Consider the following 114,039-nt stretch of genomic DNA (forward strand, 5'->3'; position numbering starts at 1 on the left):
GATCCCTACGCATACTTGTCCGACGTGCTCACCAGGATCGTCGCAAGACATCCCATGAGCCGCATCGACGACCTCTTGCCCTTCGCCTACGTCAAGCCGAAACCGCTCGATCGCGCCGCGGCCTGACAACATCGCTTACGGTCCTCCCGATCCCCTTCGGAAAGCTCGCCCTCGGCACAGTCGGCGCGGGCGTTGCATAGGGCTTGGTGAAGTAGGTCAGTCGGTTTGCAATCGAGCGCGGCTTCGCGCCACTCGTTCACGTCAATGATGTTGCCAGACACTGGCCGTCTCCATTCTGGGGTCAAGACGGCGAACCATTCAGCACATATCCGCGACGCTTGCAAAAGGGCGTCTGTCGTCTTTCGTCTTGTGTTGTCGGCCGGGTGGCACGACGGGCAGCGGGCGTGCCGAGTCGCAAGGCGCTCAAAGCGAGGCGCATCAAGGCGCCCCCACGGCCGGGTGAAGTTGGTTTCCGTAGGCCCTCTGACAGACAAGAGAGCGAGCCCGCACGTAAATCGCGACGCCCTGTCGCACTCGCGGCACTCCGCCTCTCGACCAAGTGTGGCGGCGTGTGGCATCCAGTGCCCTCGGGAGACAATCGGGCAAGGGCCATGCCGCTTCCATGCGATGCTAGAGCAATCGCCAACGAGTTTTTGGACATCGGCGATCTCAAAGGGGTCGCGCTCACTAACATGGCGCTCCAGAAGCTAGTCTATCTAGCTCACGGTTGGCGCCTGATCCGCGGGCAGGGGCCGATCGCCGTCAACCACTTCGAAGCGTGGGAAATGGGGCCGGTCGTCCGCTGCCTCTACGACGCCCTCAAGGTCTACGGAGACAAGCCGGTTGAGGATCGCGCGAAGTGGTTCAATGCGCTCGACAACCGAATTGAAATTGCTCGGGTGCCGCTAGTGGTAGAGGAACGAGCGTTTTTGATGGAGATGTTCGAGAAGTATGGCCGGCTTTCTGCCTTTCGGCTGTCTGATCTGACGCATGCCAAAGGCGGGCCGTGGGACCGGGTGTGGAACGCCGGACCCGGCGAAATCTACTTCGACCAAAGGATTTCCAATGAGGTGATCGCGAAATACTTCACGATGCATGTGGACAACGTTTAGTGCGTCCCGTATCTCATTGATTTCATTGATTTTTCTCCCGCGATTTCACGTTGCACTGCGGCGGCCGCGGAGCGATATTGATTGTATGAAAGCACGACGCCTCCTCAATCCGCTAGATATTGTTCGGCTTGCGATGGACGAATATGAGCCGACGCTCGTAGCGGTTCGGGCTCATTTCGACCAGCCAACCCCCCGGATGACGTACGGCTGGCTCTATGACCACGTACGCTTCGCCATCGCACCCGAGCCCGGGTTGAGCGACGAAGCGGTGTTAGCAGGGCTGGCAACCCTCAACACCAAGAGGGCGCAACAGCAGAACCGCGAATGCTATCTCCTTTCCAAGACCCTTTACGCTGACAAGATGTCTCGCTGCTGGCCGGGGGGAGAGGTAAGCCTCGGGTTTGGGCGACGGCACTTTATTCCTGTGCGGCCCAGCGCGATCCGCCTTGATCTTAAAGAACGCCGCGCGGCCGTTGTCGTAGTTCAACCTCGCAAGAGCTTCATGCCAAGTCCTGATCGCATGGGCATGCTCGGCTTCATCCTCAGCGAAGCTTGTGTCCCGCGAGCGCGCGAGACGTTGTTCGCTGCGTCCCCGGCAATCGACATCTCTGTGGAGTTCGTGAACCTTGCCCCGGCTCCAGGTAGCCGGGAGCGCTGGCCCCGCTTGCAGCGCGTCACGGACTTCCCAGTCCCCGATGTGGAGATGATCAAGCGACGGATTTCAAACTTGGCACGCGCCATCGATCAGGTGCGGGCGGAAAATGAAGAGAGGCGACGGAAGGCACCGCCCCAACAAGAGCCGCCGGGGCCGCTATTCGAGTGAGGGAGGCGCGAGAGGGGGCCGACTAGTTCGCTTTTTTTGAGAACGCCGATGAGCACTCACGACGACCTTGCCTATCATTTTCCGTCGGACCTCTTTAACCTTCTGGTCGATACAATCCCTCTTCTAAACCCCTCGAAGCGGGACGTGATTACGTTCTTCCGTGGTGCTGGCGTCCCGTCTGATATCTTGGACCCGTTGACCGTCAGACTTCGAGAAGACCGAAACAGCGTCAACAAGTACGAGATGGTCCGGGTTGTCCTTGATCGCCTCAATTCACGACAAGAGGCAACCATTCGGCCGCGCAGAGAGGTCGTTAAGCGGGTGGTAGAGTTCAACAACTTTGACGCCTGCTGGCCGGCCGATCAACTTAGCGCGCGCGGGTTGGTGGCAAGCATTCGTGAAGTTGTCGGGCAAAAAGACGCCTTCACGCGGATGGCGAATGAGCGCGACCAAGAGAGAAGGGCAAGGTTGGCTCAAGCAGAGGCGATAGCCAAGGAAAGGCGTGAACGCGCGGCACGCATCGAAGCCGCCAAGAACGAGTTCTATGGGCTATTCGCACCGCACTTGACCCCTCAGGCACGAGGCAAGAAGCTTGAAACGGCACTGAACAATGTGTTCGCGGCTTACGGCATCCTAGTGCGGCAAGCATTTCATCTTGTGGGACAGGAAGGCGAAGGCGTCGTCGAGCAAGTAGACGGCGTGATCGCGCTTCAAGGTGATCTCTATTACGTCGAAATGAAGTGGTATGCAGCGCCGGTCGGGACGGCTGAGATATCTCACCATCTCGTTCGGCTGATGGGACGTGCCAGGCGCGCGGGCTATTCATATCGGCCAGCGGCTATACAGCACCGGCTGTAAGTACGACGCGCGACTTTCTTGAACACAAGCTGATGGCGCTAGGGACGCTTGAGGAGCTAGTGCGCGTGCTGGATGAACAGGCGGACCTTGCCGACTTCCTTGTGAAGAAAATGCACGCGGCCCAAATTCACAAAAATCCACTTTTCAACCCATTGACCGGTCAGTGACTTGTTCCCGGCTGACTCAGGTCAGTCAACTCGGCCTGTAGGTCCACGAGCGGCTTCGCGATCTCATTGCGCAGCGCCCGCATGTCTCGCTCATAGTCGGCGGCAAGCTCGGGATAGAACGCGCGCAGGTACTTGGCGCGGCCTTGGTCCCAGCCGGCCGAGCACCGCGCGCACTGAGGAGCATTGGAGCGCCCGGCGTAGTACCGGCCGACGCGCTGGACAACGCCGTCGAGGTACGCGAAAACGTCACCGTCGCTCCAGTCGGCCAGCGGCAGCCACAAGAATTAGCGCGCGGCCCACCTCATGCTGGGAGATAGCATTCAGTTTGCTGGGCGACCGGGGGCAGCGTTCGTCTCGGGCGTTCGTAAGAATCGCCGAGGCCTGCCTAGCTAAGGTGAAATTGTTGGCTGGATCGGCCTATGTTCCGTGTCCCTCGGATAAGCGCGGTAAAACGCGAAACCATCATTTGCGCTGGTGCGCGTGATAACGAAGCGAAAAACGGTACCTTCGCCCGGTGCTTCAAATCGGAATACATCGGGGAATCCCTCGGAAAACCGATTAAGTCCAACCGGAAATTCTTTCCCGGTCCAAAGAGAACTCCTGGCCCGGCCAATAGAGCTGAGCTCTCCAGACCCGTCCCTGCTGCCGACCCAACCTTCAATTTCTGCTACGCCATTGGCGTGCTGTAGAACAAGCACCTCAGAGACTCTTGCTGGCTTATCAAAGTAATAAGTGATCTGGGCGCGATCAGGGTCAGGCATCGCCTTGGCTTTATCTTTGTACTTGTGGTCATGCATGACCACCTCACCTCTCCCTAGCCTAAAAATAAAACTCTCTGGTTCAACGATAAAACCAATACCGATTAACCGTTGGTCCCTTACCGGAAACTGTGCGACATTCAACTTACCGGCGATAGTGGGGCCATCTGAACTGTCTGGAGGAACGCTAACCCTTACGATCTTTGCACCAAAAGTTGGTACGGGCGGTGCAGTCGGAACGGCTGGGACATATAGTTGCTGGCTAACGGCACCGTTCACAAAGTTAACGGTAACCGTCGTTTCCCCCTGCGTAATCCTCTCGCACGGAACGGTTGTCTCCCCAGGAATCGGGACTTCGCCGCTCCCTTCAAATTTTTTCCCGCCTTCTAGTGTACAACTGGCAGGAGGTGAGATTATGACATTTGCTATTTCATGTATATTCCTGTCTTTCCGCTTAAAAATAATTGAAAAACGATTCAAGTCGCTTCCTTGCAGGAGCCCTGCGTGCGAACCTTGGGTATTATTCATACACTCGCTCCAGCCACGAACGATCGGTTCGGAAGCCTTGCGAACACTGTCAAAAATACTCTTATCCACGCGCAACTGTCCGTTCTCTGTATGACAGACTTGCTCTTTACTTTTTTTGGACCAAGCCCCATCACCATACCCGATAACATTTATCGAAGCGCCTTCGGACTTTTGGACGCGGGAGCAAAAGGTGTTTGCGAATGATTGGTCTGTTATATCGATCGCCTTTAGGTCACGGGTTTCCCAAATCCCATACCGCAAGATCTGAGAACAGTCCTGAGCGCTAGCCTGTACCGCCGACGCTATCAGAAGCGCTGCAAAGCCAATTATTTTAGCCCGCAAGTGAGTAACCCTCGCTTTCGACCAAGTACGCTTGGAAGGGTGGTGAGCGTCACACGATTCTAAGATGATCGTCAATAGAGTCTGCTTGGAGAAGCACACGCAGTGCGACTGGAGCACCTCGGCACCAGCAGCAGCGGGTATCGCCGCGAGCGGCTTCGCGGTACTCCAGTAGCTCGGCAGTTCAGTACCTAGTTGTCTTCCAGTTTCAGGGCCGCATCGATCAGAGAGAGGACGGCCTCGACTTCTTCGGGCGTCGTCCAGGGCGTCTCTGGGCGTCCGGCAGTTTCATAGTGATAGGGGTCGATCGTCGTCTTTCATGGTTGGGGTTGGAAACGCCGCCAGAGGCCGACTAGGTGCACGACGCCGTCATCGCGGCGCGCCGCATGGCGTCGAGGCGCCGGAACTCGCGGCGCGGCAGACACGGGAGGCCGTGCTGTTCGCCAAGCTCAACCTCGCCGCGTGCGGCTAGGATGCAGAGCGTTCGGACCGAAAGTCCGAGCGTCTTCGCGGCGCGACGCAACGGAAGCGTCTCGCCACTCAAGCCGCCGGAAGCGGCCCCGCTGCTCTCGTAGAACGCGGGGTCCACTGCGGGGATAGGCGTGTGCATGAGCCGGACTATCCGAAGTTGATCTCTTCCAACCCGGCAAGTGTGCCGCTCTCGGTTTCAGTTTCCGAGGGCAGTCCGGCCGGATCGTCAATTGGCTCTGGGGTGGCTTCCGCCTCGTAGTCGTCAACGGTGGTCAAGACGGACTGCTTCATTTCTAGCCATGCCCCGCCGTCCGCCGTCACGCGCCATATGGTTGGCCGATGCCCAGCCTTACTTCGCGGCCCGGCGGCGCGCTCCAAAAAGCCTTGAGCCTCCAGAGCCTTGATAGTCGTCTCAACAGCCGAACGCTCGGCGTCCTCCTGCTCGGCTACCAAGTCAGCCGCGCCCTTGATGTCGCCATGCGTCTTGACGCGCAAAGGCTGGCCCGCGGGATGCTCGTCCGTGGGCTTCTCGGCGTCCGCGATGGCATGCAGCACGGCAATCTTGGCGTTGTCGCTGTCTGCATCCCAGCCGAAGTTGGGCTTGAACGGGACCATGACGACCGTGCGGCCGGATACGCTGCGACCATCCTCATGCAGCACGTCAATGGACGGCGTCTCTTTCATGAAGTAGCGCGTTGGCGCTTTGGCGTCGTGGTTCGCTTTGGCCCCTTTCAAGATCACGACATTGTCTCGTACGGCCGGAGGTAGCTTCGCCTTGAGCTTGTCGTCTAGCTCAGTGAGCGTCACTGCGATGCGCACTCCGCCCCCGATGGCGCTCGCGCCACGGATGGACGCAAGCTCGCCCGCGCCACCGTCGCGCCCGTTCGCTTTCGGCATATGCAGAGGGACGACAACTGCCACGTCATGCAGGCGGCCCAGGATGACAGTAGCGCCATAACGCGAGCCATCGAGGAATTGTCATTCTCGACAACTCCCTCAAGGACGGCCGGCAGAGTATCCAAGACCACCGCGCACACGTCGCGGTCTTGTGCGCGAAGCACCGCAATCTGTTCGCCGAGCCAGGCCATGTCTGCCGAAAGCTCAACGCGCGAGCCGTCAAAGGCCGCGGCAGTGAAGTCCGGATCGTCAACAAAGTGCGGTTCGTGCCGCAGGCTGTTCGCGTCTATGCCGTGCGTCTTGAGCCATCCGGCGCGGCGGCGGCGCACGGCGTCGAGGTTGTCTTCCTTGGAGACTATGAGCACGTCGCCTGTCCGCTCGAATGCCTTTTCGCCGATCAAATCCGGCCGGTCCGCAGCAATCGCCAAGGCGGCGCCCAGAACGAACGCGCTCTTGCCCGTGCCGGGCTGCCCTGCGACCGTCGCCACTTCACCGCGAGCCATGAATGAACAGATCGAGCGGCGCGCGAGTAGCGGCGTCGTCGGCGCGTTGCGGCCGAGCGGAACCAGCCGGCGCGTGCGCTTCTCGGCGGGTTGCCTGTCTGCATCGCTGTCTGTGTCTGGCAGCGGTGGGAACGTAGCCGCGATGGCGGCATGCTTGAGAGCATCGAAGGCGCCGGGGCCGTCGCGTGCATCAAGCTCGGCCCGTAGGGCCGCTTCAATGCCCCGGTTCGATCGGTCCGCGCCGCCGTCCGAATGGAAGCACTGAAAGGCCGTGCGGCCGTTCAGAAATAGCTCCGGGTTCCAGCCGGTCCGATCGTCGTCGTTCGTGTGCACGCCATAGTCGGGATGCCCGTTGAAGGGGCAGCGCACTTCGATGTAGCCCTGTGAGCCCTGCATTCCCACGACGCGGTCAAGCCTGTCGAGCGCGGCAAAGATGTAGTCGCGCGGAAGGTAGAAGGCACGTGCTTCCTCTAGCGTGCGCGGCAAGTTTTCGGGCATCGCACAGTGCGTAACGCCAGCGCCTTCGGCCTCGCTCCAGGCAGTTCCGCCAGCAAGGCCCGGAAGATCGTCGAGCGCCATCATCAAATCGAGCACGTCAAGCCGGCGCTCCGGGTGCCACTCAAGCATCGTTACGGTCTGCGGCTTGCCGTCGTTCTCTGCCACGCGCTTCGGCTTGGAGTTGACGCCGCGCGGCAGCCTCACGTAACGCACGGTGTCTCGGTGGCCCGGGTCGATGCCCCTGTAGAATGCGATTGTGAGGGCGCGCATGATGCGGGTCTGTGTGTCGGCCTCGCGGAGCGGCTTGGTTAGGAAGTATCCAAACTGACGCGACTTGGCGGAAGTGCTGAGCACGTAGGACGGTTCGCCGAGGGCTGCGCGCACCGCTTCGGCCGAACACTTCTCGCCAACATCATCAACCACGATGATGGGCGTATGTGACCAGTGCGCGATGCCTCGCGCAGATGCGTCCTTTTTCAGCACGCCCACGGCGAAGTAGGTATCTCCACTCGTGAACTCGGGAGCGTCCACGTCGCAGGTGTCGGCGCGCCGGCCGAACCAATCGGCCTTGTTGCCGTCGTGAACATCGGCGACCCATGCGTGGCCCGCATCGTCACCGAACACGGCTTGCAAAAACTCGCTGTTGGCCGGATGCTTGAACGGGAAGGATAGGACCTTCGCGGAGGGTTCGTTGTCGTCAGAGCCGCGTGAGTTGAACTCTGCGGCAGCGTTGTTAGGATTGATAGACACGTACTTTTTCGAGCTAGAAGTGAATGACTGCCCCGAGACGCGCCAACGCCTCGGGGTTTTTCTTTGGTGCTGCGTGATCTGGGGCTACGTCGATACGGCACACTCCAGTCCACGGACGCGCCGCTTGATGCGCCGCGCGTCCACATAGGGCTTCGCGTCCTTGAGGCCCTTCGCCGAGCGCAGCCGCGGGAGCTTCGGCAGCACGTCGGCTTCCTTCACGCCCATCGGCACGCCGTCCGCGTCGAGCGGGAAGGGCTTCCTGATCTTGAGGCGACCGCTGCGATAGCGGCGCGCAAGGTAGGGCGTGGTCATGGTTGGCTCGCTTCGTCCGCCGCCAGGGCATCGAGTTCCGCCTCAAACGCCATCTCCGCAACGGTCAGTTCGCCGAGCATGAGACCGTGCCGATGGTCTCGGAACGACATGGTCTCAACCGTGTCGTAGTGGCGTTGCCCCGGCTCCCACCGATCTTGATTGGAGCGGCCGGAACCGGCGGGGGAGAGCCGCATGTGGGCAGCGCCGTGAAAGTGCACATTCAACTCGCCGCGCACGATGTCGGCCGCGCGGTAGTAGCCAGCGAACCAATGGCCGGCTTCTAAGTGGACTTGGCCGATGTACAGCGGCGAGATGACAGCGTCTGCCCAGCCGGGCGCGCCGTGTCTGTGCATCGCGGCGTCGAACAGGACGAACCAGCGCCATTCGGCGAACACGTGCTCGCGGCCATCGCTTCCGCGTTGGACGAACTCGATACGGTCGCCGGCTACGATCTTCGGAGCAAGCTCGCGTGCGACGACATCGGGGATCGGAAGCTGATTGGAGATGTCGATGCGGTGAACCTTTCGGCCGGCGCGTGCCAACTGCTGTAGGAGCCTCTGCTCAAATGACAGCGTGTGCGGCTTGGCTGCTGACTTCCTCGTGGACTTTTTAGCCATTAGCCGGCCTCGCCGAGACAGGAGCCGCGTCTGCCGCGGGCTTGCGCGTGCGTGCCGTGAAGTCCTGCCCGCCGCCTTCGCCCTGGCTGTCTAGCCATGTCTTGATGTCTGAGTACTTCCATGCGACCGCGCGCGGCCCGAGCTTCACAGGTCTCGGCATGTGGCCAAAGCGGACCCAATTCTGGATGCTCGATTTGTTGACGCCGAGCCACGCGGTTAGCTCGGGCAGGCGCACAAGGCGCGTGTCGCCGAGGTAGAGCGCGGGCTCATTGATCGGCGTGGTGTCATCGTAGTCCTTTGTCATGATCTTCCGTTGACCCCACTGGCCGGCGCACACAGCGTTGCCGGCCCTTGCGGGGCTTTGCTTTCAGTTGAGGTTGTGGGGACGGTCGCGGGTCCGCCGAGAGGCAGTTGTCCGGAACGATATCAACATCGTACTACATAGTGGGCTTGACTGTCAATAGGCAGTAGAGCATAAGAAGAAGTTTCGTTCACCCTGCTCGGCGATAGCGCTGTACGGCCTGAAATTGGCGCCTGTGAGCGGGGTACTGCCCACGTCCAGAGGCCGGCGAGGATGTCCTTGCGCCGGGCGGCGGGCGAGGGTCGTAAGTCATCTATTGGGCCGGGCCTCCAGGGCGGCGCCGGAGTGCGCGAGCGCGCACTTCGCGCGCGAGCCCTATCGGAAGTGCGCAAGTGCGCGCGGCCCTAAAACGTTGGCCCGCTTGAACTTGAGCACTTCCATTCCTCCAATCCCCGAAAAATGAAGTGCGCGGGCATCTAAAACGCTGGCCCGCTTGAACTTGAGCACTTTCTAGGGAAGTGCGCGGACGAAGTGCGCGAAGTGCGCGGCATCCCCAGCCGAGTAGACCGCAGGGGCGGGCCGCTGGCGGCGCGCCGCGTCCTCGCAGGGCTATGTCTGGAGGCCTCAACGCCATTGCCCCAGCCACTCTAAACGCAACGTTTAGCGAGGTGCTATGATACCGCGCATCCCAAGTGCACGCCGTCCGGCGTTTCAAGTACGGTTTCCTTTGGTAACCATGGGAATGACGCGCCGCGAAGGTCGAAAAGCCGGCCCACGCGCGGGCTCGCCATATATTGGATTATTTTGGGGATCTTGGCGATGTTGTCGGAAGTCAGCGGAAGTTAGCGCAGTTCATACCAGACGAAATTCGCGGCCATGACTGTCTCCCTGTCCTGTTGTTGCGATGCCCTGGTCAGATCCGGCCGACCAGTTCGGCGAGCTGGTCGGCGCAGAGTCCCCAGCCTTCGTGAAAACCCATCTTCTCATGCGCCTCGCGATCTTCGACCGTCCAGTGACGCACGGTGGCAGTGTAGCGCGTCTTGCCGGCTTCCTCCTCGAAGGTGAGGATGACGGTCATGAAAGGCTTCGCCGCGGGCTCCCAGGCCTTCACGTAGGCGTCGGTGAACACCAGGCGCTTGTTGGGAACCACCTCGAGGTAGAGTCCGGGAAGGTGCATGTCCTTGCCGTCCGGACCGCGCATCACGACCACGGTGGTGCCGCCCGGCCGGACGTCGAGCTCGGCCTCCGGCGTCGTGTAGGGCTTGGGGGCGAACCATTGCTTCAGCAGCTCAGGCTCCGTCCAGGCGCGGTAGAGCTTGTGCGGCGGCGCGTCGATCAGGCGGGTCAGGACCAATTCGCGATCGGATGACATCGATTTTCTCCGGTTCAAGTCGTTGCTAGCCTGAGGACGAACGAGGCGGCGCCGATCCGACACGCCGCGACGATTTTTTCGAGTGAGGAGTTCCGACGCATGAGCGCCAGCCTAACGATCTATGGCATCAAGAATTGTGACACGATGAAAAAGGCCCGGGCCTGGCTGGACAAGAAAGGCCTCGACTACGCCTTCCACGACTACAAGACGGCCGGAATCGCGCGCGACCGCCTGGAGGGCTGGGCCACGAAGGTCGGCTGGGAGACGCTGCTCAATCGCTCGGGCACGACGTTCCGCAAGCTGCCGGATGCCGACAAGCAGGGCCTCGACGAGCGCAAGGCGCTCGCGTTGATGATGGGCCAGCCTTCTATGATCAAGCGGCCGGTGCTTGAGGCCGGCGCCAAGCTATTGGTCGGCTTCAAGCCCGACCAGTACGCGGAGGCCCTGGAGTAGGGGACGGTTGCAGGAAAGGTCCCCCTGGGGGCACGGGATGACAGCGTTGTTGGTGAGAGCAACAGCATTGTTGTCATCCAGCGCGCAGCGAGGGACCTTTCCTTTCGTCATTCCGTCGCCAAAGCCGGTGTTGAAGAGTCAAGGGCCCTTCAGGATGGCGTGAGGTCGACGCCGAACGTGCGGGCGATCACGCCCGCGGCGTAGGCGCGCCGCCCCTCATTGCCGTCGAGCCGGGAACCGTAATAGGTGGGAAGGTGGGTTGGCGACGTCGCGCCCAGCGAGTACCAGCGGCGGCGTCGGTTGATGTCCGCCGGCGCGGTGGCCGAAAATCGTGGGTCCTGCATCGGTGCCTCTCGTCGAATTGAGTCCGTGTGGATTTTTCCGAAACGGACCGGTTCGAGGCCGGTTCCGATGCTTCGTCCGCAATCAGAAGCGGCTCCCGGCACGCTCCAGGAGACCATCCTTGCGGCGCCGGGGCAGGAACTCGACGACATCCCGACAGGCGCGAGCGCGATGCATTCGATGTGGCGATGGTCGGTGCCGCAACAGCCGCCCAGCACGTTGATCTGCGGATACCGGCGGACGAGGTCGCGGTACTGGCATGCCAGCTCGACCGGACTGCCAGCGTCAAGATCGGGCGAGTCGTTCAGCTTCTGGTGGCGTAGCCGAGCTTGCCGCCCCAATCGGGGCTGGCGCGCCAGGTCGGGCTCTCTAGGATGAAGCCCAGCCCGTCGGCTTTGGCGATGGCGACATGGCGTTCGTAGTAGCGTGTCAGGGCCTCCCGTCCGCGCGCATTGCCCATCTGGTGGAAGGCGGCAAAATGGGGAAGCTCGAGGCCGTCCTGGAAATCAGGCAGGTCTCGATGCCACCGTCTGTCAGGAAGAGGCGGCCGGCCAGCTGCGGCAGTCGATGGCGATATTTTGCCGGGGCGTTCATGGCTAGCACACCTTGTGAAAGTAGGTCTGGCAGGGGCCGGGAAAATATGGAATCCCGGGATTCGGGAAATGACTGGTCGGCCGTTTCTTTTGCCTGACCAGCCAAATCCCGCGTGCGGGGCGCCGAATGACCGATCCGTTGTCTCAGCTTCTGGGCGCCATACGCCTGACCGGTGGCATCTTTCTCGAAGCGCGCTTCACGGCGCCGTGGTGCACGACCTCACAGATCAGCCCGCGGGACGTCGAAGCGTTCCTGGGCATGCCCGGCCACATCATCGCCTACCATGTCGTCATCAGCGGCCGGCTGGTCTGCGTTGTCGACGGCGAGTCGCCGATGGAGGTCGGCGCCGGCGAGGTCGTGCTGTTGCCGCGTAACGACGCCCACCTCCTGGCAAGTGAGCCCGGCCTGCCGGCCCTCAGCGCCGACGAGCTGATCCGGCCGGGCGAGGGCGGGGGAACTGTTGCAGATCGACCATGGCGGCGGCGAGGCGACCAACCTTGTCTGCGGCTACCTGACGACGGAGCACAGTCCGAACCTGCTGATCGCCACCCTGCCGTCGATCCTCAGGCTCGACATCAGCAAGGGCGCGTCGCGCGACTGGGTGGAGGCGTCGGTCCGCTTCGCGGCGCGTGAACTTATCAATGGCAAGATATCGTCCTTGCCCATGATCACGCGCCTCTCGGAGCTGCTGGTCGAGGCCATGCGGGACTATGCGGCGACACTGGACGGGGCGAGGACAGGGCTGCTGAAGGGCCTGAACGACGCCCAGATCGGCCATGCCTTGACACTGATCCATGGACGGATCGAGGCGCCGTGGACTATCGAGCAGCTTGCCCATGAAGCCTCGATGTCGCGCAGCGCCTTCAACGAAAAGTTCACCGCCCTCGTCGGCCTGCCCCCCATCCGCTACCTGACGCAATGGCGCCTCCAGATGGCCCAGGAGAAGCTGCGGCGTGGTGAGCTGAGCATCGGCCAGATCGCCCACGCCATCGGCTATGAGTCGGAAGCAGCCTTCAATCGTGCCTTCAAGCGCGCCTTCGGGAAGCCGCCCGCACGCTGGCGCGAGCAACAAGGGAAGAACGATAATTGATTTTTTTCAATGGTTTATGTCAGTGTATTGACAACGAAAATAAAGTAGGGGATGGTCAAATCATAAAGGTCGCACCAAGCGGCCAATGAAATAGTCTCCAAGCCGGTCCACGGCTGTCCCTCTATTCTCGAGGTCCGGACCATGAAGTCGAAGCTTGTCGTCCTGCTCGCGCTGCCGCTGTTGCTGTCGGCGTGCGGTGATACCTGGGGAGAACGCGCCGTGACGGGCGGTGGCATCGGTGCCGGCACCGGCCTGGCGATCGGCGCGATCGCGGGCTGGCCGCTGCTGGCGCCAGCCCTGGCAGGCGCCGCTGTCGGCGCCGGCATCGGCGCGGCGACCACGCCCAAGCAGTAGAGGCTTCAGCTCAGCAGCAGTCGGAGCTTGCGGTCGAAGACGCTGAGGACGTCTTCGAGTGAATCGCCGTGCGCCAGCTTGCGTGGTCCATTGTAGACCATGTAGCCGCCGCCATTGCCGCCACTGCCCGGCACCTTGGCGATGGCGAACAGCGGCTGCTCGGCAGTATGGCGGAAGATCGAGAAGATCGCCATGCCAGGCCGGAAATCGATGGCGTAGTCGCGCCACTCGCCCGAGGCGACCCGCAGGCTGTAGAGATTGAGCAGACGCGTCAGTTCCTGTCGATTGAAGGATACAACGCGGCGTCGGGCCCGGTGGTCGGGCAAACGATACAGGTCGGTCATGCAGCCGCGTCGAAATTCATTGCTTCTAGGAGAATTGTTGCAGAAGCGCCGGCCAGCGTAAAGCGTCACGAACTTGCCCTGGCCGGTGGTTTGCCAAAGCTCCGACAGGGGGCTATGAACCGCCGCTAAATCTGTTGATATTTCGCGATAATCCAGGGGTTCGCCGTGTCCGATTCCGCCGCCTTCCACGAGGTCGACGAGGCCGTCCGTAAGGACGAGCTGAAGGAATGGTGGGCCAGCTATGGCACCTGGATCATCGCCGCCGCGGTGGCTGTCGTGGTCGCGGTCGCGGGACTGGTCGGCTGGCGCCAGTACGATACGGCGCAACGCGCAGAGGCAAGTGCTGTCTATTCGGCCGCCCTGGCCAAGATCGCCCAGGATCCGAAGGCGGCGCGCGCCGAGTTCGAGCAGCAGGCCAAGAGCGCTCCCGAGCCCTATCGCTCCCTGGCGGCGCTGATTGCCGCCCAGCTCAACGAGCCGCAGGAGGCGCAGGTTACGGCCCTGCTTGCGGTCGCGCCGACGCTGTCCACTTCGGAGCTGACCGACCTCGCGAACGTGATCGCCGGATTCAAGAGCGTCGACTCGCCCAAGGCCCAGGAGGTAATCGCCAGGCTCGAGCCGCTGGCCGGACCGGACCGTCCATTCCGTCTCAGCGTGCGCGAGCTGCAGGCGCTGGTCGCCATGCACAAGGGCGACATCAAGCGTGCCCGCGAGGTGTGGACCGAGATTTCCAAGGATCCCGCCGTGCCGCAGGGGGCGGTCCAGCGTGTCACCGCCATGCTCAACCTCTACGGCGGCGCAGCGGAGGCGAAGTAGAGCCATGACCATCGAGGTGCTGCCGTCGGCCCATATCGCCCGTTGTCGTATCGCCGGTCGCCTGCTTGCCGCGTTCATCCTGGTCTCTGCGCTGACGGCTTGCGACGTCGTCGACTACGTCGTCGGCAAGCGCAAGGATCCGCTGCCTGGCGAACGCGTCTCGGTGTTCGCCGAGCGCGGCGAGCTCGAGCCCGACAGCGACATGGCAAATGTCCAGGTCGTGCTGCCGCCGCCGACGGTCAACGATTCGTGGCCTCAGTCCGGCGGCTTTGCCAACTACGCGATGCACAACCTGGCGGTCGGCGAGTCGCCGCAGATCATCTGGACGGCCGATGTCGGGGCGGGCTCCTCGTCGTCGCGCATCCTGACCACGCCGCCGGTCGTCGCCGAGGGCAAGGTCTTCGCCAAGGACGCGCAAGGTACCGTATCGGCGTTCAACGCCGATACCGGCCAGCTGCTCTGGCGAGTCACGTTGAAGCCCGAGAAGGCCCGCGACGGCGACGAGTTCGGCGGCGGGCTGTCGTACTATGGCGGGCGTCTCTTCGTCACCACGGGCTTCGCCACGGTCTACTCGCTCGATCCGGCCAACGGCACTGAGATCTGGAACTCGACGGTGAGCGCGCCGGTGCGCGGCTCGCCGCTGGTCTTCGCCGACCGCGTGTTCGTCATCTCGATCGACAACAAGCTGCAGACCCTGGCCGCGTCCGACGGCCGCGACCTGTGGCAGTACTCGGCCCTGCAGGAGGCGGCGGGATTCGTTACCGGAAACAGCCCGGCCGGCTCGGGCGACTATGTCGTGGCGCCGTTCAGCTCGGGCGAACTGGTCGGGCTGCGGCTGGATAATGGCCGTGCCGCCTGGAACGAATCGCTGATCGGTGCGCGCGGCGAGGTGCGGGCCTTCGGCAATCTCACCGACATTCGCGGCCGCCCGGTGATCGATCGCGGCCTCGTGCTGGCGATGGGAACGGCTGGCCAGCTGTCGGCGGTCGATCTCAACAGCGGCCAGCGCCTGTGGGAGCGCGGCATCGGTGGCAGCCAGACGCCGTGGGCGGCCGGCGCGTTCGTCTTCGTCACGACGAGTGCCGCTGACGTCGCGGCTATCGGCCGCAACAACGGCAAGGTGAAGTGGGTGACGCAGCTCACCCAGTACGAGGACGCCAAGCGCAGGGTGCCGGTGCTGTGGTCGGGCCCGGTGCTCGCCGGCGATCGCCTGCTGGTCGCCGGCACGCTGGGCGACCTGCTCGCCATCTCGCCGTACACCGGCGAGATCCTCGGCAAGCTGGCGGTGCGCGATCCGGTGCGTCTCGGCCCTGTGATCGCCAACCGGACGATCTACCTCCTGACCGACGCGGGCCGCCTCATTGCCCTCCGTTGACGACGGCGAATCGACGACGGTAACGCCGGCTGCCGCGCCGCGGGTCGCTATCGTCGGCCGTCCCAATGTCGGCAAGTCGACCCTGTTCAATCGGCTGGTCGGGCGTCGGCGCGCCATCGTCGACGACACGCCCGGCGTGACGCGCGACATCCGCGAATCGCCGGCGCAACTCGGCGACCTCGCCTTCACCCTGCTCGACACGGCGGGCTGGGAGACCGCGGGTGGCGAGGCGCTCGAGGCGCGCATGCGCCGTTTCACCGAGCGCGCCGTCGACGGCGCCGACGTCGTGCTGTTCCTGATCGATGCGCGGGCCGGCATTGTGCCGCTCGACGAAAGCTTCGCCTCGTGGCTGCGCCGCCGCGCCTCCAAGGTGATCGTGATTGCCAACAAGTGCGAGGGCCGCGCCGGCCAGCAGGGCCTGGCCGAAGCGCACGGCCTCGGCCTCGGCGATCCAGTGCCGTTCTCGGCCGAGCATGGGGAGGGGCTGAGCGATCTGCATGACGCCCTGGCGCGCCACATCGCCGCCGTGGCGGAGGACGAGGACGAAGCCACCGAGGCGGAGGAGGGCGAGGCCCGCGAGAACGATGCGGAGGCGGCGAAGCGGCCGCTGCTGCTGGCGATCGTCGGCCGGCCGAATGTCGGCAAGTCGACCCTGCTCAATCGCCTAGTCGGCGAGGAGCGGGTGCTGACCGGGCCGGAAGCCGGCATCACGCGCGATGCCATCCGCGTCGACTGGCAGTGGCGCGGCCGGCAGGTCCGGCTGGTCGATACCGCCGGGATGCGTCGGCGCAGCCGCATCGAGGCGAAGCTCGAGGCTGCCTCTGTCGCCGACACGCTCGACACCATCCGGCTGGCTGACGTCGTCGTGGTGGTGCTCGACGCCGCCAACATGGCCGAGAAGCAGGATCTCGCGGTCGCCGGCTGGGTGATCGAGGAGGGGCGGGCGCTGGTGATCGCGGTCAACAAGACCGACCTGCTGTCCGACGACCAGTCGGCGGCGAGCCGGGCCTGGCGCAGGCTGGCCGACAGGCTCGAGGCCTCGTTCGCCCAGGTCAAGGATGTGCCGATCGTAGGCTTCTCGGCGCTCAACGGCCGCGGCGTCGAGCGCCTGATGCCCAAGGTGTTCGAGATCTTCGATATCTGGAACAAGCGCGTGCCGACGCCCAAGCTCAATCGCTGGCTGCGCGAGATGGAGACGCTCCATCCGCCGCCGCTCGCCAAGGGGCGGCGCATCCGCCTGCGATTCATGACCCAGATCAAGATTCGCCCGCCGACCTTCGTGCTGTCGGTCAGCCAGCCGGAAGAGCTGGGCGACGACTACCTGCGCTTCCTGACCAACCGCCTCCGCGACGATTTCGGCCTGCCCGGCGTCCCGATCCGCCTGACCATGCGCAAGCCCCGCAACCCCTACGCGGGAAAGAAGCGAGGGCCGTAGGGTGCGGCGCTGTTGACGAAGCTCCCAATCTCTCAAGGAAGCTAGGGCCCGGGGGACCCGCCCCTGTTTTCACAGGAGCAACATGAGGTGCCCGCTTCCTGGAGCGGCGCCGCGCCGGAGAAGCCTCACCGCAACCGCTGGGCGATGAGTTCGGCGATGAGCCGGTTGCCGGCGGCGTTGGGATGCCAGCGGTGATAGACCGCATCGACTCCGCCGGCCGAGACCGCGTGGTCGAAGGCGTCGTAGGTGTCGATCGTCTCGATTCCGGCCCTGGCTGCGCACGACAACAATGCGCCGAGCGCCCGATTCTGCCGATCGAGCGATCCCAGCCAGCGCCAGCGCCAGGCGTCCGCGTCGTAGAGACCCACGACCACGATCTTCGTTCCGAGCTTGCGACCGTCGTCAGCCAAGCGCTGCATGAGCAGGCAGGCGATGTGCTCCCCGGCGCCCGAGGGATGGACTCGCAAATCGTCGTGACTCCAGGCATCCATCAGGCCCAGCGCCTGCAGCGTCATCTGCACCAGCATCGACCGCCCGAACAGGCGCTGCCACGGCGTCAACGGCGCCTGCTGCGCGTCTGGCGGCGGGACCGGCACGTTGCGCAAGGACAGCGTTTCGCCCGCGACATCGAAATACGGCTTGTCGGCGCCCCACACGCGACTCAATTCGGCGCGGCGCAGGTCATCGTGGATGAAGGCGATGACGATCGCGCCAGGGCGGAGAGTGCTCGCGACCTTTTCCGCGCGGAGCACGGCCTGGTCGATGCCGTAGCCGTTGGCCCCGGCGTTGACGACCGGTTGCCCGAGGATCGTTTGAAGGGCAACCGGCCAGGTGTCGGCGTCGTCGACTTCGGCGCCGTAGGTGAAGGAGTCGCCGGCCGCGAGGATGGCCGGTCCGGGCAGGGAGGGCGATGCGGCCGCCGGCGCCATGCGCAACCCCTGGGCATCATGGCTGGCGTTGGTCCGTCTTAACGTCCCGTCGCTTTCGCGCGCCATGTTGAGCAGCCGTGCGTCGGGCAGCGGGGCGAAGCCCAATTCGTCATCGTGCACGGCGTAGCGCGCGACGTCGCTGGCGCTTCCGGTACGATGGACGGTCACCAGGTTGGGCCACTGCGAGAGCCATTGCGGTCCGCGTAGCAGGCGGGCGCCGAGCTCGAGAACGATCAGGCCGAACAGCACGGAACCAAGGAGCAGGGCTAGGCGACCCTTCATGTCGCGTCGATATGCAGGCGACAGGGCCCGCCCTGGATTCCGAGGGCAATCATCGTTTCAACGGGCTCGATCGTAGGGGCGCCGCATCGGCCGGGCAATGATCTGTACGAGATGCGGCAGGGCGCGCTAGGCTCGACTTGAACAGACGAGGCCCGACTGATGCTGCTGCGTTCGCTCAAAATTCCCAGACGCGAGTTCGAGGCCGGCACCGGCTGGACCTTGAAGCCCGAAGGTGCCTGCCAGGGCTCTGTGTGCATTCCCTTGTCGCGGCCGGCGGGCGATACGATCGACGTGGCGCAGGTGGCCCGCGACATAGGCATGCCATTGGTCGCGGCCGCGGATCATGGACTGTGGGCGCTCGGTCCAGCCGCCATCGGCTCGCGGACGCTGGCAAGCGCCGAGGCGCCGGACCTTGCCCTGCCCGATCTCGACGGCGAGACGTTCCACCTGTCGAGCCTGCGCGGCCAGAAGGTCCTGCTCTACGCCTGGGCGCCTTATTGAGGCTGCTCGCGAGACTTGCCCGTGTGGCGGTCCCTGCGCGACGAACTGCATCCCGCCGGCTTCGAGCTGATCACGGTCGGCCTCGACACGCTGGGCGATGCCGGCTGCCGCGCCTTCATCGAGGTGGCGCGACCGACGCATCCGTCGCTGATCGACCAGCACCATGTGCTGGCCGAGCTTTTCGGCGTGATCAACATCCCGAGCAGCGTGTGGATCGACGAGAACGGCATGATCGTGCGTCCGGCCGAGGCGGCGCCTGCGCCGCCCCAGCCGACGACCGGGCCGCGGCTCGCGATGCCTGCCGATGCGCCGCAGCGCTTCGTCGAGATCATGGCCGAAGCGGCCAAGATCCGGCGCGACACCGAGGCCTATCATTCGGCGTTGCGCGACTGGGTAACGCATGGTGCGGCGAGCTGCTTCGCGCTGTCGCCCGACCAGGTGATCGAGCGGTCACGACCGCGCGACGAGGACAAGGCGCGCGGCCATGCCCACTTCCAGCTGGCCTCTCAGCTCGAGATGGATGGTCATCACGAAGCTGCGATCCAGCACTTCCGCGAGGCCCATCGCCTTGTGCCGGACAGCTGGACGTTCCGTCGCCAGGCATGGTCGCTCGAGAAGGTCGGCAACGATGCCCTCGCTCGCTTCTGGCAAGGACCGGATCCGAAGACGCCGGACGCCTGGCCGTACGAGGGAGACTGGCTGACCGACGTGCGCAAGATCGGCGCGGAGAACTACACGGAGCCGTGGCGGCCGTGACCCACGGCCTTCCATGATCTACTCACACGACACCGAGGCAAACGCAAAGGTCGGCACATCATGAAGGCTGTCTACATCAAGCAATTCGGCGGGCTCGACGCCTTGAACTACGGCGATCTTCCCGATCCGTCGCCGGGCGCCGGCCAGATCGTCGTCGACACGCACGCCGCGAGCGTCAACGGTGCCGACTGGAAGGTGCGTGCAGGCGAATATCCCGGCGCGCCTACCTTCCCGATCATCCTGGGGCGCGACTTCTCCGGCGTGGTGAGTGGGGTCGGCTCGGGCGTCGACGATCTCAAGGTCGGCGACGAGGTGTTCGGCGTCCTTGAGGCGGGGAGGGACGGCACCTACTGCGAGAAGATCGCCATCGGCGCGGCCATCGTCGCCAGGAAGCCGGCCAGCCTGTCGCACATCGAGGCCGCGGCGATCGCCCTGGTCGGCCTCACCGCGATCCGCTCGGTCGAGGATACGTTGAAGCTCAAGGCCGGCGAGACGATCCTGATCCAGGGCGGCGCCGGCGGCGTCGCGGGCTTCGCCATCCAGCTCGCCAAGCATATCGGCGCGCGCGTGATCACCACCGGCAGCGCCTCCAACCTCGATTACCTGCGCGGGCTCGGCGCCGACCAGGCGATCGACTACAACAACACCGACTTCACCAAGGTCGTGCATGATTGCGATGCGGTATTCGAGACTGTTGGCGGCGATGTCGCAACGCGGTCGTTCGCCGTGCTCAAGCCCGGCGGACGTGCCGCCTTCATCGCCTCGGGCGCGCAGGCGCCCAAGCCCGAACGAAGCGACGTCACCGCGCTCCGGCCGGCGGTCAGTCGCGCGCGGGCGCCGCTCGAGCGTATTGCGGCGCTCCATCGCCTCGGCGCGGTCCGCCTGCCGCCGATTACGGTGTACAGCTTGTCCGATGCCGCCGCAGCGCTAAAGATCAGCGAGGCGCGGCACCTCAAGGGCAAGCTCGTGCTAAAGCTGCGGTGACGGGCCGGGCCGGTTTGCGCCGTTCGGACCGCGGGCGTCCCGGCTGCTCACGAGCAGAGCGGGCGGGGCGCTCGCGATCTGGAAGAGCATGGTTATGAGGTCCGGTCGTCTTGTCAGCTGGCTCGCCGGGGTTTGCGCTCTGCTCGTGTTCGCGGCGGGCGCGCCGGCGCAGACCGTCGCTCCCGCCAAGTCGGGCTCGACCGCCGTTAACCTGCGCGGCGGCTGGTATCCGTGGGATCCCTATCAGTACCTGGACTACAGCCACGGGGTTGCCCTGCTTACCGGCTTCGACGTCGAGATCGAGCGGGCGATTGCCCGCATCATGGGCGTCGAGATCGATTTGCCGCTGCGCGAGTGGGAGCCGCATCTCGCGGCAATCGCCGATGGCACCGCCGACATTGCGGCCGGGGCGACGAAGTCCGAGGAGCGCGCCCGCTACGCTTACTTCTCCAAACCCTATCGAACCGAAACCAACGTGCTGATCGTGCCGCGCAACGCCAGTGCGCGGCTTCCGGTCCAGACGGTCGACGCGATGCTCGCGGCATTTGCCAACCAGAAGTTCCGGCTTGGTGTGATCGCAGGCTATGTCTACGCCGACCCGCGCATAAACGCCTTCATTGCCGACCCGGCCAATATGGACCGCATCGTTGCGGTGGCGACCGATGCCCAGAACCTGGAGAACCTGCTGAGCGGGGTGATCGATGGATTTCTGGCCGACCGGGTCTCTGCCGCAACCACGGCGTGGCGCCGCAGTCAGGCGTCCCTGATCGAGGAGCATCCACTGCACGTCTCGACCGACATTCATTTCATGCTGAGCCGGGTCAGCCAGACGCCCGAACGGGTCGCCCGCATCGATGCCGCGATCGATGAGCTGAGGCGCAGCGGCGAGTTTCATCGCATCGCCCGCGTCTATGTCATGCCCGTGCTCACCAACCAGACGCTCGACACCGGTTGGTTTCGACTGCTGGTGTTCATGGGAACGGTGGCGTTTGCGATGTCCGGCGTGCTGCTTGCCCACGAGGGCAAGTATACGGTGTTCGCGGCAATGCTTCTTGCCGTCCTGCCGGCGGTGGGCGGCGGCGTCGTGCGCGATCTCCTGCTGCAGCGCGAGCCGATCGGCATTGTTCGCAATCCCGACACCTTGCTGATCGTGTTCGGCACCGTGCTGATCGGCATGCTGATCATCAGGGTCGTGACGGTCTTGCGGGCTGGCCCATCGGCCCGACACTTGGTCTTGCCGGCGGCGCTGGCGAGTCGGTCGATCGAAGTGACGGATGCGATCGGCCTTGCCGCCTTCACCGTAACCGGGGTCGTGATCGTTCTCGATGCTGCAGTTCAGCCGCTGTGGCTGTGGGGTCCGATCGCCGCCGTGCTCACCAGTGCGTTCGGCGGCCTGATGCGCGATCTGTTCCGCCATGATCGCGTTGTCGCCAATCTGCGCGGCGAGCTCTACGCCGAAATAGCCTTCGTCTGGGGGCTTGCTTTCTCGCTTTTCCTCGACTGGGAGGGCGATAGGCTGCAGCCGGAGGAGATTGGGGTCGGCGTCGTGGTCACGGTCGCCGGCGCCTTCATCACCCGCATGGTGGCGATCCACCGTCACACCAAGGGCTGGCGCTTTAGCTGAGCATTCTTCCGGACCGCGGGCGAGACGCCCGCGGTCCGGAAAATCATGACGTCGCTACTTCTTCACCAGCGGGCAGGCGCCGTCGCTGAGCGGCCGGAACGCCTCGTCGCCTGGCACCGTGGCGATGATCTTGGCCAGATCCCAGGGCCCCTTGGATTCCTCGGGCGTTTTGACCTGCATAAGGTACATGTCGCGGATGACGCGGCCGTCCTCGCGCACCTTGCCGTCCTTGGTCATGAAGTCGTTGATCGGCAGCTTCTTCATCTGTGCCATTACCGCCTTGGCCTCGTCGGTGCCGGCGGCCCGCACGGCCTTCAGGTAGTGCAGCACGGCGCCGTAGGTGCCGGCCTGAATGAAGCTCGGCGGACGGCCCATCTGCTTGGTGAAGCGGTCGGAGAAGGTCCGCGCGTCGGGGTTCATGTCCCAGTAGAACGGGCTCGCCATCAGGAGGCCCTGGGCGATCTTGAGGCCGACGCCGTGCACGTCGGGGAACTGCATCAATGGCGCGCTGATGCGCACGCCCTGCTTGACCAGGCCGAACTCGGCGGCCTGCTTGACGCCGTTGATGATGTCGTTGCCGCCATTGGCGAACATCAGCCCCTTGGCCTTCGACGACTGCGCCTGCAGGACGTAGGAGGAGAAGTCCTGGGTGTTGAGCGGATGCCGGGCCGAGCCCAGCACCTTGCCGCCGGCCGCCTTGATGAAGCCGGAGGCGTCCGATTCGACCGCCAGTCCGAAGGCGTAGTCGACCGTGATGAAGTACCAGCTGTCACCACCCTGCTTGCTGAGCGCAGCGACGATGGTCTTGCTCTGACCATAGGTATCGTAGATCCAGTGGATGCTGTGCGAGCCGCAGGACTTGCCGGTCAACTCCGAGGTTGCCGCCGCGGTCGGCATGACGATGCGGTTCTTCTCCTCGGCGACCTTGACCAGGGCCAGCGCGATCGCCGAGTTCGGGATACCGAGGATCAAATCGACGTTCTCGTCGTCGTACCAGCGCTTGGCGATGCCGACGCCGACATCGACCTTGCTCTGGAAGTCGGCGCTCACCAGCTCGATCGGCTTGCCGAGCACCGAGCCGCCGAAATCGGCGATGGCGAATCTGGCGGCGGCAACGTCGCCCGGCCCGGTGTTCTCGGCATAGGGGCCCGACATGTCGTCGAGCACGCCAATCTTGACGGCCTGGTTCTGCGCCAGTGCCGTCCCGCCGAAAAGCCCGCACGCAAGCAGCGTCGCGACTGCGGCTCTTGTGAAGTTCATTACTTTATCCTCCCAAACGTCGTTTTGTTGCCGCGAGCCTAGCATGGTCTAGGGCGCTTCGCTTTCGCGTTGAACGTACGGCCCTTTGGACGCACAGTTTCGCAGCTTGCGGAGGAATTGCCCGATATGCCCAAAGACAACAAGAAGTGGCCGAGCCGCCGCATATTTCTTGCTGCGCCCGCGCTGGCAGCCCTTCCAGTGCAGGCGCAGTCCTGGCCGGTCAAGCCGCTGCGCATCATCGTGCCTTACCCGGCTGGACAGACGGCTGATATTCTCGGGCGCCTCATCGCCGAGCAGCTCACCCGGGCCCTTGGCCAGCAGGTCATCGTCGAAAACAAGCCGGGCGCCGGCGGAACGATCGGCGTCGACGTGGCGGCGAAGGCGGCGCCGGATGGCTACACGCTCGTGGTCGTTACGTTGTCCACGCACGTCATGGCGCCGGCGGTCTATCCCAGGCTGCCCTATGATCCGGTGAAGGACTTCGCCTTCATCGCCAATGTCGGGCAGACACCGCAGACCCTGATCTCGAATCCCAAGAGCGGCATCGGCTCGGTGAAGGACCTGATCGAGAAGGCGAAGGCCGGCGAGCTCAACTACGGCTCCTCCGGCAACGGCTCCGCCGCCCATCTTGCGGTCGCGCTGATGTGCGCCGCGGCCGGCATCCGGATGACCCATGTTCCCTTCAAGGGCAATGCCGAGGCCCAGATGGCCCTGCTGTCAGGTGATATCCAGCTCATGTCGGATGCGATTCCCGCGATCGTCGGGCCGATCCGGGCAGGGCGCATCAGCGCGATCGGCATATGCGACAGCCGGCGCTCGCCCTTTCTGCCCGATGTTCCGACGATTGCCGAGCAGGGGTATCCGAGCGTGATCGCCGTCGGTTCCATTGGCATCGGGGCGCCAGCCAACACACCCGAAGCGGTCCTCGAAAGGCTGGCCGCTGAAATGAAGCGCGTACTGAGCGAGCCGTCGGTGACCGAGAAGCTGCAGAGCCTGTACTTCGTGCCCGCGGGCGAGAGCCGGGAGCAGTACAGCGCGTTCATTGCGAACGAGATCGTGCGTTGGCGCCGGATCGTCCAGGAGGCTGGCGTCAAGGTGGACTGAGGCCTGCCGCCAGACCTGCCAGAAGCCGAACGTCCTCGATGTCCTCGAGGCGGTCGGTCGCCTCGATCAGGCGAGGGCCGGCGTCGGCTATCAGCGGCTCGGCGGCGAAATCGAGGCAGCGCGTGAACTTGGCGAGATGCTGGTCGCGGGAGAGGGGGCGCGCCGGATTGGCGAGCATGGTCTCGCACTGCCACTCCAGTTTCCGGCCGTCCTTCAGAGTCACCGTCAGGCTCTGCGGCGCGAGGGCATTGGGATCGGGGTTGCCGTCACCTAGGGTCTGAATGCGGGCTGCCAGGGCGTGCGTCGCCGGATCCGACAGCGCCTCGCCGCGGAAATCGGAAAGGTCGATGCGGCCGTTCTCGACCACCTTGGCGACGACGTAGGCCATGCACAGCCGGCAATAGCTTGCGCCGCTGTCCGCCAGCAGCGGACGGCTGACCAGCCGCGCCGTGAGCGGCGGCACCCGGATCTCGATGCGCTCGACGTCGGCGGCCGTGAATCGATGCGCCGCCTGCAGCGCGGCCACGCCTTCGATGCCGCCGTGGGTGGCCCGTCCGGCAGGGAAGGGCTTGTGGCTGAACTCGGCGATGCGCCAGTCGCGGCCGAGGCTGGCCAACACCGGCTCGAGCTCGAAGCTGCCCTCGAACACGGCGAGATAGCCGTAAGGCCCCTCGAACACGGCGCGCGCCGGCGCGAAGCCCAGTGTCGCGAATTCACAGGATTGCAGGGCGGCGCGGGCGTTGAACGCGACCTGGACCGGCAGGATCGGGCTGCCCTCGGTATGGGCCTGCATGGTGCCGCTGGTTTGCGCCAGCTGCCAGGCGAAGGCGGTCTGCAGCGCATCGCGGTCGAGGCCGAGCACGCGGCCGGCAGCGGCAACGGCGCCGAAGCCGCCGGCCGTGGCGGGACGAAAGAAGCGAAAACCGGCCCGCGACGCGAGCCCCAGTCCGGCCGCCACATCGACGCCGACGGCGAGCGCGGCGATCAGCTCACGGCCGGCGATGCCACCGCGCAGCTCCGCGGCGGCCAGGGCCGCCGGCAGAACAGACGCCATGGCATGCACGACAGCCCCCTCGTGCAGACAATCGTATTCCTGGTTGTGCATCTGCCAGGCGTTCACGAAGGCGGCGGCCGGTGCCGCCAGCTGCTGCGCCGTGCGGCCCCACACGGAGACCGCAGCAGCACCCCAACCCGCCGCGATGCGCGCCAGACCGGCGCCGCCCTCGACCGACGAGCCGGCGATCCCGACGCCGAGACTGTCGAGCACGTAGACCTTGATGGCGTCCACCGCAGCCGCCGGCAGATCGGCGAAGCGCGTATCGAGGGCATGAGCGGCGAAGCGGGCGGCGGCGGTCATGCTGCTGAATAGCGTACGGGCCCGGCCGCCGCTATTGTCCGGCGACATTTGTCCATCGAGAGCAGAGAGCAGCGCACCATGAGTACACCGGAGATCGACAAGGACGAGCTGGAACGCATTCTGAAGACGAGCGGCCATAACCTCACGCCCGCTCAGGTCGAGGCCATCATGCCCGGCGCGGCGATCTTCCGCCGGATGATCGAGCGCGTGAATGCGCCTCTGCCGCGGGAGGCCGAGCCCGCGCTCATCTTCGACGTCGAGCAGGGCCGATGAGCACCCTCACCATCGCCGAGGCGGCGACCCAGATCGCGGCCAGGAAGATCTCGCCGGTCGAGCTCGCCAAGACGCAGCTCGAGCGCATCCGACGCCTCGATCCCCAGCTCGACTCGTTCCTGCTGGTGACCGAGGAGCGCGCCCTGGCCGACGCCAAGGCGGCCGAGACGCGCCAGACGGCGGGAACGTTGCGCGGCAAGCTTGACGGCATCCCGATCGCCCACAAGGACATCTACAACACCGCCGGGATCCGCACGACGGCGCATTCGAAGCTGCTCGAGCATAACGTGCCGGCGCGCGACGCCCATACCGTGAGGAAATGGGCCGATGCCGGCACGGTCATGCTGGGCAAGCTCGCCACGCACGAATTTGCTTTTGGCGGTCCGTCGTTCGATTTGCCGTGGCCGCCGGCGCGCAACCCGTGGAACCGCGAACACTTCACCGCCGGCTCGTCGTCCGGCACCGGCGCCGCCATTGCCGCCGGTCTGATCCTGGGCGGCACCGGTTCGGACACCGGCGGCTCGATCCGCGGGCCGGCCGCGCTCTGCGGCATCGCCGGCATCAAGCCGACTTACGGCCTTTCGAGCCGCGTCGGCATCCTGCCGCTCGCCTTTTCGCTCGATCATGCCGGGCCGATGGCCTGGACGGCCGAGGATTGCGCGCTGCTGCTGCAGGGCATGGCTGGTTACGACCCCGAGGATCCGGCGAGCGTCGAGCGTCCGGTGGCGGATTTCACCGCCGATCTCGGCAGGGGGGTGAAGGGCTTGCGCATTGGCGTGGTCAGGCATTTCTTCGAGACGGACAACCGCGCCTCGGATGCGACGCGCGCCGGCATCGATGCCGCTCTGGACTTTTTCCGCAAGGAGGGGGCGGAGGTGCGCGACATTACCTTGTCCCCCGCGGCCGACTACCATGCCGTCGGCTATTTGCTGATGGTCACGGAGGCTTACACCTTGCACGCGCCCTGGCTGCGCGAGCGCTTCACCGACTACGGCGAGCTGTTCCGCGATCGGGTGGCGCTGGCGGCGACCGTGAGCGGTCCGGATATCGTGCAGGCGACGCGTCGCCGCCGCCTGTTGTGCCATGAGATGGCGGTGGCGATGGAAAACCTCGACATCATCGTCAGCGCCTCGCAGGCCGGCGAGGCGCCGCGCATCGCGGACGTGCCGAAATGGGCCAACATGGAGAAGCCATCCTTCACCATGCCGTTCAACGTCACCGGATTCCCGGCGATCAGCGTCTGCACCGGCTTCGGCGAGGGTGGACTGCCGGTCGCCATGCAGCTCGCCGGCAAGCCGTTCAGCGAGCCGACCCTGTTCCGCGTCGCCCACGCCTACGAAGGCGCCACGCCTTGGCGCAACCGTCGGCCGGCGATGTGCGACTAATGGTTGCGCGACCGGCACCAGCCCGGCAGGTGCGTGATCGCTCGCATCTGCCGGCGCCCACAGAATATTGGCGCAATCAAGACACCGGCCTGATCAGCCAGCGCATACCTAAGAGCTTATCCGGGGTTGGTTGATCGCCACGGGGCGATACCGGACAATTGGCATGCCGACTGTTGCGGGGAGGAGACGGCAATGCCCTTCACGTTTCTGATCAATGGTGACGTGCTGCCGAGCGTGACGACATCGCAGATCCTGCTGCGTCGACACCAGCCGCAGACCCTGATCAAGTCCGACGGGCATTTCGGGCCGCGTACCAAGGGCGCCGTCGAGAACTTCCAGTCGTTTCACCATCTGGGACGCGACGGCATCATCGGCCAGAACACCTGGAACAAGTACATGGACGTGAGCGGCTTCCAGACGATCGACGTCGTCGACGGGACCGATCCGTCCCTCGTCAACCTGGAAGCAGCCGACGTGCGGGCGGCCGGCGGCGACCCGATCGTCGTGTTCGGCATGTCCAACGGGATCGAGGTCGTCACAAACCAGATCGTCGCCCGCGGGCGCAACCAGAACGTCATGCTGCTGCGCTTCCACGGCCACGGCAATCAGGGCCTGCAGAACGTGACCGGCGGCGAGATCAACGGCGCGCCTCACTTGGCGGCAATCTCGCTCTCGAACTTCGCGCAGATCGAGGGGACCATCCGGCGGATCCGGCCGGTGATGCTGCCGTTCGGATCGATTCAACTGCTGGGCTGCGACGTCGGTGGCGGCCGCGGCTCGCAGCTGGTTTCCCGCCTTGCGACGACGTGGGGCGTGCCGGTGACAGCCGGCCTGCATACCCAGTTCGGCGGCGGCAATCGGACGTTCCGCTTCGAAGGTCCCACGGTCACTGGCTTTCCGTCTGGCAACCTGAAGACATGGTCGCAGCAGATGGAAGACCAGTTCGGCAACCAGAGCATGGCAACCTGAGGCTCAGTTTCCTCCGCAGGGCCGAAAGGTTTCTCGCTACGCTCGGGATGACAGAATCGAGGTCATCCCGAGCGTAGCGAGGGGGGCCTTCTTGTTGGTGGCGCGTTCCCCGCCATGACTGTTCCGTCGGCGAAGACGCCGACACCTCTGCAGCGAAGCTGGCGAGGAGAATGATCGCTCTACTGCGGCTCGATGTTCAGGCTCTTGATGAGGTCGATCCACACCGGACCTTCCTCGTCGATGACTTTCTTGAAGTAGATGCGGTCGCGCGCGCCTTCGTCGATACCGAAGGTGTCGAGGATCTTCTGGATGCGCGGGGTCTTGCCGGCTTCGACCATGAGGTCGGAAAGCTTCTGCACGATCTCGTCGGGCATGCCGATCGGCCCCACCATGCAGATCCAGCCACGCACCTGGAAGGCTTTGTCGGTCGCGCCCTGCTCGTAGAAGGTCGCCACGTCGGGCAGCTTCTTCATGCGCTCCATGCTGGGGACGGCGATCGCCCGGCCGGACCCGTTCTGCAGGATCGGCGATGATGCGGCGTAGCTGCCGCTACCGCCCTGGATCGCCCCCGACGCCACCTCCTGCCACATCGGCGCTTCGCCACGATAATGGACGGCCTGGATGGAAAGCCCGTAGCTGCGATTGAGCCCCTCGGCGACGACGTGCGGATAGGAGCCGGCGCCATAGGTGCCGAGCGACACCCGGTTGGTGCGGGCGTAGTCGACGAATTCCTTGAGATTGTTGGCCGGCACCTTGGAATTGATCACAAAGGGCAGTTGCCCGGCGTTGAGCCACGAGATCAGGGCGAAGTCCTTGTCGGGGTCGTAGGGCAGCTTCTTGAACAGGACCTTGTTCATTACCATCGTGGTCGAGATGGTGAACATCAGCGTGTAGCCATCGGTCGGTGCGCTCTTCACCTGCTCGGCGGCAATGGCGCCGGCGGCGCCGGCCTTGTTCTCTATGAACACTGTCTGGCCGGTCTTCTCGGCGATATACTCGCCATAGGCTCGGGCGAACACGTCGGTCAGGCCACCGGCCGGATAGCCGCAGACGATGCGGATCGGCTTGCTCGGCCATGCCTGGGCGAGCGCCGGTGCCGCCAACCCGCTGGCAGCTGCGGTGAGCGACGCACAAACCAATACATCCCGTCGGGTAAACCCGTTGGTCATCACATCCTCCCGTAAGCGCGGTTCTTGTTTGTGTGCGGCTTCTGCCGCGTGGCCCGCGCCAGCAGGCACAGCATGACGTTGGACATGACCGGGGTAAAGTGCGTCGCGACCTGTCGTCCTGAACGAAGTGAAGGACCTCATCGCCGCCTGCCATAGCCGTTCCTCCAAGCTACTGGCGGCGACATCCTTAGAGGGGGCCGCTGACGCGGCGCTTGGTTCAGCGGAAGGCCAAGCCCTCGAAGCGGCCCGAGCGGCGCCATTCGTCGATGTACTTGAAATAGGCCGAGGCGCCCGCCGGGTAGCCGACGGCGAGGCGGGCGGCCATGCCGGCGTCCTGGCCCTCGTTGTTGTAGTAGCCCGGCGTGCAGTCGGCGCCGCCGGTCATCCGCCCGACACTCGTCAGCAGCAGGCGCACCCACTCGTCCTCGGCCTCGCGCGTCACCTCGATCTCGCGCAGGCCGTTGTCGAGTGCATGCTGGACCATGATCGCGATGGTGCGGCCGGCCTCGGTGAGATTGTGCGGCACGTTGGAGATCAGGTTGGCGCCCTGGGTCGGCTGGACGAAAAAGGCGTTGGGAAAGCCGTGGACATGGATGCCGTGTCGGGTGCGCATTCCGCCCTTCCAGTGCTGCGACAGCCTGAGCCCGTCGCGGCCAACCAAGTCGAAACCGGCGCGCCGGCTGTAGTCGGTGCCGACCTCGAAGCCCGAGGCGTAGATCAGGCAGTCGAGCGGGTATTCGACATCGGCCACGACGACGCCCGCCGGCGTGATGCGCTCGACACCCTTGCCTTCGGTGTCGATGAGATGGGTACCCGTCAGGTTGAAGGCCTGCAGGTAGGAATCGTGGAAGCAGGGGCGCTTGCACAGTTGGCGGTACCAAGCCTTCAGCTTCTGCGCGGTCGCCGGATCCTCGACGATCGTATCGACGCGGCTGCGGATCTCCTCCATCTTCTCATGGTCGGCATCCTCGAAGGCCGCCAGCATGTTGTCGCGCGTCCGCTGCTCCTTGGGCAGCATGAGGATGCGCTGGCGGATGCGGCGCGACAGGTCGGTCCAGCCGTCCTGCACCAGGTCCTCGGTTGCCGTGCCGCCGGCCTGGTTGGCGGTGAAATTCTCGAGCCAGCGCTGCTGCCAGCCCGGCGTGGCGATGCCGGCGAACCAATCCGGGTCGATGGGCGCATTGGCGCGCACGTCGACGGAGGAGGGCGTGCGCTGGAAGACATAGAGCTCGCGTGCCGCCCGGGCGAGGTGAGGGACGCATTGCACTGATGTCGCGCCGGTGCCGATGATGCCGACGCGCTTGTCGGCGAGCCGGGCGAGCGGCGCCCCGAATGGGTCGCCGCCGGTGTACGCGTAATCCCAGCGGCTGGTGTGGAACGAGTGTCCAGTGAAGGACTCGATGCCGGGAATGCCGGGCAGCTTAGGTACGTGCAGCGGCCCCGTGCCGAGGCCGATGAATTGCGCGGTGAAGGCGTCGCCGCGGTTGGTGCGCACGAGCCAGCACGAGCGCGCGTCGTCCCACGACAATTCCTCGACCTGGGTATGGAACAGGGCATTGTCGTACAGCCCGAAATGCTCGCCGATGCGGCGGCAGTGCGCCAGGATCTCGGGCGCATGCGCATATTTCTCGGTCGGACGATAGCCGGTCTCCTCGAGCAGCGGGATGTAGACCATCGAGGCGGTGTCGCACTGCGCCCCGGGGTAGCGGTTCCAGTACCAGGTACCGCCGAAATCGCCGCCCTTCTCGACGATGCGAACGTCGCCCACGCCGGCTTCGGCCAGCCGCGCGGCGGTCACGAGGCCGGCAAAGCCGCCGCCAACGAAGGCGAAAGTGACGTGATCCGTCCTCGGCTTCCGCGGCACGACCGGCGTGTAGGGATCGTCGAGGTAGCGGGCGAAGCGTCCGGTGATCTGCAGATACTGCGCATTGCCGTCGGCGCGCAGACGCTTGTCGCGCTCCTCGCGATACTTGCGCCGCAGCGCCTCGCGGTCGATCGGTCTGGCCGGCGCGGCCGGGCTGTCGGAGGTCATGGAGAGGGCTCTCTTGCGGGCAGATCGTCTGGTCGACATCGGCGGCTATAGCGTGGCCGCGCTGCCATCGTCACCAGTCGGGTTGTCGCTTCTCATTGAAGGCATTGAGCCCTTCCTGCGCGTCGTCGGTCTCGATGATGTTGCAGATCGTCTCGACCACGTTCTCGATCGCGCGACGATACTCGAAATCGTTCGCACGCATGAAGGAGTCGCGGGCCAGCTGCATCACCACGGGAGATTTTGCAGCGAAATCGCGGGCGAGACGGCGTGCCTCCGTCATCACCTGGCCGGCCGGGACGACCGTGTTGACCAGACCCATGGCGCAGGCCTCCGCAGCCGAGATCGGCCGGCCGCTGAACAGCAGCTCGAAGGCCTTGTGACGGCCGATTTGACGCGGCAGGTGAACGAAGTGCATCGCCGGAATCACGCCGACCAGGATCTCGGGGTAGCCGAGGCTGGCCGTCTCGCTGGCGACCAGGACGTCGCACGACACGGCGAGCGTGACTCCGGCGGCGCGTGCGGGGCCGGTCAGTGCGGCAATGGTGGGCTTGCCCATTCGGTACTGCAGGTCGTGCATCTCGAAGTAGAGCTTTTCGAGGTAGCGGCGCAGATCGAGGCCGCGGGCCTTGCGGATCATCGCGAGATCCATGCCGGCACTGAAGGAGCGTTCGAATGCGCTGGTGAGGATGATGGCGCGAACCTCGGGATCGGCCTTGGCTTTGCGATAGGCGTTGTTGATATCCTCGATCAACGCATGGTCGATCGCGTTGACCGGCGCTCGTCGCATGCTGATCTCCGCCACGCGTTCGCGAACGGCATAGTCGAGATGTCGGAATTCCATTGTTTCTCCTGCATCGACCTAGGCGCAAATCGGGGCAGAACGCAACACCAAGGATGGGGCAATGCCGATTGCGCCGAGCGGCGCACCTGACCTACGGTCGGCGCTTCGTGCCACGTCTAGGATCGGAAGCGCTGCACCATGCCCAAGAAGACACTCGTGGCTCATCCGAGCAAGCCGTCAGGGTTCGATGCGTTGAAGTGGCGCTGCATCGGCCCCTCCCGGGGCGGCCGTGTCGTCGCCGTATCCGGCGATCCGGTCAACAAGATGGTGTTCTATTTCGGAGCCTGCGCCGGCGGCATCTGGAAGACAGGTGACGGCGGCGTCTTCTGGCAGTGCGTGTCCGATGGTTTCATGGGGAGCGCGGCGGTAGGGTCGATAGCCGTGGCGCCGTCGGACGGTAACGTGATCTATGCCGGTACCGGCGAGACAGCGATCCGTCTCGACGTTTCATACGGCGACGGCGTCTACAAGTCGGACGATGCCGGCCGCACTTGGCGCAACATCGGCCTCAGGAACAGCAAGTTCGTCGGCCGCATCTGCATCCATCCGACCAATCCCGACCTCGTCTACGTCGCCGCGCTCGGTGACGTGTTCGGGCCCAATCCGGAGCGCGGCGTCTATCGCTCGCGCGACGGCGGCAAGAGCTGGGAGCAAATTCTCCATCGCAGCGACGTCGCCGGCGCGATCGATCTGTCGATGGACCGCAACAACCCGCGCATCCTGTTCGCCTCGATCTGGGAGGCACGTCGCAATTTCTGGAACATCTCCAGCGGCGGGCCGGGCAGCGGTTTGTTCCGCAGCATGGACGGCGGTGATACCTGGGAGGAAATCACCCGGCGGCCCGGCCTGCCGGACGGCTTGCTGGGCAAGATCGGCGTCGCCGTCTCGCCGGTGCGCGCCGGCCGCCTGTGGGCGCTGGTCGAGGCCGAGGGCGACAAGACCGGCCTCTACCGCTCCGACGATTACGGCATGCGCTGGACCATGGTCTCGGCCAATCGCGACCTGATGCACCGGCCGTGGTACTACACGCACGTCTTTGCCGACACGGGCCACGCCGACACGGTTTTCGTCACGAATCTGCAGATGTGGAAGTCGACCGACGGCGGCACGAACTTCAGCGAGATCACGACCCGGCACGGCGACAATCACGATCTTTGGATCGACCCCAACGACTGCACGCGCATGATCGAGGGCAACGACGGCGGCGCCCATGTCTCGTTCAATGCTGGCGGCTCCTGGTCGACGATCTACAACCAGAAGACCGCTCAGTTCTACCGGCTCGATATCGACAACCAGTATCCTTACCGGGTCTATGGCACGCAGCAGGACAACACCTCGATCTCCGTGCCGAGCGCGTCGGAATGGGGCGTCATCACCTTGGCCGACTGCTCGTATCCAGGTACCGGTGAGAGCGGTTTCATCGCCGTCGATCCGCGCGAGCACAATGTCGTCTATGTCGGTGCCATCGGTTCGAGCCCGGGCGGGGCGGGGGCGCTGCAGCGCTACGATCACCGCACACGTCAACTTCAGCTCGTCAACGTCTGGCCGGAGGAATCGACCGGCATTGCGCCCAAGGACCTGAAGTTCCGCTTTGCCTGGACCTTTCCGATCGTGTTCTCGCCGCACGATCCGGGCACGCTCTATGTCGGCGGCAATTGCGTGTTCCGCACGCGCGACCAGGGCATGAGCTGGACGCAGATCTCGCCCGATCTCAGCGTCAACGATCGCGAGCGGCAGGGCGCCTCCGGTGGGCCGATCACGCGCGAGAGCGCTGGCGCCGAGGTCCACGCCACCTGCGCCTGCGTCGTCGAATCGCCGCACCGCGCCGGCGAGATCTGGGCCTCGACCGATGACGGCCTGGTGCACGTGACGCGCGACGACGGCAAGAGCTGGCAGAACGTCACGCCCAGGGGCATGCCGGAACTCGCCTATGTCGGCTGCGTCGAGGTCTCCGCGCACGATCCCGACACGATCTATGTCGCCGCCACGCGCTACAAGCTGGCGGATTACAAGCCGTACCTGTTCCGGACTACCGACGGCGGGCGGACCTGGAAGTCGATCAACGGCAATTTGCCGGCGACCGAGATCACCCGCGTCGTGCGCGCCGATGTGGTGGCGCCCGGCCTGCTCTTCGTCGGCACCGAGACAGGCATCCATTTCTCGCTCGACGACGGCGCGAGCTGGCTGCCGATGTCGGGCCTGCCGGTGGTGCCGGTCTACGATCTCAAGCTCAAGGACAGCGACTTGGTGGCGGCGACGCACGGCCGCTCGTTCTGGATTCTCGACGACGTGACGGGGCTGCGCGGCTTGGCCGACGGCGACCGTAAGACGCGCGTGTTCGCGCCGCGCACGACCGTCCGCACCAAGCTGCACTGGAGCGCCGGAGCCAACGTACGGACAGGTATTGCCTATGGCCCGGCCTTCGGCATCGACGGCAGCACGGTCATGGTCGAGCGGCCCGACGGCACGCGCGTGCGCGAGCATCTCGACGTCGGCGAGAACCCGCCCAACGGGGCGATCGTCCATTACTGGCTCGAAGAGGACGCGACCGGACCGGTGACCCTGACCTTCCGCGACTCCGCCGGCCGCAAGATCATCGCCTACGCGAGCGACGACAAGGAGCTCCCGCCGGCGCGCAAGCCCGGCACCAAGGGCGGCCTCAATCGCTTCGTCTGGGACATGAAGCATCCCGGACCGACCAGGATCGATTACGCGCTGGCGCCACCGCGGCCCAAGCCGCTGGCGCCCGATCCCGAGAATCCGCCAGGCCCCACCGTTGTGCCGGGCACGTATGGCGTGGAGCTCGGCATCGGCGACAGGAATGACGTGGCGACTTTCACCGTGGTCAAGGACCCACGCCTTTCGACCGCGCCGGAGGACTATGCCGCCCAGTTCGCCCTGCACAAGGAGTTGGTGGCGTCGATATCCAAGCTCAAGCAGGCGGTCAATCGGCTGCGCCGGACGAAGCGGCAGCTCGACGAGGTCGGCGAGCGTGCCGGCAAGGGCGAGCGCGCCCTGCGCAACCGCGCCGCGGCGATCGTGCGCAAGCTGTCGGCAATCGAGCAGGTGATGGTCGATCCGCAGCGCAAGTCCGTGCGCGACGTTCTGCGCAATCCGGCTGGCCTCAACGACACGCTGATGGACATGATCGCCATGACGACGACGGCCGATGCAGCGCCCACCACGCAGACGAGGGCGGTGTCGCGCGAGGTCATGGACAAGGTCGACAGCGAGGTCGCCAAGTTCGAGGCCATTGTCGAGGCCGATGTCGCCGAGCTCAACAAGGCGCTCACCAAGGCGCGCGTGCCCCACGTCAGGGCAACCTAGTCACTTCCACCGAACAGCGAGGGATCGTCATGTCCATGCAGGTAAACGGAGGAGTATCGGCCGGCCTGCCGCCGGTTGGCATCGGTTTCGTCGGCTGCGAGATGATGGCCGCGGCGTCGGCCGCCGGTGCACACGACCATGGGCACGCCGAACCACGGCGGCGCGAGGTCGTGGTCAACGGCAAGCGGGTCAAGACGATCGACATCCACGCCCATTGCTGCGTGCCTGCGGCGATGGCGCTGATCAACCATCCGCTCGAGGCACCCGGCCTGCTGATGGACGACACCAGCACCCGCATCGCCGCGATGGATGCGCAGGGCATCGACGTCGAGGCGTTGAGCATCAATCCCTACTGGTATCGCGCGGAGCGCGATGTCGCGGCCGAGCTGATCAAGGTCCAGAACGAGACCCTTGTCGAGTTCTGCGCCGCCAATTCCGACCGCTTCGTAGGCTTCGCGACAGCGGCCCTGCAGCACCCCGAGCTGGCCGCAGAGCAGGTCGAGCACGCGGTGAGGAAGCTCGGCTTCAAGGGTATCGGCGTCGGCGGCAGCGTCGCCGGCGAGGAGCTGGCCAATCCGCGCTTCCATCCATTTTGGGCCAAGTGCGAGGAGCTCGGCGTCCTGGTCTTCATGCATCCGCTCGGCACGCGCGAGCTGGAGCCGAGCGGCCGGCTGGGCGGCAGCGGCCTGCTGACCAACACGATCGGCAACCCGCTGGAGACGACCATCGCGCTGTCGCACCTGATCTTCGAAGGCACCCTGGATCGCTTTCCGGGATTGAAGATCTGCGCCGCCCATGGCGGCGGCTTCCTGCCGTCCTACGCCAACCGCTCCGATGCGGTGTGCCGCACCTTCCCCAATCGCGTCGGCCCGCTGCCTAGGAAGAAGCCGACCGCCTACCTGAAGGACGGCCAACTGTTCTTCGACACGATCGTTTTCACGCCCGAGGCGCTGCGGCACCTGATCGCCGAGACCGGCCCCGGCCAGATCATGATCGGCACGGACTACCCATTCCCCTGGACCAGCACCGAGGTCGACCTGGTGCTGAGCACCCCCGGGCTGACCGACGACCAGCGCATCGCCATCCTGGGTGGAACCGCGGCACGTCTGATGGGGATTGGCTGAGAGGCCTTTAGGGAAGAGAAAGGTCGTCGCTGAGCTCGGGATGACACCACTATTGTTGCAAGTAACAACAACAGTGTCATCCCGAGCGCAGCGAGGGACCTTTCTATCTAGGGAACTGTAGTGGCCAGCCCCGATCCCACGACCCTCGACCGGCTGCGCCAGCGCATCCAGGCGCTGCGCGCCAAGACGGTCGCCAACGGATGCACCGAAGGCGAGGCCCTGGCCGCGGCGGCCAAGGTGGCGGAGCTGCTCGGCCGCTACGAGCTTTCCCTGGCCGATGTCGATGTCCGTCGGTCGTCCTGCGAGCAGCTCGCCTACGAGGCGGAACGCAACAAGCGCGTCCCGCTCGACGAGTGCGTCGGCGCCGTCGCCGAGTTTTGCGGCTGTCGGGTGTGGCGCGAGAAGCATCGGTCAGGTGTCCGTTGGGTCTTCTTCGGTCTGCGCGCCGATATCGAGGCCGCTCACTGTCTCACCGAGGTGATCGACAACGCGGTGCGAACCGAGCTTGGCCGGTACAAGACCACGCCGCCCTACCGGGCCTTTCGCCACCAGGAGCGCCATCTGGCCAATGTGTCATTCACGCTGGGCATGATCGCCTCGATCGCCGACAAGCTCATGGCGATGAAGGCGGCACGCGAGCAGGGTTGCCGCGGCACCGGCTGCGCCGTCGTCGTCCTGAAGCGGTCGGTCGTCGATACGGAGATCGAGAGGCTGGGCCTCGCACTGCGCATGGTGCCAAGCGCCCGCCGCCTGGTGTCACCGCTCGCCTACGAGGCCGGGGAGGAAGCGGGCGGAACGCTGGCGATCGATGCCCGACGAAGCGGCTAGAGTAGTGCTTTCTCACCTTGATCATGCTCTTCCGGACCGCGAGCGTCCCGCTCTCGGTCCGGAAGAGCATGAGCCTGATCCTTCTCGACGCCTCATCTATTTCCACTTGAACCGATCACTCCTTTGAGCGCGTGCTGACGTTCTCCGTTGACCTCATTCTCTCATTTCGGCACCTTTCTTCCAAAAGAACAACAATCGCTATTGAGAATAGCCGACCACCATGGATTTCGCCTTCTCGGAGCAGCACATTGCCGTACGCGATACGGTCAGGCGCTTGTGTCAGTCGGAGCATCAACAGCTGGTGATGGCGGCGGAAGAAAGCGAGGTCCTGCCGCGCGAGGTGTTCGACCGATGGGGTGAGCTCGGGTTGTTGGGCGTCCGCTACCCCGAAAGCGATGGCGGTAGCGGCCTTGACAAAATAAGCGACTGCATCGTGCGCGAAGAACTGAGCTACATGAGCCAGGGGTTCGCCTCCAGCTGGTCGGCGCACAGCCATCTGGGGATCTGGCCGATCTGGAGGGCGGGCACGGATGAGCAGCGTGCGCGCTTCTTCCGACCCGCGGTGCAGGGAAGGAAAATCGCCGGCTTCGCGTTGAGCGAGCCCGATGGCGGCTCGAATATCCGCGCGCTCAAGACACGCGCAGAGCGCACCGCAGGCGGCTGGAAGCTCAACGGCAGCAAACTCTACATCACCAACGCGCCCATCGCCGATTTCCTGCTCGTCGCAGCCCGAACCGCGCCGGAGCTCACGGGCGACGCCGTCAGCTTGTTCATCGTCGAGCTGCCGACCGAGGGCATGGACATCCGAAAGCTGAAGAAAGAGGGCATCCGCGCATCGGAGACCGGTCTGATCCATCTCGCGAATGTGTTCGTCCCCGACGACTGCGTCCTGGGCGGACGCCTTGGCACGTACCCGGTGATCCTGGCGTCGCTGAGCGAGAACCGCGTCGGCGTCGCGGCCAATGCGCTCGGCATGGCCCGGGCAGCCTTCGATGCGGCCGCCGCCTATGCAGATACCCGCCTGGTTGCCCGCAAGCGCGTCGGCGACTACCAGGCGATCGGCCACAAGCTCGCGGAGATGTCGGCCCAGATAGAGGCGGCCAGGTGGCTGGTCTACTATGGCGCCTGGCGCGTGGACCAGAACACACTGGATGCCGCGACCGCAGCGCGGGTGAAGCTGATCGCGAGCGAGACGGCGGTGGCGGTGAGTGAGCAGGCAATCCGTATCCACGGCGGCGCCGGCATCATGCGCGAGTATCCGGTGGGCCGTATCCATCGCGATGCGCTGGTCTACGTAATCGGCGAAGGCACCAGCGAGATCCAGAAGAACATCATCATGCGCGAACTCGGCTTCAAGGCCTGAGCCGCGCCCGGACATCACCTGCCACAGTGAGCTATGGCAAGCTCCAATGACGCATCAGACCGATACATTGTAGTAGGAGGAAGCCCCTTGAAGATCGTCCGCTGGCTCGCCGGTCTCGCTGCCGCCGCGAGTCTCCTGACCGCCGTGTCCGCCGCGTCGCAGTCCTATCCAAGCAAGCCCATCCGTCTCATCGTGCCGTTCGCCGCAGGGTCCGGGAGCGACATCTTGGCCCGTATGCTCGCCGACCCGCTGTCCCAGGCGCTGGGCCAGGCGATCGTCGTGGACAACAAGCCAGGCAACAACACGACGGTGGGTACCGAACTCGTCGCTACCTCGCCGCCCGACGGATACATCCTTGGACTGCTCACCAACTCCGGTCTTGCGGCGAGCCCTGGCGGCCTGACCAGCGGGGTCCGCTACGATCCGGTCAGGGACCTCAGCTACGTCACGCTGGTCGCGTCGGTCAACTACGTGTGGCTGGTGAACAACGACGTCGATGCCAAGACCGCACCGGAGTTGATCAAGCTGATCAAGGCCAATCCCGGGAAGTACAACTACGCGAGCGGCAACACGGGCGGGATCGCCTATGGCGGTTATCTCAAGAATATCCATCAGCTCGACGTGACCCACGTGGCCTACAAGTCGACGCCGCAGGCGCTGGCCGACCTGATCAGCGGCCACGTGCAGCTCATGGTGGCGGACGTACCGGCCTCGCTGGGCATGATTCGGTCCGGCAAGGTGCGGCCGGTTGGCGTGCCAGCTGCTCAGCGCTACGTGCTGTTGCCCGACGTTCCGACATTTGTCGAGTACGGCCTGCCGACTCCGCCGAACATGGACGGCTGGTGGGCCCTTGTCGCGCCGGCTGGCACGCCTGACCCGATTCTCGACCGCCTGAACAAGGAGGTGGTCAAGATCCTCGAAACCGATGCGTTCAGGTCCAAGCTGCTGCAAAGCAGCTTCGTGCCGACGCCGTCGACGCGGCAGCACGCGACGCAGTATCAGAAGGATCAGCTCCAGGTATGGAAGTCGATGATCAAGGACCTCGATCTCAAGGTCGAGTGACCCCTGCGGTCGGCGGTTCGAAGAGCACAGGGCTGCGAAATCGGCTAAGATCGCCTTGTGAATAGCCCGTACGAATCGGAGATCGTGCGCAATTGGCGGACGCCTGCCTTCATGAGGATCGAGGGCAGGTTGGCGGCACGGCTCGACACCCAGACGCCCGACACCAGGCCGCCGCTGTGGACCATCCCGCCGTGGCTGATCGCGCTCGTCGTGATTGCCATCATGCTGGGCCTCATGATCCCGGGCTTCCTGCTCGATCTGGCGCGAGTGTAGGGCGCCGCCGGCAATCTTGACGGCCGCGCCGCGCTTGCCCGAGAGTCTGGCTGAGAGGCGTTGTGCGAGGAGGTTGGCGATGGGCGATGACCACGATCATGACCATGGGCACGAGCATGACCACGACGGGCAGGATGTTCCGTCGGCCACGGCGCTCCGGGTCAAGGCTCTCGAGTCGCTGCTCGTCGAGAAAGGTCTCGTCGATCCGGCGGCGCTCGACGCGCTGATTGACACCTACGAATCGAAGATCGGGCCGCGCAACGGAGCCCGCGTCGTGGCGCGGGCCTGGACCGATCCGGACTACAAGGCGCGGCTGCTCAAGGATGCCTCGTCGGCGATTGCCGAGCTGGGCTACAGCGGCGCGCAGGGCGAGCACATGGTCGTGGTCGAGAACACACCGTCGGTGCACAACCTCGTCGTCTGCACGCTGTGCTCCTGCTACCCGTGGCCTGTGCTCGGCCTACCGCCGGTCTGGTACAAGTCCTACGCCTATCGATCGCGGGCAGTCATCGATCCGCGCGGCGTCCTGTCCGAGTTCGGCCTGCGGCTCGCCGAGGACGTCTCGGTTCGCGTGTGGGATTCGACCTCCGAGATCCGCTATCTCGTCCTGCCGCAGCGGCCGCCCAACACGGACAATCTGGAAGAGGAAGCGCTCGCCGACCTGGTCAGTCGCGACGCCATGATCGGCGTGGCACTGCCGGCGGCGCCCGAAGGGCAGGCGAAGCCATGAACGGCGTGCACGACATGGGCGGCATGCATGGTTTCGGCCCGGTCCTGCCCGAGGCGGACGAGCCGGTGTTCCATGCGCCGTGGGAGGGCAAGGTCTATGCCATGCGCCGCCTGATGGGGGCGTGGCAACGGTGGAACATCGATGCCGGCCGTCACAGCATCGAGAAGATGCCGGCCGCCGAGTATCTCGAGTCGAGCTACTACGAGAAATGGCTGCGCTCGCTTGAGGTGCTGATTCTTGAGAAGGGGTTGATCACGACCGGGGAGCTGGCGACGGGCAAGGCGGATGCCGCAGCGCCGAAGATGACGCCGCCGGTGAAAGCCGCCGACATACCGAGGATCGCGACCGCCCGCGGTTCGTCGGAACGCGAGACGTCGGCGCCGCCGCGCTTCGCCATCGGCCAGAAGGTGCGCGCCAAGAACATCAACCCAGTCGGCCACACGCGTCTGCCGCGCTATGCGCGCGGCCGCCAGGGTACGGTCGAGCTCGACCATCGCACGCACGTGTTTCCCGATTCCAACGCCCATTTTAAGGGCGAGGCGGCGCATCGGCTCTACACCGTGCGCTTCGCCGCGCGCGAGCTGTGGGGCGAGGCCGCAAATCCCGCCGATGCCGTCCTCATTGATCTCTGGGAGGAGTATCTTGAGCCTGTCTGACGCAGTCGGCCTGCCGGGATTACCGCGGGACGCCGACGGCCCGGTGTTCGCCGAGCCGTGGCAGGCACAGGCCTTCGCGCTTGCCGTCGAGCTCAACCGGCGTGGCGCTTTCGCGTGGAGCGAATGGGCCGACACGCTTGCCGCCGTGCTGCGCGAGGCGACGGTGCGTGGCACCCCCGATGACGGTTCACATTACTATGAGCATTGGCTGGTTGCACTGGAACGGATTTGCCTCGCCAAGGGCCTGACCGATCTTGGCACGCTCGACGGTCGCACCAACGCCTGGGAGGCCGCCTACCGGCGCACGCCGCACGGCAAGCCGGTCGAGCTGCAGGTCGGGGAAGACACACCTCTTACTCCAGGGTGATGTTGGCGACCTGGATGACCTGCCCCAGTTTGGCCGTGTCGGCGGCGGTGCCGGCCGACGCCATGTTGACCTTGTCCGGGTTCGCTTTTCGACGACACGAACGGGTCGTTGGGTAAGGACGCTGGACGATGGCACTCTATGATGCCATTGCGGCCAAAACGATGGCCCTACGCCCCTGTCTCGCGAAGCCGGTCCAGCATCCGCTCGGCAATTTCGCGTTCGCCGGATACGACCAGGTCGGCGCCGAGAACGGTAAGATGCTCCAGGGTGGCATCCGAGTGAGCGCGCGCGAGAATCTCCAGGGAGGGATGGGCCGCGCGTGCCTGCTCGACGACTTGGCCGGCCTCGAAGGCCTCCGGAATGGTGACAATGAGCCGGCGTGCCTGCGTCAGATTGGCGGCGGCAAGGACGTCGGATCGTGCGGCATTGCCCTCGATCACTTCCGCCCCGTCGCGGCGCGCCTGCTCGATGGCCCGCCGGCCGGTTTCGATGACGACGCAGGGATCCTTGGGGCCTGCCAGCGCTGCGCCGACATACGAGCCGACGCGGCCGTAACCGACGAGCACGGTATGGCCCGTGAGGGTCGTCGGCACGATGTCGGATGGCTTCGGGGACGTGCCTTGTGGTGCGCGCGGGCGCAAGCGATCGATGAGGCCGAACATCAGCGGATTGAGCACGATCGAGACGATGGCGCCGGCCAGGACGAGGTCGCGCGCCTCGGCCGGCACAAGGGAGAGCGATATGCCGAGGCCGATCAGGATGAAGGAGAACTCGCCGATTTGCGCCAAGCTGGCCGAGACTGTCAGCGCCGTTGCGTTCGGAAGCCGGAAGAGGCGCACGATCAGATAGGCGGCGATCGACTTGCCGAGCACGATGATGCCCACCGTCGCCAGCACCGCGAGCGGCGCCTCGACGAAGACATGCGGATTGAGCAGCATGCCGACCGACACGAAGAACAGCACGGCGAAGGCGTCGCGCAGCGGCATCGCCTCCTCGGTCGCCTCCTGGCTGAGCTCGCTTTCGCCCATCACGACGCCGGCGAAGAAGGCGCCCAGCGCAAATGAGACGTCGAACAGCTTGGCTGCCCCGAAAGCGACACCGAGCGCGATGGCGTAGACGGCGAGCCGGAACAGCTCGCGCGAACCCGTATGCGCCGTGTGGTGCATGAGCCACGGGATCAGGCGTCGTCCGACCAGCAGCATCAGGGCGACGAAGAGGGAGACCTTGGCCAGCGTCACGAGCAGCAGGAACACCATCCGGCTCGGCGGCACGCCGTCGCCGGCCGTGATGACGGCGGCTGACGGCACGAGGACCAGCGCCAGCACCATGGCCAAGTCCTCGACGACCAGCCAACCCACGGCGATCCGTCCGCGGTCGGTGTCGAGAATGTGCCGTTCCTGCAGGGCGCGGATCAGCACCACCGTGCTCGCTACCGACAGGGCGAGGCCAAAGACCAGGCCGGCTGCGAACGACCAGCCCAGCAAGTGGGCGAGACCGGCCCCCATGAAGGTCGCCACGACGATCTGCCCAACCGCACCCGGCACGGCGATGTGTGCCACCGACAGCAGGTCCTTGAGCGAGAAGTGCAGGCCGACGCCGAACATCAGCAGGATCACGCCGATCTCCGCCAACTCCGCGGCAAGCGACAGGTCGGCTGTGAATCCCGGCGTGAAGGGGCCGACCGCGACGCCCGCCAGCAGGTAGCCGACGATCGGCTGGATTCGCAGCCGGTGGGCGCCGAGGCCCAGCACGAAGGCGAGCATCAACCCCGCGGCGATCGTCGCGATGAGGGGAGTGTGGTGTTCGGGCATTCCAGCTGCCTTGTCGCGAGGAGATGAAGCAAACAAGCAGGGCGTGACACGGTGCGGTCGGCGTAAGCCTGATGCAAACGGCCCTGTCGTAACGATGCGGCAGTGTAGACGCCGCGCCGGTTGGCCTCGGCGATCCGCTATCGGTTTAGAGGACGTGCGCCACCGGAGAATCTGGCGGACCGCGCGGGCCACCGTTGACCACGCGAGACCTGTGCCCGACTTGCGCGTCCGTCGCGCCAGCGATGGCATAAATCGAACGGTGGCAAGCTACGGGACTAGTCGCTATGACCCGCTCGGGTGGTTCCGGAACGGGGTCGGCCTGTCGTGGCCGGGAAAGGGCGCGAAGGGCGGTCTTCGCCGGCAACAAGCCACGGTTCGACGACCCGGGATCGGCCAGGATTGCAGGCGATATCCATATCTGCGCGACAACCGGGAGAGCGAAGGGGCTGGCTCCGATGGCGGCCAAGCTCAGGATGAATGCCAGGACGGCAGGGCGGAGGGCAGTCGGCACCCTGCCTCGTATCATGAGCTTCCCTCGTTGCGATCTGGCCGCTTCAGCACAACCTTCCTTCATCCCCTGCGCAGTCTTGGAGATTGCGCTACGACAATTCCTACGCTGCCCGCTTGATATGGTTCCCGCATCGCGGATTACACCAAGCGGTCACAACAGCCCGGCGACGGGAACCGAGGGCCGGCGGCCGGTGTGGTTGGCGACCAGCGCCTTGGCCTGGTCGATTCGGCCGGCCTTGAGGTGGGCGGCGAGCAGCGTGTTCTCGACGAGATCGCGCTGCGCGCGGCTGCCGCCGATTCGCACGGTTTCGGCCAGTGCTGTTTCGAGGATCGAGATTGCCGCAGGCCAGTCGCCGCGCCCGTAGGCGGCAAGCCCGATCGCGAGGCGGGGCACCACGTCGCCGGCCGGCGAGCGGCCTGTCGCGGCGCGCTGCTGCAGTTCGCCGACAATGCCGGCGATGCCGTCCTGGTCGTCGGCGGCGATGCAGGCCAGCGCCCGGTGGACATCGACGAAGGCGATACCGGCCTTGGGAAACGACTTCAGCGCATAGTCGCGCACCTCGCCCCACAGCGACGCCTTGCGCGGCTGACCGGCCAGCTCGGCGCGCCACAGGAAGGCCGGCGCGTCGGTGGCGACGTTGAGCGCCGGTCCCCAGGCGCCGCCGGGATGGACCTGCGCCTCGTAGACCTGCCAGGCCCGCCCGGTATCGCCCACGATCAGGGCGAACAAGGCGATGTGCCAGGAGATGTGGCAATGCATCAGGCCGGGGCGCGGATAATCGGGCAGCCAGCTTTCGAGATAGTCGAGCGCCCGGCGATCCTCGCCCATCTCGTAGAGCACGTGCGCCTTGATGTGCGCACCGTGGGCATTGCGCGGATAGGCCGCCATGCTGCGCTCGATCAGGTCGAGCGCTTCGTCGAGCCGGCCGACCTCCTCGAGGGCGAAGGCGTACACGGCCTGGAACCACCAATCGTCGGCGAGATGGGGGCGCAACGCCTCGAGGAACTCGACCTGCTCGGGCTCGCGGCCCTGCCGGCCGCTGAAGCCGATCAGGCCGAACACGCCGGTCGCCGGCGATGCCACCATGGCGTCGCGCGGGTGATCGGTGAGGTGGGCCCGGGTGGCGGCCAGAGCTTCGACCGGCTTGCCCTCGATGGCCAGGCACAATGCATCGATATGGCCCTGCTCGCGCGGCGTGGTGCCTGCGGCGAGCTCGCGGGCGCGCGCCGCCGCCTCGCGGGCGCCGGCGACGTCGGCCTGCAGGAAGCGGGCGCGCGCCAGCGCCGCATGCGCCACGGCGAACGCGGGATCGGCCGCGATGGCCCGAGACAGGTGGTCGGCGTCGCCGTGCCAGGCGGTGAGCACGGCATCGCAGCCGGCGACATAGGCGTCGCGCGCCGCCTCGGAATTCGTGCTGACGGACAAGCCATAACGATCGATCAACATGCCGCTCGGTCTCCATAGGGCCGGCGCTGCCGGCCATTGTCTCCCACTCATCCCGATGCTACGCCAGCACGAGGCCGGCCAGAACAGGAGTCACGTCTTGAGCTCAGAAGATCGACCGAAGCACCCGGCGATCTTCGACGGCCTCTTCTACACGATCGCCGGGCTGTGCGGCTTCGTCACTGGAATCGTCGGCGCGGCCTTCCATCTCTGCGTCAACGCGCTGATGGCCTGGCCAGGATGGTTGGCCGGCTGGGTTGGGTCGACGCCGCTGACGATCGTTCTTGCAGCCGCCATCGCAGCAACCGCCGTCACCGTGGCCTACATCCTCACCGATCGCATCGCCCCCGAAGCCTCGGGCAGCGGCGTGCCGCAGGTCGAGGGCGCGCTGGAAGGTGTGCACGAGATCCGGTGGCGCCGGGTCCTTCCCGTCAAGTTCATCGGTGGCGTGCTCAGCCTGTCGGCCGGTCTGGTCGGCGGGCGCGAGGGACCGACCATCCATATAGGTGCCTCGATCGCCGCTTTTCTGGCCGAGCGGCTGCGCTTCATGCGTCTGGACCTGCACACCATGCTGGCGGCGGGCGCCGCAGCCGGTTTGGCCGCCGCCTTCAATGCGCCGCTCGCCGCCATCCTGTTCGTGGTCGAGGAGACACGAAAGCAGTTCCGATACACCTTTCGGTCCTACGTCACCGTCATCATCGCCTCGGCGGCGAGCGCCTTTGCCATGGAGCTGGTCGGCGGCACCGCGCCGCAGCTGCGCCTCGATACCCAGGCCATGCCGCTGCCCCTGCTGCCGGTCTTCGTGCTGCTGGGGGCGGGGCTCGGGGTGCTCGGCGTCGTGTTCAATCGGACTCTCGTCGCTGCTCTCGATTGGCGGGCGGCGGCGTTCAAGCGCTGGCCCTGGCTCTATCCCGTGATCGTCGGCGCGGCCGTCGGTGCGCTTACCATCGTGCTGCCGCTGGCAGTGCGCGGCGGCGAGACCCTGATCCCCCAGATGGTGGTCAGCAGCGTGCCGTTCCTCGGGCTGGTGCTGATCGCCCTGGTGCGTTTTGTCGGCACCATGGCGAGCTATCCCGTGGGGGTGCCGGCCGGCATCTTCTCGCCGCTGCTGGCGCTCGCCACCATGGTGGGCCTGGTGGCTGCCGGGATCGTCGAGGTCCTGCTGACGGCGACCTCGCTTCCCGTGCCGCCGATGATGGCGGCGGCGTTTGCCGTGGCGGCGATGGGCGGCCTGTTCTCGGCGACCATTCGCGCCCCTCTGGTCGGCGTTGTGCTGGTGGTCGAACTGACTGGCGGCTACGAGCTGATCCTGCCGACGCTTATCACCTGTGTGACGGCGCATGTGGTCGCCGAGGAGCTGAAGGGCCGGCCGATCTACGAGGTGCTGCTGGAGCGCGCCCTCAGGTTGGCCGGCCAGGAGCTGCGCGCGCGATCGATTGCAGCGTCGTCGCCCGTCGGCATCGACGACCACAGGCGCTGAGAGATATTTGAGGGGAACAATGGCCGGCAGCAACACAGGCAGGGTCATTGCGGCCGGGGCCATCGGCAACGTGCTCGAGTGGTACGATTTCGCCGTCTACGGCTACTTCGCCGCGGCGATCGGGCGGGTCTTCTTCCCGAGCCAGGACGCGGTGGCGCAGGTGCTGGCGGCTTTTGGCATCTTCGCCGTCGGCTTTTTCATGCGGCCTGTGGGCGGCGCGTTGATCGGCCACATCGGTGACCGCTTCGGGCGCCGGGCCGCGCTTACTTTCTCGGTGGCTGCCATGGCGATCCCGACCTTCCTGGTCGGCGCCCTGCCGGGCTACGCCACGCTCGGCGTCGCCGCGCCAATCCTGCTCACCCTGCTGCGCATGATCCAGGGCCTGTCGGTCGGCGGCGAGTACACCACGTCCGTCGTCTTCATGGTCGAGCACGCGCCGTCGGATCGGCGTGGCCTGATCGGCGCCACCGCGAGCTGCGGTGCGGTAGGCGGCATCCTCGCGGGCTCGGCGACGGGGGCATTGCTGGCATCGATCATGACGCCGCAAGCCCTCGAATCGTGGGGCTGGCGCATCCCCTTCCTGTTGGGGCTGGTGGTCGGCCTGGCGGGCCTGGCGCTGCGCCGCGGCATCCACGAGGAGGCGTCGTCGGCGAAGGAGCGCAAGCGCTCGCCGCTGGCCGAGGCGTTTCGCGACCACGCGCCGCTGTTGCTGCGCCTCGCCGCGCTGTCGGTGTTCAACTCGGTCGGCTTCTACCTGATGTTCGTCTACATCGTGAGCTGGCTGCAAATGGTCGATGGCGTGGCGCCGGCGCGGGCGCTCGGCATCAACACCATCAGCATGGCTCTGCTCCTGCCGCTGATGGTGGCGATGGGCTGGGTGAGCGATCGGGTCGGGCGCCGCCCGGTGATGCTTGGGGCCACCGTCCTGGCCATCGTGGCGTCCTGGCCGTTGTTCTGGCTGATGCACAGCGCCAACCCGGCCATCGTGCTGCTCGGGCAACTCGGTTTCGTGCTGTCGGTCGGCACCTTCTGCGGCTGCCAGCCGACCGTCATGGTCGAGGCCGTGCCGGCAAGCGTCCGCTGCACGGCGATCGCGCTCGGCTACAACATCACGCTGGGATTGATCGGCGGCCTCAGCCCGCTGGTCGCGACCTGGCTGGTCGAGCGCACGGGCAACGACTACAGCCCGGGCTTCATGATCATGGTCGCGGCTGTGGGGTCGTTCCTGGCGCTGCTGACGTACCAGGAGACGTATCGAAAGCCGCTCTCATGATCCTCCCCAGCTCCGCTGGGGAGGTGTCGCCGTCTTAGGCGACGGAGGGGTCATGGGCCCCAGTCGTGTTGCTCATGACCCCTCCGCCCCGATTACGGGGGCACCTCCCCACGCAAAGCGTGGGGAGGAGGGGAGCGGCTACGCGCCCTCCAGCAGCTCGGGCACGACCCACAGCGCGGGCTCGCCGCGGGCGACGCGCTGGACGTTGTCGAAGCCGTTGCGCAGGCGGGTGATGTTGCTCTCCCAGGTCGGGCCGGCGAGGTGGGCCGTCAGGATCACGTTGTCGAGCTTGAGCAGCGGGTTGTCGGGCGGCGTCGGCTCCTCGTCGAAGACGTCGAGACCGGCACCGAACAGGTTGTTGGCCGAGAGCGCCGCCGTCATCGCCTTCTCGTCGATCACCGGCCCGCGCGAGGTGTTCACGATGATCGCCGACTTCTTCATCACCGCGAGCTCCTGTGCGCCGATCATGTGATGGGTCGAGGCGTTGAGCGGCACGTGCAGCGACAGGATGTCGGAGCTGCGCAGGATCTCGGGTAGCAGGCGGAAGCGCACGCCGAGCGCGTCCTCCTCGGCCTCCGACAGGCGCTTGATGTCATAGTAGTGCACGATCATGCCGAACGCCTGGGCGAGCCGCGCCACCTTCTTGCCGATCGTGCCGAGGCCGACGATGCCCAGCACCTTCTCGCGCACCTGATGGACGGTCGGTGGCTGGTTGCCGTGCCAGCGCCCGGCAGTGACGTTGCTGTGCTGGGTGATCAGGCGGCGCGACACTGCCAGCATCAAGAGCACGGCGTGCTCGGACACGGCGACGGAGTTGGCGCCGCCGTTGTTGCACAGCGGCACCTTGCTCTTGCGCGCCGCGTCGAGGTCGGCCCGGTCATAGCCTGCGCTCAGCATCTGGATGAGCTTGAGCTTGGGCGCATCCTTGAAGAGCTGCGGCGTCACGTACTGCTGGATGAAACCTACGAAATAGTTGGTGCCGGGCAGAGCCGCCTTCATCTCCGCCGAATTGTGCAGCGCCTTGACGATCTCGAAGCCCTTGGGGGCGAGTTCGTCGACCATAGAGATGGTGTCCCGAGGTCCGACGACGAGTACGCGTTCAACCATTAGAGTGCCTCCGCAGCATCACGATGACCTTTGAGCAGGCCGGGCAGCCGGTCGGGCTCGGTGCGGCCCCAGCCGCACTCGGCCGACAGACCGAAATCGCCCGGGACATGCCGGCGCGCCACGGCGACGCGGGCGCGGTCGCCGGCGTCGTCGTCATGGTGCAGCAGCCCGAGGTAGAGCTTGCAAGCCGCCGGCCGCTTCCAGGCGGCGAGCGGCGCGTAGAACGCGTCGTCGGTACGACCCTTGGGGACGGGGATATGGAAGAAGTCGATCGGCCTGCGCGTCGCAGCAGCGATTCCTTCCATCATCTCGACGAGGATGCTCGCGTCCTTGGGCTGCACCAGGTGCTCGTCGCGCGGCGAGCCGTAGCACAGGTGATAGCCCATCTCGACGCCTGCCGGCACGGCATCGCCCAGTCGCCCCAGCATGTCGAAGGTCTGATTCTTGTAGTCGGCCGGGCGGTCGACGAAGTAGCCCTCGAACGCCAGGACTTCCTGGCAGACATCCCACTGGATGGCGAGCTTGTCGGCCGGGATCGCCCTGACGATGTTGGCCAGCGCCGATTTCAGCGCGCGCTCGTAGACGCCGAAATAGGTCTGGCGCGCCGGTCCGCTGACATAGAGATAGCCGCTGGCCTGCGGCGTCGGCAGGGAGACCTGGAAGCGCATGCCTGCCGCAATCGCGCCGGCGCCGCGCAGCCGCTTGAACACGGCCCACGAGGCGAGGGCCGCCTTGTCGTAACCGGTCTCGAACACCACGCCCTGCGGATCACTACCAGGCTTGAAGCGGACCTGCTCGATCTCGCGCACCAGCTTGCCGTCCCATTGGACGAACTTGTAGGGCGGCACCGTGGGATCAATCTCCATCGCCGGATGATCGAGCAGCATCTGGCGCTGGAAAAAGACCCAGCGCGCGCGTTCGCCGGTTTCGCCGTCGGGCAGGCAGCGCAGGAACGGGCCGAGCGTCTCACTCAGCCGGCGGAACACCTGCTCGCTGCTGTCGAGCGGAATGCTGCCGATCAGGTGCAGGCGCTCCTGCTTCTCCATCAGGCGACTTTCTCGAGCTTCTGCAGCGAGCGCAGGTACTTCGGCACCGGCGTGCCCGGATGCGTGCCCGACCAGTTGGTGTAGCTCACCTCGCCGACATAGATGTCGCCCTTGCTATCGACCGCCAGCCCGTGCGGCGAGAGGAACTTGCCGGGCTCCTGGCCGGGGCCATGCTCGCCGCCCAGGCGGGCGATCACGCCACCCTTTTTGTCGACGATGGTGAGGCGCGGGCCGATGTTGGTGTGCTTGCTGTTGACCGGCATGCCGGGCCCGAGCTCGCCGATGATGAATTGCGGGTTCTTGCCGCCGCCGCAGCAGTAGAGCGCACAGGGCCGGTGCATGTTGTTCCACTGCAGCTCGTACTTGCCGTTGCCGTCGAACACCTGGACGCGATGGTTCTCGCGGTCGGCGACGTAGACCCAGCCGTCCTCGTCGGTGGCGATGTTGTGCACGATGTTGAACTGGCCAGGATCGGTGCCGGTGGTGCCCCAGCACATCAGATGGCGGCCGTCCGGCGTGTATTTGTGGACGCACGAATTGCCGTAGCCGTCGGCGACGTAGATCTCGCCTTTCGGCGAGAGGGCGGTGTGGGTGCAGCGGTTGAACGGCTGGCCGCTCAGGAACGGCGCCGGCTGGTTGGGCACGCCGATGGTCAGCAGCACCTTGCCGTCGGTGGTGATCTTGCGCACGGTGTGGTCGCCGTCATCGGTGCAGTAGAGCGTGTCGTCGCTGTCGATGTGGATGCCGTGCGCGCGGCCGAACAGGCCTTCGCCCCACGAGCGCAGGAAGTTGCCGTCGCGATCGAACACCATCATCGGATGCTGGCCGCGATTGAAGACGTAGACGCGGTCCTTGCTGTCGACGGCGACCGCCGCGACGTCACGGAACTCCCAGCCGTCGGGCAGCCTGGCCCAGTTCTCGACCACGCGATAGCGATGCTCGCCGCTGCCCAGGATCACTGACATGGTTGGCTCCCTTTCAAGCTCTCCTCCCCAGCGAAGCTGGGGAGGAGAAGACTCATTCTCATCACGCCGCCGACATCATCGCGTCGGAGATCTTCTCCGCCGTCATCAGGGTCGGGAAGTTGGTGTTGGCGCAGGGCACTACGGGGAACAGCGAGGCGTCGACCACGCGCAGGCCCTGCACGCCCTTGACCCGCCCCTGGATGTCGGTCACCGCCATCGGATCGTCGGGACGGCCCATGCGGCAGGTACACGACGCGTGCCATACGCCGATCGCCGCCTTGCGCACGAAGGCCTCGAGCGCCTCGTCGTCGGTCATCACCTGGTCGAAGGTGAAGCCCTCGACCACGAACTTGTCGATCATGTAGCGGCGCAGGGCTGCCGGCCCGTCGAGGCATTGCGCCACGATGCTGGTCAGGATCTTGTTCTTGGTGTTCACGACGCCGATCGCACGCACGCGGTCGCTGTAGGCGGCGGGGAAGGGGACGTCGGTCACCTGCTTCAGCTCGTCCGTCAGCTGCACCGCGGCCATCAGCTTGAAGCCGCTCATCAGCCGGTCGAGGTCGCGCTTGTCCGACAGCAGGTTGAACTCGACGACAGGCTCGCTGCGATAGTCGCGCGAGGTGAGCTTGACCTGGCCGGTCTCCGAGTAGGTCTTGTTGATGAAGGTGAGCAGCGAGGCGATCTGCTCGCCGACCGCATGCCAAGCCGACTTGCTGACCACCGCGACGAACATGTCGCCCTTGGGGACCCCGGGCAGGCCCGACGAGTAGCGCAGGCCGAGATGGATGTGCCGGCGGGTGTGTTCGTTCATGCGCGAGCCGCGCTTGATGAATGAGGAGAGCGCGATCGACGGATGGTCCATCAGCCGCTGGCCGACTCCGGGCAGGCCGGCGACGACGGGAATGCCGAGCTCGGCGAGATGGCCGACCGGGCCGATGCCGGCGCGCATGAGATGGGCCGGCGTATGGATGGCGCCGGACGACAGGATGACCTCCTTGGCGCGGAATTCCTTCTCCTGGCCGCCGGTCACCGCCGTCACGCCGACGCAACGCGTGCCTTCGAACAGCAGCGACTTCACCTGCGTGCCGGTCGAGATGGTGAGGTTGGCGCGCTTGCGCGTCTCGGTGTCGAGATAGCCCATGGCGGCCGAGACACGGCGCTCCTCGGCGTTGGAGTGGGTCACCGGGAAGTAGCCGTCGACGAATTCCCCGTTCTGGTCGGGCAGGAACTTGAAACCCTTGGCGGCGAAGCCCTTGGCCACCGCCTTGGCGTGCCCGGTCCAGTGCTCGGGCGGGATGCGACGCACCGGGATGCGACCGTCCTTGCCATGGTAGGGACCGTCGAAGTCGAGATCGCGCTCGACCTTCTTGAAGAACGGCAGCACCTGGTTCCAGCCCCAGCCCTCGGCGCCGCGGCTCGCCCATTCGTCGTAATCGGTCGGCGCGCCGCGATTGGCCATCTGGCCGTTGATCGACGAGCCGCCGCCCAGCACGCGCGCCTGCTCGTACTTGCGCAACGGCGGCCGGTTCTCGTGCGGATTGTTGTGCGAGACGACCTGGGTGTGGACCCGGAGATCGGTCCAGTGAAAGCGCGGGTCGAAATAGGCCGTGCCGGAGTAGCTGTCGGCGATCTCCTTCGGCTCCTGGCCCGGCGGCGTATCCTGGCCGGCCTCGCACAGCAGGACCTTGTTCGCACTCTTGGCCGACAGCCGGTTGGCCATGACCGATCCGGCCGATCCGCCACCAACGATGATATAGTCGTACACGGTCGTTTCCCCGATTTGTTGGCGCTACGCTAGAGCGGTTTTCGATCGAAGGGAACCGCTACGGGGTCATGGCTGGGACCGCGCCGCTCCGATGGCGCTCATGTTCTCCTCCCCAGCTTCGCTGCGCGGAGTGGACGCATTTCGAATCCTCCCCCGTAAGACGGGGGAGGGATGGGAGTTGTGTCCACTCCGTAGCAGCTTCGCTGGGGAGGAGACATGAGCGCCACTGCCGGCTGAGGTTACTCCGCCTTAAGTGGCGCGGTCCCAGCCATGATGCCTTCGACCTTGCCGATGCAGGCCAAGCCTGCAATCGTTTACTGTCGCATCAAGGGAGGTTTCGTATGCCGGATGTTACAGCCGCAAATCCCGACATCGCCACGCCGGAGTTGATGAAGGCGATCTCCGCGGCCTTCAACAGCCGCGACGTCGAGCGCATCGTTTCCTTCTTCACCGATGATGCCACCTTCTGGTTGGCGCGCGGGCCCGAGCCGGTCGGCCGCACGCTGACGGGCAAGGAAACCATCGCCAAGACGCTTGCGGCTCGCTTCAAGGTGATCCCCGACATGCGCTGGGACCACAAGGAGTACATCTACGCCGGCAACCGCGCGATCTCGGTGTGGACGGTGAAGGGCAAGGGCGCCGACGGCGAGGACCTGAACTACCAGGGCTGCGACATCTACACGTTCCGCGGCGGGAAGATCTGCGCCAAGGACACCTACTGGAAGATCGTCGAGCACAAGGATCGACTGTGATGGATTTCGACACGATCATCCGCGGCGGCACCATCGTCGATGGCTCGGGCAAGCCACGCTTCACCGGCGACGTCGCCATTCACGACGGCCGCATCGTCGAGATCGGCCGCATCGCCGGCACCGCGGGGCGCACCATCGATGCCGACGGCCTGATCGTCGCGCCGGGCTTCATCGACGGCCATACCCACATGGATGCGCAGGTCGCTTGGGACCCACTCGGCAGCTGCTCGTGCTGGCACGGCGTCACCAGCGTGGTGATGAGCAATTGCGGCTTTGCGCTGGCCCCCTGCAAGCCCTCCGATCGCGACTGGTACGCACGCTGCCTGTCGGCGGTCGAGGATATCCCGACCGAAGCGATGGCGGCCGGTATCGATTGGACGTGGGAGACCTTCCCCGAATACCTCGCCACCGTCGAGCGCCTACCCAAGGCGATCAACTACGGCATGTACATCGGCCATTCAGCGCTGCGCATGTACGTCATGGGCGAGCGGGCGCTCTCCGAGAAGGCCACCGAGGACGACATGGCACGCATGGCGGCGGCCGTGCAGGAGGCGCTGAAGGCAGGCGCCATGGGCTTCTCGAGCTCGCGCGCGTCGACGCATGTGACGCCGGACGACACGCCGGTGGCGAGCCGCATCGCCGAATGGGAGGAGATCGATCGCATCCTGGCGGCCATGGCCGCGGTCGATGCCGGCATCTTCCAGATCGGACCGGACATCGCGAGCGGACCGCGCCATCGCGTCTTTCTCGAGCGCCTGCGCAAGGTGGCGCTCGACTACAAGCGGCCGATCATGTTCGGCGTGCTGGCGACCAAGCAGGGCGACGACCCGACTCCCTGGAGTTACCAGACCCGGTACATCGACGACACGGTCGCCGCCGGCGGCCGCATGTACGGGCAGGGCACGACACGCTCGATCAACGCCATCTTCTCGCTGAAGTCCTACCTGCCCTTCGACGTCCTGCCGGCCTGGCGGCCGATCCGTGCGCTGCCGATCGACGAACAGAAGGAGCGGCTGCAGGATCCGGCTGTGCGGCGCGAGCTGGTCGCGGCGGAAGAGAAGATGAAGCCGCGTGACAAGGTCTTCCAGGGTGGCGGCGCGGCGACGACCGATCCGCGCAAGCCGGACTACGCCAACCTGTTCGCCCTGAAGGGCGTCGATTGGGACGATCCCACGGTCGACCAGCTCGCCAAGGCGCGCGGCCAGCATCCGGTCGAGGTGATGATCGACCTGTCGCTCAAGGACGAGAACCAGGTCTACGTCCAGCCGCTGGTCAACGAATCGCCCGACGACGTGCTCGGCATCCTCAAGCATGCGCGCACGCTGGCGACCTTCTCGGACTCGGGTGCGCACGTCTGCCAGGAGATGGGCTCCTCGCTGCAGACCCATTTCCTCAGCTACTGGGTGCGCAAGCGTGGCGCCTTCACGCTCGAGCAGGCGATCAAGAAGCTGACGCACGACAATGCCGCGGCGTGGGACCTGCACGATCGCGGCCAGGTGCGCGAAGGCTTGCGCGCCGACCTCGTGCTGTTCGAGGAGGACCGCATCCGGCCGCTCCTGCCGACCGTCGAGAAGGACCTGCCGGGCGGCGCCCGCCGCCTGGTGCAGAAGGCCGAGGGCATCAGGGCCACCCTGGTCAATGGCGCGGTCGCGTTCGAGAACGGCGAAGCGACCGGCACCTACCAGGGCGAGGTGTTGAAAGGAAAGCTGGCCTCGTGAGGCGCTGCAGTCTCTTCCTGATCGCCGTCATGGTCATCACGCCCGGCTTGACGATGGCCCAGGCAAAGTCCGCGCCGCCGGCGGCCAGCACTGGCGGCACCGTTGGCGTGAAAAGCCGCCTCAACACGCTGCACTACAACAACGTCGAAGGCCTGCGCCGCGGCCCCGACGGCCAATGGACCGGCAAGGCCACCCAGGGCGGCGTCGAAAAGCAGGTCACCGTGACGCCGCAAGGCACGGTGATTGCGCGGTGACGCCGCGGCAGGTCGAACGGCAAAAATCTCACCCTGAGGAGCCGCGCGAAGCGCGGCATCTCGAAGGATGGGATCAGGAAAGGTTCGTGTTGCCCATGCTTCGAGACGCTCGCTGCGCTCGCTCCTCAGCATGAGGTTGGGTGGGTTGCGCAGTCACAAATTCATACACGGAGTACATCCATGAGTGATCGCCGCATCCCGACCTATCAAGCCCTGGTCGACGACCTCAAGGCGCTGGGCGTCGAGCAGGTGTTCGGCCTGATGAGCGACGATACGGCGGTGTTCGCCACCGCGCTCGACAGCGCCGGCATCCGCTTCTACGGCGCCCGTCACGAGAACAACGCCATTGCCATGGCCGAGGGCTTCTCCTATCGCTCGGGTGGGCTCGGCATCGCGGTCATCGGGCGCGGTCCGGCGACGGCCAACGGCCTGCATGCCGCCACCTATGCCAGCCGCTCGGGCTCCAAGGTGCTGATCATCTCGGGCGAAGCGGCAGTGCCGTCGGGCGCGATGAACGGCCTCGGCCCCGACTACAAGGGCTTCAACGCCACCGCGGTGCTGGCCGCCGCAGGCATCCGCACCTTCGTCGCCACCAGCCCGGCGACGGCGCGCGGCGTTCTGGCAGACGCGATTGCGGCAGCGATGCAGGGCGGCGCTGCGGCGCTGCTGCTGCCGGTCAATGTCCAGCTCTCCGACATGGATCAGAGCGACGCATCGCTCGCGCGCCCGCGCGAGCGCAAGCCCGCGGCGCCGCGGGCCCAGGCGATCGAGGCCGCCGCCGCCGTGGTGCGCCAGAGCCGCAAGCCCTTGATCCTGGCCGGGTTGGGGGCCCACCGCGCCGGCGCCAAGGAAGCACTGGAGAAGCTTGCCGACCGCACCGGTGCGCTGCTGGCGACGTCAGCCCGCGGCAAGGACATGTTCCGCGACCATCCGGCCAATCTCGGCATCGTCGGCTCGTTCTCCCATTCGGCAGCGCGTCGCTTGGTCCACGAGGCCGATTGCGTGCTGGTGTTCGGTGCCGGACTGAATCTGCTCACCATGAGCTTCGGGCATTCACTGCCGAACGTGCCGCTGGTCCAGATTGATTCCGAGCGCGGCCATATCGGTCGCTGGCACCATGCCGACGTCGCGGTGGTAGGCGATGCCCGCCTCGCAGCGGAAGCCCTGATCGAGGCGCTGCCGCCGGGATCGAATTTGGAGCGGCCGTTCCGCTCGGACGAGACCTTGCGCTTCCTGAAGGGTTTCGACATCGCGAGCGACTTCGAGCCGGCCAACACCGCGCGCACAGTCGATCCGCGTTCACTGGGGGTTGCGCTCGAGAAGCTCCTGCCGGCCAACCGCAACCTGGTCTACGATGCCGGCAATTTTCTCGGCATCGTGCCCTACCTCTCGGTGCCGGGGCCGGGCCATTTCAAGCTGACCAGCGACTTCGCCTCGATCGGCCTGGGCTTCGGCACGGCGCTTGGCGTGGCCAAGGCGCGGCCCGATGAGACCACGGTGCTGGTGATCGGCGACGGCGGCTTCCTGATGACCATGGGCGAGCTCGAGACGGTGGTGCGCGAGGACCTGCCGCTGGTCATCGTGCTGATGAACGACTGCGCCTACGGGGCAGAGCTGCACTTCCTCAAGATGCGCGAGCTGCCGGTGGCCAAGTCGGTGTTTCCGGACGTCGACTACGCGCCAGTGGCCGAGGCCTTCGGTTTCCAGGCGGCGACCATCCGCACGCTTGAGGATCTGCAAAGGATCGCGCCGCTGCTGGCGCGGCCCGACGGCCCGGTGTTCCTCGACTGCAAGCTCAATGCCGCGGTGGCGGCGCCGTTCATGAGCGAGTTCCACGAGTTCGAGACACGCAAGCACTGAAGAAAGGATAAGGTCCTCGCGGCGCTCGGGATGACATCATTGTGCTGGGGGCGCCGCTCCAGCGGCGCGCCATTCGTGTGATCGACGATGATCGCGCCATTGGCTTGGTGCGCCCCAGCTAAGAACCCGTCATTCCGAGACAGGCGCTTGGCGCCGCAAGCGCCCGTAAGCGAGGGACCTTTCCTCGGCGGAGGATTCGGAGAGAAGTCATCGAAAGGGGGAGACAAAGATGAGTTCAGGCCCGTCGCGCTGGCAGTCCCCGGCGCCCATCCGCTATCCCGATCCTGACGTCGTCGTTCTCGATCCGCGCTTTCGTGCGTTGGTCGTGCCGATGGCGGCGATCGAGCGCATCGCCACCGGCTTCCGCTTCACCGAGGGGCCGGCGTACTATGGAGATGGCCGCTACCTGCTGTTCTCGGACATTCCCAACGATGCGCTGGTGCGCTGGGACGAGATCACCGGTGCAGTGGCGACCCTGCGCAATCCGGCGGGTTATCCCGACGGCAACACGCGTGACCGGCAAGGCCGGCTGATCAGCTGCGAGCTCGGCAGCCGCACGCTGACCCGCACCGAGCACGACGGCACTGTCACCGTCCTGGCCTCGTCGTTCGAGGGTACGCGGCTGACCGGCCCCAACGACGTCGTCGTGAAGTCGGACGGCTCGATCTGGTTCAGCGACAACGGCGCCGGCATCCGCGGCAACTATCTCGGCGACAAGGCGTCCAAGGAAATGCCGTATCGCGTCTACCGCCTCGACCCGGCGACCGGCGAATACACCATCGCCGTGGGCGACATGGAGCGGCCGAACGGTCTCTGCTTCTCGCCCGGCGAATCACGGCTCTATGTCGTCGACACACCCGACGGCACGCGCACCACGCGGGTCTACGACATGGTCGATGGCAAGCCCGTGAACGGCCGCCTGTTCTTCGATGCGACGCCGGGCTTCGCCGACGGCATCCGCTGCGACACCGAGGGCAACGTCTGGGCAGGCTTCTCGGGCGGTCCGGAGCAGGACGGCGTCGCCGTGTTCGCGCCCGACGGCACGCTGATCGGCCGCATCCTGCTGCCCGAGCGTTGCGCCAACCTCTGCTTCGGCGGCCGCAAGCGTAACCGCCTGTTCATGACCGCGAGCCAGTCGGTCTACGCGCTCTACGTCGAGGCGCAGGGCGTGCCGGGCGGTTGAAAACAAGGCTCCCTCGCTGCGCTTGGGATGACAAAGTGGCAATCAGACAAGATCGGGCTTTGGTCGATCCCGCCGACACGAACGCTTCGCCTGGGGCTTACTGCAGTTCCTGGCGCACCAAGGCGGCACCGTCCGCGAGGGCTTTCAGTTTTCCGTAAGCCGTCGCGCGCGGCAGGTACTTCATGCCGCAATCGGGCGCGGGGAGGAGCTTGTCGGCCGCGACGTGCTTCAGTCCGGCACGGATGCGATCGGCCACCTTTTCCGGCGTCTCGATTTCGGCGTCGTTGAGGTCGATCACGCCCAGCATGACCTTCTTCGGCGCGAGATCCTTCAACACGCCGAGATCGAGTTTGGGCTGCGCGGATTCGATGGAGATCTGCTGGGCGATGCTGTCGGCGAGCTGCGGCAGGAAGGCGTAGCCGGTCGGTTTGCCGCCGCGCACCACGGCGGCATAGCCGAAGCAGAGATGGACGACTGTCGGCACGGTGAGGCCTTGCAGTGCGCGATCTATCACCCTGATGGCGTAGCGCTTGGCTTCTTCCGGGTTGTTGCGCAGCCACGGCTCGTCGAGCTGGATCACGTCGGCGCCCGCCTTGACCAGGTCGTGCGCCTCCTCGTTGACTGCGACGGCGTAATCCATGCACATCGCCTCGGCGTCCTTGTAGAATTCGTCCTTGACCTGCTGGCCCATGGTGAAGGGGCCGGGCAGGGTGATCTTGGCTTGCCGCTCCGTGTTGGCGCGCAGGAACTGCATATCGCGCAGCTCGATCGGTTTGGTCCGCCTGATCTTGCCGACCACACGCGGCACTGCGGTCTTCTGACCGACCCGGTTCACGATCTCGCCCGGGTGCTCGTCGTCGATGCCGTCGAGCGCGGTGGCGAAGCGGTTCGAGTAGCTTTCGCGCCGCATCTCGCCGTCGGTCACGATGTCGATACCGGCCCGCTCCATGTCGCGGATGGCGAGCAGGGTGGCGTCGTCCTGCGCCTGCTCAAGGAACGCCTCGGGCACGCGCCACAGTTCGCGCACGCGAGTGCGCGGCACCATCTTGCTCAGCATCTCGCGGTTCACCAGCCAGTCGGGCTGCGGGTACGAGCCGACAACGGTGGTCTGCAACAGGGAGGGGGGCATGATTACGGTCCTTGGTCACGCTGAGGCTATGGGGGCTATTGCAACTTGATGCCGGCCTTCTTGGCCAGCTCGGCATTTTCCTTGACCTCGGCTGCGACGATCTTGTCGAACTCGGCGGCCGTGGTCGGCGAGGCGTCGGCGCCCAGCGCCGCCAGCCGTTCTTTGACCTCGGTCGAGTCGAGCGCCTTCTTCACCTCGGTATTCAGACGGGCAATCAGCGCCGGCGGCGTGCCGGCCGGCGCGAACAGGCCGACCCAGAAATTGTAGCCGCTGTCCTTGAAGCCCTGCTCCTCCGTGGTCGGAAGATCGGGCAGCACCGACGAGCGCCTGGGGCTGCCATTGGCCAGCGCGACTACCCGATTGTCGCGAATCATCGGAAGGGCGGCGATCACCGGGGAGAAGTAAATGTCGGTGCGGCCGTTCATCGTATCGCCGAGCGCTTCGGGGGTTCCGCGGTAGGGAACGTGCACCGTATCGATGCTGGCCGCCAGCTTGAACTTTTCCGCATTCATGTGCGTACCGCTGCCGGTGCCGGCCGTCGCGTAGGTGAGCTTGCCCGGCTGTTCCTTCGCAGCCTTCACGTAGTCGGCGGCCGTCTTCCAACCTTTCGACGGCGCGGCGACCATGATGTTGGGCTGCACGGCGAGCAGGCTGATCGCCGGCAGGTCCTTCACCGTGTCATAGGGCATGCTGGCGTAGATCGACGCGTTGACCGTGTGCGCCGAGGAGTTGGCCAGCAGCGTGTAGCCGTCGGGCGCGGCCTTCGCGACCTGGGCCGCACCGATCGTGCCGCCGGCGCCCGGCTTGTTCTCGACGATCACCGTCTGGCCGAGATTCCTGGTCATGACAGCGGCCATGGCGCGCGCCACGACGTCGGTGGCGCTGCCCGGCGTGAAGGGCACGATGATGCGGATCGGTTTCTCGGGATAGTTCTGCGCTGAAGCCGGAAGCGCGGCGAGCGCCAGGGCAAGCCCAAGCGCGATCAGACGTGACATGGTTTCCTCCCACTATGCCGCCGCTGTCTCGCGGCTGGCGCTTCTTACATTCAGGCTCGACAGGATCCGCTCGCTCGACGCAGCCAGCTTGGTGCGCAGGCCGGCGAGATTGGGCCACGCCAGACCGGATCATGGGCCGGCCACATGGCGAGGGGACCGAGCGACATCACCGCGATATCGGCCTGCTTGCCGACCGTCAGGCTGCCGATGCGGTCATTCATGCCGAGCATCGCCGCACCGCGCCTGGTGATCCAGTCCAGCGCCTCGGCGACCGGCACGGTCGAGGTCGCGGGAATGCCGCCGCTGCGGCTGCGCTCGGCGGCATTGTCGAGCGCGCGCTGCGAGGCCAGCGCCATGCGTGCCACGGTGAACATGTCGCCGCTGATCGCCGATTCGAGATCGACGCCGACCGACGGCGCCGAACCCAGCGCACGCAGCCGGCCGGTGATGGGATGGCCATGGCCCTGTGCCATCTCGTTCTCGGGCGTGACCGAGAAGCTGACGCCGAGTTCGACGAAGGCGCGCAGCTGCTCGTCGCTGAGGTTGTTGCCGTGCACGATATTGATGTGCGGCCCGACAAGGCCGCGCGCCATCAAGACCTCCCAGCCGCCCGGTGTCCTGGCCTCGCCGCCGCCCTGATGCATCGAGGCGACCAGCCCCATCTCCATGGCCAGGGCGAAATCGTGCGCGCTGACGTCGAGCGTCGAGTAGTGCGGGCCCAGCACCGCCATTCCGAGCGTCACCAGGCCTGCACGATCGGCCAGCGGGCCCTTCATCAGGCGCTCGATCTCGTGCCGCGGATGCGGCACCTCGGAGAAGTGCGGCTCGCCGGGCTTCGGGTCGGGCTTGGGCGAGCCGTGGAAAAAGGCGGCGCGGATGCCGCTCTCCTCGAGGCCGGCGATGCCGGCATCGGTGTGCTCGGGCGTCGGGTTGTTGTGGCACCAGTCGACCAGGGTGGTGACGCCATGGTCGAGCTGGTTGAGCGCGCCGGCAAGCGTGGCGATGTGGATGTCCTCAGGCCGGAAGGCGGTGGCCAGCCCGGCATGGACGTGGCGGAAGTACTCGAGCAGCGTCCAGTTGGCGGCGACGCCGCGCAGCCCCGTCTGCCAGGTGTGCATGTGGGCGTTGATGAGCCCGGGCAGCACGAAGTGGCCGGCGCAATCGACGGTCTCGGCGGCTGCGTCGATCGACGGAGCGATGGCGGCGATGCGGTCGCCGTCGACCAGCAAGTCGCCCCTGGGCAGCACGCCGAGCGCGGGGTCCTGGGTGACGACGATGCCGGATTTCAGAAGCAGGGGCACGGTCAGGCGAGCCCATCGCTCAGGGGGACATTCTCGGGTTCGAGCTTCATGCCGGCGGCGCGCGCCAGCTCGACCAGCAGCACCGAGAAGTCGATGTCGCCGGGATACTGGTGCGACAGCGACATGATGCTGTCGCGCGTCGCCGAGGCGGCCGGCATGACGACGCCGTAGGCCCGTCCGGCGGACATGCCGAGCTCCATGTCCTTCAGCAGCAGCTTGGGCGTGAAGGTGGTGGTGAAGTCGAGGTTGACCAGGGCCGGAGTCTTGTAGCGGGTGTACATCGACCCGAGCACGCTCTGGTTGATCGATTCCAAGAACACGTGGCGCGGGATGCCGGCCTTCTCGGCCAGCAGGGTGATCTCGCAGAGGGACTGGATGATCACGCCGAACATCGTATTGTGGGCGATCTTCCAAACCCGCGACAGCTCGCCGTCGCCGACATACATCGCGGCGCGGCCGAGCGCCGCCAGCAGCGGCTGCACCGCGTCGTACTCGGCGCGCGGACCAGAGGCGACGACCAGGAGCTTGCCCGCCTTGGCGACCTTGGCGTTGCCGGAGACGGGCGCGCTGAGGTAGGCCACACCCGCTCCGTCGAGCTGCTTGCGGATTTCGGCCGAGCCAGTGTCGGAGATCGACGACATGTCGACCACGCGCCTGGGCCGCACAGTGCCGGCCAGCACGCCGCCCTTGCCGAACAGGATGTCCTTCAGGTCGTCGGTGGTCGAGACCATGGTGATGACGGTCGCGCAATGCGCCATCGCCATCTTGTCGGTCACGACTTCTGCGCCGATTTTGGTCAGCGGATCGGCCTTGGACGCGGTGCGATTCCACACCGAGAGCCCGAACCCCGCCTTGACCAGGCGTGCCGCCATGGCCTCGCCCATGCGGCCGAGCCCGATCCAACCGACCTCGTGCGATGCCTTGCTGCTCATGTGTTGTCCTACCCCCGCACTGGGTCGATTGGCGTCACCACGCCTTCGGCCGCCTCGATCACCTCGCCGGCGTCGAGGCAGAGGTCCTCGCGGTTGCGCATGGCCATGATCTGCACGCCGGTGCGCAGCTTGCCGTGGCTGCCTACCGGGACGGCAAGGCCGGGCAGGCCGAGCAGGGGCGCGAGCAGGGCGACGCGCATCGACTCCAGGACCTCGGCCTGTCCCGACTTGGTCGTGTCGGCGCGCTGCTTGGGCGGCAGGTCGCACAGGGTGGGCATGATCACCAATGGCCATTGCTGGAAGAAGGTCATCCACTTCAGCAGCAGGCCTTCGCGCTCGGTGAGGGCGCCGATATAGGTCGGCAGGTCGGCCGGCTTGTGGAGATCGAGCCAGCCCTGCATGGCGGCGATGCCGTCCGGGTCGCCCATCTTCTGCATCTGCGGCCACAGGCCGCCGAACACGTCGGTGACGCAGATCAGGTGCCACAGCTCGATGCCGCGCTCGATATCGGGCGGCAGGACTTCCTCGACGACATAGCCTGCCGCCTGCAGGTGCTTGCCGGCCAGGCGCACCGCCGCGGCCTGGACTGGATTGGTGCGGCCGCCCGGTACTTCCGGCGCCAGCGCCACCCTGATCGGCCGCGCCGGAGACGGGCCCTGCACGGGCACGTCGTTCCAGCGCCAGTCGCGTCGATCGCCGCGCGCCATGACCTCCAGCGCCAGGCGGGCGTCGCGCACCGATCGGGTGTGCGGACCCTGCACCGCCATCAGGACGGCGCCCGGCGGGCGGCCGACCGGCGCGCTGGGATTGAAGGAGGGGATGCGGCCGAACCCGGTGCGCAGGCCGACCACGCCATTGCAGTAGGCCGGGATGCGCACCGAGCCGCCGATGTCGTTACCGTGGGCGATGGCGCCGATGCCGGTGGCTGTGGCAGCACCGGCGCCGCCGCTCGAGCCGCCGGGCGTGAGCTCGGGGTCGCGCGGATTGAGGGTGCGGCCGTGCAGGGCGTTGTCGGAGAAGATGCGCATCGAGAACGCCGGCGCATTGGTGCGGCCGACGATGATGGCGCCGGCATGCTTCAGGTTGACGACCACCGGGCTGTCCTCGGTGGCGATGAAATCCTTCAACGGGATCACGCCATTGTCGGTCGGCAGGCCGGCCTGGTCGACATTGACCTTGGTCGTTACGGGAACGCCGTGCAGGGGTGGCAGTGCGTGGCCGCGGGCGCGCGCTGCGTCGGCGGTCTCGGCGGCTGCGCGCGCCTCGTCGCCCAGTACGCGCACCACCGCATTGATCGCTGGATTGACCTTGTCGAGACGAGCCAGCACCGAATCGACGGTTTCGCGCGCCGAGGCCTGCCCGGTGCGGATCAGCCGCGCCAGGTCGGTCGCGTCGTATTGCCAGAGTTCCATGAATTATCCCCTCGTCAGGCGGCCCCTCATCAGGCGACTACTGTGCCGTCTCGCGAGCGGCGCCGTCCAGCGACCAGGTCGTGGAAGGCCGACATCGCGCTCGAGCGCAGGACGTCACGGCGTTGTACGAACACGGTCTGCACGCGCGCGTCCGCCGTCGGCAGGCGATGCACGGCGACGCGCCCGCCGCGCCACACCGGCCCGACCAGGGCGCCCGGCAGCAGGGTAATCCCGAGGCCGGCGGCGACGGCGCCTAGGATCGCCTCCAAGGTGCCGAACTCGAGGCGGCGCAGTCCGACGATGCCGCGCCGCGCCAGCAGCTCCTCCAGCCGTTGGCGATAGGAGCAGCCGGCGCGCAGCACGATGACGCGAAGGTCGGGCCTGGCCAGCAGCTTGCCGACCGACCGCTCGGTCGGGGCGCTCAGCAGCGCCAGATCCTCCTCGAAGACGCGCGCGCTCGTGAGGTCGGGATGGGAGACTGGCCCGCACACCAGCGCCCCTTCGAGCTCGCGATCGAGAACGCGCTCGATCAGCTCCGCTGTCGTGCCGGTGCGCAGGACGAGATCGACCTTGGGATAGTCCTTTGCATAGGTGGCGAGCAGGGGGGACAGCCGCAAGGCGGCGGTGGTCTCCAGCGAGCCGACCGTTAGCGTGCCGCTGGGGGCGCCGTCATCGCGCGCCGCGCGCGTCGCCTCCTCGAGAAGGACGCCAATGCGGGTCGCGTAGGGCATCAGCCGCTCTCCCGCCGCGGTGAGCCGGGCGCCGGCACGGCTGCGTGCGAACAGGGTGACGCCCAGCACCTCCTCGAGTCGGCGCACGCGCTGCGTCACGTTGGATTGGACGGTGTTGAGCTCGCGCGCGGCGCGGCCCATGCCGCCGAGCCGCGCCACGGTTTGGAATGTCACCAGGTCCTTGGCATCCATTCAATCAATTTATCAGATGCTAATGATCACAAGAAATCATTATTAAAGATGTCTGCCGCGGCAGTAGAGTCGTCGCCGGTGGTGCAGTGGCTTCGCATGTGGATGCGCTTTTCATTCTCCTCCCCAGCTCCGCTACAGCTCCGCTGGGGGAGGATGATGATCTTCTTGGGAAATGCGAATGGCCTGCCCGGTAGTGGAAGGAGTGCAATGTCATGAAGTGGCAGGATCGTCGTCTCCTTGACCTGTTCGGGATCGAGCATCCCATCATCCAGGCGCCGATGGCCGGGCCGACGACTCCGCGGATGGCTATCGCGGCGTCCAAGGCCGGGGCGTTGGGTTCCCTGGCGGCGGCCATGCTGACGCCCGACCTGCTACGGGCTGAGCTGCAAACCGTGCGGCAGCAGACCGACAGACCGATCAACGTCAATTTCTTCTGTCACACGCCGCCTGTGGTCGACGCCGGCCGTGAGGCCGGCTGGCGCAGGCGGCTGGCGCGCTACTACGACGAGCTTGGCGTGCCGGCATCGGCGGCCGATGGTGGTGCGGTGCGGACTCCCTACGGTGGCGCGATGGGCGATCTGCTGCTCGAGTTCAAGGCGAAGGTCGCGAGCTTCCATTTTGGGCTGCCGGAGGAGGGGTTGCTGAAGCCGCTGCGCGATGCCGGAATCCTCATCATGAGCTCGGCCACCACGGTCGAGGAGGCACGTTGGCTCGAAGCGCGCGGCGTCGACGCCGTGATCGCCCAGGGCGCGGAGGCGGGTGGGCATCGCGGCATGTTCCTGACCGACGACATCGCCAGCCAGCCCGGCACGATGGCGCTGGTGCCCCAGGTGGTCGACGCCGTGAAGGTGCCGGTAATTGCCGCCGGCGGCATCGCCGACGGCCGTGGCGTGGCGGCGGCGCTCGCCCTGGGCGCCGCCGGCGTGCAGGTCGGCACGGCTTTCCTGCTGACCCCGGAGGCCAAGACATCACAGGTCCATCGCGCGGCATTGAAGTCCAAGTCTGCCGACGTGACGGCGCTCACCAACATCTTCACCGGCCGGCCGGCACGCGGCGTCGTCAATCGCATCATGCGCGAGGTCGGCCCGATCTCTTCGGAGGCGCCGAGCTTTCCCCTGGCCGCCGGTGCGGCGACGCCGCTGCGCGCAGCCGCCGAAGCCAAGGGCAGCGGGGATTTTACGCCGCTGTGGAGCGGGCAGGCGGCCTTGCTCGCCCGCGAGATGCCAGCTGCCGCCGTGGTGGTGACGCTGGTCGAGCAGACCTCCGCGGCCTTTAAACGCGTGCAGGGATGACGGCCTGCAGCAGCTGATCGACGAAGCCGCGGGTGATCGGCGCGTGGCCCATCAGCAGCCGATAGAACAGCGGCCCGAAGATCAGGTCAAGCGCCAGGTCGAGATCGGCCGGCGCGGTGACCAGGCGATCGGCGATGCAGCGCTCCAGGAGCAACCGTGCGGTGTCACGGTTGCGGGCGATGAACTCGTTGCGGAAGGCCTTGGCGAGCTCGGTCTCCGACTGGGCGGCGGCGACCATGGCGGCGATGCTGCGGCCCGTCGGCGCGGCAAAGGCATTTGCCACGGCATGGAGCTGGGCCCTGAGCGCCGACAGCGGCGAGCGGCTCGATGGGCCTGACGCGGGTGGCGCCGACGCGTCGAGGAAGGCTGCCATGGCGACCGCCGGCGCATTCGACCAGTAACGATAGATGGTTGGGCGGCTCACGCCCGCTTTGCCGGCGATCGCCTCGATGGTGACGGCGGTGAGGCCGCCACGCTCGAGCAGGGCGCGCGCGGCGTCGAGGATGGTGCTGCGAATGCGCGGATCGCGCGGCCGGCCGCGCGTTGGTGCTGTCGAGGATTGACGGGGCATATATTTACGTTACGTTACGTAACTTAATATAGCACAGGTGAAGCCATGACGGCAAAGAGCACGACTGAGCAAACCCTGCGGGCCCACATGACGGTGCATGACGCCACGGCGGCGATCGCCTTCTATGCGAAGGCTTTCGGCGCCACCGAGCTGTTCCGCCTGACCGAGCCTTCGGGGAAGGTGGGACATGCCGAGATCCAGATCGGCGATAGTGTGCTGATGCTGAACGACGAGTATCCCGACTTCGGCGCACGCAGCCCGGCGGCGACGGGCGGCTCGCCGGTCGCCTTCCACATCGCCGTCGCGGATGCCGACAAGGCGGTCGCCCGCGCCATCGCTGCCGGCGCCACGGTCATCCGCCCGGTGCAGGACCAGTTTTACGGCGACCGCTCCGGCATGGTCGCCTGCCCGTTCGGCTACCGCTGGTTCCTCGCCGCCAAGAAGGAGGAGGTCAGCCCGGCCGAGATGCAGAATCGCTGGAGCAAGATGCTGGCCGGCGGGAAAGTGAAGTAGGCATCTCTCCTCTTCAACTTCGCTGGGGAGGACAACATTAAGCCGAATGCTTGGCGATCCAGTCACCGTAGGCTGGCAGGACGTGCTCGAAGGCGAAGGCGTGGATGGCCGGCAGTTCGTAGGGATGCATGTCGCGGATGGCGCTTTCGACGGCGGCGTAGCGTTCGTCGACGGTCTTGATCAGCACGCGATACTCCTTGTCGCGCTTGATCTCGTCCTTCCAGGTGTAGAGGCTCTCGATGCGCGAGATCTGTGCGCAGGCGGCGAGGCCTGCTTCGACCAGCGCCCGCGCGAGTGCGCGGGCGTCCTTCCTTCTGGCGACGGTCGTCACGACGGCGATGGGCTTCACGTCGGCGGCTCCTGGTTGCGTTCGGCGGGCGTGATCGTGACCTGCTTGCGCTCGTTGCCGGCGACCACGGTCAACCGAGTGTCGAGACCGATCCGGTCGGCGCCCAGCAAGCGAACCAGGTCGTCGGCGCCGGTCACCGGCTCGCCGTCGAGCGACAGCACGATGTCGCCGGGCTGCAGGCCCGCTTTGGCTGCCGGGCTGTCTGGCTCCAGGCTTGCGACCACCACGCCACTCGTCTGGCGCAGCCCGAGCACGAGCGCCAGACGTCGCGGCAACGGCACGGTCTGGCCGGCGACGCCGATGAAGGCCCGACGGATACGACCGTGGCGCACGATCTCGCTCACCGCGTAGCTCGCGGTGTTGCTGGCGACGGCGAAGCAGATGCCCTGGGCGCCGGCGATCACGGCGGTGTTGATGCCGATCACCTCGCCTTGCGACGACACCAGCGGGCCGCCCGAGTTGCCAGGATTGAGCGCGGCATCGGTCTGGATCACGTCGTCGATCAGCCGCCCGGTGCGCGAGCGCAGCGAGCGGCCGAGCGCCGAGACGACGCCTGCCGTTACCGTCGATTCGAAGCCCAGCGGATTGCCGATCGCGACCACCAGCTGGCCGCGCCGCAAGCTCTTCGAGTTGCCGAGCCGCGCCGCCGGCAGGGCGACGTCGTCGACGACGCGCAGCAGGGCAAGGTCGGTATGCGGATCGTCGCCCAGCACGCGCGCCTCGACGGTGCGGGTGTCGGCCAGCGTCAACCGTACCGCGGTGGCGCCCTGCACGACATGGCTGTTGGTCAGCACCAGGCCATCGGGCGAGATCACGACGCCGGAACCCGTGCCGCCGCGCTGCCGTTTGTCGCGATCGGTCGGCGTCTCGACCCGCACGACGGCGGGCCCGACGCGATCGACGACATCGACCACGGCCTGCGAGTAGGCATCGAACAGCGGCCGTTCGTCCGGGGTGGTTTCTGCGAGGGAAGCAGGTACCTCCGTCGCGGCCTCCTCGTCGGAGACGAGGGAAGGGTGGAAGTCGAACATGCCCGTATATGGGGATTGGCCTCCGAGCTTTCCTTCCCAGCGGAGCTGGGGGAGGCGAGAAGACTCAGAACAGCGAGAAATACTCGCGCTGTTCCCAGTCGCTGACCTCGAGGTTGAAGCGGTCGATCTCGGCCTGTTTCAGCTTGAGATAGTAGCTGACGAAGAAATCGCCGAACGACGTGCGCAGGGCCTGGTCCTCGTTCAGCGCCGCCAGCGATTCGGCGAGCGAGCGGGGCAGGAGCGGGGCATCCGAATCGTAGGGCGTGTCGGCCGACGGGCCGGGATCCAGGCCGCCGTCGAGCCCGTCGAGGCCGCTGGCGATCTGGCTCGCCATGTAGAGGTACGGATTGGCCGCCGGCTCACCGATGCGATTCTCCAGGTGGGTGGCGGCGTCGCCTGGGCCACCCAGCACGCGGATCATGACGCCCCGGTTGTCGCGCCCCCACAGGATGCGGTCGGGCGCCAGCGAGAAGGGGCGATAGCGCTTGTAGCCGTTGAGCGTCGGCGTGGAGAAGGCGGCGGCGCCGCGAGCGTGGGCCAGCAACCCCGCCATGTACTGCATGCCGGCCGCCGACAGCGGGTCGGTCGCATCGACGAAGGCGTTGGCGCCGCTCTTCCTGTCCTTCAGCGATTGGTGCAGATGCCAGCCGCTCGACATGACGTTGGCGATCTTCGGCCGGCACATGAAGGTGGCGTGGAAGCCGTGGCGCTGGGCGACCTGCCGGACGGCGCTGCGGAACAGCACCATGGTATCGGCCGGCGCGATGCCGGCGGCGGCGCGAAAGGTGAACTCGACCTGGCTCGGTCCGTACTCGACCTCGAGCGAGCGCAGCGGCAGGCCGAGATCGACGACGTTGGAGCGCAGGATCTCGAGAATCGGGTCCATCTCGTCGTAGCGCTGCTCGGTGAGATACTGGTAGCCCTGGTTCAGCAAGGAAACGTCGATCGGCTCGCCGGGCTGGCCGGCGTCCCCTTGGGCGAGCCTGGTCTTCTCGACCCTGAACAGGTGGAACTCGACCTCGAGCCCGGCGATGAAGTCATAGCCGCGATCACCAAGGGTCTTGAGCGCGCGCTTGTAGAGCTGCCGCGTGCAGAGCGGCATCGGCCTTCCGTCGGGAAAATGGATGTCGCCCAGCATCCAGCCGGAGTGCGGCGCCCAGGGCAGCGCCCGGAAGGTCGTCGGGTCGGGCAGCATGACCACATCGGCGGCGCCCTCGAGCTCCTTCATGCCAAAGCCGCCGCCCGGCCGCCACACCGGGAACACCGTGCGATGCGAGGTGTCCTTCAGCAGCATGGTCGTGGTGAAGCCGACGCCGTTCTTCAGCGCGCCTTCGATCTCGGCTGCCGTCAGGGTCTTGCCACGCAGCACGCCGTGCTGGTCGGCAAACACCAGCCGCACCACAGACATCTCGCCGGCATGCATGTGCCGCAGCGCCTCGCGGGTCGCCGCCTTGCGGTCCTCAGTCCACAGGCCGGCGCGTTCAACCAGCGTCACGGGCTCACGCCACCAGGGGCGGCACAGTGGCGGCCGCCCAGCTCGAACTGCCACGTCGGCGAGCGTCGACACCCTTCCAATAGGCCTGCCAGTCCTCGGTCGGGCCCATGCCGTCGATGGCGATCGGACCGCGCACGGTAGAGGCGTGCGCCGCATCGAGCCACATCGGCGGCTTGTCGCCATTCGCCACCTGCCCGATCGCCGACAGGAGCATGCGGCGATACGCGACGATGGCCTTGTCGGTCGTGCCGAGATGCTCGCGCGTGCGATCCTGGATGCGGCCCTGGCTTTCGATTGCCCATTGATCGTGCACGTTGATGTCGAAACCCATGCCGGTGAAGGTCTGGCTCGCCTGCTCGGCGACGCTGTAGCCGTACTCGTTGCTGCGCCCCAGACGCGGGCGATAGTCGGGCAGCTGGTAGAGCTTGAGGCGCTGCTCGCGCATCGCCGCGTGATCGACCGGCCGGCCGAAGCTGGTGAAGATCGCGTACCAGTAACAGGACGTGTCGTCGATCGGCACGTGCCACTGGGTGATGGTCATCTCGGCGCTCATCGGTATGACGAAGGCGTAGGGGAAGACCAGGTTGGTGACGCGCACGTGGGTATGCCGCTCGTCGAGGCGGCGCAAGGCGAACAGGCGCAGGCCGTAGTCGGTCGCTTCGACATCGATGCGCGGCCGGGTGAACTCACGCAGCAGGCGGGTCATCGGAATGTCGGAATCGGACGATGCGGCGCGGAACTGCTTGCCGTAAGCCGCGCCGGTATCCTCGTCCTCGTAGAAGCGATGCAGGTACGAGGCATGAGCCGGATCGATGCCGACCTCGAGCGCCTGCAGCCAGTTGCACTCGATCAGCCCCTTGAAGGCGAAGGCGTGACTGCTCGGCGCGAGGAAACAGTCGAGATCGGGGAAGGCCGGCGGTTCGCCTTCGCCCACGAACGCGAACACGATGCCGTTCTTGACGACGACCGGGTAGGCGCGCTGGCGCACTCGCTGGCACAGCACGCTGCCCTCCGGCTCGGCTGGCGTCTCCAGGCACTTGCCGTCAACGTCGAACAGCCAGCCATGGAACAGGCAGCGCAGGCCGCCATCCTCGAGCCGGCCATAGGCGAGGTCGGCGCCGCGATGCGGGCAGTCGCGATCGAGCAGGCCGTGCCGCCCGCGCTCGTCGCGGAACAGCACGAAATCCTGACCGAGCAGGCGTACCGCCTTGGCCGGGCGCTCGTTCGGCAACTCATCGGCAAGCGCCACCGGATGCCAATAATGCCGCAGCAGGGCGCCGCATTTCGTGCCCGGGCCGATGCGGGTGATCAGATCGTTCTGCTCGGGGCTCATCATGGCCGTCAGAGTGGCGTAAAGCGCGACGAGGCGCCACCCGGTACGGTTCCGTCCCAGCCCCTCTCGATTCTCGGGAGAGGTGCCCCCGAAAAGGGCGCGGAGAGGGAAGGCCATGCTTGAGATGATTCCGGTTCCGACGTCGGAACGATTGAGGCTTTTCCCTTCCGCCCCGTATGACGGGGCACCTCCCAGGGCACTTCCCCCGATTACGGAAAAGGGAACCGAGATGCGACCGCTCCGAAGGAGCGAAGCTTGAGGGACAGCCAGAATCGCTGGCCAGATTTCAAAGTGAGCCGGCACTCGCTATAGAGAAGCCATGACCCACTCCAACGGCATGCCCGGTCCGACCTCCCGGCACTTCGTCTCGCAAAGGCTGCGTCTTCACTACGTCGACTGGGGCAATCCCGATGCCCCACCGCTGCTGCTGGTCCATGGCGGGCGCGATCATTGCCGCAACTGGGATTGGGTGGCCGACGCCCTGCGTCACAACTGGCATGTGATCTGCCCGGACCTGCGCGGCCATGGCGACAGCCAGTGGTCGCCCGACGGCAACTACGCCATGTCGTCCTACATCTACGACCTCGACCAGCTCATCCATCAGCAGGGACTGGCGCCGGTCACCATCATTGCTCATTCGCTGGGTGGCAACATCTGCCTGCGCTATTCGGGCGTCTATCCGGAGAAGGTGCGCAAGCTGGTCGCCATCGAGGGGCTGGGGCCGTCGCCCAAGGTGATCGCCGAGCGCGGCACCAAGACGATCGGCGAGCGCATGCGCCAATGGGTCGAGGAGCAGCGCAAGCTGTCGGGTCGCCTGCCGCGGCGCTATCCGACGATCGAGGATGCCTTCAAGCGCATGCAGGAGGAGAACACGCATCTTTCTGCCGCCCAGGCCCGCCATCTGACCCAGCAGGGCGTCAACCAGAACGAAGATGGCACCTACAGCTGGAAGTTCGACAATTACGTCCGCACTTGGCCGCCCTACGACATGAGCTACGAGGACATCGAGCTGCTGTGGGCCCAGATCACCTGCCCGACCCTGCTGGTCTACGGCAAGGAGAGCTGGGCCTCCAATCCCGAGAAGGACGGACGGCTGAAGCACTTCAAGGGCGCCAAGGTGGTCGAGTTCGATCATGCCGGCCACTGGGTGCATCACGATCGGCTGACCGATTTCGTCGACCTGGCGCGGGAGTTCATCAAGTGAAGGCAGCGATCTTTCGCGGCGGCGACATCGTCGTCGACACACTGCCCGAGCCGGTACCCGGCCGCGGCCAGGTGCTGGTGAAGACCTTGGCGTGCGGCATCTGCGGCTCCGACCTGCACGCCGCCAAGCATGCCCACCGCATGGTTGAGGTGAGCCGGCGCATCCCCGGCCGCGTGCCGATGGACCTGGCGCGCGACGTGGTGTTCGGGCACGAGTTCTGCTGCGAGGTGCTCGACTACGGCCCCGACACCGAGCGCCGGCTGAAGCCCGGCACCCGCGTCTGTTCCATGCCCCTGATGATGGAGACGGATGGACCGAAGGGCATGGGCTACTCGAACACCTATGTCGGCGGCTATGCCGAGCAGATGGTGCTGTCGGTACCGCTCATGCTCGAGGTGCCGAACGGCCTGCCGACCGAGCATGCCGCCCTGACCGAGCCGCTGGCCGTCGGCGTGCATGCGGTGGAGAAGGGCGCGGCGGGCGCGGACGAGGCGCCGCTGGTGATCGGTTGCGGGCCGGTCGGCCTCGCCGTGATCGTGGCCCTGCGCCTGAAAGGGATCCGTCCGATAGTTGCCGCCGACTTCTCGCCGACAAGACGGGCGTTGGCGGCGAGGATGGGAGCAGATGTCGTCGTCGATCCGGCCAAGGAATCGCCCTATTCCCGACTGGCGGCGAACAAGCGCGCGGCGATCTTCGAATGCGTCGGCGTGCCGGGCATGCTGCAGCAGCTCTTCGAGGCGGCGCCGCGCGATGCCCGGGTGATCGTGGTCGGCGTCTGCATGGAGCCGGACTCGATCGAGCCAATGTTCGGCATCTTGAAGGAGCTCAGCCTGCAGTTCGTGCTGGGCTACACGCCGGAGGAATTCGCGCGCTCGCTGCGCTTGCTGGCCGAGGGCGAGGTCGACGGCGAGGCCCTGATCACCGGCAAGGTCGGGCTGGCGGGCGTCAGGAAGGCCTTCACCGAGCTGGGCAACCCCGAGCGCCACACCAAGATTCTCATCGAGCCGTGGCGGTGAGTAGAGTTCATGCTCTTCCGGACCGCGAGCATCTCGCTCGTTCATGATTCTGAGCGAGATACGCGGTCCGGAAGAGCATGAGTCCGACACCAGGAGAAAGTCGTCAGTTGACCACAGGCCGGGCGATTTGTTAGCGGTTTGGCCGCAAGGGAGGATGTCAATGAAGCTCTACAACTCGATCGGGCCGAATCCGCGCATGGTCCGCATGTTCATGGCCGAGAAGGGGTTCGACGTTCCCAAGGTCGATGTCGACCTGCGCGGCGGTGAGAACCGGCGCGAGCCCTATCTCAAGGTCAACCCGGCAGGCCAGAGCCCGGCGCTCGAGCTCGATGACGGCTCCGTGCTGGCCGAGATCACGGCAATCTGCGAGTACGTCGACGAGATAAAGAAGGACACGCCGTCGCTGATCGGCAACACGCCGGAAGAGCGCGCCAACACGCGCATGTGGACGCGACGCATCGATCTCAACGTCGTCGAGCCGGCGGCCAACGGGTTCCGCTTCGCCGAGGGCCTCAAGATGTTCGAGAACCGCGTCCACTGCATCCCGCAGGCCGCCGACGACCTGAAGGCGACGGCGCGCGAGAAGCTGGTGTGGCTCGACGGGCTGATGGGCTCCAAGCCTTTCATCGCCGGCAACAAGCTCACCATGGCGGACATCCTGCTGTTCGCCTTCCTCGATTTCATGGGCCAGGTCGGCCAGCCGCTCGATCCTGCCTGCAAGAACCTCACGGCGTGGTTCGGGCGCATGAAGGCGCGTCCCAGCGCCGCCGCCTGACGGAGACACTGACGATGCGCCGCCTGCTGGTTCTCCTCGCGTACATGGCTGCCTCGATGGTCGCGGGCAGCGCGCTCGCCCAGGCGGCCGATCCACCGCCGCGCGGTCTGTTCCTGATGACCGACTATCCGTCGCAGACCGTGCGCGCGGGGGAGACGACGACTATTCGCCTCAAGCTCAACAACAGCGGCCTGCCGCCAGAGCCGGTGGCGCTGGCCCTGTCGGGCGTCCCGCAGGGCTGGAAGGTCGACCTGCTGGGCGGTGGCCTGCCGGTCGCTTCGGCCATGCCGGGCGTCAATGAGAGCGTCAGCCTGCAGCTGCGCGTAGAAGTGCCCAAGGACGCGCCAGCCGGCTCGCAGAAGATCACGCTCAGCGCCAAGGGGCCGGTCGCGCAGGCGCCCGACCTGGTGCTGACGCTCACGGTGGGCAGCGAGGCGCCGGCCAAGCTCAGCCTGAAATCGCGCCTGCCGTCGTTGCGCGGCACGCCACGTTCGACGTTCGAGTACACGGTGACGGTCGGCAACGACAGCGGCAAGGACTTGACCGTGGCGCTGTCGGCGCAGGGGCCGGCCAATTTCCAGACGACCTTCAGCGAAGGCTACGGCAGCAACGAGATCAGCTCGATCCCGATCGAGGCCGGCCAGACCAAGGACATCAAGGTCAAGGTGACGCCGCCGCGCGACGTCAAGGCAGGCGACTATCCGGTGCTGGTCCGCGTGGCGTCGGAGGGCGCCACTGCCGAGCTGCGCGTGACCCTGCAGATCAGCGGCCAGGGCCGGCTTGCGCTCGGCACCAAGGACGGGCGTCTGTCGGGCGAGGCCGAGGTCGGCAAGAGCTCGACCTATACGCTGGTCGTCAGCAACGACGGCACCGCACCGATCGAAGAGGTCGAGATGTCGGGCACCGTGCCGGCGAACTGGAAGGTCGAGTTCAATCCCAAGACCCTCGCCAGCGTCGCACCCAACGAGAAGAAGGACGTGCAGGTCGTCGTGACGCCGGGCGACAAGGCAATCGCCGGCGACTACGTCGCCTCGTTCCGCGCCAACGGCCGCGGCGAATCGGCATCGGCCGATTTCCGCATCACCGTCACCACCTCGACCCTATGGGGCGTGGCAGGCATCGGCATCATCGCTGTTGCCTTGCTGGTGCTGCTGGGCGCGGTGGCACGCTTCGGCAGGCGGTGAGCCGGCGGCAATGGCCCACCTCGCTATGAGCTCTTTGGCAGAGAGCCCCACTGTCGTCGAGGCGCGCGGGCTGCTCAAGCTCTACGGCACGCAGCGTGCCGTCGACGCCATCGACCTCGACGTCCGGCGCGGCGAGATCTTCGGCCTGCTCGGGCCGAACGGCGCCGGCAAGACGACGACCATCCTGATGATGCTCGGCCTGACGGAGATCAGCGGCGGTACCGTGAGGGTGCTGGGTTTCGACCCGGTGCGCCAGCCGCTGGAGGTCAAGCGCCGCGTTGGCTACCTGCCGGATGCGGTCGGCTTCTACGACCATCTGACGGCGCGCGAGAACCTGCGCTACACCGCGCGCCTGCTCGACCTGCCGCGGCGCCAGACCGACGCGCGGATCGAGGAGGCACTGAACAGCGTCAATCTCGCCGACGTGATCGACAAGCGGGTTGCGACCTACTCGCGCGGCATGCGCCAGCGGCTCGGCATCGCCGAGATCGTGATGAAGAAGGCCGAGGTGGCGATCCTCGACGAGCCGACCTCGGGCCTCGATCCACACGCCACCTTCGAGCTGCTGGAGATGATCCGCCGCCTCAAGGACGCAGGGGTGGCGGTGCTGCTGTCGTCGCACCTGCTCGATCGCGTGCAGAGCGTCTGCGACCGGGTGGCGCTGTTCAACCGTGGCCGCATCGCCCTGATCGGCACCGTGGTCGAGCTCGCCAACCAGGTGCTGGGCGCCGGCCATCCGATCCTGGTCGAGGCGTCGGGCACCGACGTGCCGGCGGTCCTCGGCAGCGTTCCGGGCGTGCAGAAGATCACCCAGGAGCGTGCCGCGACCTGGCGGGTCATCGCCGACCGTGACGTGCGCGCCGCCGTGGCGCAGCGCATCGTGACATCGGGCGGCTCGCTGCTGCGGCTGGACGATCTCCAGCCCAGCCTGGAAGAGGTCTACACCAGCTATTTCGAGCAGGCCCGCAATGCCGCCTAGTGCCGGAACACAACGCGTCGCCGCACGGCGCGAGGGCTCACCCTTCACCGGCCTGGGGCCGGTCTTCATGAAGGAATTCTCCGATCACCTGAGCAGCGCCCGCATGATGGTGCTGATGCTGTTCGTGATCGCCTTCGGCGCGCTGCCGGTCGGGCTGTCGCTGCAGGAGCTGCGCAACGTCACCGAATCCGACCCGTTCCTGTTCCTGCGCATCTTCACGTCGGCACCCCAACGCGTGCCGTTCTCCTTCACGGCGTCACTCACCTTGGTGATCCCGCTGCTGGCGATCGGCCTGGGCTTCGACTCGGTGAACAGCGAGTTCAACCGCCGCACCTTGAGCCGCGTGCTGTCGCAGCCGATCTATCGCGACGCGCTGCTGCTCGGGAAATTCCTGGGCGGGCTCGCGACGCTCGCGGTGGCCCTGGTCGCCCTGTGGCTGATCGTGCTGGGCGCCGGCCTGCTGCTGCTCGGCATCCCGCCGCGCGGCGTCGAGGTGGCGCGCGGGCTGGGCTTCCTGATCGTCGCCATCGCCTTCGGCGGCGTCTGGCTCGCCATATCGATGCTGTTCTCGGTGGTGTTCCGCTCGACCGCGACGTCGGCGCTGTGTGCGCTGGGTGTCTGGCTGTTCTTCGCCATCCTGTGGCCGCTCATCGTGCCGGTGCTGGTGCTGGCGGTGACGCCGACCAACGTCGCCATGGGGATGGGCCGGCTCGACGAGACGCTGGCCATGATCGAGATGCAGTCGACCCTGGAGCGCTTCTCGCCCAACACTTTGTTCGGCGAGGCGGTGATCGGCCTGCTCAATCCCGAGACGCGCACGCTCGGGCCGATCATTCCGAGCCAGATGCGCGGGGCGATCATGGGCGCGCCGCTGCCGCTCGACCAGAGCCTGCTCCTGATCTGGCCGCAGGTCACCGGCCTGATCGCCGGCATGATCGTGGTGTTCGCCATCGCCTACGTGGTGTTCCAGCGCGAGGAAGTCAGAGCCTGAAGGACTGGACGGCCGCCGCCGCACTCAACAATGCCCGCTGGTGCGACGCGGTGTGCCGCGCGCACGGCCGGCCGGGAACCTTCCTGCCGCACATGTGGGTCAACGCCCAGGCAGTGCCGCGCTTCTATCCCAATGCGGTGTCGCTGCGCCACGACGAGGCGGCGCTCGACGAGCAGCACGCCACCGTCGACATCCTGGCGAGATCGAACCCGCCCGGCCGCTGGGCGGTGAAGGACAGCTTCGCCACCCTCGACCTGTCGCGGCGCGGCTTCGACCTGCTGCTCGACGCCCGGTGGATTCGCCAGCTGCCGCTCCTGATCGCGCGCACCTCGTCGGACCTCGCCTGGCAGCGCATCGACGCGAGTGACACGTTTCCCGCCAAGCTGTTCGCTGACGAGCGCTTCGCGATGTTCGCCGCCTCCCGCGCCGGCGAGGTGGTCGCCGGCGGCACCCTCTATCGCGCCGGGAAGGTCGTCGGCCTGTCCAACGTGGTCGCCGAGCCGGGCGACGCGGTCGCCGTGTTCCGCGACCTCGTCGCGCTGGCTGCCGGGCTTTTCTCGGGCCTGCCGATCGTCGGCTACGAGTCCGGCAACGAGCTGGATGCCGCCATCAACGCCGGCTTCGAGCCCGGCGACGAGCTCCGCATCTGGGTCCGCGAACGGCAGTGACGGATCGGATAGCGCCGCGCGCCTGAATGCGTCGGCGACGGTGGGCCGGAATACCGCCGCAGCCCGAGACAAGTCTCGACCTGCGTCCTGGTATGAACTCGCGGCGTGAGCGGGAAATCTATCGGGAGGCCTACGGCCTCCTCGGGATGAGGGTCCTGTTGGGTCTTCGACCAAAGCTGAATATGCACCTATGAGTGCGCCACTCCGACGGCGCTCATAGGATCTGGGCTCGACAAGAAGAGCGTCGTCGGAGTGGCGCGCTCCCGGTGTAGAGTCACCCCGCCTTGCGGGCGTCGGCGATGAGTTGCTTCAGGGTATTGGCGTCGACGGCGCCGGGCACGAACTGCTTGCCGATCACGAAGGCCGGCGTGCCGCGCACGCCCAGCGCCGAGGCGAGCGCGAGGTTACGGTCGATGATCTGCTTCAGCTTCGGATCCTGCATGTCCTTCTCGAGCTGGGCACGATCGAGCCCGACCGAAACGGCAATCTCGAGGATGCGGTCTCGATCGAGCTTGCCGTTGTTCTCCATCAGCGCATCGTGCAGGGCTTGGTGCTTGCCCTGCCTGGTCGAGGCAAGGGCCGCCAGGGCGGCGATCTTCGACGCCTCGCCGAGGATCGGCAGGTCCTTGTAGATGATCTTCACATTCCCGTCGGCGGCGAGTACCGACTTGACCGCCTGATGCGCCCGCTTGCAGTAGGGGCACTGATAGTCGTTGAAATCGACGACCACGACGTTGCCGTTGGGATTGCCGCCGATCGGGCTGTCAGGATCGCGGAACAGCTCGGCCTGGTTCTCCTGTACGCCCTTCTGGGCGACCGCCTCGCGCTGGCTGTCCTGCCGGCGCTCGAGTTCCTGCATGGCCTCGACCAGCACTTCCGGATTGGTCAGCAGATACTCGCGGATGCTCTTGCCGAACGCACTGCGATCGGCAGGTGCGGGAGCTTGACCCGGGCTGGCAAGGCGCGCCGGCGTCGTCGCCAAAGCGGCCACGAGGGCGCCGACAGCCGCCAGGCCGGCGCAGACGACGAGGAGGATGGTTCGCATTGATTGATCTCCGGGCCTAGCGGCGTCCCGCCGGCCGCGTGTTGATGTAAGCCTTGATATCCTGCGCCCGCTGCCAGGCCGGTGTCCCGGACTGCAGATGGCGCGTCGCGGCGTCGGCGTGGGATTGCGCCTCGCTGCGCTGGCCGCGCAGCACGGCCATCTCGGCGCGGGCGAGCGAGGTCATGCCGGGGTTGTTGAGCTTGGAATAGCCGGCTGCCATCAGGCGCCACAGCTCGAAGCTGCCTGACTCCTGCTGAGCCGCCTGCTCGAGGTTGCGAACCGCCTCGCGGTCGTTGTCCGGCGAATTGCTGTCGAGCAGGGCGCGGGCATAGTCGATCTTGATGATCGCCGCGCTGGGAAGCAGCTGGACGGCGCGGCGGTACGATACCACGGCTTCGCCGGCCCTGCCGTTCTCGTAGAGCATCTGGCCGCGCACTTCGTGGAAGTAGGGGTCGTTGGGATACTCCTTCAGGAGCCCGTCGATGGTGAGCAACGCCGACCCGAGCGCAGCCTTGCGATACCAGGCGATGGCGCGCGCATAGCGGGCCGGCACCGCGCGATCAGCCTCGCTGAAGCGCGCCAGCGCGGTGTCCGGCGTGATGAAGCCCATCAGCTTGGCGACCATGCGATGGTGCATGTTGAGCGCCTGCGGCGTGTCGGGCGTATTGGCGTAGGGTGAGCGCACCAGCGCATCCTCGAACGTGGCGATGCGGTCGGGCGTCAACGGATGGGTTGTCAGGTATGGATCGCGGCGATTGATCTGCAGGCGCTCCTCGCGCTGCAGGATGCGCAGGAACTCGACCGTGCCCTTCGGTGACTGCCCGGTACGTTGCAGGTAACTGATCGCGGCTTGGTCGGCCGCGTTCTCCTGCGTTTGAGTATACTGCAGGAAGGACAGGAGTGACCCCGGCGCGCGTGGTCCCCCCAGGCCAGTGGTGGGGCCGCCGCGGCCTGAGCCGCCGCCCGACATGGCCCCCGCCGCAAGGGCGCCGCCGCCGATGATGGCTTCGAGAATCTGCAGGGTCGTCAGGCTGCGCAGCTCCTCCTGCATACGGGCAAGATGGCCGCCGGCAATATGGCCGCTTTCGTGCGCCAGGACGCCGATCAGCTGGTTGGGCGTCTCGGTGCGCATGATCAGCCCGGTATTGATGAAGATGCGCTGGCCGCCGGCGACGAAGGCGTTGAGCGAGTGGTCCTGGACGATCATGATCTCGACCGAGTTCGGATCGAGACCGGCGGCGCGCCACACGGGAGTCACCAGCGTGCGGATCGCGTTCTCGATCTCGGCGTCGCGGATCAGATTGAGACGTTGATTTTGCTGGGCGCTCGCGGCACGAAACGGCGCCAGCGCGAACAGCGCGAGGCAGAAGAGGGTGATGATGCGTCGAAACACGGGCGGCACGAGATCCTGGCAAGCTAGGAACGCGCGGCGGTCGCGTCAATTGCGCAACCTGGCGCTGGTGGGAGCGGTTGTGCTGGGCGCTTGTGGCTGCAGTGAGGCGGACCGGGAATCCGATCGGGCCGCACAGGCCGCCAATCCTGCCGGGAGATCGCCTGGAAGCCAAGGGCTATCGCAGGCCTTGAAGTCGGGTGGGTTCTCCGCGGTTTCCACCGATGAGAGCCGGGCGGCGGAGATCGGCCGCGACATTCTGCAGAATGGCGGCAACGCAACGGATGCCGCCGTTGCCATGTACTTCGCGCTCGCCGTGACCTTGCCATCTGCGGCTGGCCTCGGGTCCACCGGTGCCTGCATTGTCCATGACGACAAGACAAAGGAAGCCGAGGCGTTCGTGTTCCCGCCTGTGGCAGCACCCGGGCCGATCGCGGGACAGAGCTTCGTCGTGCCGTCGAGCGTTCGCGCCCTTACCCTGATGCACATCCGGCATGGCGCCTTGCGCTGGGAACAGACCGTGGCTCCGGCCGAGCGCATGGCGCGCTTCGGCGTGCCGGTGTCGCGCGCCCTTTCGCGCGATCTGCAGGTGGGAGGCGGGCTGCTGGCGGCAGACCGCGAGGCGCGCCGGATCTTCGGCAAGGGCGGCGGCGTGATCGGCGAGGGGGATACCTGGGTCCAGGCCGACCTCGCCGGGACGCTGGGCAGTATCCGCCAGCGGGGTGGCGGCGAGTTCTTCCAGGGCTCGCTGGCCCGCATCCTGTCGGAGCAGATTTCCCAGATCGGCGGCAGCCTGCCCCTCGAGGCACTGCGCAACGCCGTGCCGCAAGCCAGCGCGCCGACCACGGAAGGGTATGGCCGACGTCGCGTCTATGTCGCCCCGCCGCCGGCGGCCGGTGCGATGGCGCTCGCGGGCTGGAAGGGCCAGGCGCCGGGCGGGCCGGTGCCGACCGATTCGAACGGCTTTTCCGGGCTGGTCGCGGTCGACAGCAAGGCAGGTGCCGTAGCGTGCAGCTTGTCGATGGGGCAGTTGTTCGGGGCCCGCGTCGTCGTGCCCGGCACCGGCGTGATGCTGGGCGCCATGACGCCAGTGGCAGGCTCGGTCAGCCCGATGATCGTCGCCAATCCGAACAATGGCGAGTTCGGCTTTGCCGGCGCCGGTGGCGGTGCGCCTGCGGCTGCACAGGCCACCGGCATGATTGCCTATTCCGTCCTCGAGCGGGATCAGAAGATGGTGACGGCGCTTGGTGCCCAGCGCGGGCAGGGCGGCTGGGTCAATGCGATCGCCTGTCCGTCGGGTCTGCGCAGCAATCCGGCGACGTGCCAGAGCGGCATTGACCCGGCAAGTGCCGGGTTGGCCCTGATCGCCACGACACGCTAGGCGCGGCCCATGTCCGGCAAGCTTTCGCGCCGCGGCGGCGCGGTCGATCCGTTCATCGTCATGGACGTCATGGCGGCGGCGGCGGAGAAGGAGGCGGCGGGCGATAGCGTCATCCACCTCGAAGTCGGCCAGCCCAGCACGCCAGCGCCCAAGGGCGCGCTGGCGGCAGCGCATGCGGCGCTCGACGCCGACAAGATCGGCTACGTCGCGGCGCTTGGCATTCCTGCCCTGCGCGAGCGCATCGCACGGCACTATCGCGAGACCTACCGCGTCGACGTCTCGCCCGACAGGGTGATCGTGACGACGGGTTCATCGGGCGGCTTTCCCCTGGCATTCCTGGCGAGCTTCGACGCCGGCGATCGGATCGCTCTGGCCGCACCGGGGTATCCGGCCTATCGCAATATCCTGACGGCGCTCAATCTCGAAGCGGTCGACCTGCCGACCTCTGCGGCCGATCGATTCCAGCCGACGGTCGAAGCCCTGGAGAAGGCCGGTCGCATCGATGGCCTGATCGTGGCGAGCCCGTCAAATCCCACAGGCACGATGGTCGGTCACACCGAGATGAAGGCGCTGGCTGGGTGGTGCGACCGCAATGGCGTGCGGCTGATCTCCGACGAGATCTATCACGGTATCGTCTACGACGGGGACACCGTCTCGGCGGTGGAGATTTCCGACAACGCCATCGTGGTCAACAGCTTCTCCAAGTACTTTTCGATGACGGGCTGGCGCGTCGGCTGGCTGGTCGTGCCGGCCGATCTGGTGCGGCCGATCGAGCGCCTGACCCAGAATTTCTTCATTTCGGTGCCGACCCTCAGCCAGCATGCGGCTCTCGCGGCGCTCGAATGCAAGGAAGAGCTCGACGGCCACGTTCGGCGCTACCGCACCAATCGCGATCTCCTGCTGGCCGGCCTGCCGGCCGTCGGCCTCGACCGCTTCGCCCCGGCCGAGGGCGCCTTCTATCTCTATTGCGACGTCGCCCATCTCACCAACGACAGCCGTGAGTTCTGCCGGCAGATGCTGCGCGAGGCCGGTGTGGCGACCACCCCGGGCGTCGATTTCGACCGCGCCCGCGGTGCCGGAACGCTGCGCATTTCCTTCGCCGGGTCGACGGCCGAGATGGAGGAGGCGGTGCGGAGACTGCGGGCATGGAGGCGCCTGTGAGAATCCTCGGCATTGCCATGATCGTTGCCTTCGCTTCGCCGGCCCTGGCTCAACGCGGACCGAGCTTCGAGTGCAGCAAGGCTTCCAATGCGATCGAGCGGACGATCTGCAAGGAGCCCGAGCTCGCCACGGCCGATCGTGAGCTGGCGAGCGTCTATGCGGCCCTTGCCGGCGGGCTCGGCGCTGCCGCCAAGGATCATCTGGCCAAGGACCAGGTGCGCTGGATCGTCGGTCGCAACCGCGACTGTGGAGCCGAGCCCGACGACATGACGGTCTGTCTCAGGAATCGGTACGCCGCACGGACGACCACCCTGAAAGCCTTTGGTGCGGGCGCTTATCCGTTCATCAGCGTGCAGGCGCTCGACCGGAAGGGCAAGCTCGGCCAGATCCGGTTTTCCTACGCGATCGAGTACCCGCAGTTCGACGGCGCGACGGCCGACTTCGCGGCACTCAACGCGCGCTTCGCCACCGATGCCCGGCAGGCTGCCGCTCAAGCGACACCGAGGGCCGAGGACGTTGCCTCCGATCGCGAGCAGGGCTGGACGTATCAGCAAGGCTTCGAAGTGCATCGACCCGGTCCGGACGCCGTCACGATTGCCGAGACGTATTATGGCTACAACGGCGGCGCGCATGGATTCGGCGGGACCGGATGCACCCTCGTTGATCTGCGCACGGGACGCAGCGTCGGTCCTGACGGCGTTTTTGCGGCGGGCGATGGCTGGCTTTCGATGATGGTGCAGATAGTCGGTGACGACCTCAGAAAGCAGTTCGTCGAAAAACCCGGCTTCGAGGATGCGCTGGAACCGAAGAGCCTCACCAAGCTCCTGGGCGAAGCGCGCCACTATTGCTGGAAGGCCAGCCAGCTCGAGCTGGTCTTCAATGCTTATGAAGTCGGTCCCTATGCGGCAGGTCCGTACGAGGTCGTCATCTCGTACGATCGCCTGCGCGCGCACTTCCGCCCCGGCGGTCCGATCGCGCGGTAGGCGTATCTTTCATCGCCGGGAGCGCGCCACTCCGTGGCGTTCATGGGATAGCGGACACACCGATTGCGGATTGGAAGAAGAGCATGAGCGCCACAGAGTGGCGCGCTCCCGGCCATGAGCGCCGCGAAGCCTCAATGCAGCTTCCGGCGGTCGCGTGTTGTCGGCGTCGCTGGCGCGGCCGTCGCCTGGGCGACCTCGATCGACGGCACGGGGCCGGAATGGTGACCGATCATGCGCCAGCCGTCGCTTTGCCGGGTGAAGCTGTTGGTCGCCATGAGCTGGCCCTGCTCGAGGATCTCGCGGCAGACGACGAGGGCGAGGCCCGGCCGGCCAGTGACCCATTCGCCGATACATCGGACCCGGGGCGCTTCCGGATGGCGCATGATGGCGCGCCAGCTCGCCATGATCTCGGCGCGGTCGACGAGCGGCGACTGGCCCGGATGAAGGCAGATCACGGCGCCGCTCGTCGCCCACATCCGGTCCATCGCCTCCAAGTCGCGATCGCTGAAGGCACGATAGAAGGCTCGGTTGGCGGCAAGTACCGCGTCGCGCTCATCGTCGTCGAATTCCGCCAGGAGCGGCGGCAGGCGGGGTGGACGGCGGGGCATTCGACCCTCGAAACTCCATGGTTGCGTCGCCAAGCATAAGCCGACAGAGAAGAGGCCTCCAACCATCGAGACGACGATGTCCATTCCAAAGCTCGAATTCCCGCCATTCCATCTGCCGCCCGAGGCCGAAGCGTTGCGCAGCGAGGTGCGGGCGTTCCTCGGCGAGACGCTGCCGAAGCTCAGGACGGAGGATCGCTTTCCGAGCTGGAACACGCGCTCCGCCGAGTTCAGCAAGGCGATGGGCAAGAAGGGCTGGATCGGAATCACCTGGCCGAAGAGGTACGGCGGCAGCGAACGCAGCTTCCTCGATCGCTACGTCATCACCGAGGAGCTGCTGGGCAATGGAGCGCCGGCCGGAGCCCACTGGGTCGCCGATCGGCAGTCGGGGCCGTTGCTGTTGCGGTTCGGTAGCGAGGAGCAGCGCGAGGCGATCCTGCCGCGCATCACATCAGGCGAATGCTATTTCAGCATCGGCATGAGCGAGCCCGACTCGGGCTCCGATCTCGCCTCCGTGCGGACCCGCGCCGAACCGGTGCCCGGTGGATTTCGGGTCAACGGCACCAAGGTGTGGACCTCAGGTGCTCATCATAATCACTACTGCATCACTCTGGTGCGCACGTCAGGTCAGCACGGTGATCGCCACAAGGGCCTGAGCCAGCTGCTCGTCGACCTGAAGACGCCGGGCATCACCATCCGGCCGATCATCAACCTCGCGGGTCGCCACGACTGGAACGAAGTCACCTTCAGCGACGCGTTCATTCCGGAAAGCTGCCTGATCGGCAACGAGGGCGACGGCTGGCTGCAGGTGACCAGCGAACTCGCCTTCGAGCGCAGCGGCCCCGAGCGCTTCATGCAGAATTTCTACATCCTGCGCGAGCTGGTGCGCGTGCTCGGCCGGCAGCCAGCCAAGCGGGCCAGTGCCGTCCTCGGTCGATTGATCGCGCGGCTATGGACCCTGCGCCAGATGTCGGTTGCCGTCGCGGGCATGATGCAGGGCGGCAAGTCGCCGGCGATCGAGGCGGCGCTGGTCAAGGATCTCGGCACAATCTACCAGCAGGACCTGCCGGAGATTGCCCGTGCGATCGCCGAGTCGGACGCCACCACGGAAGAGGACGTGGCCGATTTCCTCGACGTCGCCCAGTACGCCACGATGATCGCACCGTCCTACACTATCCAGGGCGGAACGACCCAGGTGCTGCGCGGCATCGTCGCGCGCGGCCTCGGTCTGCGTTGAGGAGAGGATCGATGGACCGCGAAACCCGCGACATGCTGCTCGAGACTGCCGACCGCTTCTTCACCGATCGGTGCGGCCGCGAGATCGTCAACAACGTCGAGAAGGGCATCTGGCCGGCCGAGCTTTGGCAGGCGATCGAGGAGATGGGGCTGCCGCACATCGCCGTGCCCGAGGACAAGGGTGGCGCCGGCGGCACCCTGGCCGACATGCTGGCCCTGCTGCGGCTCGCCGGCTCGCATGCCGTGCCGGTGCCGCTCGCCGAGACCGCGCTGGCAAATCTCCTGATCGCGGCCGCTGGCAGTGAGCCCAAAGGCGGCCCGGCGACCGTCGCCCTCGGCGCTCTGTCGCTGAGCGGCGGCCGGGTGTCGGGCCGTGTGGAGCGGGTTCCCTTCGCGACAGTGGTCGATCGCTACGTCGTCGTGGTCGGCGACAAGCTGGCCGTGGTCGGCAAGGGCGCCGCCGCGTGCGCGGCCACGCCCAGCCACGCCGGCGAACCGTACGGCACCGTCACGTTCGACCGTGCCACGGCGGAATTCGTCGGCGAGTCGCCGGTCAACGCCGAGCGCGCCGTCGAGTTGGGCGCGGTCATGCGGGCGATGCAGATGGCAGGGGCGGCCGACAGGGTGCTGGCGATCGCCGTCGAGTATTCCAAGCAGCGCGTGCAGTTCGGCCGGCCGATCTCGACCTTCCAGGCCATCCAGCACATGCTGGCCGAGCTGGCGAGCTGCGTCGCCGCCACCATCGCGTCGGCCGAAGCCGCCGCGCGCGATGCCGATGAAGGCGGGTTGGCCTATGGCGGCAGCTTCTCGATCGCCGCCGCCAAAAGCCAAGCCTCGGAATTCGCCCACCGCATTGCGGCGATCTCGCACCAATCCATGGGTGCCATGGGTTTCACTCACGAGCACATCCTTCACCACTACACGCGGCGGCTGTGGGTGTGGCGCCGCGACTTCGGCAGCGAGACGTTCTGGGGCGAGAAGATCGGCGCTGCCTACGCCAAGGCAGGACCGCAAGCCTTGTGGGCTGCGATGACCGCGAGCCACTATGCGCACCCGGCATAGTGGGGGCGCGTTTCCAAGGCAGAGGACTCATGCGCTGGGAGCGCACCACGCATAGGCGCGAACTTACAAAAACCATCCTCCAGTTGATCATGCTGCCGATCTCGCAGGAGCTCGGCATCAAGGCACCCTTTGGGGCGGTCCGGCCGCGCCGGTGCTGACCTCCTTCGCCGTCGAGGTGCAGATGGACTTTGCCTTGCCCATGATGATCAGCACGGCGGTCTTCCTGCTGCTCGTCGTCATGTTCGTGCTCGTGGGGCCAGAGACCCAAGGGCAAGGAGCTGACGGCCGATCTAGAGGTGATCAAGATAGCCGAGGCTCCGTAGCAACCTGATGGGGCCGGGGCGCGGTTCGCGCCGGCCTTTGGCGTACGCTCCGTTGTGGCGGTCTCTCCCCGGGCGACCTAGTGTCTAATTGCAAAAGTTAACGATAGTATTTCTGAGCTGTGCACCTTTGACCTCGCGCTTGCGCCAGACGAAGGGGGCAGCGTGCTCATTGTAGACCTCGACGAAGTCGTGGATGGCTCGAACGAGTTGCTCGACGCTGGCAAAGCTTGCGCCAACGAGAGCCTTGCGGCTGAAGATGCCGAACCAGATTTCGACTTGGTTGAGCCAGCTTGCCGAGGTTGGCGTGAAGTGGAAGGTGACATTGGGATGGGCAGCCAGCCAATCGTCATTCTTCTTGTGCGTACACAGATTGTCGAGAATGACGTGGATCTGGCGATCGCCAGGGTATTCGGCAACGACCTCGTCCATGAACGCTTGGAAATCGACGCGCTTCTTGCTTGCGGTCGTCTTGCCACGAAGCACGCCGGTGGTCACCTCCAGCGCCGCGAACAGGTTGATGGTGCCGTGTCGCTTGTAGGTGCTCTTCAGACCTTGAACCACCTTGCCGCTGCTCGTCTGCACGTAGCCGCGCGCTCGTTCCAGCGCCTGGATTGTCGGCTTCTCGTCGACGCTGAGCACCAAGGCGTTGTCGGGAGGATTGAGATACAGGCCGATGATATCGGCCGCTTTGGCGGCAAACTGAGGGTCCGTGCTGACGCACCACGAACGATGGCGGCGCAACTGGATGCCCTCCTTGCGCATCACCCGCCACACCGCATCGTCCGACACGCCCAGCGCCGCCGCCAGCGAACCGCCGTCCCAGCTCGACAATCCCTTCGGCGGCGCTTGCTCGAGCCGCCGCAATACCCGCAGACGCAACTCCGGACCGTAGGTCGCCTTCTTACCCGGTCGCGGCCGATCCTGCAGGCCCGCTACTCCGTCTGCCGCAAACCGCTTGCGCCACAGGCCGACCGTGTTGGGCCGCACTCCCAGGCTCCGGCTGACCTCGTCATTACGCTTGCCCTCCAGGCAGGCCAGCACAATGCGAGCCCGCTCCACCAAGCGCGCCTCCGCCGTCCGGCTTCGCGCCAACGCCGCCAACTCCGTACGTTGCTCCGCAGAACACCGCAGTTCCGATGCCACCCGCGCCACGGTACACCTCAAATAGTAGAAATAACCGTAGCATGATACTTAATATCGTATTATATTGCAATTAGACACTAGTATCCTTGCCGTACGATCAGGAGAGGACACGTCCAATGAGAGTAACGCGTCGAAAGCTCGCGCCGGCTGCTGCATCGCTTGCGGCCCTGGCGGCCACGTCAAAGGCTTTTGGTCAGCAGACCAATGAGAACGTGAAGTGGCGCCTGACCTCGAGCTTCCCCAAGAGTTTGGATACGCTGTTCGGTGCGGCGCAGACGATTGTCCGCATCGTCGGCGAGATGACCGACGGCAAATTCGCGCTGCAGGCATTCGGGGCCGGCGAGATCGTGCCGGGCCTGCAGGTGCTCGATGCCGTCGCCAACGGCACGGTCGAATGCGGCCACAGCTATACCGGCTACTACATCGGCAAGAATCCGTCCTTCATCTTCGACGGCTCGCTTCCCTTCGGCTTCACGCCGCGCCAGCACCAGGCCTGGGTGATGTACGGCGATGGCCGCAAGCTGATGGACGAGGTCTATGACAGCTTCGGCATCGTTGCACTGCCGGCCGGCCAGACCGGCGGGCAGATGTTCGGCTGGTTCCGCAAGGAGCTGAAGACGCCGGCCGATTTCGTCGGCCTCAAGATCCGGACCGCGGGCTTTGGTGGCAAGGTATTCTCCAAGCTCGGCGCGGTGCCGCAGCAGATCGCCGGCGGCGACATCTATCCGGCCCTCGAGCGCGGCACGATCGACGCTTGCGAATGGGTTGGCCCGTATGACGACGAGAAGCTCGGGTTCAACAAGGTCGCGAAGTACTACTACACGCCGGGCGTCATGGAGCTGGAAGCCACCAACCACCTGATGATCAACAAGGCAGCCTGGAACTCGCTACCGCCCCGCTATCAGGCCGTTCTTCGTTATGCCTGCGCTTTCGCCCAGACCGAGATGATGGCTTCGTACGACGCCAAGAACGCCACGGCGATCGCCCGCCTGGTGGCGGCCGGCACGCAGCTGTCGGTCCTGCCGGAAGAGGTGATCAAGGCTTTGCGCGGCGCGCTGGAGACGGTCCTCGATGAGGAGGCGGCGCAGAACGAACAGTTCAAGCGCATCCTGGCAAACTGGCGGCAGTTCCGCGCCGAACAGCATCGCTGGTTCTCGATCGCCGACACGCGGGCCGAACTCGCAGTCTACCGCAGCGAACGATAGCTGTCGGTCATGCTCTTTCGGACCGCGGGCGTCGCGCTCCCGGTCTGCTGGAAGAGAACCTCATTCCGGTTCGATGCCGGCGATCGTCATCATCTCGCGGTAAAGGTTGATCTCGGCGATCTGGATGCGGCGCATCTCGTCGGAAGAGCAGGGCGTGATCTCCGACCCGCCCTGCGCCTGGCGCTCGACATAGGCGGGGTCGCTGATGACGCTCACGATCGCCTCGTGCAGCGTCTTCAGGACCGGCGCCGGCACGCCGCGCGGCATCAGCACGCCGGTCCAGGTCATCAGCTCGAAGTCGGGGATGCCCTGCTCGATGAGTGTGGGAATGTCGGGCGTGAGCTTGTAGCGGCCGCGATTGCCGACACCGAGGCAGCGCACGGTGCCGGCCTTGACCTGGGGCAACCCAGTCACCGGGTCAGTGAAGCACAACTGGACATGGCCAGCCATGGTGTCCTGCAGCGCCGCCGGCGTGCTCTTGTACGGCACGTGCACCATGTCGATGCCGGCCTTGGCTTTGAGCAGCTCGCCCGAGATACGCGTCGAGGCGCTGCCCGAGCCGAAATTGATCTTGCCCGGCTGACGCTTGCACAGCGCCACGAGCTCCGCTGCCGTCGCGGCTTCGACCTTGGGATTGACCATCAGGAACACCGGTGCCCGGCCGATCAGGGTCAACGGATCGAAATCCTTCAGCGGATCGTAGGGTAGGCTCCTCATCATCGCGACGTTCGACGCTGCTGCGGTGTTCGAGCAGACGAAGATCGTCATCCCGTCAGGCTTTGCCTTGGCGGCGACCTCGGCCGCAATCGCGCCGTTGGCGCCAGGCTTGTTCTCCACGACCGCCGGCACCTTGAACAGGCGGTTGAGGCCTTCGGCCACATTGCGCGCCGCCTGGTCGGTCGCCGAGCCTGCTCCGAACGGCACGATGATGCGGAACGGGCCAGACGGAAAAGCATCCGCCCTCGCTGCTCCACCGAACGCGAGGGCGGCCGCACCGGCCACGATCTGTCTGCGGCGCATCTTTGATGGGCGCGGTGCGGCTCGTGTCGTCTCGATCATCTCAAATCCGGTGAACTGAAGCGTGTGATGCAGCGAATCCTGGAGCGTGATTGCTCCGACTAAAGACCTCGCCCTGAGGAGCCGCGTGTAACGCGGCGTCTCGGGGTGAGGTCATTTCTCTGGTGCTTCGACCAAAAGAAGATCACGCCGTCAGCGTCGCCACCAGCCGCGGCGCGGCTTCTCCGGCGGTGCGGTGATGACGGGAACCGGCGGTGGCGCCGGTTCTGACGCCGGTGGCGCCGGCTCGAACACGGGCGGCAGGGCTGGTGGTTCGGGCTGCACGGGGGTGGCGTCGAGCACCGCGGGCGGCTCTGGCTGCCGGGGTTCCGCGGCGGCTTCGATCGCTGGCGGCACGTCCGACGACGAAACGAGCGAATCGAGGGCCGGCGGCGGCGCCGAAGGCGGGGGCGGCGGAGGTGCCTGAGACAAGGGCACAGGAGGCTCCGCTTCTATGTTCACCGGCGGGCCAGGATCGAAGGCGTTGTCCTCGGCGGTCAACGGGGCTGCCTCTGGGGACTCGCCGTCGGCTTGGGCTTCCGGGGCGACGTCGGTCGACTGAGCGTCGAGCGGGCTGCCTTCCGGACGCTCACCGTCGCCATTGTCGCGCCGGCGGCGGCGTCCGCCCCGGCGTCCGCGGCGGCGGCGGCGATCGCCGCGCTCCTCGTCGCCTTGCGGCTCTTCGGTGTATTCCGCGCCACGCTGGTCGGTTTGTACGTCGTCAAGGCGTTCCTCGCCGATCGGCTCGTCGCGCTCGTCCGTTGCGTCGGCGTCGTCGGATTCGCCCGCCGCGGCTACCGGCTCGAGGCCGTCGACGCTGGTCTCGCCGTTCGGGCCGTGCTCGGCGCTGCCGTCGTGTGCGTCGTCGCGATCATGCTCACCTTCGAGGGCGTCGCCGACAGCTTGCGGATGGTCGGCCGACTCGCCATCGCCTTCGCGGCGGCCGCGCCGGCGGCGGCGCCGGCGCCGGCGACGATTGCTGTCGCGGTCGCCATCCTCCTCGCCACCTTCCTCGCGCTCGGCCGCTTGCCCTTCCGGCAGCGCTCCGTCGCCGTCTTCCGGCGCTTCGACATCCTCGTTGGCCGGCTCGCGCCCGACCTCCTCGTAGCTCGCGCGCGCCAGCTCCTGCTGCGGCCGCTCGCGATCGTCGCGACGGGTCCGGATGCGTTCGATCTCGCAGTCGGCGGCGTGCAACTCGTCGTCGGCCTCGACGGTGACCGCGATGTTGTATCGGTACTCGATCTCGGACAGCGTCCGGCGCTTCTGGTTGAGCAGATAGAGCGCCACGTTGGGCGGCACGCTGACGATGATTTCTCCCGCGCGGCGGCGCACGCCTTCTTCTTCGATGGCGCGCAGGGCCTGCAAGGCGGCCGATTCGATCGAGCGGATGCGGCCGGTGCCGGCGCAGTGGGGGCAGCTCTCGGTCGAATGCTCGAGCAGGCTGGGCCGCAGCCGCTGGCGTGACATTTCGAGGAGCCCGAACGCCGAGATGCGACCGATCTGGATGCGCGCGCGATCGCTGCGCATCGCGTCCTTGACCTTGTGCTCGACCTGCCTCTGATGGCGCGTCTCCTCCATGTCGATGAAGTCGATCACGATCAGGCCGGCGAGATCGCGCAAGCGGACCTGACGGGCAATCTCCTCGGCCGCCTCGATGTTGGTGCGCAGCGCCGTCTCCTCGATATTGCGCTCGCGGGTCGAGCGGCCGGAGTTGACGTCGATGGCGACCAGCGCCTCGGTCGGGTTGATCACGATGTATCCGCCGCTGCGCAACTGCACGGTCGGCGAGTGCATGGCATCGAACTGGCTTTCCACCTGGTAGCGGTGGAAGAGGGGGATCGGCTCCTTGTACAGCTCGACCTTGCTGGCCTGGTGCGGCACCAGCTGGCGCATGAACTCGGAAGCGGCGGTGAACCCCGCTTCGCCTTCGACGAGGACCTGGGCGATGTCGGTGTCGTAGACATCGCGCAGCGAGCGCTTGATGAGATCGCCTTCCTCGTAGATCAGGGCGGGTGCCGTCGAGCGCATGGTGAGCTCGCGGATCGAATCCCATAGCCGCGACAGATATTCATAGTCGCGCCGGATATCGATCGGGCTGCGCTCGAGACCGGCGGTGCGCAGGATGACTCCCATCCCCTGCGGCACGTCGAGGTCGCTCAGCACCTCCTTCATGCGCTTGCGGTCGGCCGGGTTGGATATCTTGCGGGAAATGCCGCCGCCCCGCCCGGCATTGGGCATCAGCACGCAATAGCGGCCGGCGAGCGACAGGTAGGTCGTCAGCGCCGCGCCTTTGTTGCCGCGCTCTTCCTTGACCACCTGGACCAACAGGATCTGCCGGCGCTTGATGACTTCCTGGATCTTGTACTGGCGGACGGAATGGCGCCGCCGGCGCTCGCGCTTCTCGCGCGTGTCGGTGGCCTCGTCGCCTCCCAACGTCTCAACCACGGCCTCAGTCGGCGTTGCCTCGCTTGGTTCGCCCGCCGCATCGCCCTCCGGACCCCCGGAGGGCATATCGATCGTCGCCGGCGTCTCGATTTCGGTCGAGGCGTCGAGGACAGGGCCATTCAGGCGCTCGCTGGCAATCTCGGCTGGCTTGGCCTGCGGCTCAGGCTCGCTGATGCCGACGCCGACCTCGACCGGCGCGCCAGAGTTCACGACCGGCGTCTCTGCGACCGCACGTTCGGCCGGCGTCTCCAAGGCGGCAGCGGGTTCGACGAGGATCTCAACGGGGGCGCTGTCAGCCAGAGCAGGCAGAGCCGACGACGGTTCGGGCGGCTGTATCCCTTCGGCCGCCACCGCATCGCTCGCGTCATATGCCGACGCCTGCTCTGCAACCGTTTCGACCGAAAGATCAGTTGCCACCTCCTCATCGCCGACGGGAATGTCGTCGTCGTGCAATTCCGGCCTGGACTCGGGTTCCGGGTCGTCGTCGGCCTCGGCGTGCAGGCGCTGCTGCTCGGCGATCAGCCGTTCACGGTCGGCGACAGGGATTTGATAGTAGTCGGGATGGATTTCGGCGAAGGCCAGAAAGCCGTGGCGGTTGCCGCCATACTCCACGAAGGCCGCCTGCAAGGATGGCTCGATGCGGATAACTTTTGCCAGATAGATGTTGCCCTTCAAGGGCTTGCGTGTCGCCGTCTCGAAATCGAACTCTTCCAAACGTGTTCCATCGACAACCACCACCCGAGTCTCTTCGGGATGGCTCGCATCGATGAGCATGCGCCGCGCCATGGGCTCGCTCCCGAGGCGCCCGGTTCCAGCCGGCGCGAGCAACCAGCCGCCGAGCCGCCTCTTTGGTGCGAGGGGGGCGGTGCGCCATCAACCCGTCGAACGGCCAACTTCAGCCAAGACGGGGAAGCATCGCGCCGCCGGACCACAACTGGGTCCTGCCGACCTCGGGTTTTCCATAGCCACCGCCTTCCTGACAGTCCCTCTGCAGGTCCGCCGCACTCAACTTCAGCGAAGCGCAAGCTCGACCCGGCTCGGAGACTGCCGTCGGAGCGCACCGGCCTCGAGAGGAGGGCGCTTCGAACGACGGCGACTGCTCGCAAGGCGCAACATACGGGGTTCGACAGGGGGCGACAATCAAAAGATTGAGGGCGAGGCACATCAAGGCATAAGAAGTTGATTCTTCTTGAAAATATCGGGGCTTTTGTGTACTCAGTTGAGGATATTCAGGTAATTCCCGGTAATTCATTCATAAACTGGCTTGGCTATGTCTGCCCTTCGCCGTCGGGATGTTTGTGCTGCGCTGGCCGCCTTTGGCGCCGGATGGGGCACTGTCCTCAAGGAAGCAGGGGCGGCCCCCAATAAAGCCCGACAAGTAACCGCTCCCGCAGTCAAATCGGCCAAGCCAACGAAGCCGGCGGTGCGAACCCGATTGATCGTCCTCGATCCCGGTCATGGCGGCCGCGACCCGGGGGCCCTCGGGGTGCGCGGAACCCAGGAGAAGGGTGTGGTCATGGCCATTGCTCGCCAACTGCAGGCCGAGCTGCAGGTCGGCGGCATCTACCGGGTCATGCTGACCCGCAGCGGCGACAGCTACGTGCCTTTGCGCGAACGGGTCGCCCGGGCGCAGACTGCCAAAGCCGACCTGTTCTTGTCCCTGCACGCCGATGCCCATGCCGATTCGGAGATTCGTGGCGCCTCCGTCTACACCCTGTCGGAGGATGCCAGCGACCGCGAGGCGGCGATGCTGGCGGCGCGCGAGAATCGTGCCGACGCCACCGCCGGTTTCCGCTTTGCCCACGAGCCGGACAATGTTGCGCAGGCGCTGTTCGCGATGAGCCAACGCGGCACCGTCAACGACTCCCGTCGCCTCGCCGACACGATCGTGCAGTCGTTTGCCCGCAACGGAGTGCGTCTGCTGCCCCGCACCCATCGCCAGGCCGGGTTCGCGGTCCTGACGTCGCCTGATATCCCGGCGGCCCTGGTCGAATTGGGATACCTGTCCAATCCGCAAGACGAAAGGCTGCTCACCGTCTCGCAGCATCAGATCGCACTGGCGCGGGCGCTGCGTGCCTCGGTCGACGCCCATTTCGGGCTCGCCACAAGAAAGGCGTAAGTTGGGCGCATCCTCTCACGTTGCCCCTTCTGAAGGCTACGCGTAGAAAAAGGCCGTGTTGAACCTGTTCAAAGTCTTGCTGGCATTCGCCACGGCCTCCGTGATCGTCGGGGCCGGAATCGTTGCGGGCCTGTTCTGGCATTTCAGCCATGGTTTGCCCGATCACAAGCAGCTTGCCGACTACCAGCCTGCGACGGTGTCTCGCCTCTATGCCTCCGATGGCCGGTTGCTGGCCGAGTACGCCCGCGAGAAGCGGGTGTTCGTGCCGGTGGCAGCCATGCCCAAGCGCGTGCTCGAGGCGTTCGTTGCGGCCGAGGATCAGCGTTTTTTCACCCATCCCGGCATCGACTTCGTCGGCGTCGTCCGCGCCATGGTCGCCAATGTGACCAATCCCGGCAAGCGGCCCGAGGGCGCGTCCGGTATCACCCAGCAGGTAGCCAAGAACTTCCTACTGTCGAACCAGGCGACCCTGGCGCGCAAGATTCGCGAGGCGATCCTGGCGTTTCGCATTGAGGAGACCTATTCCAAGGAGCGCATTCTCGAGCTCTACCTGAACGAAATCTATCTCGGCTCGGGCAACTACGGCGTCGCGCAGGCCGCAATCAACTATTTCGACCGCTCGCTCGACGAGCTCAGCCTGTCCGAAATCGCCTATCTGGCGGCGTTACCCAAGGCACCGAATCGCTACAACATCCAGCGCAATGAGAAGGAAGCGTACGCGCGGCGCGACTACGTGCTCGGCCGCATGCAGGACGACGGCTATATCACCGCGGCCGAGGCCCAGGCGGCGAAGGCCGAAAGGCTCCAGCTCCGCCGGCGCGGCGCCACCGAAGTGGTCCAGGCCGACTTTTTTGCGGAGGAAGTCCGGCGCAACCTCCTGGCAGCGTACGGCGAGAAAGGGCTGTACGAGGGTGGCCTGACCGTCAGCACGACGCTCGACCCGGCGATCCAGGCCGCTGCTGACAACGCCTTGCGCCAGGGTTTGGTCGCCTATGACCGGCGGCATGGCTGGCGCGGCCCCTATGCCCACGTCCCGGACATGAATGTGTGGGAGGAGGAGTTCGCCCGCATCGCCCAACGTCGTCCCCTGTTCGGACCGCCGGCGTGGCAGCTCGCCGTCGTCGCCAAGGTCGAAGCGCAGTTGGTGCAGCTCGTTGGTCTGCCCGACGGGGAAGGCACACTGCCTTTTGCGGAGATGGCGTGGGCGCGACCCACCCTGCCGGAGCAACGAGTCGGCAACCCGCCGCGCAGCCCGAAGGACGTCGTCGCCGTGGGCGACGTGATCGTCGTCGAGAAGGTCACGACCGGCGCCGGCAGCAAGCCCTATCCGCCGAAGACGTATGGGCTGCGCCAGGTGCCCAACGTCGAGGGCGGCGTCGTGGTCATGGATACCCAGACCGGCCGCGTGCTCGCCATGACGGGCGGCTGGTCCTATGGCCGCAGCCAGTTCAACCGCGCCGTCCAGGCAGCACGCCAGCCCGGCTCGTCGTTCAAGCCGTTCGTCTACCTGGCGGCGATGGATGCCGGCTTCACGCCGGCCAGCATCGTGCTCGACGCGCCGTTCAGCTACGACCCAGGCTATGGCCAGCCGATCTGGTCGCCGAAGAACTACGGCGGCGACTTCCTCGGCCCAGCGACTGTGCGCCGCGGCCTCGAGCTGTCGCGCAACCTCATGACGGTGCGGATGGCGCAGCAGATCGGCATGAAGAAGGTGGTCGAGGTCGCCAAGGAGTTCGGCGTCACCGATCACATGGGCGCCTACCTGCCGATGTCGCTGGGCGCAGGCGAGACGACCCTGCTGCGCATGACGATGGCCTACGCGATGCTGGCCAACGGCGCGCTCGAGATCACGCCGAGCCTCGTCGACCGCGTGCAGGATCGCAACGGCAAGACGATCTATCGGCACGAGCCGCGCACCTGCCGCGGCTGCGGCGAGCAAGCCCAGGGCAAGGTGCCGGTGCCGCCGGAGATCGTCGATCCGCGCAAGCCGTTCCACGATCCGGCGTCGGTCTACCAGGTTGTCAGCATGATGCTGGGGGTGACGACGCGCGGCACGGCGGCTCAGCTTGCCGCGCTCGGACGGCCGATCGCCGGCAAGACGGGCACGACCAACGATGCCCGCGACAACTGGTTCCTTGGCTCGACGCCAGACATCACCGTCGGGATCTTCATCGGCTTCGACGAGCCGCGCACACTCGGGTCGGGCAACCAGGAGACCGGCGGTGGCAACGCGGCGCCGATCTACCAGAGCATCGCGCAGGAGATCTTCAAGGGTAAGCCGCCGACGCCCTTCCGCATCCCGCCGGGCCTGCGCTTGGTGAAGTACTCCTACGAGGGCGGCGCGATCGACGAGGTCTTCAAGGTCGGCACCGAGCCTGGCTCCGAGGGCTTCAACCAGACGCCGCTTGACGGCTCAGGGCAGTATTCCGGTATAGACGGCGGCGGCCCGCAGCAGGCGGGCGGCGGTCGGCGCCCCGGCCTGACGGGAACCGGCGAGACCTATTGATCCTGCGGACGCCGGGCTGGCGCCGACCCGTGACAGGCACGCGCCAAGGCGCGACGGCCCCGAGCGACGGACCAAGTGAGGAGTGACGATGCGCGCCGAAGCTACAGCCATGGCCAACGAGATCGAGGAGTCGCTGGCGCTCCTCAGGAGGCGTCTTTGACTACGACCGTGCGGTCGTCCGTCTCGACGAGCTGAACGCGCGCGCCGAGGACCCGGCGTTGTGGGATGATCCCAAGCAAGCTCAGTCGGTGATGCGCGAGCGGACCCGATTGGATGGCGCGCTGGCCACGATCCGCCGACTGCGCGACGCGGTCGACACCAATGTCGGCCTAATCGAGCTCGCCGAGGCCGAAGGCGACGAGATCATGATCGGCGAGGCGGAGAAGGCGCTGGCCGAGGCGCGCGTGGAGGCGGCCAAGGCGCGACTCGAGACGCTCCTGTCCGGCGAGGCCGATCCCAACAACGCCTATGTCGAGCTCAATGCCGGCGCCGGCGGCACCGAGGCCCAGGATTGGGCGGAGATGCTGGCGCGCATGTATACGCGCTGGGCCGAGCGGCGCGGCTACAAGGTGAGCTGGCTCGAGGAGAGCGCCGGCGAGGAGGCCGGCATCAAGTCGTGCGCCTTCAAGGTCGAAGGTCCCAACGCCTACGGCTGGCTCAAGACCGAGAGCGGCGTGCATCGCCTGGTGCGCATCTCGCCGTTCGACGGCAACGCGCGGCGCCAGACCAGCTTCGCCTCGGTGTGGGTCTATCCCGAGGTCGATGACGACATCGAGATCGAGGTCCTCGACAAGGATCTGCGGGTCGACACCTACCGGGCGTCGGGCGCCGGCGGCCAGCACGTCAACAAGACCGATTCGGCGGTGCGCATCACCCACATCCCGACCGGCATCGCCGTCGCCGTGCAGCAGGAACGCAGTCAGCACCAGAACCGCGCCAAGGCGATGCAGATGCTGAAGGCACGCCTGTACGAAGTCGAACTGCAGAAGCGTGAGGCCGAACGTCTGGCTGCCGAGGCGAACAAGACCGACATCGGCTGGGGTCACCAGATCCGATCGTACGTGCTGCAGCCCTATCAGATGGTGAAGGACCTGCGCACCAGCGTCGAGCGATCCGATCCCCAGAAGGTGCTCGACGGCGACCTCGACGACTTCATGGCCGCGTCCCTCGCTGCACGGGTCGGCGAGGGCAACGAGAAGGAAGCGGCCTAGCGCCCACGCCTGAGGGGCACATTTTCTGGATCAGGTTCATGCTCTTCCGGACCGCGAGCGTATCCCTCGCTCATGACCCTGAGCGAGGGATACGCTCGCGGTCCGGAAGACCATGACCAACATAAGAAAACACGCTCTAGAATCGCGGCTAGCGTTGCGGCGTCAGGATTTCTCCGCCAACGCCCTCTCGGTCGGCGATGGTCCAGTAACCTTTGAGCGATCCGTCGGGCTGAAGCTCGTAGACGATCAGGCCGTAGTCCGAGCCGAGCTTGTAGAATGCGGCAAAGGCCTTGTTGGCCAGCATGCAGATGCCCTTGGAGCTGGTCGAGCCGGTCTGCCAGGTGATATTGCAGGTCGACCCGCTGGGAGTGATGTGCGCTGTGCCGGTGTAGGTCGAGCCGTCGGGGTTGGAGCCTTTGACCGTATAGTTCCCGCCGACCGATTGCGCCGAGACTGCAGTGGCAATGCCAATCGCCAGCGCTGATCCGAGAAGCAATGTGCGCACTGGTTTTCCCCCATCGTTGTCGTGAGTGCCGCAGCATTCTAGGTCCGCTTCCTTGCAACACAATGGTGCCTTGCGTTGGTGGTGACCGCCGCTGGCCCGCCGTGCTTGAATGGTCAGGCGGTGCACCCTAGCCTCGCGCGAACTTCGCTGGGGAGGAACGACCGATGCCTACGATCGACGCGCAAGTCCATTGCTACGAGCGCAATCACCCGGGTCGGCCGTGGACCGCCGTGCTGGCCGGGCCGCCGGAGGTGACAGCCGCGGATATGATCAAGGCGATGGACGAGGTTGGCGTCGACGGTGGCTTGCTGGTCTCGGTGTGGACCATGTACCGCTGGGATGCGAGCTACGCGGTGGCTGTGCAGAAAGCGCACCCCGATCGTTTCGCGGTCATCAAGCCGGTCGATCCTAACGATCCCAAGGTCGGCGACACGATTGCCGAATGGGCCGGCAAGGACGGCAGCGTCGCCATCCGCATCATGATGGGGCCCGACGTCTCCAGGGATGCCGCCGACCCGGGAATAGGACGCGTGCTTGCGGCCGCGGCCAAGCATGACCTTCCGGTCAACCTGATGTGCCGGGGCCGGCTCGAACAGGTCGGCGAGATGGCTCGCCGCCATCCCGACACGACTCTGGTGATCGACCATCTCGGTCTCGAGCAGCCGATGGCGCCGCCGGCCCCCAAACAGCCATGGGTGGAGTTGCCCATGTTGCTGGCTCTGGCGTCGCAAAAGAACATCGTGGTCAAGATCACCGGCGCCTGCACGCTCAGCCACGAGAAGTTTCCCTACAAGGACATCTGGGACCCGCTCGGCCGCATCTTCGACGCCTTCGGCCTGGAACGCTGCATGTGGGGCACCGACTGGACCCGCGCCGTTGCCTTGCTCACCTACAGGGAAGGTGTCGAATCCTTCCGTATCACCGACCGCCTGTCCGACAGCGACCGCGCCCAGCTGATGGGCGGCTCGCTGCAGAAGATCTACGGCTGGTCGCCGGGCAAGCGCTGACTCAGCGTCTTCCGGATCGAGAGCGTCTCGCTCGCGCATGATTCTGAGCGAGCGGGACGCCCGCGGTCCGGAAGAGCATGAATGAAGGAAAGGTCCCTCGCTGCGCTCGGGATGATACTGTTATTGTCGCGTTCAGCGGCAACTGTTGTCGCGTGCAGCGGCAACGGTTGTCGCGCGCAACAGCAACGGTTGTCGCGGGCAACACCAAAGGTGTCATCCCGAGCGCAGCGAAGGACCTTTCTCTTTAAGGGCTTACAGCGCCTTGACCGCTTCCAGCACTTCGGCGACGTGGCCGGACACCTTCACCTTGTGCCACACTTTGGCGACGGTGCCGGTCTTGTCGATCAGGAACGTTGCCCGCTCGATCCCCATGTACTTGCGGCCATAGAGGCTCTTCTCGATCCAGGTGCCGTACTTCTCGCAGATCTTGCCGTCCTCGTCGGACACCAGCGGGAAGGGCAGGTCGTACTTCTGTTTGAATTTGTCATGCCGCGCGACGCTGTCCTTGGAGACGCCGATCACCTGCGCCTTGACCTTGGAGAAGTCGGGCAAGGCGTCGCGAAAGCCGCAGGCTTCGGTCGTGCATCCCGGCGTGTCGTCCTTGGGATAGAAATAGAGCACGACCGGCTTGCCGCGCAGGTCGGACAGTTTCAGCTTCTTGCCGCCGTCCGTCGAGGCGGTGAAATCTGGCGCCTTCTTGCCTGCTTCGACACTCATGGCTCGCTCCCCTTGTCGTCGACCCGCGGTTTCCAGCCGGCGGCTCGCGCCGGCTCCTCGACGAGGCGGCGGTATATAGCACGTGCCGCATTCGTCTCCGCCGCGATGCGTGCCTGCAGCTCGGCGAGGTCGGCAGCGCCCTCCGTCGAGGCGATCAGCCGGCGCTGACCTTCCGGCGCGGCAGCCTCGTCGAATGTCGCTTCGTCGCCGTCCAGCGTGAGCCGCAGCAGGCTCTGGACGTCGGTCAGCAAGGCACGCGTGGTGCGCAGGCGTTCGGCGTCGGCTTGATCCAGCAGGCCTGCATTGGCGGCCCGGCGAAGCATCTCGCCCGGATGAGGATCGAGCAAGTCCGGACGCTCGGCGGCATGCCGCAACGCGAGGTATTGGGCCACGAAATCGATATCGAACAGGCCGCCCGGCAGATGCTTGAAGTCCCAGCGGCTCTTGGGTGGCGCGTGGCGCGCGATGCGGTCACGCATGTCGGCAACATCGCGCACCAGGGCGATCGGGTCGCGCGGCCGGCACAAGGTCGCCGTCACGATATCGGTCAGGCGCTCGACCAGCCCGGCCGGGCCGTGAATGACGCGGGCCCTGCTCAACGCCATGTGTTCCCACGTCCACGCAGACTGCGCGTGATAGGTCTCGAAGCCTTCGAGAGAGTTGGCGAGCGGGCCGGCGCGCCCCGACGGGCGGAGGCGCATATCGACTTCGTAAAGCGCGCCCTCGTTGGTGTGGGCGGTGAGGGCTGTCACGATCTTGGCGCTGAGCCGGGTGTAATACTGGATCGGCGGCAGGGGCCGCGCACCGTCGGACGCCTCCAGGTCGGGCGGAATATCGTAAACGAAGATCAGGTCGAGGTCGGAGGTCGCCGACATCTCGCGGCTGCCGAGCTTGCCCATCCCCAACACGGCGAGCCGCTGGCCGCGAAAGCCGCCATGTGTCTCCGCGAAGCGCTGCTCGATCCGATCGCACAGCGCCGAGATCGTCGCCGCGGCGATGTCGGCATAGGCCATTCCGGCGTGGGCCGGCCGCACGATGGCCTGGAGCTGCTGGACGCCGACCTGGAAGCGCCGGTCGTTGGCCCAGCGGCGCGCCTGGTCGAGGATGTCCTGCTCATGGTCGAACTCCGACAGGCCGCGAGCCAAGTCGGTTGCCATCTCCGCCACCGACGGCAGGGGACGATAGAACGCTGGCGACAGCACCGCGTCGAGCAACAGCGTGCGACGGGCGAGATGCGCGGCCAGACCGGGGGCGCTGCCCATGATGGCGGCCACCAGGTCGAGCAGGGCAGGGTTCGACTTGAACAGCGAGAACAGCTGGACGCCGGCCGGCAGGTTGTTGAGGAACCGATCGAAATTGAGCAGCGCCTGGTCCGGCGCCGACGTCGACGCCAGGGCCTTGAGCAGTCCCGGCATCAGCTCGGTCAGAAGCTCGCGCGCCCGCGCGGTCGCCGTGGCGCGATAGCGGCCGTGATGCCAGCGGCGGACGATGGCGGCCGCGGCGGAGGCGTCGCGAAAGCCCAGCGTGCGCAGGGTTTCCAGCGTGCCCGGGTCGTCGTCTGCCCCGGTGAACACCAAGTTGCCGCCCGGTCCGGCAAGGCTCGGCGCCTCCTCGAACAGCCGCGCGTAGTGCCCCTCGACCCGGTGCAGGCAGGCGAGCAGGGCGTCGCGAAACGATCGCGGATCGGCATAGCCCAGGAAGGTGGCGATCGCCGCCAGTCCGCCTTCGTCGGCGGGCAGGCTGTGGGTCTGCTGGTCACCGACCATTTGCAGGCGGTGCTCGACGCGCCGCAGGAAGCCGTAAGCCTCGATCAGGTCCTCCGCCGCCGTCTGCGTCACGTGGCCGGCGGCGGCGAGCGCGCGCAGGCTTTGGCAGGTCGCCCGCTGGCGCAGCGCCGGATTGCGGCCGCCGAAGATCAGTTGCTGGGTCTGGGCGAAGAACTCGATCTCGCGGATGCCGCCGCGTCCCAGCTTGATGTTGTGGCCCAGCACCCTGACCGCTCCGCCGCCGCGATGGGCGTCGATCTGGCGCTTGATCGAATGGATGTCATGGATCGCCGCGAAGTCGAGATGCCGGCGCCAGATGTAAGGCCTGAGGCTGGCGAGAAACTCCTCGCCGACGGCGTGGTTACCGGCAACCGGATGGGCCTTGATCATGGCCGCGCGTTCCCAGTTCTGGCCGACGCTTTCGTAGTAGAGCTCGGCGGCCTGGACCGACATGGCAAGCGGCGTCGAACCGGGATCGGGCCTGAGCCTGAGATCGGTGCGAAAGATGTAGCCGTCGGCCGACGTCTCCGACATGAGCTGGACCAGCATCCGGGCAGCCCGGACGAAATGCCGCGACAGCTGCTCGTTGCCGACAAGGGCGGAGGCATCGCGATCGTACAGCAGGATGAGATCGATGTCGCTCGAGTAGTTGAGCTCGCCTGCCCCGAGCTTTCCCATGCCGAGCACGGTGAAGGCGGCGGCCTGCGGATCGTTGCCGATGGCGAGCTGACCGTCGCGCGCCAATTGCAGCAGGATCGAATCGCTGAGCGCCGACAGGCAACCGGAAGCGAAGGTGCTGAGCTCGCCCGTGACCCGATCGAGCGGCCAGTGGCCGGCAATGTCGGCGACGGCGACGGCCAGGGAGACGCGCCGTTTCAGCCGGCGCAGGCTGGTGGCGACGGTCGCGGGCAGCGCGCTGTCGCGTGCTGCGGCTCGCGTGGCGTCGAGCTCGAGCGCCAGATCGACGCTCACGGCGTCTGGGCCGCGACGCCACAGATCGGTCATAAAACTCGGGTTTTGTATGGCCGTCTCAGTCAGGTAGGGACTGTTCCCGAACAGGGCGTCGAGCAACGCAACGACAGCCGGATCCTCGGGCATTGCCTGCGACTCGCGCCATCGTGCCCAGGCAACGTCACGCCGTTCGCGGTCGTGTGGATGCGGCAGTACGGCAGTCGAAAGCCAAGACATACGAGGTGCTGGTCGGTTACATTGATGATGTCCAACGGCACGCTTGCCTGCGGGCGGTGCCACCGTCAAGAACTTGGAAGAATCGGTCTTTGGTCAAGAGAACCTGTTGTGTGGCCGGCCGCGTCGCGGCTGCAATCGTCCTGGCAGTCCTGGCGCTCGTCGTGGTGGCGGCGATGCGCCTGATGTCCGGACCGATCGACCTCGATTTCCTCAAGGCCCGGATCGCCGAGGCGGCCGATGTGCCCGGCAACGATTTGAAACCCGATGCCAGTCGCGTCTTCGTCGAATGGGGCAGCCTCAGCCAGCCGGTCAGGCTGGTGTTCGACGGCATCCGCATCACCAACCAGCAGAATCAGGTCGTCGCGACGGCGCCGCGGCTGGCGCTGTCGTTCGATCCACGTGATGTCGTGCGCGGCCGATTCCTGCCGACATCGGTCATCGTCGAGCGGCCGACCATCGAAGCGGAGATTGCGCGCGAAGGCGGGATGCTGCAGCGGATCTTCGCCCGATCGGACGCCGAGTCGCAGAACGAGCTGGTGCGGGTGCTGTTCGAGCAGCTGCTGTCCGAGCCCAACTACTTGTCGCTGCTTGGCCAGCTCGACACCGTCGCGGTGGAGAATGCGCGCTTGACCCTGCGCGACGAGCACACCGGCATCGAATGGGTGGCTCCGGCCGCCCGTGCTCGACTGATGCGGGACGCCGGCGGCGTCATCATCTCGGCCAGTGCGCATTTCAGCCCCGACGGGGGGCGGCCGACCAACATCTCTGTCTCGGGCATCTATGCGCGCGACCGCAGCCGCGTATCGGTCACGGCTCTCATCAGCGACGTGCGGCCGGCTCTGTTCGCCGACCTGTCGCCTGACGCCGCCCTGCTGCGAGGCGTCGACATTTCCCTGGGCGGCCAGCTGCAGATCGAAGCGGACGGCCGCGGCGATGTGCGCCACGTCGTCGTCGAGGTCACCGGGGGCGAAGGCACCATCACCTTGCCCGGGCTGCTGCCAGCTGCGCATAAGGTCAAGTCGGTTAGTGCGCGGGCATCGGTAGACGCTCTCTCGCACACCGCGGAGATCGAGCGCATCACGGCCGATTTTGGCGTTGCCAAGATCCTGGTGACCGGATCGGGAAGGAGAACCCCCGACGGACAGACCTTTGGGGGCCGCGCCGAGGTGCTGCACATCCCGGTCGATCGCCTGGGCGACTATTGGCCCATCTCGTTCGCCGAGGGTGGCCGCGCATGGGCGCTGGCCAATCTCAGCAAGGGCGAGATCGATGTTGCCGCCGAGTTTGGCCTGAGCACGCCCGGCCACGACTTGGCCCAGCTCAAGGTCAACCGCATGGTGGGGATCATCGACTACCGCGGGATGACCGTGCGCTACATGCCGAACATGCCGGAGCTGGAAGGCGTTTCCGGCAAGGCGCGGTACGAGAACGGCATGCTGCGTTTCGACATTGCGGGCGGCACCGCGGCGGGCCTCAAGACCAGCGGTACGACGATCGTCTTGACCGGACTCGCCGATCCGCCGCCGCAGCATGCGTCGATCCGCATGCCGATCGCCGGGCCTGCCCAGGACGTCATCCGCTTCCTGGCGCGACCCAAGCTCGGCCTGCCGAAGGATGTCCTCTACGACTATCGACGCCTGGGCGGCGACGTGTCGGTCGACCTGTCGCTCGACTTTCCGCTGCTCAATGCCCTGACGGTCTCGGACCTAGACATCAAGGCCGAGGCGACGTTGTCGAGATTCTCGTTGCGAGACGCGATCGGCGATGTCGATCTCAGCGACACGACGGCCCAGGTGAAATACGCCGGCTCCGAGCTCAGCATTTCGGGCAATGGCAGGCTCGACGGCAACCCGGTCGAGATCACTTGGCGCACCCTGTTCGGGACCAGGGTGCCGTTTCGCCAGCGTTATGACGTCAAGGGAACCATTCCGGCCGCGCTGATCGCCAAGGCGGGGTTGCCATCGCCGGAGCCGTGGCTGAAAGGTCCCATCGCCACCGCGTTGCACTATCAGGTGACGCCCAACGGGGCGAGCGAAGTGGTCGGCCGATTCGAGATCAAAGGCGCACTGGCCGACGCGCCGCCGTTGGCCTGGACAAAGGAACCGGGCGTCGACGGTCTGATCCAGATGACGGCAAAGCTGGCGCCCGGCAGCAAGGTCCAGACCATCGACTACGATGCGCGCAGCAACGGCTTGCTTGCGACCGGCCAAGTCCGCTTCGGCGGCGACAGCAGCGTGCAGCAGGTGGTGCTGAATCAGTTCAGGCTCGGGCGGACGGATGTCGCCGGCGAATGGAAGCGCGGACCGGGTGGCGTCGAGGTGGCGTTGCGCGGGGCGACGCTTGAGCTGCCGCGCCTGCGGCACGCGCTGAAGACGCGGCACGAGCTGGCGGCGAAGGATCCGAGCGGCGCGGCAGCCGTATCGCACGCCAGCACGAAGCTCAACCTGCAAGTCCAGCAGGTGCTGACCGAGATCGGGACCCTGGGCTACGCCAACGGGCGGGCGGAACTCTCCGGCGAGACCATCGTCTCGGCCGACGTGACGTTCGGCGCCGGCCGGGGCTCGACGTTCAGGGTCACCCCGGGAACCCCCGGCCGGTCGGTCTTCTTCTATGTCGACAATTTCGGCGCGATGCTGCGCGATGCCGGATGGATCGACGGTCTCGCCGACGGCTACCTGCACATCGAGGGGCGCTACCGGGATCATTCGCCGACCGCCGTCCTCGACGGCAAGCTCAAGATGGGACCCTATCGCCTGCAGCGCGTCGCGCCGCGCGGCAGCATCGGCACGCTCAACAGCGCTATCGATGGCCTGAATCGCGCCGGCAACGGACTTCAGCAGTTCGACGGCCTGGAAGCCAACATCACGAAGAGCGGTGATCGCATTCAAGTCAGGAACGGCCATACCAGCGGCCAATCGATCGGCCTGACGACGCAAGGCTGGGTGGATCTGCGCACCGATACTGCGCAACTCTCCGGGATCGTCGTGCCGGCCTTCGCCTTGAATAACCTGCTGTCGAACGTCCCGTTGCTGGGGCCATTGCTGACCGGCGGCCAAAACGGTGGCCTGTTCGCGGTGTCGTATCAGCTCTACGGCCCGCTCGCCGATCTCAGGACCGACGTCAACATGATGTCGGCAATGGCGCCCGGAGCCTTGCGCGACCTGTTCAACGCTCAGCAGGATTCGCCGCAGCCGCCTCTTTCGCCTGAGGTCAGGCGCGCTCCCTGAGGGCCAGGCTCCTCGTGGGAAAGTGCGTTCGCTTGTTGGCACCCTGAGCGCAGCGAAGGATCTCATCGCCGATAGGTTTGGAGCACGCTCCCAGGAGGCGGGCGAAGAGGTCCTTCGCGGCGCTCAGATTCATTAGAGCTCGCGCCGACTTACACCGCGCGCACCAGGACGTGGCGCTTGCGGCCGGCCGACAGCTTGAGCGTGCCGGAGGCGTCGAGATCGCGCTCGCCGACGGTCGCGGTATCGGCGTCGATCGGCCGGTCGTTGAGGCGTCCGCCGCCGCCCTTGATCAGCTTGCGCGCTTCGTTGCGGCTTTCGGCCAGGCCGGCCTCGTGCAGGAGCTCGAAGGCGGCGATGCCGGCGGCCAGTCGGGCGCGCGGCAGGTCGACCGTCGGCAGCGATTCCGCCTTGACGCCTTCCTCGAAGGTTCGGCGTGCGGTCTCGGCGGCGAGCTCGGCGGCAGCCTTGCCGTGCGCCAACGTCGTGATCTCGGTCGCCAGGATCTTCTTGGCCTCGTTGATTTCGTGGCCCTTCAGCGCCTCGAGCCGGGCGATCTCGTCGAGCGGCATGTCGGTGAAGGTCCTGAGGAAACGCCCGACATCGGCATCCTCGCTGTTGCGCCAGTACTGCCAGAAATCGTACGGGCTCAGGCGGTCGGGATTGAGCCACACCGCGCCGGCGGCGGTCTTGCCCATCTTGGCGCCGGAACTGGTCGCGAGCAGAGGCGAGGTGAGGGCGAACAGTTCGGCACCTTCCATGCGACGGCCCAGGTCGGCGCCCATGATGATGTTGCCCCACTGGTCGGAGCCACCCATCTGCAGGATGCAGCCGTAGCGCTTGTGCAGCTCGACGAAATCGTACGACTGGAGGATCATGTAGTTGAACTCGAGGAAGCTCAGGGGCTGGTCGCGCTCCAGCCGCAGCTTCACCGAATCCATGGTCAGCATGCGGTTGACCGAGAAATGCCGGCCGACGTCGCGCAGCAGGGGAATATAGAGAAGCGTGTCCAGCCAGTCGGCATTGTTCGCCATCACCGCGTCAGTCGAGCCGTCGCCGAACTGCAGGTAGTTGGCAAAGCTCTTGCGGATGCTCGCCATGTTGGCGTCGATCTGCTGCGGCGTCAGGAGCTGGCGCGTCTCGTCGCGGCCCGACGGGTCGCCGACCTTGGTCGTGCCGGCGCCCATCAGGGCGATCGGCTTGTGCCCGGTCCTCTGCCACCAGCGCAGCAGCATGATCTGCAGCAGATGGCCGACATGCAAGGAATCGGCCGTGCAGTCGAAGCCGATATAGGCGGTGCGGGTCGCCGTCGACAGCAGCTCATCGAGACGCGCCGAGTCGCTGCACTGGTGCACCATGCCGCGCTCGTGCACGACCCGCATGAAATCCGACTTGAAGCCCGCCATTTCTCCGACCAGCGAATTGTCCGTGAAGCGGCGGGATGTAACATGGGCGCGCTGCGCCCTCAACGGGCGTCCCCCCGCCGGCGAGCCGGTCCCTTGGAGCGAAATCGGTGACGAATGTCTGAGCAGCCAATGCAGGGAAAAGCACTCAGGGCTCTTGGATTGATGAGCGGGACCTCGGTCGATGGCGTGGACGTCGCTCTGATCGAGACCGGCGGCGAGGGCGTTGCTTCCTTTGGTCCGTCACTCACGGTTGCCTACGACGACGAGGTGCGGCGGCTGATCAGAGGGGTGTTCGGGGCCGAGCAGGCGAGCGCCGAAACGGCCGCCGCGGAGAGGGCCGTGACCGAGGCACACGCCGCTGCGGTCCGGCTGTGGGCTGATCGATATGCCATCCCGCTCGCCTCGATCGACGTCGTCGGCTTCCACGGCCAGACGATCAGCCATCGGCCGGAGCGGCGCTTCACCTGGCAGATCGGCGATGGCGCGTCGCTCGCTCGAACGCTCGGCGTGCGCGTGGTCAACGATCTGCGCAGCGCCGACGTGGCGGCGGGCGGCCAGGGCGCGCCGCTGGTGCCGATCTATCATGCCGCCCTCGTCCGCACTCTGCCGCGGCCGCTGGCAGTGCTGAACATCGGCGGCGTGGCCAACGTCACCTGGGTCGGCGAAGGCGATTCGCTGCTCGCCTTCGACACCGGCCCGGGCAATGGGCCGATCGACGATTGGTGTGCCCGCCGGGCCGGCCAGCGCTTCGACCGCAATGGATCGCTCGCGGCAGCAGGCAAGATTGATCGGACCCGCCTCGAGCGATTCTCGGAGCACCGCTACTTCAGCCAGAAGCCACCGAAGTCACTCGATCGCGGCGACTTCACCGATTCGTGGGCCGAGGGCCTGAGCGTTGTCGATGGAGCGGCGACGTTGACGCGTGCCACGGCGCGCGCGATTGCCCTGGCGGCGCGGCGCTTTCCGCATCAGGTGACACAGTGGATAGTCTGCGGCGGCGGGGCGCGAAACCCGACGCTGGTGCAGGCAATCGCCGCAGAGACACGCAGCGAAGTCGTCGTGGCGTCGGATCTCGGCTGGGACGGCGATGCCCTCGAGGCGCAGGCCTTCGCCTATCTCGCGGTGCGTTCGCTGCGCGGCCTGCCGCTGACGTTTCCCGGAACGACCGGAGCGCCGCGCCCGATGACAGGCGGGCGGCTGCATGTTCCCTGAGCGTCGAGTTTTTCGTGCGAGCTCATGCTCTTCCGGCCTGCGAGCGGCTCGCGCGCCGGCCGGAAGAGCATGACGACAGATCGAAGCGCGACCGCTACGGCTCCTTGTTGCTCGTCGCGCGGCCCGGCGGACTGAGCAGGCACTTGGCGACGTAGCGATCGACCTCGACCGCGAGCTTGTCGAGCGAGTCGTGGAAGAAGTGGTTGGCGCCCTTGATGGTGCGCGGCTCGACGGTGATTCCCTTCTGCAGCGACAGGCGGGCCACCAGCTTCTGGATGTCGGCGAGCGGCACGACCTCGTCGCGCTCGGCCCCGACGATCAGGCCGGATGACGGGCAGGGCGCGAGGAAGGCGAAATCGTAGGAGTTGGCCGGCGGCGCCACCGAGATGAAGCAGTCGATCTCCGGACGGCGCATCAGGAGCTGCATGCCAATCCAGGCACCGAACGAATAGCCGGCGATCCAGCACGACTTGGCATCGGCGTTCATGGTCTGCAGCCAGTCGAGAGCTGCGGCGGCATCGCTCAACTCGCCCATGCCATTGTCGAAGCGGCCCTGGCTGCGGCCGACGCCACGAGTGTTGAAGCGCAGGACGGAGAAGCCGCGATTGACGAAGACATGGAACAGCGAGAACACCACCTTGTGGTTCATCGTCCCGCCATATTGCGGATGGGGATGCAGGATCAGGGCGATGGGCGCATGCTCTTCCTTGCTCTGGTGATAGCGACCCTCGAGACGACCCTCGGGGCCAGTAAACATCACGTCAGGCATGGAAACTCCGGAAATCCCTCATTCTTGGCCGCCGGGGCAGTCGCCGCCGACCGCAGTGATCTTGATACTTGACTGGCATACTCAGACTTATTAAATCCCACTGAGCAGGTTGGTCTTTTGGCCAAGTCCCTGTCAGGGGGTTGAAATATCGTACTAACGCCTTGGTTTTCAAGACCTTTGGGCGTTCGTGAAGGACTGCCGGCGTTGTCCGGCACCAGGAGGATGCTGTGAAGCTCAGCACCAAGGGGCGTTATGCCGTCATGGCGATGGTCGATCTGGCCCGCCATGCACAGGCCAAGCCCGTGTCATTGTCGGATATCGCGACCCGCCAGGAAATCTCGCTGTCTTATTTGGAACAACTGTTTGCCCGGCTGCGCCGCGCCGGCCTGGTGAGGAGCGTCCGCGGCCCCGGCGGCGGCTATCGCCTGGCACGCGGCTCGGCCGAGACGCGAGTTTCCGAGATCATTCTCGCCGTCGACGAGCCGATCACCGCCACGCGCTGCACCGAGATGGGCGCGACCGGCTGTCGAGCCGACCGCAGCAAGTGCCTGACCCACGATCTGTGGGAAGAGCTTGGCAATCAGATCCACATGTTCCTGAGTTCGGTCACCCTGCGCGACGTGCTCGAGCGCAAGCTGACAACCCATATCATCGAAGCACCGGTGGTCGCCAAGGCCGACTCTGTAGCCGCCGCCAGCTGACGCCACGACGATGCGTGCGCCCGCGTACCTCGATCACAACGCAACGAGCCCGCTCCGCCCCGAGGCGCTGGACGCCATGGTCGAAGCGTTGCGCGCGGGCGGCAACCCTTCGGCTGTTCACAGCGCGGGGCGCAGGGCGCGCGGCCTGGTCGAAACGGCGCGCCGCCGGGTGGCCGCGTTGGTTGGGTGCCTGCCGGGTGAGGTCGTCTTCACATCGGGCGGTACGGAAGCCAACAACATGGCCCTGCGCGGCTGCGGCCGCAGGCGTGTGCTGGTTTCGGCAGTCGAGCACGACAGCGTGCTCAAGGCATGTCCCGGGACGGAGGTTATCCCCGTCGATCGCGAGGGGATGCTCGATCTCGCGGCACTCGAGCGTGCGCTGTCGCGGTCCGGCGACCCCACCCTAATCTCGGTGATGCTGGCCAACAACGAAACTGGTGTAATCCAGCCGGTTGGCGAGGTGGTGCGGCTCGCCCGTCGGTCGGGGGCCGCGGTGCATTGCGATGCTGTCCAGGCGGCGGGGAAGGTCCCCTTTGATGTCCATGGGCTCGGCGTCGATTATCTCAGCCTGTCGGCGCACAAATTGGGCGGTCCGACCGGGGTCGGCGGACTGGTTGTGTGCCGCGAGTCCCCTTTGATGTCAGATCGGCGCGGTGGTAGCCAAGAGGCCAATCGCCGGGCAGGCACGGAAAACGTTGCCGGCATCACGGGCTTTGGCGCTGCAGCTGAAGCCGCGCGATCGGGCCTGTCCGTAGGGCCGTGGCGCGACCGGCTGGAAGCAACCCTGCTAGGCTTTGCGCCAGGTGCCCGGGTGTTCGGCGGCGGCGCCGCCCGACTGAGCAATACAAGCTGCATTTCCATGCCGGGAGTGAAGGCCGATACGCAGGTGATGGCGCTCGACCTTGCCGGGCTCTGCGTCAGCGCCGGGGCAGCGTGCTCCTCCGGCAAGGTTCAGCGTTCTGCCGTGCTCGACGCCATGGGCGTGGAGCCGGCCGAGGCCGCTACCGCGATCCGGGTCAGTCTGGGTTGGAACAGCGAAGAGGGCGACATTGATCGCTTGATCGCGGCGTGGCGGGACCTATATATCCGAGTGGGCAAGTCGGATAT

The 114,039-nt window shown here is 66.2% G+C and carries 102 protein-coding genes and 1 pseudogene (1 of these 103 only partly in view); 57 read left to right on the plus strand and 46 right to left on the minus strand.

From position 1 onward, the window contains the following. The 4 genes from ACILR9_RS09585 to ACILR9_RS09600 all read left to right on the plus strand — a co-directional run. Positions 1-126, plus strand: a 126-nt coding sequence (locus tag ACILR9_RS09585; protein ID WP_395709873.1) for a transposase domain-containing protein, incomplete at its 5' end; no start/stop codon positions are given. Positions 127-653: 527 nt separating this feature from the next. Next, positions 654-1,112, plus strand: a complete 459-nt coding sequence (locus tag ACILR9_RS09590) for a Panacea domain-containing protein (RefSeq protein WP_395709689.1) — start codon at positions 654-656, stop codon at positions 1,110-1,112. Between the two features lie 85 nt (positions 1,113-1,197). Next, the gene (locus ACILR9_RS09595) at positions 1,198-1,935 is read left to right on the plus strand and encodes a hypothetical protein (RefSeq protein ID WP_395709690.1); all 738 of its coding nucleotides are present in this window, start codon (positions 1,198-1,200) and stop codon (positions 1,933-1,935) included. 48 nt (positions 1,936-1,983) lie between these two features. Further along, positions 1,984-2,793 carry a restriction endonuclease gene (locus ACILR9_RS09600; RefSeq protein WP_395709691.1) on the plus strand — a complete coding sequence of 270 codons (810 nt, stop codon included), beginning with the start codon at positions 1,984-1,986 and terminating at the stop codon, positions 2,791-2,793. 160 nt (positions 2,794-2,953) lie between these two features. Here ACILR9_RS09600 and ACILR9_RS09605 read toward each other — a convergent pair whose 3' ends face one another. The 8 genes from ACILR9_RS09605 to ACILR9_RS09640 all read right to left on the minus strand — a co-directional run bounded on the left by ACILR9_RS09605 (position 2,954) and on the right by ACILR9_RS09640 (position 10,306). Next, a complete protein-coding gene (locus ACILR9_RS09605; RefSeq protein WP_395709692.1) occupies positions 2,954-3,241 on the minus strand; it encodes a hypothetical protein in 288 nt (95 codons plus the stop codon). Positions 3,242-3,349: 108 nt separating this feature from the next. Continuing rightward, positions 3,350-4,315: a hypothetical protein gene (locus ACILR9_RS09610; protein ID WP_395709693.1), complete on the minus strand. Its 966-nt coding sequence runs from the start codon at positions 4,313-4,315 to the stop codon at positions 3,350-3,352. 888 nt (positions 4,316-5,203) lie between these two features. After that, a complete protein-coding gene (locus tag ACILR9_RS09615; protein ID WP_395709694.1) occupies positions 5,204-5,875 on the minus strand; it encodes a hypothetical protein in 672 nt (223 codons plus the stop codon). Then, positions 5,860-7,704, minus strand: a complete 1,845-nt coding sequence (locus ACILR9_RS09620; protein ID WP_395709695.1) for an AAA family ATPase — start codon at positions 7,702-7,704, stop codon at positions 5,860-5,862. Before ACILR9_RS09620 ends, ACILR9_RS09615 begins: the two co-directional genes overlap by 16 nt. A gap of 84 nt (positions 7,705-7,788) precedes the next feature. After that, positions 7,789-8,016, minus strand: a complete 228-nt coding sequence (locus tag ACILR9_RS09625) for a hypothetical protein (RefSeq protein WP_395709696.1) — start codon at positions 8,014-8,016, stop codon at positions 7,789-7,791. Next, positions 8,013-8,633, minus strand: a complete 621-nt coding sequence (locus tag ACILR9_RS09630) for a hypothetical protein (protein WP_395709697.1) — start codon at positions 8,631-8,633, stop codon at positions 8,013-8,015. Before ACILR9_RS09630 ends, ACILR9_RS09625 begins: the two co-directional genes overlap by 4 nt. Further along, positions 8,626-8,937 carry a helix-turn-helix transcriptional regulator gene (locus tag ACILR9_RS09635; RefSeq protein WP_395709698.1) on the minus strand — a complete coding sequence of 104 codons (312 nt, stop codon included), beginning with the start codon at positions 8,935-8,937 and terminating at the stop codon, positions 8,626-8,628. The genes ACILR9_RS09630 and ACILR9_RS09635 overlap by 8 nt, the downstream gene beginning before the upstream one ends. A 910-nt stretch (positions 8,938-9,847) precedes the next feature. Then, entirely contained in the window at positions 9,848-10,306 is a 459-nt protein-coding gene (locus tag ACILR9_RS09640; protein ID WP_395709699.1) for an SRPBCC family protein, read from the minus strand. 99 nt (positions 10,307-10,405) lie between these two features. Between ACILR9_RS09640 and ACILR9_RS09645 the strand changes: the two genes are divergently transcribed. After that, a complete protein-coding gene (locus ACILR9_RS09645) occupies positions 10,406-10,759 on the plus strand; it encodes an ArsC family reductase (RefSeq protein WP_395709700.1) in 354 nt (117 codons plus the stop codon). 149 nt (positions 10,760-10,908) lie between these two features. On the opposite strand, the gene ACILR9_RS09650 is transcribed toward ACILR9_RS09645, so the two are convergent. Then, positions 10,909-11,442 (minus strand): hypothetical protein, encoded by a 534-nt coding sequence (locus tag ACILR9_RS09650; protein ID WP_395709701.1) that lies wholly within the window; start codon positions 11,440-11,442, stop codon positions 10,909-10,911. Continuing rightward, on the minus strand, positions 11,406-11,561 hold the full coding sequence (locus ACILR9_RS09655; protein WP_395709702.1) for a hypothetical protein: 156 nt from the start codon (positions 11,559-11,561) through the stop codon (positions 11,406-11,408). Before ACILR9_RS09655 ends, ACILR9_RS09650 begins: the two co-directional genes overlap by 37 nt. Before the next feature lie 260 nt (positions 11,562-11,821). Here ACILR9_RS09655 and ACILR9_RS09660 point away from each other — a divergent pair. From ACILR9_RS09660 to ACILR9_RS09670, 3 genes and pseudogenes are all read left to right on the plus strand, one after another. After that, positions 11,822-12,097, plus strand: a pseudogene (locus tag ACILR9_RS09660) (cupin domain-containing protein); the annotation flags it as partial. Positions 12,098-12,155: 58 nt separating this feature from the next. Then, entirely contained in the window at positions 12,156-12,785 is a 630-nt protein-coding gene (locus tag ACILR9_RS09665; RefSeq protein ID WP_395709703.1) for an AraC family transcriptional regulator, read from the plus strand. Between the two features lie 141 nt (positions 12,786-12,926). Continuing rightward, complete coding sequence (locus ACILR9_RS09670; RefSeq protein ID WP_395709704.1) at positions 12,927-13,139, plus strand: bacteriocin; 213 nt, start codon at positions 12,927-12,929, stop codon at positions 13,137-13,139. Positions 13,140-13,144: 5 nt separating this feature from the next. On the opposite strand, the gene ACILR9_RS09675 is transcribed toward ACILR9_RS09670, so the two are convergent. Beyond that, positions 13,145-13,483 carry a DUF2794 domain-containing protein gene (locus ACILR9_RS09675; protein WP_395709705.1) on the minus strand — a complete coding sequence of 113 codons (339 nt, stop codon included), beginning with the start codon at positions 13,481-13,483 and terminating at the stop codon, positions 13,145-13,147. 165 nt (positions 13,484-13,648) lie between these two features. On the opposite strand from ACILR9_RS09675, the gene ACILR9_RS09680 reads away from it, so the two are divergent. Genes ACILR9_RS09680 through der form a run of 3 tightly spaced genes read left to right on the plus strand, consistent with a single transcriptional unit; the run spans position 13,649 to position 17,109 of the window. Next, complete coding sequence (locus tag ACILR9_RS09680) at positions 13,649-14,299, plus strand: tetratricopeptide repeat protein (RefSeq protein WP_395709706.1); 651 nt, start codon at positions 13,649-13,651, stop codon at positions 14,297-14,299. A 4-nt stretch (positions 14,300-14,303) separates the two neighbouring features. Further along, entirely contained in the window at positions 14,304-15,674 is a 1,371-nt protein-coding gene (locus ACILR9_RS09685; RefSeq protein ID WP_395709707.1) for a PQQ-binding-like beta-propeller repeat protein, read from the plus strand. Continuing rightward, a complete protein-coding gene (der, locus tag ACILR9_RS09690; RefSeq protein ID WP_395709708.1) occupies positions 15,661-17,109 on the plus strand; it encodes a ribosome biogenesis GTPase Der in 1,449 nt (482 codons plus the stop codon). Before ACILR9_RS09685 ends, der begins: the two co-directional genes overlap by 14 nt. 125 nt (positions 17,110-17,234) lie before the next feature. Here der and ACILR9_RS09695 read toward each other — a convergent pair whose 3' ends face one another. Then, a complete protein-coding gene (locus ACILR9_RS09695) occupies positions 17,235-18,320 on the minus strand; it encodes an SGNH/GDSL hydrolase family protein (RefSeq protein WP_395709709.1) in 1,086 nt (361 codons plus the stop codon). Between the two features lie 159 nt (positions 18,321-18,479). On the opposite strand from ACILR9_RS09695, the gene ACILR9_RS09700 reads away from it, so the two are divergent. From ACILR9_RS09700 to ACILR9_RS09710, 3 genes are all read left to right on the plus strand, one after another. After that, entirely contained in the window at positions 18,480-19,577 is a 1,098-nt protein-coding gene (locus ACILR9_RS09700; protein ID WP_395709710.1) for a ResA-like WAxxUGC motif-containing protein, read from the plus strand. Positions 19,578-19,637: 60 nt separating this feature from the next. Beyond that, positions 19,638-20,561 carry an NADP-dependent oxidoreductase gene (locus tag ACILR9_RS09705; RefSeq protein WP_395709711.1) on the plus strand — a complete coding sequence of 308 codons (924 nt, stop codon included), beginning with the start codon at positions 19,638-19,640 and terminating at the stop codon, positions 20,559-20,561. A gap of 94 nt (positions 20,562-20,655) precedes the next feature. Then, positions 20,656-22,185, plus strand: a complete 1,530-nt coding sequence (locus ACILR9_RS09710; protein ID WP_395709712.1) for a TRIC cation channel family protein — start codon at positions 20,656-20,658, stop codon at positions 22,183-22,185. 54 nt (positions 22,186-22,239) lie between these two features. Here ACILR9_RS09710 and ACILR9_RS09715 read toward each other — a convergent pair whose 3' ends face one another. After that, positions 22,240-23,445 carry an ABC transporter substrate-binding protein gene (locus ACILR9_RS09715; RefSeq protein ID WP_395709713.1) on the minus strand — a complete coding sequence of 402 codons (1,206 nt, stop codon included), beginning with the start codon at positions 23,443-23,445 and terminating at the stop codon, positions 22,240-22,242. A gap of 126 nt (positions 23,446-23,571) precedes the next feature. Between ACILR9_RS09715 and ACILR9_RS09720 the strand changes: the two genes are divergently transcribed. After that, complete coding sequence (locus ACILR9_RS09720; RefSeq protein ID WP_395709714.1) at positions 23,572-24,549, plus strand: Bug family tripartite tricarboxylate transporter substrate binding protein; 978 nt, start codon at positions 23,572-23,574, stop codon at positions 24,547-24,549. Here ACILR9_RS09720 and ACILR9_RS09725 read toward each other — a convergent pair. Then, complete coding sequence (locus ACILR9_RS09725) at positions 24,536-25,954, minus strand: MmgE/PrpD family protein (RefSeq protein WP_395709715.1); 1,419 nt, start codon at positions 25,952-25,954, stop codon at positions 24,536-24,538. The two genes, ACILR9_RS09720 and ACILR9_RS09725, sit on opposite strands and share 14 nt — an antisense overlap. Here ACILR9_RS09725 and ACILR9_RS09730 point away from each other — a divergent pair, their 5' ends adjacent. The 3 genes from ACILR9_RS09730 to ACILR9_RS09740 all read left to right on the plus strand — a co-directional run bounded on the left by ACILR9_RS09730 (position 25,955) and on the right by ACILR9_RS09740 (position 28,533). Next, the gene (locus tag ACILR9_RS09730; RefSeq protein WP_395709716.1) at positions 25,955-26,179 is read left to right on the plus strand and encodes a hypothetical protein; all 225 of its coding nucleotides are present in this window, start codon (positions 25,955-25,957) and stop codon (positions 26,177-26,179) included. Next, positions 26,176-27,564 carry an amidase gene (locus tag ACILR9_RS09735; RefSeq protein WP_395709717.1) on the plus strand — a complete coding sequence of 463 codons (1,389 nt, stop codon included), beginning with the start codon at positions 26,176-26,178 and terminating at the stop codon, positions 27,562-27,564. The genes ACILR9_RS09730 and ACILR9_RS09735 overlap by 4 nt, the downstream gene beginning before the upstream one ends. A 192-nt stretch (positions 27,565-27,756) precedes the next feature. Next, a complete protein-coding gene (locus ACILR9_RS09740) occupies positions 27,757-28,533 on the plus strand; it encodes a peptidoglycan-binding protein (protein ID WP_395709718.1) in 777 nt (258 codons plus the stop codon). A 179-nt stretch (positions 28,534-28,712) separates the two neighbouring features. On the opposite strand, the gene ACILR9_RS09745 is transcribed toward ACILR9_RS09740, so the two are convergent. The 3 genes from ACILR9_RS09745 to ACILR9_RS09755 form a co-directional block, all read right to left on the minus strand. Next, positions 28,713-29,702 (minus strand): Bug family tripartite tricarboxylate transporter substrate binding protein, encoded by a 990-nt coding sequence (locus tag ACILR9_RS09745; protein WP_395709719.1) that lies wholly within the window; start codon positions 29,700-29,702, stop codon positions 28,713-28,715. A gap of 217 nt (positions 29,703-29,919) precedes the next feature. Continuing rightward, positions 29,920-31,734, minus strand: coding sequence for a flavin-containing monooxygenase (locus tag ACILR9_RS09750; RefSeq protein WP_395709720.1), 1,815 nt, complete (start codon positions 31,732-31,734; stop codon positions 29,920-29,922). 70 nt (positions 31,735-31,804) lie between these two features. Beyond that, on the minus strand, positions 31,805-32,575 hold the full coding sequence (locus ACILR9_RS09755) for an enoyl-CoA hydratase/isomerase family protein (RefSeq protein ID WP_395709721.1): 771 nt from the start codon (positions 32,573-32,575) through the stop codon (positions 31,805-31,807). Between the two features lie 138 nt (positions 32,576-32,713). Between ACILR9_RS09755 and ACILR9_RS09760 the strand changes: the two genes are divergently transcribed. The 9 genes from ACILR9_RS09760 to ACILR9_RS09800 all read left to right on the plus strand — a co-directional run bounded on the left by ACILR9_RS09760 (position 32,714) and on the right by ACILR9_RS09800 (position 42,305). Beyond that, positions 32,714-35,902, plus strand: coding sequence for a WD40/YVTN/BNR-like repeat-containing protein (locus ACILR9_RS09760; protein WP_395709722.1), 3,189 nt, complete (start codon positions 32,714-32,716; stop codon positions 35,900-35,902). Positions 35,903-35,931: 29 nt separating this feature from the next. Next, positions 35,932-37,026, plus strand: a complete 1,095-nt coding sequence (locus ACILR9_RS09765) for an amidohydrolase family protein (protein WP_395709723.1) — start codon at positions 35,932-35,934, stop codon at positions 37,024-37,026. A gap of 120 nt (positions 37,027-37,146) precedes the next feature. Beyond that, positions 37,147-37,854, plus strand: coding sequence for a DUF2786 domain-containing protein (locus ACILR9_RS09770; protein ID WP_395709724.1), 708 nt, complete (start codon positions 37,147-37,149; stop codon positions 37,852-37,854). 220 nt (positions 37,855-38,074) lie between these two features. Beyond that, the gene (locus ACILR9_RS09775) at positions 38,075-39,217 is read left to right on the plus strand and encodes an acyl-CoA dehydrogenase family protein (protein WP_395709725.1); all 1,143 of its coding nucleotides are present in this window, start codon (positions 38,075-38,077) and stop codon (positions 39,215-39,217) included. 87 nt (positions 39,218-39,304) lie between these two features. After that, positions 39,305-40,279 (plus strand): Bug family tripartite tricarboxylate transporter substrate binding protein, encoded by a 975-nt coding sequence (locus ACILR9_RS09780; protein WP_395709726.1) that lies wholly within the window; start codon positions 39,305-39,307, stop codon positions 40,277-40,279. Between the two features lie 57 nt (positions 40,280-40,336). Continuing rightward, entirely contained in the window at positions 40,337-40,552 is a 216-nt protein-coding gene (locus tag ACILR9_RS09785) for a hypothetical protein (RefSeq protein ID WP_395709727.1), read from the plus strand. A 79-nt stretch (positions 40,553-40,631) separates the two neighbouring features. Beyond that, positions 40,632-41,282, plus strand: a complete 651-nt coding sequence (nthA, locus tag ACILR9_RS09790) for a nitrile hydratase subunit alpha (protein ID WP_395709728.1) — start codon at positions 40,632-40,634, stop codon at positions 41,280-41,282. After that, positions 41,279-41,938 carry a nitrile hydratase subunit beta gene (nthB, locus tag ACILR9_RS09795; RefSeq protein WP_395709729.1) on the plus strand — a complete coding sequence of 220 codons (660 nt, stop codon included), beginning with the start codon at positions 41,279-41,281 and terminating at the stop codon, positions 41,936-41,938. Before nthA ends, nthB begins: the two co-directional genes overlap by 4 nt. Further along, entirely contained in the window at positions 41,925-42,305 is a 381-nt protein-coding gene (locus ACILR9_RS09800) for a nitrile hydratase accessory protein (RefSeq protein ID WP_395709730.1), read from the plus strand. The genes nthB and ACILR9_RS09800 overlap by 14 nt, the downstream gene beginning before the upstream one ends. A gap of 167 nt (positions 42,306-42,472) precedes the next feature. Here ACILR9_RS09800 and ybaL read toward each other — a convergent pair whose 3' ends face one another. Together ybaL and ACILR9_RS09810 are read right to left on the minus strand one after the other, a co-directional pair. Further along, positions 42,473-44,116 (minus strand): YbaL family putative K(+) efflux transporter, encoded by a 1,644-nt coding sequence (gene ybaL, locus ACILR9_RS09805; protein WP_395709731.1) that lies wholly within the window; start codon positions 44,114-44,116, stop codon positions 42,473-42,475. A gap of 661 nt (positions 44,117-44,777) precedes the next feature. After that, a complete protein-coding gene (locus ACILR9_RS09810) occupies positions 44,778-46,073 on the minus strand; it encodes a tetratricopeptide repeat protein (protein ID WP_395709732.1) in 1,296 nt (431 codons plus the stop codon). Positions 46,074-46,170: 97 nt separating this feature from the next. Here ACILR9_RS09810 and clcA point away from each other — a divergent pair, with 97 nt between their 5' ends. Together clcA and ACILR9_RS09820 are read left to right on the plus strand one after the other, a co-directional pair. Then, the gene (gene clcA / locus ACILR9_RS09815) at positions 46,171-47,550 is read left to right on the plus strand and encodes a H(+)/Cl(-) exchange transporter ClcA (RefSeq protein ID WP_395709733.1); all 1,380 of its coding nucleotides are present in this window, start codon (positions 46,171-46,173) and stop codon (positions 47,548-47,550) included. Between the two features lie 19 nt (positions 47,551-47,569). Then, positions 47,570-48,823 carry an MFS transporter gene (locus ACILR9_RS09820; RefSeq protein WP_395709734.1) on the plus strand — a complete coding sequence of 418 codons (1,254 nt, stop codon included), beginning with the start codon at positions 47,570-47,572 and terminating at the stop codon, positions 48,821-48,823. A gap of 138 nt (positions 48,824-48,961) precedes the next feature. Here the strand turns inward: ACILR9_RS09820 and ACILR9_RS09825 are convergent, their stop codons facing one another. From ACILR9_RS09825 to ACILR9_RS09840, 4 genes are all read right to left on the minus strand, one after another. Further along, the gene (locus ACILR9_RS09825) at positions 48,962-49,885 is read right to left on the minus strand and encodes a 2-hydroxyacid dehydrogenase (RefSeq protein ID WP_395709735.1); all 924 of its coding nucleotides are present in this window, start codon (positions 49,883-49,885) and stop codon (positions 48,962-48,964) included. A gap of 44 nt (positions 49,886-49,929) precedes the next feature. Then, on the minus strand, positions 49,930-50,976 hold the full coding sequence (locus tag ACILR9_RS09830) for a hypothetical protein (protein WP_395709736.1): 1,047 nt from the start codon (positions 50,974-50,976) through the stop codon (positions 49,930-49,932). Beyond that, on the minus strand, positions 50,976-51,941 hold the full coding sequence (locus tag ACILR9_RS09835) for a peptidyl-alpha-hydroxyglycine alpha-amidating lyase family protein (RefSeq protein ID WP_395709737.1): 966 nt from the start codon (positions 51,939-51,941) through the stop codon (positions 50,976-50,978). Before ACILR9_RS09835 ends, ACILR9_RS09830 begins: the two co-directional genes overlap by 1 nt. Before the next feature lie 61 nt (positions 51,942-52,002). Continuing rightward, positions 52,003-53,706: a GMC family oxidoreductase gene (locus ACILR9_RS09840; protein ID WP_395709738.1), complete on the minus strand. Its 1,704-nt coding sequence runs from the start codon at positions 53,704-53,706 to the stop codon at positions 52,003-52,005. Between the two features lie 341 nt (positions 53,707-54,047). Between ACILR9_RS09840 and ACILR9_RS09845 the strand changes: the two genes are divergently transcribed. The 5 genes from ACILR9_RS09845 (at position 54,048) to ACILR9_RS09865 (ending at position 59,473) form a co-directional block, all read left to right on the plus strand. Beyond that, on the plus strand, positions 54,048-54,458 hold the full coding sequence (locus tag ACILR9_RS09845) for a nuclear transport factor 2 family protein (protein ID WP_395709739.1): 411 nt from the start codon (positions 54,048-54,050) through the stop codon (positions 54,456-54,458). Continuing rightward, positions 54,458-56,176, plus strand: coding sequence for an amidohydrolase family protein (locus ACILR9_RS09850; RefSeq protein ID WP_395709740.1), 1,719 nt, complete (start codon positions 54,458-54,460; stop codon positions 56,174-56,176). The genes ACILR9_RS09845 and ACILR9_RS09850 overlap by 1 nt, the downstream gene beginning before the upstream one ends. After that, the gene (locus ACILR9_RS09855) at positions 56,173-56,430 is read left to right on the plus strand and encodes a hypothetical protein (protein WP_395709741.1); all 258 of its coding nucleotides are present in this window, start codon (positions 56,173-56,175) and stop codon (positions 56,428-56,430) included. Before ACILR9_RS09850 ends, ACILR9_RS09855 begins: the two co-directional genes overlap by 4 nt. 180 nt (positions 56,431-56,610) lie before the next feature. Continuing rightward, entirely contained in the window at positions 56,611-58,290 is a 1,680-nt protein-coding gene (locus ACILR9_RS09860; protein WP_395709742.1) for a thiamine pyrophosphate-binding protein, read from the plus strand. A 229-nt stretch (positions 58,291-58,519) separates the two neighbouring features. After that, the gene (locus ACILR9_RS09865) at positions 58,520-59,473 is read left to right on the plus strand and encodes an SMP-30/gluconolactonase/LRE family protein (protein ID WP_395709743.1); all 954 of its coding nucleotides are present in this window, start codon (positions 58,520-58,522) and stop codon (positions 59,471-59,473) included. Positions 59,474-59,570: 97 nt separating this feature from the next. On the opposite strand, the gene ACILR9_RS09870 is transcribed toward ACILR9_RS09865, so the two are convergent. The 6 genes from ACILR9_RS09870 to ACILR9_RS09895 are packed head-to-tail and all read right to left on the minus strand — an operon-like array spanning position 59,571 to position 66,147. Next, a complete protein-coding gene (locus ACILR9_RS09870; RefSeq protein WP_395709744.1) occupies positions 59,571-60,602 on the minus strand; it encodes a 5-methyltetrahydropteroyltriglutamate--homocysteine methyltransferase in 1,032 nt (343 codons plus the stop codon). A gap of 35 nt (positions 60,603-60,637) precedes the next feature. Then, on the minus strand, positions 60,638-61,597 hold the full coding sequence (locus ACILR9_RS09875) for a tripartite tricarboxylate transporter substrate binding protein (RefSeq protein WP_395709745.1): 960 nt from the start codon (positions 61,595-61,597) through the stop codon (positions 60,638-60,640). A gap of 50 nt (positions 61,598-61,647) precedes the next feature. After that, complete coding sequence (locus ACILR9_RS09880) at positions 61,648-62,898, minus strand: amidohydrolase family protein (RefSeq protein WP_395709746.1); 1,251 nt, start codon at positions 62,896-62,898, stop codon at positions 61,648-61,650. 2 nt (positions 62,899-62,900) lie between these two features. After that, positions 62,901-63,830, minus strand: coding sequence for an NAD(P)-dependent oxidoreductase (locus ACILR9_RS09885; protein ID WP_395709747.1), 930 nt, complete (start codon positions 63,828-63,830; stop codon positions 62,901-62,903). 8 nt (positions 63,831-63,838) lie between these two features. After that, positions 63,839-65,242: an amidase gene (locus tag ACILR9_RS09890; protein WP_395709748.1), complete on the minus strand. Its 1,404-nt coding sequence runs from the start codon at positions 65,240-65,242 to the stop codon at positions 63,839-63,841. 29 nt (positions 65,243-65,271) lie between these two features. Continuing rightward, complete coding sequence (locus tag ACILR9_RS09895; protein WP_395709749.1) at positions 65,272-66,147, minus strand: LysR substrate-binding domain-containing protein; 876 nt, start codon at positions 66,145-66,147, stop codon at positions 65,272-65,274. A gap of 230 nt (positions 66,148-66,377) precedes the next feature. On the opposite strand from ACILR9_RS09895, the gene ACILR9_RS09900 reads away from it, so the two are divergent. Beyond that, complete coding sequence (locus ACILR9_RS09900) at positions 66,378-67,457, plus strand: NAD(P)H-dependent flavin oxidoreductase (protein ID WP_395709750.1); 1,080 nt, start codon at positions 66,378-66,380, stop codon at positions 67,455-67,457. Here the strand turns inward: ACILR9_RS09900 and ACILR9_RS09905 are convergent. Beyond that, on the minus strand, positions 67,438-68,028 hold the full coding sequence (locus ACILR9_RS09905) for a TetR/AcrR family transcriptional regulator (protein ID WP_395709751.1): 591 nt from the start codon (positions 68,026-68,028) through the stop codon (positions 67,438-67,440). The genes ACILR9_RS09900 and ACILR9_RS09905 overlap by 20 nt on opposite strands. Positions 68,029-68,073: 45 nt before the next feature. Between ACILR9_RS09905 and ACILR9_RS09910 the strand changes: the two genes are divergently transcribed. Continuing rightward, on the plus strand, positions 68,074-68,541 hold the full coding sequence (locus ACILR9_RS09910; RefSeq protein ID WP_395709752.1) for a VOC family protein: 468 nt from the start codon (positions 68,074-68,076) through the stop codon (positions 68,539-68,541). Between the two features lie 37 nt (positions 68,542-68,578). Here ACILR9_RS09910 and cutA read toward each other — a convergent pair whose 3' ends face one another. From cutA to ACILR9_RS09930, 4 genes are all read right to left on the minus strand, one after another. Beyond that, positions 68,579-68,890 (minus strand): divalent-cation tolerance protein CutA, encoded by a 312-nt coding sequence (cutA, locus tag ACILR9_RS09915; protein WP_395709753.1) that lies wholly within the window; start codon positions 68,888-68,890, stop codon positions 68,579-68,581. Next, positions 68,887-69,921, minus strand: coding sequence for a S1C family serine protease (locus ACILR9_RS09920; protein WP_395709754.1), 1,035 nt, complete (start codon positions 69,919-69,921; stop codon positions 68,887-68,889). The genes cutA and ACILR9_RS09920 overlap by 4 nt, the downstream gene beginning before the upstream one ends. Before the next feature lie 64 nt (positions 69,922-69,985). After that, a complete protein-coding gene (locus ACILR9_RS09925; RefSeq protein ID WP_395709755.1) occupies positions 69,986-71,416 on the minus strand; it encodes a glutamine synthetase family protein in 1,431 nt (476 codons plus the stop codon). A 4-nt stretch (positions 71,417-71,420) separates the two neighbouring features. Further along, positions 71,421-72,752: a Rieske 2Fe-2S domain-containing protein gene (locus tag ACILR9_RS09930; protein ID WP_395709756.1), complete on the minus strand. Its 1,332-nt coding sequence runs from the start codon at positions 72,750-72,752 to the stop codon at positions 71,421-71,423. Between the two features lie 316 nt (positions 72,753-73,068). Here ACILR9_RS09930 and ACILR9_RS09935 point away from each other — a divergent pair, with 316 nt between their 5' ends. The 7 genes from ACILR9_RS09935 to ACILR9_RS09965 all read left to right on the plus strand — a co-directional run bounded on the left by ACILR9_RS09935 (position 73,069) and on the right by ACILR9_RS09965 (position 79,566). After that, positions 73,069-73,953, plus strand: coding sequence for an alpha/beta fold hydrolase (locus ACILR9_RS09935; protein ID WP_395709757.1), 885 nt, complete (start codon positions 73,069-73,071; stop codon positions 73,951-73,953). Then, positions 73,950-74,969 (plus strand): zinc-binding dehydrogenase, encoded by a 1,020-nt coding sequence (locus ACILR9_RS09940; protein ID WP_395709758.1) that lies wholly within the window; start codon positions 73,950-73,952, stop codon positions 74,967-74,969. Before ACILR9_RS09935 ends, ACILR9_RS09940 begins: the two co-directional genes overlap by 4 nt. 160 nt (positions 74,970-75,129) lie before the next feature. Then, the gene (locus tag ACILR9_RS09945) at positions 75,130-75,744 is read left to right on the plus strand and encodes a glutathione S-transferase family protein (RefSeq protein ID WP_395709759.1); all 615 of its coding nucleotides are present in this window, start codon (positions 75,130-75,132) and stop codon (positions 75,742-75,744) included. Positions 75,745-75,758: 14 nt separating this feature from the next. Next, positions 75,759-76,928, plus strand: a complete 1,170-nt coding sequence (locus ACILR9_RS09950; RefSeq protein ID WP_395709760.1) for an NEW3 domain-containing protein — start codon at positions 75,759-75,761, stop codon at positions 76,926-76,928. 10 nt (positions 76,929-76,938) lie between these two features. Next, positions 76,939-77,907 carry an ABC transporter ATP-binding protein gene (locus ACILR9_RS09955; protein ID WP_395709761.1) on the plus strand — a complete coding sequence of 323 codons (969 nt, stop codon included), beginning with the start codon at positions 76,939-76,941 and terminating at the stop codon, positions 77,905-77,907. Continuing rightward, entirely contained in the window at positions 77,897-78,898 is a 1,002-nt protein-coding gene (locus tag ACILR9_RS09960) for an ABC transporter permease (RefSeq protein WP_395709762.1), read from the plus strand. The genes ACILR9_RS09955 and ACILR9_RS09960 overlap by 11 nt, the downstream gene beginning before the upstream one ends. Before the next feature lie 50 nt (positions 78,899-78,948). Continuing rightward, positions 78,949-79,566, plus strand: a complete 618-nt coding sequence (locus tag ACILR9_RS09965) for a hypothetical protein (protein ID WP_395709763.1) — start codon at positions 78,949-78,951, stop codon at positions 79,564-79,566. Positions 79,567-79,840: 274 nt separating this feature from the next. Here ACILR9_RS09965 and ACILR9_RS09970 read toward each other — a convergent pair whose 3' ends face one another. Further along, positions 79,841-80,611 carry a DsbA family protein gene (locus tag ACILR9_RS09970; RefSeq protein WP_395709764.1) on the minus strand — a complete coding sequence of 257 codons (771 nt, stop codon included), beginning with the start codon at positions 80,609-80,611 and terminating at the stop codon, positions 79,841-79,843. A gap of 16 nt (positions 80,612-80,627) precedes the next feature. Then, positions 80,628-82,004, minus strand: coding sequence for a M48 family metalloprotease (locus ACILR9_RS09975; protein WP_395709765.1), 1,377 nt, complete (start codon positions 82,002-82,004; stop codon positions 80,628-80,630). A gap of 187 nt (positions 82,005-82,191) precedes the next feature. On the opposite strand from ACILR9_RS09975, the gene ACILR9_RS09980 reads away from it, so the two are divergent. The 3 genes from ACILR9_RS09980 to ACILR9_RS09990 are packed head-to-tail and all read left to right on the plus strand — an operon-like array spanning position 82,192 to position 85,526. After that, complete coding sequence (locus ACILR9_RS09980) at positions 82,192-83,382, plus strand: gamma-glutamyltransferase (protein WP_395709766.1); 1,191 nt, start codon at positions 82,192-82,194, stop codon at positions 83,380-83,382. A 9-nt stretch (positions 83,383-83,391) separates the two neighbouring features. Next, positions 83,392-84,543 carry a pyridoxal phosphate-dependent aminotransferase gene (locus tag ACILR9_RS09985; RefSeq protein ID WP_395709767.1) on the plus strand — a complete coding sequence of 384 codons (1,152 nt, stop codon included), beginning with the start codon at positions 83,392-83,394 and terminating at the stop codon, positions 84,541-84,543. Next, entirely contained in the window at positions 84,540-85,526 is a 987-nt protein-coding gene (locus tag ACILR9_RS09990; protein WP_395709768.1) for a DUF3298 domain-containing protein, read from the plus strand. The genes ACILR9_RS09985 and ACILR9_RS09990 overlap by 4 nt, the downstream gene beginning before the upstream one ends. Positions 85,527-85,657: 131 nt before the next feature. Here ACILR9_RS09990 and ACILR9_RS09995 read toward each other — a convergent pair whose 3' ends face one another. After that, a complete protein-coding gene (locus ACILR9_RS09995; RefSeq protein ID WP_395709769.1) occupies positions 85,658-86,134 on the minus strand; it encodes a nuclear transport factor 2 family protein in 477 nt (158 codons plus the stop codon). Positions 86,135-86,210: 76 nt separating this feature from the next. Between ACILR9_RS09995 and ACILR9_RS10000 the strand changes: the two genes are divergently transcribed. Continuing rightward, on the plus strand, positions 86,211-87,368 hold the full coding sequence (locus ACILR9_RS10000) for an acyl-CoA dehydrogenase family protein (RefSeq protein WP_395709770.1): 1,158 nt from the start codon (positions 86,211-86,213) through the stop codon (positions 87,366-87,368). Positions 87,369-87,379: 11 nt separating this feature from the next. Further along, positions 87,380-88,429, plus strand: a complete 1,050-nt coding sequence (locus tag ACILR9_RS10005) for an acyl-CoA dehydrogenase family protein (protein WP_395709771.1) — start codon at positions 87,380-87,382, stop codon at positions 88,427-88,429. 117 nt (positions 88,430-88,546) lie between these two features. Here the strand turns inward: ACILR9_RS10005 and ACILR9_RS10010 are convergent, their stop codons facing one another. Next, the gene (locus tag ACILR9_RS10010; RefSeq protein ID WP_395709772.1) at positions 88,547-88,669 is read right to left on the minus strand and encodes a hypothetical protein; all 123 of its coding nucleotides are present in this window, start codon (positions 88,667-88,669) and stop codon (positions 88,547-88,549) included. A 167-nt stretch (positions 88,670-88,836) separates the two neighbouring features. Beyond that, the gene (locus ACILR9_RS10015; RefSeq protein WP_395709773.1) at positions 88,837-89,904 is read right to left on the minus strand and encodes an IS630 family transposase; all 1,068 of its coding nucleotides are present in this window, start codon (positions 89,902-89,904) and stop codon (positions 88,837-88,839) included. 107 nt (positions 89,905-90,011) lie between these two features. Between ACILR9_RS10015 and ACILR9_RS10020 the strand changes: the two genes are divergently transcribed. After that, positions 90,012-91,100, plus strand: a complete 1,089-nt coding sequence (locus tag ACILR9_RS10020) for a TRAP transporter substrate-binding protein (protein WP_395709774.1) — start codon at positions 90,012-90,014, stop codon at positions 91,098-91,100. A 60-nt stretch (positions 91,101-91,160) separates the two neighbouring features. Here ACILR9_RS10020 and ACILR9_RS10025 read toward each other — a convergent pair whose 3' ends face one another. After that, entirely contained in the window at positions 91,161-92,120 is a 960-nt protein-coding gene (locus ACILR9_RS10025; RefSeq protein ID WP_395709775.1) for a Bug family tripartite tricarboxylate transporter substrate binding protein, read from the minus strand. A gap of 189 nt (positions 92,121-92,309) precedes the next feature. Then, positions 92,310-95,387, minus strand: coding sequence for a ribonuclease E/G (locus ACILR9_RS10030; RefSeq protein WP_395709776.1), 3,078 nt, complete (start codon positions 95,385-95,387; stop codon positions 92,310-92,312). Positions 95,388-96,036: 649 nt separating this feature from the next. Here ACILR9_RS10030 and ACILR9_RS10035 point away from each other — a divergent pair. From ACILR9_RS10035 to prfB, 3 genes are all read left to right on the plus strand, one after another. Further along, positions 96,037-96,720 (plus strand): N-acetylmuramoyl-L-alanine amidase, encoded by a 684-nt coding sequence (locus ACILR9_RS10035; RefSeq protein WP_395709777.1) that lies wholly within the window; start codon positions 96,037-96,039, stop codon positions 96,718-96,720. A 55-nt stretch (positions 96,721-96,775) separates the two neighbouring features. Continuing rightward, positions 96,776-99,226, plus strand: coding sequence for a penicillin-binding protein 1A (locus tag ACILR9_RS10040; RefSeq protein WP_395709778.1), 2,451 nt, complete (start codon positions 96,776-96,778; stop codon positions 99,224-99,226). An 88-nt stretch (positions 99,227-99,314) separates the two neighbouring features. After that, positions 99,315-100,437, plus strand: a protein-coding gene (gene prfB / locus ACILR9_RS10045) for a peptide chain release factor 2 (RefSeq protein ID WP_395709779.1) whose coding sequence is annotated in 2 segments (ribosomal slippage) — positions 99,315-99,383 and positions 99,385-100,437 — 1,122 coding nt in all. Because the reading frame shifts where the segments join, the coding sequence is not laid out codon by codon here. Between the two features lie 148 nt (positions 100,438-100,585). Here prfB and ACILR9_RS10050 read toward each other — a convergent pair. Further along, the gene (locus ACILR9_RS10050) at positions 100,586-100,942 is read right to left on the minus strand and encodes a hypothetical protein (protein ID WP_395709780.1); all 357 of its coding nucleotides are present in this window, start codon (positions 100,940-100,942) and stop codon (positions 100,586-100,588) included. Positions 100,943-101,106: 164 nt separating this feature from the next. Between ACILR9_RS10050 and ACILR9_RS10055 the strand changes: the two genes are divergently transcribed. After that, entirely contained in the window at positions 101,107-101,949 is an 843-nt protein-coding gene (locus ACILR9_RS10055) for an amidohydrolase family protein (RefSeq protein WP_395709781.1), read from the plus strand. Positions 101,950-102,201: 252 nt separating this feature from the next. On the opposite strand, the gene bcp is transcribed toward ACILR9_RS10055, so the two are convergent. Together bcp and ACILR9_RS10065 are read right to left on the minus strand one after the other, a co-directional pair. Continuing rightward, entirely contained in the window at positions 102,202-102,666 is a 465-nt protein-coding gene (gene bcp, locus ACILR9_RS10060) for a thioredoxin-dependent thiol peroxidase (RefSeq protein ID WP_395709782.1), read from the minus strand. Next, positions 102,663-105,620, minus strand: a complete 2,958-nt coding sequence (locus tag ACILR9_RS10065) for a bifunctional [glutamine synthetase] adenylyltransferase/[glutamine synthetase]-adenylyl-L-tyrosine phosphorylase (RefSeq protein WP_395709783.1) — start codon at positions 105,618-105,620, stop codon at positions 102,663-102,665. The genes bcp and ACILR9_RS10065 overlap by 4 nt, the downstream gene beginning before the upstream one ends. Before the next feature lie 110 nt (positions 105,621-105,730). On the opposite strand from ACILR9_RS10065, the gene ACILR9_RS10070 reads away from it, so the two are divergent. Further along, entirely contained in the window at positions 105,731-108,847 is a 3,117-nt protein-coding gene (locus ACILR9_RS10070; protein WP_395709784.1) for a DUF3971 domain-containing protein, read from the plus strand. 149 nt (positions 108,848-108,996) lie between these two features. Here ACILR9_RS10070 and tyrS read toward each other — a convergent pair whose 3' ends face one another. Then, positions 108,997-110,250 (minus strand): tyrosine--tRNA ligase, encoded by a 1,254-nt coding sequence (tyrS, locus tag ACILR9_RS10075; RefSeq protein ID WP_395709785.1) that lies wholly within the window; start codon positions 110,248-110,250, stop codon positions 108,997-108,999. 129 nt (positions 110,251-110,379) lie between these two features. Here tyrS and ACILR9_RS10080 point away from each other — a divergent pair, with 129 nt between their 5' ends. Next, positions 110,380-111,462, plus strand: a complete 1,083-nt coding sequence (locus ACILR9_RS10080) for an anhydro-N-acetylmuramic acid kinase (protein WP_395709786.1) — start codon at positions 110,380-110,382, stop codon at positions 111,460-111,462. A gap of 94 nt (positions 111,463-111,556) precedes the next feature. Here ACILR9_RS10080 and ACILR9_RS10085 read toward each other — a convergent pair whose 3' ends face one another. Next, the gene (locus ACILR9_RS10085; RefSeq protein WP_395709787.1) at positions 111,557-112,231 is read right to left on the minus strand and encodes an alpha/beta hydrolase; all 675 of its coding nucleotides are present in this window, start codon (positions 112,229-112,231) and stop codon (positions 111,557-111,559) included. A 227-nt stretch (positions 112,232-112,458) separates the two neighbouring features. Here ACILR9_RS10085 and ACILR9_RS10090 point away from each other — a divergent pair, with 227 nt between their 5' ends. Together ACILR9_RS10090 and ACILR9_RS10095 are read left to right on the plus strand one after the other, a co-directional pair. After that, positions 112,459-112,932: an Rrf2 family transcriptional regulator gene (locus tag ACILR9_RS10090; protein WP_395709788.1), complete on the plus strand. Its 474-nt coding sequence runs from the start codon at positions 112,459-112,461 to the stop codon at positions 112,930-112,932. 10 nt (positions 112,933-112,942) lie between these two features. Continuing rightward, positions 112,943-114,039: the 5' portion of a cysteine desulfurase family protein gene (locus ACILR9_RS10095; RefSeq protein WP_395709789.1), read on the plus strand. Its footprint extends 22 nt past the window's final position; 1,097 of the gene's 1,119 nt are visible here — the first part of the coding sequence; it begins with the start codon at positions 112,943-112,945; its stop codon lies off the right edge, out of view.

The sequence above is a fragment of the Reyranella sp. genome, from assembly GCF_044224635.1.
Classification (GTDB): domain Bacteria; phylum Pseudomonadota; class Alphaproteobacteria; order Reyranellales; family Reyranellaceae; genus Reyranella.

Bases quoted from the DNA above. Each gene is read 5' to 3' on its own strand.
- ACILR9_RS10020 (WP_395709774.1), top strand. From the start codon at position 90,012: ATGAGAGTAACGCGTCGAAAGCTCGCGCCGGCTGCTGCATCGCTTGCG.
- ACILR9_RS09595 (WP_395709690.1), top strand. From the start codon at position 1,198: ATGAAAGCACGACGCCTCCTCAATCCGCTAGATATTGTTCGGCTTGCG.
- ACILR9_RS09725 (WP_395709715.1), bottom strand. From the start codon at position 25,954: ATGTCGCCGGACAATAGCGGCGGCCGGGCCCGTACGCTATTCAGCAGC.
- ACILR9_RS09765 (WP_395709723.1), top strand. From the start codon at position 35,932: ATGTCCATGCAGGTAAACGGAGGAGTATCGGCCGGCCTGCCGCCGGTT.
- ACILR9_RS09745 (WP_395709719.1), bottom strand. From the start codon at position 29,702: ATGACCAACGGGTTTACCCGACGGGATGTATTGGTTTGTGCGTCGCTC.
- ACILR9_RS09640 (WP_395709699.1), bottom strand. From the start codon at position 10,306: ATGTCATCCGATCGCGAATTGGTCCTGACCCGCCTGATCGACGCGCCG.
- ACILR9_RS09755 (WP_395709721.1), bottom strand. From the start codon at position 32,575: ATGGAATTCCGACATCTCGACTATGCCGTTCGCGAACGCGTGGCGGAG.
- ACILR9_RS09735 (WP_395709717.1), top strand. From the start codon at position 26,176: ATGAGCACCCTCACCATCGCCGAGGCGGCGACCCAGATCGCGGCCAGG.
- ACILR9_RS09920 (WP_395709754.1), bottom strand. From the start codon at position 69,921: ATGTTCGACTTCCACCCTTCCCTCGTCTCCGACGAGGAGGCCGCGACG.
- ACILR9_RS09890 (WP_395709748.1), bottom strand. From the start codon at position 65,242: ATGGAACTCTGGCAATACGACGCGACCGACCTGGCGCGGCTGATCCGC.
- ACILR9_RS09670 (WP_395709704.1), top strand. From the start codon at position 12,927: ATGAAGTCGAAGCTTGTCGTCCTGCTCGCGCTGCCGCTGTTGCTGTCG.
- ACILR9_RS09630 (WP_395709697.1), bottom strand. From the start codon at position 8,633: ATGGCTAAAAAGTCCACGAGGAAGTCAGCAGCCAAGCCGCACACGCTG.
- ACILR9_RS09970 (WP_395709764.1), bottom strand. From the start codon at position 80,611: ATGCGAACCATCCTCCTCGTCGTCTGCGCCGGCCTGGCGGCTGTCGGC.
- ACILR9_RS09995 (WP_395709769.1), bottom strand. From the start codon at position 86,134: ATGCCCCGCCGTCCACCCCGCCTGCCGCCGCTCCTGGCGGAATTCGAC.
- ACILR9_RS10055 (WP_395709781.1), top strand. From the start codon at position 101,107: ATGCCTACGATCGACGCGCAAGTCCATTGCTACGAGCGCAATCACCCG.
- ACILR9_RS10010 (WP_395709772.1), bottom strand. From the start codon at position 88,669: ATGACGACGAGCAGCAGGAAGACCGCCGTGCTGATCATCATGGGCAAG.
- ACILR9_RS10030 (WP_395709776.1), bottom strand. From the start codon at position 95,387: ATGGCGCGGCGCATGCTCATCGATGCGAGCCATCCCGAAGAGACTCGG.
- ACILR9_RS09945 (WP_395709759.1), top strand. From the start codon at position 75,130: ATGAAGCTCTACAACTCGATCGGGCCGAATCCGCGCATGGTCCGCATG.
- ACILR9_RS10085 (WP_395709787.1), bottom strand. From the start codon at position 112,231: ATGCCTGACGTGATGTTTACTGGCCCCGAGGGTCGTCTCGAGGGTCGC.
- ACILR9_RS09720 (WP_395709714.1), top strand. From the start codon at position 23,572: ATGCCCAAAGACAACAAGAAGTGGCCGAGCCGCCGCATATTTCTTGCT.
- ACILR9_RS10025 (WP_395709775.1), bottom strand. From the start codon at position 92,120: ATGCGCCGCAGACAGATCGTGGCCGGTGCGGCCGCCCTCGCGTTCGGT.
- ACILR9_RS09885 (WP_395709747.1), bottom strand. From the start codon at position 63,830: ATGAGCAGCAAGGCATCGCACGAGGTCGGTTGGATCGGGCTCGGCCGC.
- ACILR9_RS09825 (WP_395709735.1), bottom strand. From the start codon at position 49,885: ATGGTCGACGAACTCGCCCCCAAGGGCTTCGAGATCGTCAAGGCGCTG.
- ACILR9_RS09875 (WP_395709745.1), bottom strand. From the start codon at position 61,597: ATGTCACGTCTGATCGCGCTTGGGCTTGCCCTGGCGCTCGCCGCGCTT.
- ACILR9_RS09655 (WP_395709702.1), bottom strand. From the start codon at position 11,561: ATGGGCAATGCGCGCGGACGGGAGGCCCTGACACGCTACTACGAACGC.
- ACILR9_RS10005 (WP_395709771.1), top strand. From the start codon at position 87,380: ATGGACCGCGAAACCCGCGACATGCTGCTCGAGACTGCCGACCGCTTC.
- ACILR9_RS09685 (WP_395709707.1), top strand. From the start codon at position 14,304: ATGACCATCGAGGTGCTGCCGTCGGCCCATATCGCCCGTTGTCGTATC.
- ACILR9_RS09850 (WP_395709740.1), top strand. From the start codon at position 54,458: ATGGATTTCGACACGATCATCCGCGGCGGCACCATCGTCGATGGCTCG.
- ACILR9_RS09645 (WP_395709700.1), top strand. From the start codon at position 10,406: ATGAGCGCCAGCCTAACGATCTATGGCATCAAGAATTGTGACACGATG.
- ACILR9_RS09910 (WP_395709752.1), top strand. From the start codon at position 68,074: ATGACGGCAAAGAGCACGACTGAGCAAACCCTGCGGGCCCACATGACG.
- ACILR9_RS09810 (WP_395709732.1), bottom strand. From the start codon at position 46,073: ATGTTGATCGATCGTTATGGCTTGTCCGTCAGCACGAATTCCGAGGCG.
- ACILR9_RS09625 (WP_395709696.1), bottom strand. From the start codon at position 8,016: ATGACCACGCCCTACCTTGCGCGCCGCTATCGCAGCGGTCGCCTCAAG.
- ACILR9_RS09600 (WP_395709691.1), top strand. From the start codon at position 1,984: ATGAGCACTCACGACGACCTTGCCTATCATTTTCCGTCGGACCTCTTT.
- ACILR9_RS09635 (WP_395709698.1), bottom strand. From the start codon at position 8,937: ATGACAAAGGACTACGATGACACCACGCCGATCAATGAGCCCGCGCTC.
- ACILR9_RS09930 (WP_395709756.1), bottom strand. From the start codon at position 72,752: ATGATGAGCCCCGAGCAGAACGATCTGATCACCCGCATCGGCCCGGGC.
- ACILR9_RS09820 (WP_395709734.1), top strand. From the start codon at position 47,570: ATGGCCGGCAGCAACACAGGCAGGGTCATTGCGGCCGGGGCCATCGGC.
- ACILR9_RS09675 (WP_395709705.1), bottom strand. From the start codon at position 13,483: ATGACCGACCTGTATCGTTTGCCCGACCACCGGGCCCGACGCCGCGTT.
- ACILR9_RS10065 (WP_395709783.1), bottom strand. From the start codon at position 105,620: ATGTCTTGGCTTTCGACTGCCGTACTGCCGCATCCACACGACCGCGAA.
- ACILR9_RS09760 (WP_395709722.1), top strand. From the start codon at position 32,714: ATGCCCAAGAAGACACTCGTGGCTCATCCGAGCAAGCCGTCAGGGTTC.
- tyrS (WP_395709785.1), bottom strand. From the start codon at position 110,250: ATGGCGGGCTTCAAGTCGGATTTCATGCGGGTCGTGCACGAGCGCGGC.
- ACILR9_RS09955 (WP_395709761.1), top strand. From the start codon at position 76,939: ATGGCCCACCTCGCTATGAGCTCTTTGGCAGAGAGCCCCACTGTCGTC.
- ACILR9_RS10080 (WP_395709786.1), top strand. From the start codon at position 110,380: ATGCAGGGAAAAGCACTCAGGGCTCTTGGATTGATGAGCGGGACCTCG.
- ACILR9_RS09900 (WP_395709750.1), top strand. From the start codon at position 66,378: ATGAAGTGGCAGGATCGTCGTCTCCTTGACCTGTTCGGGATCGAGCAT.
- ybaL (WP_395709731.1), bottom strand. From the start codon at position 44,116: ATGCCCGAACACCACACTCCCCTCATCGCGACGATCGCCGCGGGGTTG.
- ACILR9_RS09775 (WP_395709725.1), top strand. From the start codon at position 38,075: ATGGATTTCGCCTTCTCGGAGCAGCACATTGCCGTACGCGATACGGTC.
- ACILR9_RS10000 (WP_395709770.1), top strand. From the start codon at position 86,211: ATGTCCATTCCAAAGCTCGAATTCCCGCCATTCCATCTGCCGCCCGAG.
- ACILR9_RS09750 (WP_395709720.1), bottom strand. From the start codon at position 31,734: ATGACCTCCGACAGCCCGGCCGCGCCGGCCAGACCGATCGACCGCGAG.
- ACILR9_RS09835 (WP_395709737.1), bottom strand. From the start codon at position 51,941: ATGTCAGTGATCCTGGGCAGCGGCGAGCATCGCTATCGCGTGGTCGAG.
- ACILR9_RS09950 (WP_395709760.1), top strand. From the start codon at position 75,759: ATGCGCCGCCTGCTGGTTCTCCTCGCGTACATGGCTGCCTCGATGGTC.
- ACILR9_RS09695 (WP_395709709.1), bottom strand. From the start codon at position 18,320: ATGAAGGGTCGCCTAGCCCTGCTCCTTGGTTCCGTGCTGTTCGGCCTG.
- ACILR9_RS09865 (WP_395709743.1), top strand. From the start codon at position 58,520: ATGAGTTCAGGCCCGTCGCGCTGGCAGTCCCCGGCGCCCATCCGCTAT.
- ACILR9_RS09705 (WP_395709711.1), top strand. From the start codon at position 19,638: ATGAAGGCTGTCTACATCAAGCAATTCGGCGGGCTCGACGCCTTGAAC.
- ACILR9_RS09905 (WP_395709751.1), bottom strand. From the start codon at position 68,028: ATGCCCCGTCAATCCTCGACAGCACCAACGCGCGGCCGGCCGCGCGAT.
- ACILR9_RS09740 (WP_395709718.1), top strand. From the start codon at position 27,757: ATGCCCTTCACGTTTCTGATCAATGGTGACGTGCTGCCGAGCGTGACG.
- ACILR9_RS09960 (WP_395709762.1), top strand. From the start codon at position 77,897: ATGCCGCCTAGTGCCGGAACACAACGCGTCGCCGCACGGCGCGAGGGC.
- ACILR9_RS09935 (WP_395709757.1), top strand. From the start codon at position 73,069: ATGACCCACTCCAACGGCATGCCCGGTCCGACCTCCCGGCACTTCGTC.
- ACILR9_RS09985 (WP_395709767.1), top strand. From the start codon at position 83,392: ATGTCCGGCAAGCTTTCGCGCCGCGGCGGCGCGGTCGATCCGTTCATC.
- ACILR9_RS09845 (WP_395709739.1), top strand. From the start codon at position 54,048: ATGCCGGATGTTACAGCCGCAAATCCCGACATCGCCACGCCGGAGTTG.
- nthA (WP_395709728.1), top strand. From the start codon at position 40,632: ATGGGCGATGACCACGATCATGACCATGGGCACGAGCATGACCACGAC.
- bcp (WP_395709782.1), bottom strand. From the start codon at position 102,666: ATGAGTGTCGAAGCAGGCAAGAAGGCGCCAGATTTCACCGCCTCGACG.
- ACILR9_RS09870 (WP_395709744.1), bottom strand. From the start codon at position 60,602: ATGCCCCCCTCCCTGTTGCAGACCACCGTTGTCGGCTCGTACCCGCAG.
- ACILR9_RS09710 (WP_395709712.1), top strand. From the start codon at position 20,656: ATGAGGTCCGGTCGTCTTGTCAGCTGGCTCGCCGGGGTTTGCGCTCTG.
- nthB (WP_395709729.1), top strand. From the start codon at position 41,279: ATGAACGGCGTGCACGACATGGGCGGCATGCATGGTTTCGGCCCGGTC.
- ACILR9_RS09830 (WP_395709736.1), bottom strand. From the start codon at position 50,976: ATGGAGAAGCAGGAGCGCCTGCACCTGATCGGCAGCATTCCGCTCGAC.
- ACILR9_RS09715 (WP_395709713.1), bottom strand. From the start codon at position 23,445: ATGAACTTCACAAGAGCCGCAGTCGCGACGCTGCTTGCGTGCGGGCTT.
- ACILR9_RS09860 (WP_395709742.1), top strand. From the start codon at position 56,611: ATGAGTGATCGCCGCATCCCGACCTATCAAGCCCTGGTCGACGACCTC.